Here is a 115,343-nt window from a genome sequence, read left to right as displayed (position 1 = left end):
CCAAGGGGAGGTACGACCTTGCTTAAAGAGCTTTTTACAAAGTCGAAAAAGAAAAAGTATGCAACAATTCCATCAGATCACGCCAATCAAGATGTTCCTGAAGGAATTATGACCAAATGTCCAAAGTGCAAAAAGAACATGTATACAAAGGAATTGACAAAGAATTTAAAGGTTTGCTTACATTGTGATTATCATTTTCCACAAAATTCAAGAGAACGGATTGAATGTTTTCTTGATGAGGGAAGCTTTGTTGAAATCAATCAAAATATGATTTCAACTAATCCGCTAGATTTCCCAGAATATCTAGAAAAGGTTGAAAGTGACCGTGTGAAAACAGGCATAAATGAGGCAGTTGTCACAGGCACTGGTAGAGTAAATGATATGCCAATTGCGATTGCAGTGATGGATTCTACCTTTAGAATGGGGAGTATGGGATCTGTTGTTGGTGAAAAAATTACTAGGGCAATTGAAAAGGCAGATGAATTGTCGATTCCATTTATCATTTTTACCGCATCAGGTGGTGCCAGAATGCAGGAAGGTGCATTAAGCTTAATGCAAATGGCTAAAACGAGTGTTGCGTTAAAACGATTTAGTGATAACGGAGGATTGATTATTTCAATCATGACTCATCCTACTACTGGTGGTGTATCGGCGAGCTTTGCATCATTAGGGGACTATAATCTAGCCGAACCAGGTGCTTTAATTGGTTTTGCTGGACGTAGAATCATTGAACAAACCATTCGTGAGGAACTTCCTGAGGATTTCCAAACAGCTGAATTTTTGCTGAAATGTGGTCAGCTTGATGCCGTTATTTCAAGACTAGAATTGAAAGAACAGGTTGCAACTATCCTCGACATTCATCAATCAGGAGGTGAGCTCGAATGGCTGGAGAACTAGAATTTGAACGTCCAATTGTCGAGCTTCGGAAGAAAATCACTGAGCTAAAGGAATTTACTCAATCAACAGATGTTGATTTATCCGCTGAGATTCATAATCTAGAAATTAGATTGGAAAAGCTTGAAAAAGAGATATATGAAAATATGGATCCATGGGACCGAGTCCAAATTGCTCGTCATCAAAACCGTCCAACAACACTTGATTATATCTCTTTGCTCTTTACAGATTTTGTTGAATGCCATGGTGACAGAACCTTCCGTGATGATGAAGCGATTGTCGGCGGGATTGCAAAGTTCAAAGGTTTACCGTTAACAATTATTGGTCATCAACGTGGTAAAGATACAAAGGAAAACATCCGTCGTAATTTCGGAATGCCACATCCGGAAGGCTATCGCAAAGCACTACGTCTTATGAAGCAGGCTGAAAAGTTTCGTCGTCCAATAGTTTGTTTTATTGATACGAAGGGTGCTTATCCAGGAAAAGCTGCTGAGGAACGCGGTCAAAGCGAAGCAATCGCCAGAAACTTATTTGAAATGGCTAGCCTTAAAGTGCCAGTTATTTGTGTTGTCATTGGTGAAGGTGGTAGCGGTGGTGCGTTAGCACTTGGAGTAGGGAATCGTATTTACATGCTTGAAAATTCTACTTACTCAGTTATCTCTCCTGAAGGTGCTGCATCTATATTATGGCGTGATGCAGCTCTAGCAAAACAAGCGGCTCAATCCATGCAAATTACAGCCCCGGATTTAAAGAGATTAGGAATTGTTGATGAAATCATTCCGGAAGTAAGAGGCGGAGCGCATAAAGATATTAATCTTCAGGCCGAAGAAATTGAAAAAGTTCTCATGAAATCACTTAAGGAATTGCACGTACTGTCCGAAAAAGAACTAGTAAATGACCGATATGATAAATTCAAAGCAATTGGCAAGTTCGATTTTTCATCAGAATATAGTGCTATTAAGTAATTGCTAAAAGCCTGTGACTGTTATTCAGCACAGGTTTTTTATGTAAAAATATGGATGTATATACCGTAAGATTCATAAATCATCTCCTCATTAACGCATTAAAGCGGTTGCATTTTGCGGAGTATTCCGTCTATGGATGAAAGGCGAGTATACAGTTGTTATCGTACATCTGTCGTGTTATTTTAGAAATATTCCATAGATTGATTGTTAATAATAAATACAGTCAATATTTATTTTTTATGTTAAGCTAGAAATTTTTTACATATTTTTGACTTATTATTTTAATGAGGTGATGTCAACATGAAAAAAATCGGCGTGTTAACAAGTGGTGGCGATGCTCCAGGAATGAACGCTGCAGTCCGTGCAGTCGTTAGAAAAGCGATATATCACAACCTAGAGGTTTATGGAATTTATGGTGGATATTCAGGCTTAATTAGTGGAAACATTAAAAAGCTCGAATTAGGATCAGTTGGTGACATTATTCATCGTGGTGGAACGATTTTATATTCAGCCAGATGTTTGGAATTCAAAACAAAAGAAGGCCAGCAAAAAGGGATTGAGCAATTAAAGGCTCACGGCATTGATGGATTAGTCGTAATTGGTGGCGATGGCTCATATCGTGGCGCGAAAGCACTGACAGAGCAAGGTTTCCCGTGTGTGGGTGTCCCAGGAACGATTGATAACGATATTCCAGGAACAGAATTAACGATTGGCTTTGACACGGCATTAAACACAGCAATTGATGCAATTGATAAAATTCGCGATACTGCAACAAGCCATGAAAGAACTTTTGTAATTGAAGTAATGGGTCGCGATGCTGGGGATATTGCCCTTTGGTCAGGTTTAGCAGGTGGGGCAGAAACCATTTTAATACCTGAAGAAAACTATGATATGAATGAGATTGTCGCTCGATTAAATAAAGGCTCAGAGCGTGGTAAAAAGCATAGTATTATTGTTGTTGCTGAGGGCGTAATAAGCGGAGTAGAGCTCGGTAAGGAATTAAAGGCGGCTACGAACGCTGATGTACGTGTATCGGTATTGGGGCATATTCAAAGAGGTGGAACCCCAACCGCAGCAGACCGCGTATTAGCTAGTCGTTTAGGCGCCCATGCCGTAGAATTACTAATTAATAAAAAAGGTGGCCGTGCTGTAGGCATTGAAAATAATCATTTAGTTGATTACGATATTATAGAAGCATTAGCACAAAAACATAAGGTCGATTACAGCTTGCTTAAATTATCAAAAGAGCTTTCAATATAGGTTATATTTAACCGGCAGGAGGATAGAAAATGCGCAAAACAAAAATTGTTTGTACGATTGGCCCAGCGAGTGAAAGTGTAGATAAGCTTACTCAATTAATTGAAGCTGGAATGAATGTTGCTCGTTTAAATTTCTCACATGGTGATCATGTGGAGCATGGTGAAAGAATCAAAAACATTCGCGAAGCTGCTAAAATTACTGGGAAAAATGTTGCGATTTTATTGGATACGAAAGGTCCAGAAATCCGCACGAACAATATGGAGAATGGTGCAATTGACCTTACAGTGGGGCAAGAAGTACGCATCTCTATGACAGAGGTTTTAGGTACTGTAGATAAGTTTTCCGTTACATATCCAGGATTAATTGATGATGTACAACCAGGTTCAACAATTCTTTTAGATGATGGGTTAATAGGACTGGAAGTTTTAAAGATAGACAATGACTTAGGTGAGATTGTCACGAAGGTTCTTAATGGCGGAACGCTGAAAAATAAAAAAGGTGTTAACCTTCCGGGTGTTCGTGTTAATCTACCTGGAATAACCGAAAAAGATGCTCAAGATATCTTGTTCGGAATTGAACAAAATGTTGATTTTATCGCAGCATCATTTGTTCGTAGAGCAACGGATGTTTTAGAAATCCGTCAGCTGCTTGAAGAACATAATGCGAATCATATCCATATTATTCCGAAAATTGAGAACCAAGAAGGTGTAGATCATATTGATGAAATCCTCATGGTTTCTAATGGATTAATGGTGGCACGCGGTGATTTAGGGGTTGAAATTCCAGCAGAAGAGGTTCCGCTTGTTCAAAAAGCATTGATTAATAAATGTAATGCACTTGGGAAACCTGTTATTACAGCTACTCAAATGCTTGATTCGATGCAAAGAAATCCACGTCCTACACGTGCAGAAGCAAGCGATGTAGCGAATGCAATCTTCGATGGAACGGATGCAATTATGCTTTCAGGTGAAACTGCAGCTGGGCAATACCCAGTCGAAGCGGTTCAGACGATGCACAATATTGCATCACGTGCAGAAACGGCATTAGAGCATAAAGAAATATTATCAAACCGCAGTAAAAGCACAGAGCATAATATGACGGATGCGATTGGTCAGTCAGTTGCTCATACAGCATTAAATTTAGATGTAAGTGCAATCATTACCCCAACAGAGAGCGGACATACTGCACGAATGATCTCTAAATATCGTCCAAAGGCCCCAATCGTAGCTGTTACTTCCTACGACTATGTTTGCCGTCGGTTAGCGCTTGTGTGGGGCGTATACCCACAATTGAGCCAAAGGGCGACGACCACTGATGAGATGTTAGATTTCGCAGTTGATGCAAGTGTGGATAGTACGATTGTTAAGCATGGCGATTTAGTCGTCATTACCGCAGGAGTTCCAGTAGGAGAGGCGGGAACAACAAACCTTATGAAAATTCACATCGTCGGCGACGTTTTGGCAAAGGCACAGGGCATTGGCAGAAAGTCAGCTTATGGAAAGGTTGTTGTGGCTCAAAATTCAACTGAGGCATTAAATAAGGTCAAAGAAGGCTCCATTCTCGTTACAATCGGCTCAGACCGTGATATGGTGCCAGCTATCGAAAAATGTAGCGCCTTAATTACTGAAGAAGGTGGACTAACAAGCCATGGCGCTGTAGTGGGATTGAATTTAGGAATCCCTGTCATCATCGGAGTTGATCTTGCGACTAAGCTCTTTAAAGATGGACAAGAAATCACTGTTGACGCAGCAAGAGGCGTTATATACAATGGCCACGCCAGCGTACTTTAAAAAAGCTTAAAATAATGAGATAATCGTAAAAGAAGGATGGGGATATTCCCATCCTTTTCTTTAGTAGAAATTTGTATGGAGGTATGGTAAATGCGATATTTATTTTTATTAATCATTATCATTCCGGCAGCAGAAATCGGCTTTTTAATGTACTCGGGAAAACTTATCGGCATTTTGCCAACGATTCTCCTCATTATACTATCAGGAATTGTAGGGTCATATTTGGCTAAGAAAGAAGGATTGGAAACAATCAGAAAAGCCCAGGAGCAGATGAGCTACGGAGAGATGCCAGGAGATGCGATACTAGATGGAATATGTGTATTAATTGGTGGAACACTATTGTTATCACCAGGCTTTATTACAGATTTTGTAGGGTTATTTTTATTAATACCCTATACACGGATTTTCTTTAAAAAGTTGATTGCACGTGGTTTAACGAAATGGATGAATAAGGGCAGAATTACGATTATCAGATAGAAAAGTAGAGGCTAATGAAAAAATGCTGACTGAAGGCCAGTCAGCACTTTTCATATTGAGTTTATTGCTGTGTTCCTTTTATATAAGCCCATACGTCGCGAAATACATGGGCTCGATTAAGCGTGTTGATAATGACTAATAGGACAGGTCCGGCGATAAGTCCGAGAAAGCCTAACAACTTAAAGCCAACAAACAACGCAATTAAGGTGGCTAAAGGATCAAGGCCAATGTTTGAGGACAAAACTTTTGGCTCCATAAGTTGACGTTGAACAAGTACAACAATATATAGGACTGTTAGGCCAATCGCAATTCCTGTGTCACCAGTAATGATTTCATAGATAATCCACGGTACAAAAATGGCACCTGTTCCTAAGTAAGGAATTACATCGACAATACCAGTTATTAAAGCAACTGTAATGGCGTAGTCAATTCGTAAAATTAATAATCCAATTAAAATAATGATTGTTGTCATTGAAATTAGTGTTGCTTGAGCCTTTAAAAAACCAAATAATGCCTTTTTTAAATCAATAAAAACCGTTCTTCCACTTGTTTTGGCGCGATGTGGTAAAAATCTCCCAATCATATTCGATAAACGATACCAATCTTTGCTGATAAAAAAGGTTGCCAGCAGTGAAAAAATCAATACGGTTGCAGCATTTGGGAACCAGGAAAGGACGTTTGGGATATTGCCAAAAAAGTTTTTAATAAAACTTCCAACAGTTGTTCCAAAGGTTTTACCCACGTTTTCAATGTTTTCCATGATGGTTTCTTGCTGACCTGAATCTAGATTTTGAAATAAATTAGCGATTTGATGATAAAAAGGAAGGATTTGTCCGGCTAGCATATCTTGAATGTAGGCAATGATGGTGTCAAGATGATTTGGCACAACCGCAGCAATATAATTTGCCCCGGTGACGATTTCTGCTATTAATAATGTCATGAGTCCTGCAAAAGTGGCAAAAATAATGATTAGCGTGATGAACACAGAAAGCGCACGAGGCAGTCTTGCCTTCGTCTCTAAAAAATTAACAAGCGGGTTCATCATGAATGCAATGATAAAGCCGATGATAAACGGATAGGTTATTTTTGATAAGTAATAAAAGCCAAGCACAGCTATAAGAACAATACCGATTACGAAGAGAAGGCGCAGAAATCGAAACAGATTCGTTTTATTCAATAAAATCCTCCTTTACGTTTTTACATAACAATATATTAACATTTTTTAGTAAATATTGCTTTATTCCATCATCAAGCCATTCAATGTGGTTAAAGGAGTTTGAAAATGAAATTTGAAGCCTATGCATTTCTAGCCATTTTATTAATCATTGCATTTTTCTCGAAAAATCAATCGATGATCATTGCAGTTGCCTTCCTTTTAGTGCTGAAATTAGTAGGAGTAGATGGTAAGGTCTTTCATTATATTCAGTCGAAAGGAATCAACTGGGGTGTGACGGTGATTACGATTGCAGTTTTAGCACCAATCGCAGCAGGTCAAATCGGCTTTAAAGATTTATCTGGAGCTTTCAAAACTCCCTATGCATGGATTGCATTACTTTCTGGGATGGCAGTTGCCCTGTTAGCTAAGGGGGGCGTCACTTTATTGGCGGATGATCCGCACATCACAACAGCCCTTGTATTAGGAACAATACTATCTATTTCCCTTTTTCATGGCGTCGCAGTTGGCCCACTAATTGGGGCGGGAATCGCTTATATGGCAATGAAAATCGTCCAATTGTTCATTGCAAAATAATTTATTTTTTTACAAATTAAGCCGTTTTCGTTCACAAAAGTCTGATAATTGTTTATAATAGGATTTGTAAGTCCAATCATATCAAAAAAACATTATAACCATCCTTATAATGAATTTGTAAAAAATGAAAACCTTTTCACTTTTTACAAATGGGGAGAAAGGTTATAAATAGAGGAGAATCATTAGGAGTATAGGTTGAAACAAGGTGATATTAGTAATATTCCAAAATAGAAGCCTACTAGTCTTTCTTTCTATTTTGAGCATCTATGAACAAGCGCTCATTCGAACAAAATATTATTGGTCTGTGGATTAGCTGGTTACAGCTAACTTTTTAAGGATAGCATTGACTATCCATATATTGTACAGAGGGGTATCTTTCTGACTCGCTTATAAATAACTGATTTTTCAGATATTTAAGCAAATTTTGACAGACAAAGGGTATTTGGGGAATTCTTATTTAGAAAAGGAGAGATTATTTATGACAGTTACACGTGGTCTTGAAGGGGTAGTAGCAACAACTTCATCTATCAGTTCAATTATTGATGATACCCTAACTTATGTTGGGTACAATATCGATGACTTAGCAGAAAACGCAACTTTTGAAGAAGTTATCTACCTTTTATGGCATCGCAGACTACCTAATGCGCAAGAACTAGCTGAACTAAAAAATCAACTTGCTGAAAATGCAAGTTTACCACAAGAAATTTTAGATCATTTCAAAATGTATCCGATTGATAAAGTTCATCCAATGGCTGCACTTCGTTCTGCTGTTTCTTTACTTGGCTTATATGATGACGAAGCAGATTTAATGGACGAACAAGCAAACTATCGCAAAGCGATTCGTTTACAAGCAAAATTACCATCAATCGTTACTGCATTCTCAAGAATTAGAAAAGGTTTAGAGCCTGTAGCTCCACGCAAGGATTTCAGCATTGCTGAAAACTTCCTATATATGCTATCTGGAAAAGAGCCAGATGCTATTGCTGTTGAAGCTTTCAACAAAGCTTTAGTTCTTCATGCAGACCATGAATTAAACGCTTCTACATTCACAGCTCGTGTTTGTGTGGCAACTTTATCTGATGTATATTCCGGAATTACATCTGCTATCGGCGCACTAAAAGGTCCTTTACACGGTGGTGCTAACGAAGCAGTTATGAAAATGCTTTCTGAAATTGGTACATTAGATAATGTTGAACCATATATCCGCGAGAAACTTGCTAATAAAGAAAAAATCATGGGCTTTGGTCACCGCGTATATCGTTTAGGTGATCCACGTGCTAAGCACTTAAGAGCAATGTCTGAAAAATTAACTCAATTAACAGGCGAGCCACAATGGTATGTTATGTCTACTAAAATCGAAGCAATCGTTACAGGTGAGAAAAAACTTCCACCGAACGTTGATTTCTATTCAGCATCTGTATACCACAGCTTAGGTATCGACCATGACCTATTCACACCAATCTTTGCTGTAAGCCGTGTCTCAGGTTGGTTAGCTCATATTTTAGAGCAATACGAAAACAACCGTTTAATTCGTCCTCGTGCGGATTACACTGGTCCATCATTACAAACATATGTGCCAGTTGAACAAAGATAAAAAAATTTTTCGTGAAAGTTTACAATTTAGACAAAAACTGATGTAATATATAGGGGAAAGTTTTTGTTAATTTATGAAAAGTGCAGCGACTTCAGTCCGGTTTAAAAATAGTCACTATTTTTTACCGGGCTGCTTAAGTGAGTCGTCTGCACGTTTTCATGGACATGGAGGGAGAAAAAGATATGCTAGGAGAAAAAATCACAGTAAAAGACGGAGTATTAAATGTACCAAATAACCCAATCATCCCTTTTATCGAAGGTGACGGTACTGGTCCGGATATTTGGGCATCAGCTTCACGCGTATTAGACGCAGCAGTAGAAAAAGCTTACAAAGGTGAGAAGAAGATCGTTTGGAAGGAAGTTTTAGCAGGAGAAAAAGCTTTCAATCAAACAGGTGAATGGCTTCCACAAGAGACTTTAGATCTAATTAATGAATACCTAATTGCGATCAAAGGACCTCTTACAACTCCAGTTGGTGGGGGAATTCGTTCATTAAACGTTGCACTACGCCAAGAATTAGACTTATTCGTTTGCTTACGTCCTGTACGTTGGTTTGAAGGTGTACCTTCACCAGTAAAACGTCCTCAAGACACTGATATGGTCATCTTCCGTGAAAACACAGAAGATATCTACTCAGGTATTGAGTACCAAAAAGGTTCAGACGAAGTGAAAAAATTAATCAACTTCTTACAAACTGAGCTAGGTGTTAAGAAAATCAGATTCCCTGAAACTTCAGGTATCGGTATTAAACCAGTTTCAGAAGAAGGAACAAAGCGTTTAGTACGTGCTGCAATCAATTATGCAATTAAAGAAGGACGCAAATCAGTAACGATTGTACATAAAGGTAACATTATGAAATTTACTGAAGGTGCATTCAAAAACTGGGGCTACGAGCTTGCTGAACAAGAATTCGGTGATAAAGTATTCACTTGGGCTCAATATGACAGATTAGTTGAAGAACAAGGTGCAGAAGCTGCAAACAAAGCACAAGCTGAAGCAGAAGCTGCAGGCAAAATCATCGTTAAAGATGCGATTGCTGATATCTTCTTACAACAAATCTTAACTCGTCCAAAAGAATTTGATGTAGTTGCTACAATGAACCTAAACGGTGACTTCATTTCTGATGCACTAGCTGCACAAGTTGGTGGTATCGGTATTGCACCAGGAGCTAACATCAACTACGAAACTGGACATGCAATCTTCGAAGCTACTCATGGTACTGCACCTAAGTATGCTGGATTAGATAAAGTAAATCCATCTTCTGAATTATTATCTGGCGTTCTTATGCTTGAACACTTAGGCTGGAACGAAGCTGCAGATATGATCGTAAAATCAATCGAAAAAACAATTGCTTCTAAAGTTGTAACTTATGACTTTGCTCGTCTAATGGATGGCGCAACAGAAGTAAAATGTTCTGAATTCGGTGATGAATTAATCAAAAATATGGAATAATTTTTATTCCGTTAAGCTAAGGCGCAATGGCGATTTGCTTTAATGCAAATTGCTTGCGCCTTTTGCTATATTATGTTTAGCTAATACTAGGCAATATTTTACAACGATTGGCTTCTTTTTGGTATGTTTATTTTTCAGAATTTTCTGTTAAGACACAAAGGGGGATATAATAATGACAATTAATCGTAAAAAAGTATCCGTAATCGGCGGAGGATTTACTGGTGCAACAACGGCATTCTTATTGGCTCAAAAAGAATTAGCTGATGTGGTGTTAGTTGATATCCCGCAAATGGAAAACCCAACTAAAGGTAAAGCTTTAGATATGTTAGAAGCAAGCCCAGTGCAAGGTTTTGATGCAAAGGTCACTGGTACTTCTAATTACGCTGACACAGCGAATTCTGATATTGTAGTTGTTACAGCTGGTATTGCTCGTAAGCCAGGTATGAGTCGTGATGACTTAGTTCAAACAAACCAAAGAATCATGAAGAGCGTTGCCCAAGAAATTGCCAAACACTCTCCGAACGCATTCATTGTTGTATTAACTAATCCAGTTGATGCGATGACATATACTATTTTTAAAGAGTCAGGATTTCCTAAAAACCGCGTGATTGGTCAATCAGGTGTCCTTGATACAGCGCGTTTCCGTACTTTCATCGCGGAAGAGTTAAATCTATCAGTGAAAGACATCACTGGTTTTGTACTAGGTGGTCATGGTGATGATATGGTTCCATTAATCCGTTATTCTTTTGCAGGTGGTATTCCATTATCAACTTTAATTCCTCAAGAACGCCTTGAGGCAATCGTTGAACGGACTCGCAAAGGTGGCGGAGAAATCGTCAACTTACTTGGAAATGGTTCTGCATACTACGCTCCAGCTGCTGCACTTGTGGAGATGTGTGAAGCCATTTTAAAAGACCAAAAACGCGTTCTTCCAGCCATTGCTTATCTTGAAGGTGAATACGGCTACGAAGGAATCTACCTTGGTGTTCCGACCATCCTTGGTGGAAATGGAATCGAAAAAGTCATTGAGCTTGAACTAACTGGCGAAGAAAAAGCCGCACTTAATAAATCAGCAGACGCAGTTCGCAGTGTAATGGCTGCATTAATTTAATAAATTACTTAAACAAAAAGATTCGAAGGCTACCTTCGGATCTTTTTTTAGGCTGTGTTAATGCACGGTGGTGATTTTTTCTAAGTTGATTGGAGAGGAAGACACGTAGACTCCTATGGGAGTAGCTGGCATGGGAGACCCCGCAGGCGCAAAGCGCCGAGGAGAACGAAAAGCGGAAGCGGCTTGCCCAGGGGTGACAGGCACAAGGCGAGCCGACTAGAAGGTTGTCCTTTAACCTTCTGGACGGTTTGAATTGTGACCCCGAGCCCCTAGCTGCTGCAGCTAGACAGGCTCCCAGTTAGCCCCATGGACCGCACGTGTCTGGAGCGGAAATCAACACTACAATATTAAGAAGTGTAAAAAGTTTGTAAAGAATCCGGTTATTTTTGGCGCTTGTTTCATTTTTCTAATAATATAGTAATAAGGTGAGAAAAATAAGTAGAAAAACGGGGAAAACGGATTTGGAGGACTATATGCAGAAAAAAGTATTAGTAGTGGATGATGAACAATCCATTGTTACCTTACTTCAATATAATTTAGAACAAGCGGGCTATAAAGTTACGACCGCAATGGATGGAGAAACAGGGAGAAATTTAGCACTTGAAGGTGAATTTGATTTCATCGTGCTTGATTTAATGTTACCGCGCCTTGATGGAATCGAAGTATGTAAACAACTTCGTCAACAAAAGGTGCTAACACCTATCCTGATGCTAACGGCAAAGGATGATGAATTTGATAAGATACTTGGACTAGAGCTTGGGGCCGATGACTATATGACAAAGCCTTTCAGTCCAAGGGAAGTAGTGGCTCGGATAAAAGCAATTCTTCGCAGAACGGAGGTTCAAAACCACGTTCAGTTAGCTAACAATGAAAGTGAAGATACTGACCATCTAGCCATTAAGGATTTGGCGATTTATCCAGACCATTATGAAGCATTTTATAAAGGTGAGTTATTAGAATTAACGCCGAAGGAATTTGAACTTCTTGTACATCTCGGTAAACATAAAGGCAAGGTTTTGACTCGTGATCAACTATTGAGTGCCGTTTGGAATTACGATTTTGCTGGTGATACTCGAATTGTTGATGTTCACATTAGCCATCTTCGAGATAAAATCGAACCAAATACGAAAAAACCGGTTTAAATTAAAACCATCCGGGGGCTTGGCTACAAATTAGAGGAGCCAAAAGGAAATGATAAAATTCCGAACTAGGCTATTACTAGCCTTAATCACATTAATATTTGTTGTACTGGTTGCCTTAGGATTATTACTCGGACAACTATTTAAGAGCTATTATTTTAATTCTTTTAATGAAAGGCTTCAAAAAGAAAATAACTTAGTAACGATTTATATGAAAAAAAACGGTGGGATTGCTAGTCTCGATCAAAATCAAGTTCATGAGTTTAGTGACATCATCAAGGCGAGAGTCTCAGTTACCGATACGAAGGGGAATCTTCTTTATGATAGTGGAGAGATATCTGGTGCGATTAAATATGAAGAGCATTATCGAACCTTAAAAGATATTATTTCTACAAAAAGGAATCAACAGGATCTTGTTGTTAATAATGATGGGAAGGAACTCCATTACTATTGGAATCCGATAGAACAAAATAACAAAATAGAAGGCTATGTTTTTCTTAGCGCCAAAATGGATGTGTTGGAGGAAGCTTATAGTCAAATTTGGTGGCTTCTATCGATTAGCTTTGTCATTGCGTTAATTGTCATCATCATTTTAGGGACAAGTATTACTTCTCGCTATACGAAACCAATTGAATCAGCAACAAATGTTGCGATGGAATTAGCAAAAGGAAACTATCGTGCTCGAACTTATGAAGATAAGGTCGATGAAACAGGAATGCTCAGCACTTCTATAAATATTTTAGCAAGAAATCTCCAGGAGATGATGAAGGCAAAGGAAATGCAGCAGGACCGTTTGTCAACTTTAATCGAGAGCATGGGAAGTGGATTAATCTTAATCGATCATCGCGGTTATGTTTCGTTAATTAATCGAGCTTATAAACAAGTTTTCAATGTAAAGCCACAGGAGTATTTATACAGACTTTATCACGAAGTCATTGAACACCGGGAAATTGCTGAATTGGTAGAAGAAATATTTATTACTGAACAGCAAGTTAAGCGATATTTGCGGATTCCAATTGGAATTGATATAAAACATTTTGAGGTTTTTGGTGCGCCAATCATTGGCACTAACGATGTATGGAAAGGGACATTGCTTGTTTTTCACGATATTACTGAAATTAAGAATCTGGAACAGACAAGAAAAGACTTCGTCGCCAACGTTTCTCATGAGCTCAAAACACCAATTACTTCTATTAAAGGATTTACAGAAACTCTGTTGGATGGTGCGAAGGAAGATCCAAAAACATTAGAAGCATTTTTAAATATTATATTGGTGGAAAGTGACCGCTTGCAAACGCTCATAGAAGAATTATTAGAGCTTTCGAGAATTGAGCAGCATCAATTTAAGCTCGACATTAAAGAAGTTGATTTAGTACCGATAATTACTGACATCATAAAAATGCTTCATAAAAAAGCAGAGGATAAAGGAATTACCATTCAATACAAAACTACTGAAGCTGATTTGGTCATTGAAGGCGATCCGTCTCGATTAAAGCAAGTGTTTATCAATTTAATTAATAATGCCATCATGTACACTCCTAAAGATGGAAAAATAACTGTGGATACAGAATTAAGGGATAAGCACGTTCTTGTCCGTATATCTGATAGTGGGATTGGGATTGAAAAACAAGAGATTCCAAGAATATTTGAACGATTTTATCGAGTGGATAAGGCTCGGAGCCGAGACTCTGGAGGAACAGGCCTTGGTTTGGCAATTGTTAAGCACCTTGTCGAGGCTCATAAAGGGACGATCACCGTATCTAGTAATGTAGGTCAAGGGAGTATGTTTACCATTTCTTTGAGAAAGAAATTATCAATACTTTAATTTTAAACAACTTTTAATAATTCGTTTATCATTTGTTAATAATTCGTCGATATACTCAATATTGTAATCCCCCCTCAAAATATGCATGGCAGTCAAGACGAAGGTGCTCCCCCCTTCGTCTTTTTGCATTCCTAGCCACAGGGTAAGGTCTTCCGCTTTTACAAACTCTCAATTTTTCATATTTAAAACAAACCGTGATAAAATGGTTAAAGAATAATTTTGGTAATCAATATAAAGGAGGCTGTTTACTTGGATAAAAAGCTCATATTAATAGATGGAAACTCGATAGCCTATCGAGCTTTTTTTGCATTACCTTTACTTAATAATCAAAAAGGGATACATACAAATGCGGTTTATGGCTTTGCGATGATTTTAATGAAAATTATTGAAGAAGAAAAACCAACCCACATTATGGTTGCCTTTGATGCAGGAAAAACGACGTTTCGCCATCAAACCTTTAGTGAGTACAAGGGTGGAAGACAAAAAACGCCGCCTGAGCTTTCAGAGCAATTTCCGTTTATACATGAACTCCTTGATGCATACGGGGTTTCGCGATACCAGCTCGAAAACTTTGAAGCAGATGATATTATTGGTACTTACTCGAGGCAAGCTGAAAAAGATGGATTTCACGTTAAAGTCATTTCAGGAGATAAGGATTTAACTCAATTAAGTTCAGATCATATTACAGTTTGTATTACTAAAAAGGGCATTACTGATATGGAGGTTTATACTCCACAACATATTCAGGAAAAATATGGACTTACACCAGGTCAAATCATTGATATGAAGGGATTAATGGGTGATGCTTCAGATAATATCCCCGGAGTTCCTGGGGTTGGCGAAAAAACCGCCATTAAGCTGTTAAAAGAGCACCAAACCTTAGAGAACCTACTAGAATCAATCGATCAAGTGAGTGGAGCGAAGTTAAAGGAAAAATTAGCTGAATTTAAGGATCAGGCCATCATGAGTAAAGAGCTTGCGACCATCACAACCGAAGCTCCGGTGGAACTGCAGCTTTCAGAGCTTGAATACGAAGGAATTCACAAAGATCGAGTCATTCAGATTTTTAAAGAGCTGGAGTTTCAAACATTATTGGAACGAGTTGGCTCTGATTTGGACGAGGAAACATCTGTCGAGCTACAGCCGCTTGATTTCCGGATTGTAGAGGAAATCCAAGAAAATATGCTAACCGAACACACTGCCTTTTATTTGGAAATGCTTGATGAAAATTACCATCATGCTGAAATTATTGGGCTATCCTTTGCAAATGAAACAGGCTACTACTATGTTTCGTTAGAAAACGCCTTAAAATCTGCAGCGTTTAAAACATGGGCAGAAGATGAAAACATGAAAAAAATTGTCTTTGATGCGAAACGGACAGAAGTAGCGTTAAGGCATAAGAGCATTCACTTAGCAGGGATTGAGTTAGATTTATTGCTGGCTTCGTACATTTTGAATCCTGCAGAGGCGGTTAATGAAGTAAGCGCAATTGCGAAGCGCTATCAATTTAGCGATGTATTAACAGATGAGCAAGTTTATGGCAAGGGCGCGAAACGACATATACCACAAGAGCAGCAGGTGGCAGAGCATTTAGTTCGTAAAGCTGATGCGATGATGGTTTTAGCTGAAAAGCTCGTCCAAGAGCTAAAGGACAATCAGCAATATGAATTATTTACTGAATTGGAAATGCCGTTATCGCTTATTTTGGCAGATATGGAATATCAAGGGATCACCATCGATGAAGAACGCCTTCGCAAAATGGGTGAGGAAAACAATCAAGCCTTGCTCGGGCTTGAAAGAAATATCCACTCATTAGCTGGGGAGGAATTCAATATCAATTCTCCGAAGCAGCTTGGGGTTATTTTATTTGAGAAGCTAGGATTACCCCCAGTTAAAAAAACAAAAACTGGATACTCGACATCTGCTGATGTATTGGAAAAACTAGAGCATAGTCACGACGTAATTAAAGAAATTCTCCATTTCCGTCAGCTTGGTAAACTGCAATCAACCTACATTGAGGGCTTACTAAAGGTCATGGATCCGACTACGAAAAAGGTTCATACGAGATTTAATCAAGCGTTAACCCAGACGGGTCGCTTAAGCTCAACGGATCCAAATCTGCAAAATATCCCGATTCGCTTGGAGGAGGGGCGGAAAATTCGCCAGGCATTTGTGCCATCTGAACCGGGCTGGTATATATTCGCTGCCGATTATTCGCAAATTGAGTTAAGGGTTATGGCTCATATTTCCGGTGATGAAAAATTAATACATGCCTTTAATGCTGGCCTTGATATTCATACGAAAACGGCGATGGATGTTTTTCATGTAAGCGCAGAGGAGGTTACCTCGAATATGCGCCGTCAGGCAAAAGCTGTAAATTTTGGGATTATATACGGCATTAGTGATTATGGACTTTCGCAATCGCTTGGAATTACTCGAAAGGAAGCTGGATTATTTATTGAGCGCTACCTGGAAAGTTATCCAAGTGTGAAGGAATACATGGAGGTAATCGTCAAGGATGCAAAGCAAAAGGGGTATGTTTCTACCTTGCTACAGCGCCGACGTTATATCCCGGAGATTACTGCTCGCAATTTTAACATTCGAAGCTTTGCAGAACGTACAGCAATGAATACGCCGATACAAGGTAGTGCGGCAGATATTATTAAAAAAGCGATGATTGATATGGCTGACCGTTTGAAGGCTGAAAAGGTTAAAACAAGACTATTGCTTCAGGTCCACGATGAATTAATTTTTGAAACACCAGAGGAAGAAATTGAGATTTTGAAAAAAATTGTGCCAGATGTGATGGAGAATGCAATCCAACTGAAAGTGCCATTAAAAGTCGATTACGCTTACGGACCTACATGGTTTGATGCGAAATAAACAGTAATCAGCATTGATGAAAGGTGGAGGCAGCGCTTGCCAGAACTACCAGAGGTTGAAACAATAAAACGTACTTTAGAGGCATTAATCCTAAATAAACAAATTGACAGGGTTGCGGTTTTTTGGCCGAAAATCGTGAAGCATCCGGAAGAAGTTGAACAATTCCAGGATGCGCTTAAAGGTCAAACCTTTCTAGAAATGGGGCGTCGAGGCAAATTTTTGATTTTTTATAGTGATGATTTTGCACTTGTATCCCATTTAAGAATGGAAGGGAAATATGGCCTGTTTGAAAGTGACGAGCCTGTTGATAAACATACACATGTCATTTTTTATTTTACTGATGGGACTGAGCTTCGCTATAAGGATGTCCGCAAATTTGGCACGATGCATTTATTCTTAAAGGGGACCGAATTTAATCAACTTCCGCTTTCGCAGTTAGGACCAGAGCCGTTTTCACCTGAGTTTACGTTAGAATTCCTGACTGAGAAATTAGCATCGTCTAATCGAAAAATAAAAGTGCTTCTCCTCGACCAAACAGTAATGGTTGGTTTAGGGAATATTTACGTCGATGAAGCCTTATTTAGGGCTCGTATTCATCCTGAACGTTTAGCATCATCTCTAAGCAGTGGTGAAATAGCGATATTACATCGGGAGATTATTGCGACCTTAACGGAAGCTGTTGAAAAAGGTGGCAGTACGATCCGCTCCTATGTAAATTCCCAGGGTCAAATCGGTATGTTCCAATTGGAGCTGTTTGTTTATGGAAAGAAAGCTGAGCCGTGTGTGAACTGCGGAACAGAGCTGCAAAAAATGGTTGTTGGAGGACGGGGGACGCATTATTGTCCGGTTTGCCAGCAATTAAAATAGCATAAACTTTTGTGAGCCATATAACAATGGATGGGCACCTTCCATATACTATCATAGCGATTGACAGGAAGGGGCTTATCACAATGGCGCATTTGATCTCACTTTTTCTGCTAGCTTTTGCTGTCAGTCTTGACAGTTTTAGTGTTGGGTTAACGTACGGATTACGAAAAGTTCGTATCCCGTTGAAATCAATCTTGATTATTTCGGGCTGCTCTGCAGTTGTTTTGTTTTTCTCGATGAGCATTGGGCACTTTTTAGAACGATTGTTTTCGACGAAATTAGCTGAGAGTCTTGGGGGATTCATATTAATTCTCCTTGGAGCTTGGGTATTGTTTCAATTTTTCCGTCCGGAAAAGGTTACGGAACCTACGGAAATTGAAAGTACGATCATTAATTTTGAAATAAAGTCGTTAGGTGTAGTGATACAAATATTGAAAAAGCCGCTGTCGGCTGACTTCGACCAATCAGGCGTGATAACTGGAATCGAAGCGTTCATGCTTGGCTTAGCTTTGTCACTTGATGCAATGGGAGCCGGAATCGGTGCGGCGATGTTGGGATTTTCACCACTGATATTAACGGTTTCTGTGACAGTGATGAGTTTTTTATTTGTATTTATGGGGATGAGATTGGGCGGTATTTTTTCAAAATATGAATGGATACAAAAATTTTCATTTATCCCAGGCGTCATATTAATCATTATTGGAATGTATAAATTTTAGTTTTATTACGGGAAGGGTTATGTTATGGCTGTAATTATCGGATTAACAGGTGGAATTGCTAGTGGGAAAAGCACGGTGTCAAACATGCTAAAGGAGCTAGGAATTCCTGTTATTGACGCAGATGAAGAGGCACGCCTGGCGGTCGAAAAAGGGGAAAAGGCATATTACGAAATTGTAGAGCATTTTGGCGAAGATATTTTACTTGAGGATGGGTCGATTGATCGTCCGAAGTTAGGCAGTATTATTTTTCCGAATGAAGAAAAGCGAAAAATCCTCAATAGCATTGTCCATCCGGCTGTAAGACAAAATATGCTACAGAAAAAAGTACAATATGTTGCCGCTGGACATCAATTTGTGGTGTTAGATATTCCGCTTTTGTTTGAAAGCAAGCTTACCCATATGGTTGATAAAATTTTGCTGGTATTTGTCGATAAACAAACACAGCTTGACAGATTGATAGCGCGAAATAATTTTACTGAGTCAGAAGCTAAATCACGAATTGCATCACAGTTGCCCCTAAAAGAAAAAAAACAATGGGCAGATGATATAATCGATAACAATGGTACTATTGAGGAAAGCAAACAACAACTGCTGACGATTTTAACGAAATGGGGCTACACAAATCGCTAATTAGTATAACCCAAAGGAGAAGCTATGTGGCTTCTCTTTTGTTATGGTAGCATAATTACTGCTTTAAGCCTTGCTAGGGATAAAACTTTTTAAAAATCCGCAAATTAATGCTCACAAATGCGTTTTAATATGTTATACTATTTACAACTAAGCGAACATAAAAGTATAACATATTGCGGAAGGAGCCATACAATGAAGGCAAAAGTAGCGATTAATGGTTTTGGACGAATTGGAAGAATGGTATTCAGAAAGGCAATCCTTGAAAATGATATCGATGTGGTAGCGATTAATGCCAGCTATCCGGCCGAAACGTTAGCACATTTAATAAAATATGATACTACTCATGGACAATTCCCTGGTGAAGTAATTCCAAGTGAGGATGCTCTTACTGTAAACGGTAAACGCGTACAATTATACGCTAACCGTGATCCAAAGCAATTACCATGGGGAGAGCTTGGCATCGATGTTGTTATCGAGGCTACAGGTAAATTTAATGCCCGTGATAAAGCAGCATTACATTTAGAAGCAGGCGCTAAAAAGGTTATTTTAACTGCTCCTGGTAAAAATGAAGATGTTACAATCGTAATGGGTGTTAATGACGAAAAATTAGATATCGAAAAACATGATATTATTTCAAACGCTTCATGTACAACTAACTGTTTAGCACCTGTTGTAAAAGTTCTTGATGAAGAATTCGGAATCATTAACGGTTTAATGACAACAGTTCATGCTTACACAAATGACCAAAAGAACATTGATAACCCACATAAAGATTTACGTCGTGCCCGTGCTTGTGCGCAAAGCATCATTCCAACTTCTACTGGAGCGGCAAAAGCACTATCTTTAGTATTACCACAAATGGCTGGTAAGCTTCATGGAATGGCACTTCGTGTCCCAACACCAAACGTTTCTTTGGTGGACTTAGTTGTGGACTTAAAGAAAGATGTAACAGTGGATGAAGTGAATTCTGTATTCTACGCTGCTGCAAAAGGTCCGTTAAAAGGTATCCTTGATATCACTGATGAGCCGCTTGTATCGATTGATTTTAATACAAATGAAAATTCAGCAACGATTGATGGATTATCGACAATGGTAATTGGCGATAACAAAGTGAAAGTACTTGCTTGGTACGATAACGAGTGGGGCTATTCATGCCGTGTTGTTGACCTGTTAAAACATGTTGTAAAGGCAATGTCTAAAAGCACTGTAAATTGTTAATAAATGATTTCAAAATAACTAAAAGCTGCTTACCGATTTGGGGATCGGTAAGCAGTTTTTTTGTTTAAAGTACATAAGGTTTTGTGATTTTTAGTTGATTATCATGGGAGCTACTTGTCCAATTACCATCTTTTTTATAAGATAGAAGAGGATAGAAATCAATGAAGAAAAATTATTTAGAATTGGAGCGCTGACGAATGAAATGCCCTTCATGTCAACACCATAATACACGTGTTCTCGATTCTCGACCAGTTGATGAAGGAAAGTCGATTCGCCGCAGGAGAGAATGTGAACAATGTAGTTATAGGTTTACTACCTTTGAAAAAGTAGAGGAAATTCCACTTATTGTGGTTAAAAAAGAAGGAACTCGAGAAGAGTTTAATCGTGAAAAGATTTTACGAGGTTTAATTAAGGCTTGTGAAAAACGTCCGGTTGCCCTAAAAGAACTCCAGGAAATTACAATTGAAGTTGAAAAGGAGCTTCGCAATCAAGGCGTATCAGAGATTAAAAGTGATATGATTGGCGAAATGGTGATGGACAGGCTAGCAAAAATCGATGAAGTCGCTTATGTCCGCTTTGCTTCCGTTTACCGTCAATTTAAGGATATTAATGTATTTATCGATGAGCTAAAGGAATTAATAAAAAAGGAAATTTAGTAAATTTAGTGAGAGCTAAAGTCGTGTTTTAGCTCTTTTTTTCAATTTTATTGAATGAAAGGTTTGTGTTTTTATGGCCTATCATTGGCAGGAAGTTGTTCCACAAGATCGATACTTGGTTGCTTTAAAGGGGCTATTGCATGAATATGATCGCAAAGTATTAACTTTTTTATACCAGCCCATAATAGGTGCAACTAGTCTCAGTCTCTATATGACGCTTTGGGCTGAAATAGAGGGAAATCGTTTATGGTCTGAACCAAAGACTCATTATTTTTTAATGGATATTATGGGGCTCCAATTAAATGAAATTTACGAGGCCAGAATCAAGCTAGAAGGAATTAATTTACTTACCACTCTTGTCAGAAATAATGAAGAGGGAAGAGATTTTATTTATCAATTAATGCCCCCGAAGACTCCTGAACAATTTTTTTCATCCGATTTATTGAATGTTCCATTATCAAAAAATATTAGTGATACTCAGTATAAAAAGCTTCAACATTACTTCAGTAATAAATCTGCTGAGGCATTTAAAGAATTTGAAAATGTTTCTAAAGATTATGATGAAATCTTTGAATTTGTCTCTCCTAAAGCAATCGAATCGGCACGAAGGTCAGCAAAAATCCCTACTGAAATGGGAAATGAGTACGTTGGAAGAAAAGAGACCGGTGAAATTGAAATCAGCCAGTCCTATATTGATTTTGATATACTAATGGCGGGATTATCTGAAAATATTGTCCCCAAAAGTGCGTTAACTGAAGAAGTAATCGACGCAATCAATAAACTATCATTTTTATATGGAATTGATGCGATTGAAATGAAAAATCTCCTAATGGATGCTACCGATAACGGCATTACAAACATTGATGTATTAAGAGATCGCGCTCAAATTTGGTATGAGCTCTATCAAGGCGGTCTTCCAACGCTAGTTGACCGAACTCAACCAACTTTATATAAAGAAGAGATGAAAGAGCACATGACGGAGGAAGACAAGTTTATTCATTACTTAGAAACGACTTCTCCACGTAAATTTTTAAAGGATCAAGGTGGAGGAGAGCCGTCAAAGGTTGATTTAAAACTTATAGAGGACATTATGTTTCAAAAGGATTTGCCTTCTGGAGTCATAAATGTGCTAATAGATTATGTCATGAAGACAAATGATATGAAGCTGCCTAAAAGCTTAACAGATAAAATTGCTAGCCATTGGGCACGCAAGAAAGTAAAACGGGTTAAGGATGCTATGCAACTTGCCCGTAGCGAATACAAAAAATACGAGCAATGGGCGCCGCGTGATACTTCTAAAAATAAGCGTACAACAACGAAAAAGCCAATTCGAACGGAGCTCTTGCCAGAGTGGTTTCATGAGAAGGACAGCAGCTCTAATGATCACATGAAAACTAATACCAATAAACCTCTAAGTGATAATAACCAACCAAGCTCAGGTCAAAATCAATCAGAACTGGACGATTCTGATTTTGAAGCAAAAAAGCGTGCATTAGAAGAAAAAATAAAAAATATGCGAAAATAGGAGGTGGATAGCATAATATGGAAAACATTAGAGATACGCTAAAACGGTTAGGAGCAAACGAAAGCTTCCAAAAGCGATATGAGAAAATGCGTGCCAATATTATGAACAATCCAGACGTTCGCGCATTTTTATCACAACATCGTGATGAAATCACAAATGATATGGTAGAAAGAAGCTTAATGAAGCTTTATGAATATTCGACGCAAAGTAAGGAATGCCGAAACTGCAGCAGCCTTGATGCATGTAATAATTTGATGAAGGGCTACCAACCGGAACTAGTGATTCGCAGAAATTCAATCGATATCCAATATGACCGTTGTCCTCGTCAAATAATGTACGATGAGCAAAGAAAGAACGAGAAGCTCATCCAAAGTATGCATTTTCCTAAGGACATGCTTCATGTGACTTTTAAGGATATTGATGTGAATACAAAAGGACGCCTACAGGCAGTGGAAAAGGCCTACCTTTTTGTGGAAAACTATGTTGCAGGAAATAAACCAAAGGGTTTGTACCTGTATGGCCAATTCGGTGTTGGTAAATCGTTCTTATTAGGAGCCATTGCAAATGAATTAGCGGCCCAAAAGATTCCGTCAATGATTGTTTATGTGCCTGAACTTTTTAGGGAGTTGAAAAATTCGATAGCTGATTCGACGCTGAACGAAAAGGTCGAAGCCATCAAAAAGCAGCCAGTGTTAATGCTTGATGATATTGGTGCGGAAACGATGTCAAGCTGGACTCGTGATGAGGTACTAGGTCCAATTTTACAATATCGAATGCTTGAAAATTTACCGACCTTCTTCACCTCCAATTTCGATTTCCATGAGTTAGAACATCATTTAACTTATACTCAACGTGGCGAAGAAGAGAAAATGAAGGCGCGACGGATCATGGAACGGATTCGTTATTTAGCCGAATCAATCCAGCTTGATGGACCAAACCGTCGCCTATAATATTTGATTATAAAACCAGTGAACATAAGCTATATCGTTCGCTGGTTTTTTTATAGCCTCAATCCCTCTGGAAAGCTTCTAAAATCGGACATCCCCCCATATATATATAATCAGAGATTTCAAAAAGGGGGGATTTGGTTGATTGAAATCCACTTTCAGCGCCGAGAGGATGCTATGCCGTTTTATCAATTAGTCAAAAAAAATCTATTAACCTCTCAACCTGACAATCACATTCTTCTTGAAGAGGAACAATGCATTGTAACAATTTTAACTGAAGCTTTAACTGAAAAAGCTTTTTATGGAATAAAGAAACTTTTTTATGAATTTATCCTGTATACGAAATGTGATGATTGGTTCCGGTCCATTTTAACCGAGCGCTTTCTTTACTCAGATGAGGAAGAAATTCAGCAAATACTTGATATTATTCATTCAATTTTAGAAGGAGAACGAAGCGAATTAGCTGAGTTTGTTAAGGATTATGAAGAGAAAAATTTACTTAAGAAAGCCATCCACCAAGTGATGAAGCGAAATATTTCGTTTTCGTTTGATTCTTTTGTGAAATTTCGACTTCGTGAATTTTGTGCTAGGCTCGAAAGGTATGTCGAGCTTTCCATAGATGAATATAAAATGGAGCAGGAATACCAAATGTTCATCCAAACTCTACGTGAGTTCATATCAACAAGGTCATCGTTATTAGCCTGCTTGCACATCTTAATCGATGAGGATATTATGTTTTTCGACGCGCAGTTTTCAGAGCTTAAGAAAATGCAATTGACAAAAATGATTGACCGAAAGCTTTTGTTTAATCACCCTGTTTATGTTGACTCGACGACGATTGCTCCGCTGTTATCAATCGCACCTGAAAATATATATTTATACTGTAAAGAGCCGGACCAGCCATTAATCCGGACCATCCGTAACATCTTTGAAGAAAGAGTACTGATTAATAGCATTTCTGCATTTCATGAACGAAGATACGATCGTTCGGAAATTGACAAAAGAATCCCTTGATTTTCCTGAAATGACACACTATAATAACGTACATAATAACTGAATCATTTTTGTGATGATAAGGACATGGGTATTCTTTTACGGTTTCTAGAGAGGGAAGACTTGGCTGGAAGCTTCCTAGCACGAATCGAATGCTTACCACCTTTGAACTTCAGCTGTGAATCTGAATTAGCCATGTATGAGCTTTAGCGTATGGTCATTCATTAGTAATAGTTGACGGCAACCTGCCGTTACCAGATCCAAAGTCGTTTTCCGCTATAAGAACTTGCGGAAAAATGTGAACTAGGGTGGAACCACGTGTATACAACTCGTCCCTTCTACAGGGACGAGTTTTTTTATTGCTTTAAAGCAGTGGGGGACAGTCCCCCACCCCGTTAAAGCGCTACTTTATTAAAGGAGGATATTACAATGGCAGATGTTGTTAAGATTACGTTTCCAGATGGAACAGTTAAGGAGTTTCCTAAAGGAACAACAACAGAAGAAATCGCTGCTTCCATTAGTCCAGGACTAAAAAAGAAAGCCATTGCCGGTAAGTTAAACGGAAATATGGTCGATCTTCGCCGTGCGATTGAAGAAGACGGAGCAATTGAAATTGTAACGCCAGAACATCAAGACGCTCTTGAAGTGCTTCGCCACAGTACTGCACACTTAATGGCTCAAGCAATCAAGCGCTTATATAAAAATGTAAAATTAGGAGTAGGTCCAGTCATCGAAGGCGGTTTCTACTACGATATCGATCTTGAAGAATCGCTTACACCAGAAGACCTTCCATTAATCGAAAAAGAAATGGCGAAAATCGTTAAAGAAAATATCGAAGTGGTTCGTGAAGAAGTGAGCCGCAATGAAGCTGTCCAAATCTACAAGGAAATTGGCGATGAATACAAGCTTGAATTAATCGAAGCCATTCCTGAGGAAGAAACAGTTACACTTTATAAGCAAGGTGATTTCTTTGACCTTTGCCGCGGTGTTCACGTACCGTCAACAGGCAAAATTAAAGAATTCAAATTGTTAAGCATTGCCGGAGCATACTGGCGAGGTGATAGCGACAATAAAATGCTGCAACGTATTTACGGAACAGCTTTCTTCAAAAAAGAAGACCTTCAAGAGCACTTACGTTTGCTTGAAGAAGCAAAGGAACGTGACCATCGTAAAATTGGTAAAGAGTTAAACATTTTCACAAACTCACAATTAGTCGGTCAAGGTTTACCACTATGGCTACCGAAGGGTGCAACAATCCGTCGTATCATCGAGCGTTATATCGTTGATAAAGAAGTGAGCCTTGGTTATGATCATGTTTACACTCCAATTATGGGAAGTGTAGATTTATACAAAACTTCTGGTCACTGGGACCACTATCAAGAGGATATGTTCCCAATTATGGATATGGACAATGAGCAGCTTGTGTTGCGTCCAATGAACTGTCCGCACCATATGATGGTATACAAAAACGGAATTCACAGCTACCGTGAGCTTCCAATTCGTATCGCTGAGCTTGGCACAATGCACCGCTACGAAATGTCAGGAGCATTATCAGGCCTTCAACGTGTACGTGGAATGACTTTAAACGATGCGCACGTCTTCGTTCGTCCCGACCAAATTAAGGATGAATTCAAGCGTGTCGTAAATCTAATTCTAGAGGTTTACAAGGATTTCAATCTTGGCGATTATTCATTCCGTCTATCCTATCGTGATCCACAAGATACTGAAAAATATTTTGACGATGATGCGATGTGGGAAAAAGCGCAAAGCATGCTGAAGGAAGCAATGGATGACTTAGGACTTGATTATTATGAGGCTGAAGGGGAAGCGGCATTCTACGGTCCGAAGCTAGATGTTCAAGTGAAAACTGCACTTGGTAAAGATGAAACACTATCGACTGTGCAGCTAGACTTCTTGTTACCTGAACGCTTTGATTTAACTTACGTTGGTGAAGACGGCAAACAACACCGTCCGGTCGTTATCCACCGTGGGGTTGTATCAACAATGGAGCGCTTTGTTGCCTTCTTGATTGAAGAATATAAAGGAGCATTCCCAACATGGCTTGCACCTGTGCAGGTTCAAGTGATTCCGGTTTCACCAGATGTTCATTTTGAATATGCGAAAGAAGTTCAAGCTCAACTAAAAGCATCAGGTATCCGCGTTGAATTGGATGGCCGTAATGAAAAAATCGGTTATAAAATTCGTGAAGCACAAATGCAAAAAATTCCTTACATGCTCGTTGTCGGCGATAAGGAAGTTGAATCAAAAGCTGTTAACGTACGTAAATATGGTGAGCAAAACTCAGAAACTGTACCATTTGATCAATTTTTAGCAGACCTAAAAGCTGAAGTAAATCGTTAATGGTAACTCTTACCTAACAGAGAAAATAAAAAAGGACTTGTCAAAATTCAATTCCATGTGTTAAGATTCTCTTTGTTGTGATAAAAACATCGTTTGACACATGGTCTATATTTATGATATAGTTATCGAGGTAAATTGAATACGAGTTTGAGAAAAGAAGAAGCACCCGCTTCTCACCTGATTGACGCTCCTAGCTGTCGGTAGGTTTACGATAAACATGTTTATTATTGTATGTTAACGTAAGTGTGGGTGTATTGCACCCACACTTTTTTATTTGCATTATAAGCGGTTTATAATCTGTCGATTCAACTTTGTGCTAATCATTAGGTGAGATTCGGAAGGAAGCTGATTTGCATAATTTCGATTTCAATTCTTGATCCAAACGTTGTATTCGCTGAAAAAACCTTGGAGGTGTCTAACTATTAGTAAAGACATGTTGTTAAACGAGGGTATCCGTGCCCGTGAAGTTCGTCTCATCGACCAAAATGGCGAGCAGTTGGGGATTAAGACAAAAACCGAAGCGCTTGAAATCGCTGCACGCGTTAATCTTGATCTCGTACTAGTTGCTCCGAATGCAAAGCCTCCAGTAGGCCGTATTATGGACTACGGAAAATTTAGATTCGAACAACAAAAGAAAGAAAAAGAAGCGCGTAAAAATCAAAAGATCATTACAACTAAAGAAGTTCGCTTAAGTCCAACAATTGATGAGCATGATTTTAACACGAAGTTAAGAAATGCAATTAAGTTCTTGGAAAAAGGCGATAAAGTAAAAGCATCGATCCGTTTCAAAGGACGTGCCATTACTCATAAAGAAATTGGTCAACGTGTTTTAGTTCGTTTTGCGGAAGAGTGCAAAGAAGTTGCAACAGTTGAATCACATCCGAAAATGGACGGCCGTAGCATGTTTATGGTCTTAACACCTAAAAACGACAAGTAATAAGGAGGAAGCTCTAATGCCAAAAATGAAAACTCACCGTGGCGCTGCTAAGCGTTTCAAAAAAACCGGAACAGGTAAATTAAAGCGTGACCACGCATATACTAGCCACTTATTTGCTAACAAATCTACTAAAGCTAAGCGTAAGCTTCGCAAAAGTGGAATGGTTTCAAAAGGCGATTTCAAACGCATTCGTTTCTTATTAACTAATCTTAAGTAATCTCGAACTCAACGATTTATATAGGAGGGAATTTACATGCCACGTGTTAAAGGCGGTACAGTTACGCGCAAGCGTCGTAAAAAAGTTCTTAAATTAGCAAAAGGTTATTTCGGTTCAAAACATACATTATACAAAGTTGCTAACCAACAGGTTATGAAATCATTACAATATGCATTTCGTGACCGTCGCCAGAAAAAGCGCGACTTCCGCAAACTTTGGATCACTCGTATCAACGCAGCAGCACGCATCAACGGTCTTTCTTACAGCCGTTTAATGCATGGTCTTAAGCTTGCTGGTATCGAAGTAAACCGCAAAATGCTTGCTGACCTAGCTATTTCTGATGCACAAGCATTCGCTCAATTAGCAGAAGTTGCTAAACAACAAAACAATAAGTAATTATTGTTTTAAAGCGCCATCCTCACTTTGTTGGGGATGGCGCTTTTGTTTTTTTTGTGTGTGAGTAAGATTATGTGTGTGTATCATGCCCATGCACCGCCGATACTGCTAGAGCGGTAACCATAGGGGACGAATGGTGCCCATGGACCGTCTAAAAACGTCATAGCGGTAACCATATGGGACGAATGGTGCCCATGGACCGCCGAAAAACGCGAGAGCGGTAACCATAGGAGACGAATGGTGCCCGTGGACCACCCTAAATCGCAAGAGCGGTAACCATAGAGGACGAATGGTGCCCATGGACCACCCAAAATCGCGAGAGCGGTAACCATAGAGGACGAATGGTGCCCATGGACCGCCAAAAAACACAAGAGCGGTAACCATAGGGGACGAATGGTGCCCATGGACCGCCAAAAAACACAAGAGCGGTAACCATAGGGGACGAATGGTGCCCATGGACCGCCGAAAAACGCGAGAGCGGTAACCATAGGGGACGAATGGTGCCCATGGACCACCCAAAATTGTGAGAGCGGTAACCATAGAGGACGAATGGTGCCCATGGACCGTCTAAAAACGTCATAGCGGTAACCATATGGGACGAATGGTGCCCATGGACCACCAAAAAACACAAGAGCGGTAACCATATGGGACGAATGGTGCCCATGGACCGTCTAAAAACGTCATAGCGGTAACCATATGGGACGAATGGTGCCCATGGACCGCCGAAAAACGCGAGAGCGGTAACCATGCAGGACGAATGGTGCCCATGGACCACCCCAAATTGTGAGAGCGGTAACCATAGAGGACGAATGGTGCCCATGGACCACCCAAAATTGTGAGAGCGGTAACCATAGAGGACGAATGGTGCCCATGGACCGTCTAAAAACGTCATAGCGGTAACCATATGGGACGAATGGTGCCCATGGACCACCAAAAATCGCGAGAGCGGTAACCATAGGGGACGAATGGTGCCCATGGATCACCCAAAATCGCGAGAGCGGTAACCATAGAGGACGAATGGTGCCCATGGACCGTGAAAAAACGCGAGAGCGGTAACCATAGCTCGTGCCCTCTAAAAATCAACAAAATGAGACGACTTGCCATGACCTAAATTTTGGTAATTTTTCATCAGTATCCTCCGAATCGTTTTTTTAGAAATCCCCACACCACACCATTCTTGAACTAACTTTGTCGTAATTCTCAAATCGGGAAAAAGAAACTTCAATTCCTCAATATTCCTTATCACGGCTGCATCCAATTCATGAATCCCCCCACATCTCCTACAAACCAACTTATTCTCCACTACCACCGTATCCAACGAAAAACACGTCCCGCAAAGCATGCCTTTTCCCGTCGATTCCCAGGTATAAGCTGGAATTTTCATATTCTTTGACACAGGTAGGTGCAAAGATAACAATTTTTCAGCGAAATTATAATGTTTTTCAGTTAAATGTGCAGGTAGATTGTTTAATTTTTTCATAAAGCGGTATAGTTGGGATGGAAAAATGATAGGCATTGAAGGTGGAGCATGATAAAGTTGAAAACCGGGGTTAACGAAAATTAATAATGGCTTGATTTCTAACTGAAAACCAAGTTCACGCTTTAATTGGCGGATTAAAGTTTCGCTTCGTTCTAGCTGTATCATTGGATTTTTAATATCATTTTTAGGGAAGGTGTACCATTTATTATCTTCTAAATAATAATCACCTTCCATATTCTTGACATCCAATTGGTATAATGTGGTTTGGGTGATTATAAAAGTATCAATTTGAAATTCGTTGTTGTTTGATTCTAGGAGGACATCATTCAAGACAAGGCAATTTAGTGTGAGGTTTGAGAGTAGTAGTTGATCGAAGAGGGGTTCACCAGTATACCCTTTTTCTAAGGTCGAACAGTAAAGTTTTTGTTTGTCAGTCAACTCTATTCTTGCATTTAGAGACCTCATATACGTTAATGCAGTAGGTACAGGACGCTGTTTACAGATTTCCATATTCCATATTTCATCTCCAATCTTATATTGATATATTAATTTTAGGGAAAATAAAAATATTTTACAAGCAAAAGCAATAAAAGGGAGGCTCAAAAATTTGAATATCATCACCTGGATAGTCATCATCATAAACGTTATTGGATTCTTTTTAATGGGGGAGGATAAAAGACGAGCAAGAAATCACGAATACCGAATTTCAGAACGTACACTTTGGCTAACGGCGATTGTTGGAGCAGCACTCGCGATGACGATTGCAATGCAAGTGTTTCGTCATAAAACGAAACATACGAACTTCAAGCTTGGTTTCCCGCTGCTGGCCATTATCCAAGTCGTTCTCATTGGCTATTTTTTAATAAAATAAACAAAATGTCATATATCCTTCATCAATCGAAAATATTATCATTTAAAATAGAGACGGAATCACGTGTTGCAACGTCTTATTAATTGAATGCAAGCCAAAACAAGGAGGAGGCGCAGCAAGCATGATTCTGTATTTTCTCTTTGCCTATTTCTTAGGAAATATTATGACAGGGTATTTTATCGTGAAGCTGTTTGGTAAGGAAGATATACGTCAGCAGGGGAGTGGAAATGTTGGTGCGAGAAATGCTGGCCGCATTCTTGGAAAGAAAGGCTTCGTGCTCACTTTCTTAGGAGATGCATTAAAAGGGGGACTTGTAATTCTTGTCGCCAAGAACTTCGAGTTTACAGATGAAATCACACTGCTTGGGTTAGCTCTAGCAATCCTTGGCCATATTTTGCCTATCCTCCTCCGATTCCAAGGTGGAAAAGGGATTTCGACATTTATCGGAGGGATCATCACGTTTGAACCATTCGCAATCCCTGTCATTATTATAGGTTTCCTCGTCATCTATTTATTTGTGAAAAGCTTTACTTTTGCAGGGTTAGGTTCATTTTTGTTACTCCCGGTTATGCTATATTTTTTAAAATACTCGAGCATTAGCATTCTCATCATAGTACTAATCACAATCGTGCTTTATTTTGCCCACAGCGAAAATATTAAGGAAAGGCTGAACAAACATGAGCGAAAATCATGATTACATATTCAAAATCGCCAATCATCCCCAAGAATTTCAGCAAATCCATCAACTCAACTATCAAACATTTGTGAAGGAAATTCCGCAGCATCATGAAAATGAGCAAGAAATGTTAATTGACCCCTACAACGATGAAAATACATATATTATTTGTATAAAAGAAACACAGGTCATCGGGATGATTGCAATCCGCGACAAGCGCCCGTTTTCCTTGGATAAAAAAATTGGACAGGTTGAAGCCGCGCTCCCGAAGCATATCGAAGCCAAAAAACCTTGTGAAATTCGCTTATTATCTGTCGCAAAAGAATATCGCCATGGCAGAGTATTTCTCGGATTGGCACAATTTTTGGCACGCTATAGTTTGAGGAAAGGCTTTGATGCGGCAGTAATTTCTGGAACGACTCGCCAGCTTAAGTTGTACCGACAAATGGGGTTCGAGCCCTTTGCTCACCTAGTGGGCAGTGAGGACGCCCAATATCAGCCGATGTATTTAACGAAGGAAACCTTTGACCAATCGCTTGCAGGCCGAATCATTAAACCGATGATTCATTTTCTGCCTGGCCCTGTTCCAATTTTACCAGAAATCAAAGCAGCCTTTGCAGCTGAACCAATTTCCCATCGCTCAGAAGCGTTCATTGATCATTTAACCAACACGAAAAAGCGTCTTTGCCAAATTACAAACAGCCAGCATGTGCAAATTCTTCTTGGTTCGGGTACGTTAGCGAATGATATGATTGGCGCTCAGCTATCATTATTAAATAAACCTGGACTCATCTTAATCAATGGCGAATTTGGCACAAGGCTTAAATTGCAGGCTGAACGCTTTGGCCTCATATTCGATACAATCGAAAAGGACTGGGGACAACCAATTTTACCCCAAGAGATTCTTGGGAAAATAAAAACTGACCAAACGCCACCAGCCTGGATTTGGATGGTTCATAGTGAAACCTCAACTGGCATCCTAAACGATCTTGATGCAGTTAAAGCCATCGCTGCTCAACACGACATTAAGCTTTGTGTGGATTGCATTAGTTCATTAGGGACAGTCCCTATTGATTTGGCAGGAGTATATTTAGCGTCTGGTGTCAGTGGTAAAGCGCTTGGAGCTTTCACAGGGCTATCGTTTGTGTTCCACCAACATCACGTCATGCCGTCAAAGCGACTACCGAATTATATCGATCTCGGACTTTATGAGGATAATGATAGCATTCCATTTTCACATTCTTCAAATCTTATCAACGCATTACATACTGCAATACAAATGGATAATGATGCGCGAATCCGGAAAATAAACCAGCGTTATCACCTGATTCGAAATCACTTAGAGGAGCGAGGAATGGAGATTCTTGCGCCGATAAACCACGCTTCTCCAATTATTATGACAGTTGTCATCCCGAAGTCGATCTCTTCAACTGCCATTGGTGAATTGATTCGTTACCAGGGCTATCAGCTTCATTATCGAAGTGATTATTTACGTGAGCGAAATTGGATTCAGATTGCAACTATCGGTGATTACGATGTTGAGGATATTGAAAAAATGGTGTCACTACTTGAGAATGTCACGCAATATGAACAATTAGCGATGACGAACGAAATAACAATATGAGGAGAAAATAAACATGAATTTAGAGAAACTATTTACGATGCAAAAAGGTCTAGATAGCCATATTGAAGCCCAGCATAATTTGCAAACTGAAGACTTATTCGATCGAAAAGTTCTTGCTTTGCTCGTTGAATTGGGCGAACTGGCGAACGAAACACGCTGCTTTAAATTCTGGAGTTTGAAGCCCGCGTCAGAAAAGGAAGTCATTCTTGAAGAGTTTGTTGACGGCATTCATTTCATTTTATCGTTAGGCATTGAAGCGGGCTTTACGGATGAAATCAATCTTAACGATGAAAAACCGCAAGCAGAGTCGTTGACTGAACAATTTTTAACAACCTATGCTACAATCGAACAGTTCCGCCAAAGCAAGACGCGACAAGCATATCAAGAGATGTTCCAAGAGTGTCTCTACATCGCCCAATTACTAGGATTTACGTCTGCCGAAATCGAACAGGCATATATTAAGAAAAACGAAGTAAATTATGAGAGACAAGAGCAAGGCTATTAACTCAAATTTTTTACAAGACAACATAGCGTTTTGTATAATGAAGTACAAATACATATTAAGGGAGTCGAACTAAATGGCGAAATTAGATGAAACGTTAGTCATGCTAAAAGATTTAACTGATGCCAAAGGAATTCCCGGCAACGAGCGTGAAGTGCGCGAAGTGATGAAAAAATATATTGCTCCTTACGCAGACGAAGTGACAACTGACAATCTTGGTAGCTTAATCGCTAAGAAGACAGGTAAAGCCGGCGGACCGAAAATTATGGTTGCAGGTCACTTGGATGAAGTAGGGTTCATGATTACAAATATTGATGATAAAGGCTTCTTGCGCTTTCAAACGGTTGGAGGCTGGTGGGGACAGGTTATGCTTGCCCAACGGGTTACGATTGTGACAAGTAAAGGTGAAGTAACCGGGGTGATTGGCTCGAAGCCACCGCACATTCTATCTGCTGATGCAAGAAAGAAACCAGTTGAAATTAAGGATATGTTTATCGATATCGGGGCATCCAGTCGTGACGAAGCGAAAGAATGGGGCATTAAGCCAGGTGACATGGTCGTTCCTCATTTCGAGTTTACGGTCATGAACAATGAAAAAATGCTCCTTGCAAAAGCGTGGGATAACCGTATCGGTTGTGCGATTGCGATTGAAGTATTAAAGCGCCTGCAAGGTGTTGACCATCCAAATGAAGTTTATGGGGTGGGAACGGTTCAGGAAGAGGTTGGCCTACGTGGGGCCAAAACATCTTCTTATAAAATTGAACCGGATATTGCTTTTGGCGTTGATGTCGGTATTGCTGGCGACACTCCGGGCGTTTCTGAAAAAGAAGCACTTGGAAAAATGGGTGCGGGTCCACAAATCGTGCTTTATGATGCTTCAATGGTATCTCACAAAGGTTTGCGCGATTTCATCACCGACCTTGCTGATGAACAGGAGATTCCATATCAATTTGAAGCGATGCCTGGCGGTGGAACAGATTCTGGTGCAATTCACCTCTCACACAACGGTGTGCCTGCATTATCAATCGGAATCGCAACACGCTATATCCACTCACACGCAGCAATGCTTCACCGAGATGATTTTGAAAATGCCGTTAAACTTATTGTTGAAGCGATTAAACGTTTAGACAAGGAAACAGTTGACCAAATCACTTATCAATAATAAGAAAAAGGGTACCGCATCAATTCCAACGCGGTACCCTTTATTATTTTTTGAAAGGCTGTGTTTAAGAGCAATGTTGATTTTTACACTTGTTGATTGCAGCGGAAGGCACGTAGACTCCTACGGGAGTAGCGGGACAGGTGAGACTACAGGCTCACCGCACGCCCCGTGGAAAGCGAAGTGCCTGGGAGCGGAAATCAACAATTATGTTTAACAGCGCTTTTTGAAAAATAAAGCTGAAACAACACATCATAGGATTATTGTTTTAAACCACTTTCAAGTGTTTGCAGCATTTCCAACCGCTCATCCTCAGAAGCATTTTGCCATATCACTTCAAACAGAACACCAAGTCCAGGGAGCATTTTTTCCTCGCCATTTTGAATGGCATCAACAATCGTATCGCGTAATTCATCCTGAGAATTTCCAGATACATTGTGGATAACTGCATTTCTTAAATTAAAATTCATTCGTATTCGCTCCTTTATTATCCATTTCCATTTCAAATTCTATCTTTTCCCTATTATCATTTTTTTATGTATGAAAATTAAGTTATAATAGAAGAACTGAATTTGAAAGTTAAAGGTGTGACAAACGTGAAGCATATTCACTCTGTTAAAAATCCGCAAATAAAAGAATGGAAAAAGCTATTAACTAAAAAAGAACGAGACAAAACTGGAACATTTTTGATTGAAGGCTATCATTTAGTTGAGGAAGCGTTGAAGCAGGAAAATGTGATTACTGAGTTGATTGTCAATGAAGCGGCCGAGCTTCCGCCGCATTGGAATTATGGCTCAATACCGGTAACAACTGTTACTGAAGAAGTGATTAAAACATTATCAGATACAGAGACGCCGCAGGGAGTCATTGCTGTTTGTCGGCAAGAGCAGGTTAGCTTGGATGTATCAAGCGCAAAAACGTTTTTGTTAATTGATGCGGTTCAAGATCCTGGCAATGTTGGCACGATGATTCGTACAGCTGATGCTGCTGGTATTGACGGGGTTATCGTTGGCAAAGGCAGCGTTGATGTGTATAATCCGAAGGTGTTGCGTTCTGCACAGGGCAGTCATTTTCATCTGCCAATTATCACAGGTGACCTAAATAATTGGATTGAAACTTTACAGCAAAAAGGCATACCAGTTTATGGGACATCACTAGAAAACGGTCAAAATTATCGGGAAGTAACACCGACACACGAATTTGCTCTAATAGTTGGCAATGAGGGTAGCGGCGTTGCAAAAGAGCTGCTCCAGCAAACAACAAGCAATCTCTACATCCCGATTCACGGCAAAAGCGAATCACTAAACGTTGCCGTCGCAACAGGAATTCTTTTGTATTATTTTAAATAGTGCTAATACTTGATTGTTAATTGGGGCGGAGGGCATGAAGAATCCTGCGGGTAAAAAGGGCATAGGGAGACCCCACAGGCGTTATAGCGCCGAGGAGGCTCCCTGCACCGCCCGCGGAAAGCAAAGTGCCCGGAGCACCAATTAATAAAGAACAAAATGGGCGATTAATTTTATAGAAATATTTGAATCTGTTAGTAAAATGTACTATAATTAACTGCAAATTGCATGACCAAAAAAACGTTGATGGAGAAAAGTAGCTTTTCACCAGCCATTTAGGGAGAAAATGCCGAGACTGGAAGCATTTTTATGGTAAGGGAAAGTGAAGTTCACCTCCGGAGTTGGCATCGGGACCATTATGAAAAGTAGCATGCTGCCACACAGGCGAGCCGCTTCCGCTTTTCTAGTGTAAAGATGCATCGGCTAAAAAGTCGTTATCCAATTAAGCGAACAGGCATTGTTTGACGTGCTTGTTAATAAGGGTGGTACCGCGAACCAAACCTCGTCCCTTTTTCGGGCACGAGGTTTTTTTGTATGCAAAAAATGCATGACCAAGAAAACGAAGGAGGAAAAAACACATGCAGGAAAGATTAACTGAGCTGCAGGCTGAAGCTTTACAAAAAATCGAGCAAGCAGCAAATCTTAAAGAGCTTAATGACATTCGCGTTTCATATTTAGGAAAAAAGGGTCCAATTACTGAAGTACTAAGAGGTATGGGCAAGCTTTCAGCTGAAGAACGTCCGAAAATGGGTGCGCTAGTAAATGAAGTTCGTGAGGAAATCGCAACTAAAATCGAAGCGAAGCAACAGGAGCTGGAAGCTGCAGCTATCAATGAAAGATTGGCAGCCGAAACAATTGATGTAACACTACCAGGCAGACCGGTAAAAGTGGGCAATCACCATCCGCTTACCCGCATCATCGAAGAAATTGAGGATTTATTCGTTGGGATGGGTTATACCGTTGCGGAAGGTCCTGAAGTAGAAACGGATTTTTATAATTTTGAAGCACTAAATCTTCCAAAAGGACATCCCGCTCGTGACATGCAGGATTCATTCTATATTACAGAAGAAATCCTTCTACGTACTCACACGTCACCAATGCAAGCACGTACGATGGAAATGAAACAAGGCAAAGGTCCTGTAAAAATTATTTGTCCTGGTAAGGTTTATCGTCGTGATAATGATGATGCAACCCACTCTCATCAATTCATGCAAATTGAAGGGCTAGTTGTCGATGAAAACATCCGCATGAGCGACCTTAAAGGTACCCTTGATGTATTCGCGAAAAAGATGTTCGGTGAAGATCGTGAAATCCGCCTAAGACCAAGCTTCTTCCCATTCACTGAGCCAAGTGTTGAAGTGGATATTTCTTGTAAAATTTGTAACGGCCATGGCTGTAACGTATGTAAAGGAACAGGTTGGATTGAAGTATTAGGAGCAGGAATGGTTCATCCAAACGTGCTTGAAATGGCTGGCTTCGATTCGAAGAAATACACTGGCTTTGCGTTCGGTATCGGTGCAGAAAGAATTGCGATGCTGAAGTATGGTGTCGATGATATTCGTCATTACTACACCAATGACATTCGCTTCTTAAAACAATTCTCTTTACATGAATCATTATAATTAGGGGGACAAAAGATTATGTTCGTATCATATAAATGGCTCCAAGAATACGTTGATCTTGATGGAATGACGGCTTCTGAGCTAGCTGAAAAAATCACGAAAAGCGGGATTGAGGTTGAAGGCGTTGAGCTTCTTAACGAAGGCATGAAGGGCGTTGTTGTTGGTCATGTTGTTGAGCGAGTGCAGCATCCAAATGCCGATAAATTAAGCAAGTGCCAGGTTGATCTTGGCGGAGAAGCCCCAGTGCAAATTATTTGTGGTGCCCCGAATGTTGCTCAAGGTCAAAAGGTAGCAGTCGCTACAGTTGGTGCAGTGTTACCGGGTAATTTTAAAATAAAAAAAGCGAAGCTGCGCGGCGAAGAATCTAACGGTATGATCTGTTCGCTTCAAGAGCTTGGCATTGAAAGCAAGCTTATTGCTAAAGAATATTCTGAGGGGATTTTCGTGTTCCCGAGCGATACAGAGGTTGGTCAAGATGCGCTTGCCCTCCTTAACCGCGATGACGAAATTCTTGAGTTAAGCTTAACACCGAACCGTGCTGATGCTTTAAGCATGATTGGTGTAGCGTATGAGGTAGCAGCTATTTTAGGCAAACAAGTAAAACTTCCGCAGCCAGAAATCGAATCCTCTTCAGAAAAAGCATCTGACTATATTACAGTAAGTGTTGAGGCGAATGAAGATAACCCGATTTATACTGCAAAAGTGATTAAAAATGTAAAAATTGGTCAATCACCATTATGGATGCAATCACGTCTAATGGCAGCTGGTATTAGACCACATAACAATGTTGTTGACATTACCAACTACATTTTGCTTGAATACGGTCAACCATTACATGCGTTCGATTATGACCGTCTTGGTTCGAAGGAAATTTTGGTTCGACGTGCGAAGGCTAACGAAGAAATCATCACTTTAGACGATGCGAAACGTACTTTATCTGAAGACCATCTTGTTATCACAAACGGAACCGAACCTGTTGCTTTAGCAGGTGTAATGGGTGGTGCTAACTCTGAAGTACAGGCTGACACAACAACAGTACTATTAGAATCTGCTTACTTCACAGGTGGTGTCATTCGTAAAGCATCTAAAGATCACGGTTTAAGAAGTGAAGCTAGTACCCGCTATGAAAAAGGCGTTGACCCGAATCGCGTACGTGCAGCTGCGGAACGTGCAGCTGCATTAATGGTGCAATATGCCGGCGGTGAAGTTCTTGAAGGAATAGTGGAAGTGGATACGTATGATCAAAATCCTGCAGTTGTTTCAATTTCTCTTGAGAAAATTAACGCAGTAATTGGCACTCAACTAACTCTAGAAGAGGTTCAAGACATTTTTAATAGACTACAATTCGATGTGGCAGTTGATAATGATGTCTTAACTGTAACTGTTCCAACAAGACGGGGCGATATTACTATTGAAGAGGATTTAATTGAAGAAGTAGCGCGTCTTTATGGCTATGATCATCTGCCAATGACTTTACCTGTTGGTACATCTAACCCTGGTTACTTGACTGACTTCCAACAAAAGCGCCGTGTGGTTCGCCGTTATTTAGAGGGAGCAGGTCTTTATCAGGCCGTTACTTATTCATTAACTAGTGTTGATAAAGCAACGCAGTTTGCTCTAGATAAACGCGAGCCAATTCGCCTCGCAATGCCAATGAGTGAAGAACGCAGCATGCTTCGTTTAAGCATTGTGCCACAGCTTTTGGAGGCGTTAAAGTATAATACAGCAAGACAAAATGATAGCATTAGTCTTTATGAGGTCGGAGCTGTTTTCCTTGAAAATGGTAAAGATGTATTGCCGGTTGAAAAAGAGCATGTTGCCGGAGCGATAACTGGTCTTTGGCATTCACATCTATGGCAAGGTGAAAAGAAGCCGGTTGACTTCTTTGTTCTTAAAGGAATTTTAGAAGGCCTGTTCGCGAAGCTTGGCTTAACGGACAAAATCGAGTACCGTCAAGCTACTTTGGAAAATATGCACCCAGGGCGTACTGCGGCAATCCTTTTAAACGGCCAAGACATTGGTTTTGTCGGCCAAGTTCATCCAACTGTTCAAAAGGATTTAGACTTAAAGGACACATATGTATTTGAATTATCATTAAGCGCGATTCTTGAAACTGAAACTCCTGCGCTTAGCTATGAGTCCATTCCACGTTTCCCATCTATCACACGCGATATTGCTTTAGTGGTTGATCAGGATAAATCAGCGGGTGAATTACAACAAATCATCGTTGCTGCTGGTGGAAACCTGTTAAAAGAAGTCTATGTCTTCGATTTATATGAAGGTGAAAAAATGGAGCAAGGTAAGAAATCGATTGCCTTCTCATTAAAATATTTTGATCCTGAGCGTACCTTAACAGATGAAGACGTAACAAAAGCACATGAAAAGGTATTAACAGCTGTTAAAGACCAAGCAGGTGCCGTTTTAAGAGGTTAATACAATAAAGAAATAGACAAAGGCTCATCGCAATGACTGAAATCGTTGTGGTGGGCCTTTTTGGTTTTTAATCATTTGAGTGTATGGGAGCAGAAATCAACAACTATCTACATATTTCTATGCATTTCAACTTTTCAGTCCATTGGAGTTCATGTTATAGTAAAGAGTAGGAATTTGAAGGAAAAGGTGGCAATGGCATTGTCAGAACCTAAAAAAAATCGAACAACTGTAGAAATTTATGGCCAACAATATACGATCGTAGGTACAGAAAACACTAGCCATATTCGTTTCGTTGCCTCGTTGGTCGATGAGAAAATGCGCGAAATCGCTGCATCCAATCCATCGCTCGATAGTAGCAAACTAGCAGTTTTAACAGCCGTGAATGCTGTTAATGATTTGATAAAATTGAAAGATTATTATGAGCGTCAGGAGAAAGAAATCGAAAGGTAAAGGTCTATTACATATGCTTGATCTGATCTTGTTTATTTTATTCATTAGTGGAGTTTTTATCGGCTTAAGAAGAGGATTTATATTACAATTCTTTCATTTAACCAGTTTTATTATTGCATTTATCATTGCAAAATTGTATATGAGTGACTTTGCTGAAAAATTAGTCCTTTGGGTGCCATACCCAAGTTTTACTAGTGACACACCAATTGAAATGATTTTTAGCAGTGGTAACTTAGAAAATGCTTATTACCGTGGTATAGCCTTTCTAATTATCTTCTTCCTAGTAAAGATTGTCTTACAAATAGTCGGTTCAATGTTGGATTTTATCGCACATCTACCAATACTAAAGCAATTTAATTCAATAGCAGGTGGAGCGTTAGGCTTCTTAGAAATCTATCTACTAGCCTTTATTGTCCTGTATTTTGCGGCATTAGTGCCAATTGAATCGATTCAAACAGCCCTACATAATTCAGTATTAGCAGAAAACATCGTGAAGCATACACCGGTTTTGTCCCAGGACATAAAAGAGCTTTGGATTCAATAAAACAGATAACTTCTCTTCATAAGAGAAGTTTTTCTTTGTAAAAGGGAATCATAATAAGAAAAGCGTAAACAGCTTGCTCAGGGGTGACAGGTGTAAGACAGCCCTTGTAGGAAATCCTGATTTCCGGAAGGGGTTGGCTTGTGACCTGAGCCCCTAGAGGCTTACGCTAGACACTGTACTAGTTCAATGTTTTTTTATACTGTTAACACCACTTGAGGCAGGTGAGCTTATTGGAAGTGAATAAAAAAGACATTATCCGTTTGTTAGAAACGATTGCGATTTATATGGAGCTTAAAGGCGAAAACACCTTTAAAACTGCTGCTTTTAGGAAAGCTGCAGCTGCACTTGAGGCAGATGACCGTAGCTTATCAGAAATCCCTGACTTTACTGCTCTTTCAGGCATAGGGAAAGGGACAGCAGCCGTGATTACTGAATACATAGATAAGGGTACTTCTAGTGTCCTACAGCAACTGAAAGAAGAAGTTCCAAAAGGACTAATTCCGCTATTGCAATTACCTGGATTAGGCGGAAAAAAGATAGCCAAGCTTTACAAAGAGCTCGGAATTGAAAATGTGGTTGATCTAGAGGATGCGTGTCGAGCGGGAAAGGTCCAAGCACTTGCTGGCTTTGGTAAAAAAACCGAAGAGAAAATTCTCGCTTCGATTATGGAGGTTGGTAAGCGACCAGAACGGCTGCCGCTTGCTTTCATGCTACCAATCGCTGAGTCTATTGAAGCGGCACTGAACGAATTTAAAGGAATCGTCCAATATTCGAGGGCAGGCAGTCTCCGCCGAATGAGAGAAACGATTAAGGATTTGGACTTTATTATTGCGACAGAACAGCCTGAATTGATTAAAGAGCAGCTCCTTAAACTATCTAATATTAAAGAGACAATAGCTGCGGGCTCTACAAAGGTGTCAGTGACATTTGAGTTTAGCTACGATGTTTCTGTTGATTTTCGGATTGTGACCCCTGAGCAGTTCGCTTCAACTCTTCATCATTTCACCGGTTCAAAGGACCATAATATTAAAATGAGACAGCTCGCAAAGGAGCGCGGTGAAAAAATAAGTGAGTATGGCGTGGAAAATATTGAAACGGGTGAAGTCACAACCTTCACAAGTGAGGCTGATTTTTACGCACATTTTGGTCTTCCTCATTTCCCTCCGGAAATTCGCGAGGATGGATCAGAAGTGGATCATTTCACAAATGATCTGGAGTTAATATCGGTCGAACATATTAAGGGTGACCTACATATGCACTCAACCTGGAGTGATGGAGCATATTCGATTGAGGAAATGGTAAAAGCCTGTATCGCTCGTGGTTATCAGTATATGGCGATTACTGATCATTCGCAGTATTTAAAGGTGGCGAATGGTTTAACACCTGAGCGAATAAGAGAACAGCGCGAGGAAATTAATCGCTTAAATGAAAAGTATGAGAACTTTACGATTTTAGCAGGAATTGAAATGGATATTTTACCAGATGGTACGCTTGATTATGATGATGAATTATTAGCGGAAATGGATTTAGTCATAGCATCAATTCATTCTTCATTTTCTCAACCAAAGGAAAAAATCATGGAGCGTTTACGGACTGCTTTGCAAAATGCTCATGTTGATATTATCGCCCACCCAACTGGTAGATTGATTGGGCGGCGCGAAGGCTATGCAGTGGATATCGATATGCTTATCGAGCTAGCCAAGGAAACGAATACCGCATTGGAATTAAATGCGAATCCACATCGGCTTGACCTTGCACCTGAGCATTTGCGAAAAGCGCAGGAAGCAGGAGTTATGTTAGTCATTAATACGGATGCACATAAAATCGATACGTTAAATCATATGGAAATCGGAGCGGCGGTCGCCAAGAAAGGCTGGATTAAGAGAACTTCGGTCTTAAACGCATTAAGCACCGACGAGCTACTGGCTTTTTTAAAGCGAAATGATTAAAAATACTAAGATGTTCTAAACTGCCATTTACAAAATGAACAGCATAAGATAGGCGCTCCGATTTAATAAAGGAGGATGACTCCGTGCACGAAAAACGAGTACTGAGAGTATTAGAATTTGATAAAATTAAAGAACAATTACTGGAGCATGTTTCGTCATCGTTAGGGCGAGATAAGACAGAAAAGCTCGTCCCATCTTCCGATTTTGACGAGGTGGTTAGACTGCAAGAGGAAACGGACGAGGCGGCTAACGTATTACGAATTAAAGGAAATATTCCGCTCGGTGGGATTTTCGATATTCGCGCTCATATAAAACGGGCAGCGATTGGCGGAAGTTTAAGTCCCTACGAATTAATGCAAGTGGCAAGTACGATTCATGCTAGCCGTCAAATGAAACGATTTATCGACGATGTTGCCGAGGAAGAACTCCATATACCAATCCTAGTTGAATTCGCTGAGCAAATCGTTGTCTTAGCAGAGCTTGAGCAATCGATAAAAATAGCGATTGATGATAACGGAGAGGTGCTCGATAGTGCGAGTGAAACGCTTCGCTCATTAAGACATCAGCTTCGCTCGAAGGAAGCGCGGGTTCGCGAAAAACTCGAAAGTATGATTCGCTCCTCAAACGCGGCAAAAATGCTTTCCGATGCCTTGATTACAATCCGAAATGACCGGTTTGTCATCCCGGTTAAACATGAGTACCGCAGTCATTACGGCGGAATTATTCATGACCAAAGTGCCTCTGGTCAAACCTTGTTTATAGAACCGCAAACTGTGGTTGAATTGAATAATGAATTACAAGCTATTCGATTAAAAGAGGAACAGGAAATCCAACGCATTTTAATTGTGTTATCAGGAATGGTGGCTGAACAGCAACCCGACCTTGAAACGATTGTGGATATACTAGCTCAGCTTGATTTTATGTTTGCTAAAGCCCGTTATGGCAAAAGAATAAAAGCATCAAAGCCGCTCATGAATCACGAAGGAAGAATCTCATTAAACAAAGCACGACATCCCTTAATTCCAATCAATGAAGTCGTCGCAAATGATATTAAAATTGGTTTCGATTTTTCAACGATTGTTATTACCGGTCCAAATACGGGTGGTAAAACCGTCACCTTAAAAACGGTTGGTCTATGTACGCTAATGGCACAGGCAGGCCTGCAAATTCCTGCGTTAGATGGCTCAGAAATGGCTGTCTTTGATGAGGTTTACGCTGATATTGGTGATGAACAATCGATTGAACAAAGCTTAAGTACATTTTCCTCGCATATGGTCAATATCGTAGACATCCTAAAACGGGTTGAATCGAACAGCTTAGTTCTTTTCGATGAGCTAGGAGCCGGAACCGACCCACAGGAGGGTGCAGCACTAGCGATTTCGATTTTAGATGAAGTGTATAAGCGTGGTGCGAAGGTCATTGCCACAACCCACTATCCCGAGCTAAAGGCTTACGGCTATAATCGGGAAGGAGTAAGCAATGCAAGCGTCGAATTTGATGTAGAAACACTTAGTCCAACTTATAAGCTACTGATTGGTGTCCCAGGACGAAGCAATGCCTTTGAAATTTCGCGCCGACTCGGTTTGGATGAGAGAGTCATTGCCAATGCCAAAACTCATATAAGTGCAGACACAAATCAGATTGAGAATATGATTGCCTCATTAGAGGAATCGAGACGACAAGCAGAGTATGAAGAAGAAAAAGCTCATGGTTTACTACGGAATGCTGAAAAGCTACATAAGGATCTTCAGAAGGAAATGATTTCTTTCTACGAGCACAAGGATCAAATGTTTGCCAAAGCTGCTGAGGAAGCATCAGAGTTAGTTGCAAAAGCGAAGGCTGAAGCTGAACACATTATTCGTGATTTGCGGAAGCTGCGGATTGACAAGCAAGCAGAAGTGAAGGAACATGAGCTAATCGAAGCTCGGAAACGTCTTGAGGAAGCGACGCCTACACTACCTAAGAAAAAATCACCAGTGAAAACGGCTAGCAAAAAGCATGTGTTAACACCAGGTGATGAAGTTAAGGTTATCAGCTTCGGTCAAAAAGGAACATTGATTACAAGAAAATCAGATGGACAATGGGAAGTTCAAATTGGGATTTTAAAAATGAAGGTTGATGAAACAGACCTTGAATATATCAGTACACCTAAGCAGGAGGAAAAACGGCACTTGGCCACAGTAAAAGGCAGAGATTATCATGTCAGCCTTGAGCTTGATTTGCGCGGGGAACGTTTTGAAAATGCATTAATGCGTGTGGAAAAATACGTTGATGATGCATTGCTTGCTGGATATCCTCGAGTGTCGATTATTCACGGGAAAGGAACCGGTGCCCTGCGCCAAGGGGTACAGGAATATTTAAAAAATCACCGCTCCGTTAAAAAGATTCGCTTTGGAGATGCTGGTGAAGGCGGCACAGGTGTTACGATTGTTGAATTTAAATAATGTCGGTCTGATATGAAGGATGCGTGCTAGGTATGAATCAATTTTGGGAAAATCAATATGTTGAAACAGCGGCCTATTATAGTGTGGTAATCCTTTTTCTTGTTGTGTTTTTAGCGGTGTTTGAGCTCGTCACCAAGTATAAAAACTGGGACGAAATAAAAAAAGGAAATATTTCAGTAGCGATGGCTACAGGAGGAAAGATATTTGGTATCGCCAATATTTTTCGACATTCCATTTTACAACACGATTCACTTATCACGATGATTAGCTGGGGGATTTTTGGCTTCGTGCTTCTCCTTTTAGGCTACTTTATTTTTGAGTTTTTAACTCCATCTTTTAAAATAGATGAAGAAATAAAAAATGATAACCGCGCCGTCGGCTTCATTTCGATGATGATTTCAATTGGTTTATCCTTTGTAATAGGTGCAGGTATTTCGTAAGGAGAGGAAAAAATAATGGAGAGATTAGCGAAGATACTTTTTGTACTTTGCGGCGGATTCATTCTTATCGGACTCATTTATTTGTTGTTTTTTGCATAAGAATCTTAAGGAGGATGACATATTGGTCAGCCTCCTTTTTTCTAAGCTGAGTTATGAATGTGGGTTGATTTCTGCTCCAGGCACGTGCGGTTCGTGGGCGGTGCAGAGAGCCTCCTCGGCGCCTTGCGCCTGTGGGGTCTCCCAGCCCCGCATTCCCACAGGAGTCTTCGTGCCTTCCGCTCCAATCTACTGACAAAAACAGCCCTTATCTAAAACAACAAGTAGGAGGGACCGAGTTTGAGAGATTCTAGGCCTTGGTTGAGGCATTATCCGAACGAAATTCCTGAAACTCTTGATTATGACGGCATTCCGATACATGAATATTTACAGCGTGCAGCTGCGGATTATCCGAACAAAACTGCGCTTCATTTTATGGGAAAGGAGCTAACCTATCAACAGCTTTATCAATCTGCTTTGAAGCTTGCAGTCTATCTCCAAAATCTTGGAATCAAAAAAGGTGACCGCGTTGCAATCATGCTACCAAACACTCCTCAGGCAGTAATAAGCTTCTTTGGTATATTGCTAGCTGGTGCAGTAGTGGTGCAAACGAATCCGTTATACACAGAGCGGGAGCTAGAGTATCAGATGAAGGATTCAGGGGCAAAGGCGATTATTTGTTTGGATATTCTGTTTCCACGTGTGGCAAAAATAAGGCAGAAGACCGAGCTGCAGCAAATTATTGTAACCGCTATCAAGGACTTTCTCCCCTTCCCGAAGAATCTTATCTATCCTTTCATTCAAAAAAAGCAATACGGTCTCGTTGTAAATGTAAGACATAAAGGTAATCATCATTTACTCACCGAAATTCTTAAAGCACAAACTGAGCATTTATCTATTCCGAGCATTCAAATAGACGAAGATTTAGCTGTCCTGCAATATACAGGTGGGACAACCGGAACGCCAAAAGGTGTCATGCTCACCCATCAAAATCTGGCAGCCAACACCATTATGTGCCGGACTTGGCTTTATAAATGTAAACCTGGTCAGGAGACGTTACTTGGCATTGTTCCATTTTTCCATGTTTACGGGATGACGACGGTCATGCTTCTTTCGATCATTGATGCTCACAAAATTGTATTACTTCCCAAATTCGATCCTCTCACCGCTCTTAAAACCATCCAATCACAAAAACCCACTCTATTTCCAGGTGCACCCACTATTTATATCGGACTACTAAACCATCCTGATATCCAAAAATATGACCTTTCTTCGATTGATGCCTGTATAAGCGGTTCCGCACCATTGCCAATCGAAGTACAAGAGCAGTTTGAAGAAGTAACAGGCGGCAAGCTGGTGGAAGGGTATGGTCTATCGGAAACATCCCCGGTCACTCATGCCAACTTACTGTGGGGAAACCGCGTTAAAGGAAGCATTGGCGTGCCATTTCCTGATACTTGCGCGAAGATTGTTTCACTTGAAAACGGTGAAGAGCTACCGATTGGTGAAATTGGAGAAATCGTTATTAAAGGCCCTCAAGTGATGAAGGGCTATTGGAATAAACCTGAAGAAACAGCTGATACGTTTCGCGACGGCTGGTTATTAACGGGTGATTTAGGGTATATGGATGAAAATGGATATTTTTATGTAGTTGACCGCAAAAAAGATATTATTATTGCGGGTGGTTTCAATATTTATCCCCGTGATATTGAAGAGGTATTGTATCAGCATGAGGCTGTAGCCGAGGTGGTTGTTGCTGGAGTACCTGATCCATATCGCGGTGAAACGGTTAAGGCATATATCGTCTTAAAGGAGGGAGCAGTTGTAACGGAGGAGGAACTTGATCAATTTACTCGCAAAGAATTGGCCTCCTATAAGGTCCCGCGGTTATATGAATTTCGACAGGAGCTTCCAAAAAGCGCGATTGGTAAAATTTTAAGAAGAGCGTTAGTGGAGGAAGAACGCTGTCGTATCAACGAAAACCGCGATGACGAGAAGCATGCTTAGACGCTAGAATTGTAAAAAAAAGCCGAAATTTCGGCTTTTTTTTGGTTCGTGAAAAGGCTGATTCTGGTTGACAGATAATTTTCAGAATATTATAGTAAAAGTACTGAATGGTTATTCATTCAATCTATAAATGACCCCAATACATAAATCTCTTAAGGGAGAGATTATCGTGAAAAAAGATAAACCGAAATATCGACAAATTATTGATGCAGCGGTTATAGTGATTGCCGAAAACGGTTACCATCAAGCGCAAGTGTCAAAAATTGCCAAACAAGCGGGTGTTGCAGACGGTACAATCTATCTTTATTTTAAAAATAAAGAAGATATCCTTATCTCTCTTTTTCAGGAAAAAATGGGGAATTTTGTAGAAAATCTTCAGACAAAAATTGCAGGATTAAGTACCGCAGCAGAGAAATTATTAGTATTGGTTGAATCCCATTTTGAAATGCTGTCGAATGACCACCATTTAGCGCGGGTGATACAGCTTGAGTTGAGACAGGCAAATATTGAACTACGACTGGAGCTTAGTGATGTTCTTAAGGGGTATTTAAAAGTTGTTGATCAAATTTTGCAGGAAGGTATCGAAAATGGTGAATTTTCACCATCGCTCGATATTCGACTGGCTCGTCAAATGATCTTCGGAACAATTGATGAGACGATTACAACTTGGGTGATGAATGAGCAAAAATATAATCTTATTGCACTAGCCCCAAAGGTTCAGCATTTATTGTTACATGGTTGTGGCAGGGATTAGCAAGATAAATGGTAAAGCAGCCTACAAGGAGGGGAAATACGTGGAATACTTAAAATGGTCCACAGAAAATCGGATTGCGACAATCACGATTGCAAAAGGTCCAGCTAATGCTCTTTCTTCACAAGTATTAAAGGAATTAGCGCTTGTGTTAAATGAAATCGAGCAGGATGAAAATGTTCGAGTTATCCTTATTCATGGTGAAGGACGTTTCTTCTCAGCTGGTGCTGATATTAAAGAATTTACAACAATTGAAAATGGCGAACAATTTAGCGATTTAGCTCGCCTTGGACAAAATCTGTTCGAGCGCATGGAAAACTTCGAAAAACCGATCATTGCGGCGATTCATGGTGCAGCGCTTGGTGGAGGACTGGAGCTTGCGATGGCTTGTCATTTCCGTCTTGTAACTGAAACTGCAAAATTAGGATTACCAGAATTGTCATTAGGCTTAATTCCAGGCTTTGCTGGAAGTCAACGTCTTCCACGTTATGTTGGTACAGCGTTAGCTGCTGAAATGCTATTAACTAGCAAACCAATTACTGGTGTTGAAGCTGTTCAAGCGGGACTTGCAAATCACGCTTATCCAGAAGAACAATTACTGGAAAATGCTTATAAAATTGCAGGTCAAATTGCGAAGAAGAGTCCAATTGCGATTAAAGCAATTTTAGAACTTTTTAACTATAACAAGCCAGAGAAATTCCATGCTGGTGTAGAACGTGAAGCTGTACTATTCGGCCAAGTGTTTGAATCTGCTGACGGTCAAGAAGGTATTACTGCATTTATTGATAAACGTGAACCAAATTTCGTTGGTAAATAATCCAGCAAAAATTTTTGATAAGAATTTTCGCAATCTTTGGAACTAATACAATGTTCCGACAATTAACGACATTATTTTCAGGAGGGAAACTTAATGAACATTTATGTATTGATGAAAAGAACCTTCGATACTGAAGAAAAAATCACCATTTCTGGTGGAAAAATTAATGAAGATGGCGCAGAATTCATCATCAACCCTTACGATGAATATGCGATTGAAGAAGCAATTCAAGTCCGTGATGCTCAAGGTGGAGAAGTAACAGTTATTTCTGTAGGTAATGAAGAAGCTGAAAAACAACTTCGTACGGCTTTAGCAATGGGTGCTGATAAAGCAGTATTAATTAACACTGAAGATGATTTAGAAGCTTCTGACCAATTCACAACTGCAAAGATCATTGCTGAATACTTAAAGGATAAAGATGCAGAATTAATTCTTGCTGGTAACGTAGCAATCGACGGTGGTTCAGGTCAAGTTGGTCCACGTGTTGCTGAATTACTAAACATCCCTTACGTAACAACAATTACAAAATTAGAAATCGATGGAACAAACGCTACAGTTACTCGCGATGTTGAAGGGGATTCTGAAGTAATCGAAACTTCATTACCATTACTAGTAACTGCTCAACAAGGCTTAAACGAGCCACGCTACCCATCTTTACCAGGAATCATGAAAGCAAAGAAAAAGCCTTTAGAAGAGCTTGAGCTTGATGATTTAGATCTTGATGAAGATGATGTTGCACCAAAAACAAAAACAATTGAAATCTACTTACCGGCTCAAAAAGAAGCTGGAAAAGTACTTTCCGGTGAAATTGGTGAACAAGTAAAAGAACTTGTATCACTACTACACACAGAAGCTAAAGTTGTTTAATTGAAATTGATTGATTGAGCGCTCGTTCGTTCATTCGTTACTTGATGAAAAACACAAGCGGGAGGTTTAAATAATGTCAAGAAAAGTATTGGTTGTTGGGGAAGTACGTGAAGGTTCACTTCGTAATGTTTCCTTTGAAGCCATCGCTGCAGCAAAAACAGTTGCAGAAGGCGGAGAAGTTGTTGGTGTATTAATCGGGGATTCCGTAAACGCTTTAGGTCAAGCGTTAATCGAAAATGGTGCAGATCGTGTTGTTGTAGTTGAGGATGCAAAATTAGCTCAATACACTTCAGATGGTTTTACTCAAGCGTTATTAGCGGTAATTGATGCAGAATCACCAGAAGGAATTATTATTGGCCACACTGCACAAGGTAAAGACTTAGCTCCAAGAATCGCTGGTAAATTAAATTCAGGATTAATTTCAGATGTAACTTCCATTGAAGAAGCTGGCGGAAACATCGTATTCACTCGCCCAATCTACTCTGGTAAAGCATTTGAAAAGAAAATTGTAACTGAAGGTATTTTATTTGCGACAATCCGTCCAAACAACATCGCTCCACTTGGTGCAGATGAGTCAAGAACTGGACAAGTTGCTACTTTAGCTGCTGAAATCAAAGATCTTCGTGCCATCATTAAAGAGGTTGTTCGCAAAGCAAGCGAAGGCGTAGATCTTTCTGAAGCAAAAGTTGTTATAGCTGGTGGTCGTGGTGTGAAGAGCGAAGATGGCTTTAACCCACTAAAAGAACTAGCTAACGTACTAGGCGGAGCAATCGGTGCTTCACGTGGTGCTTGTGACGCTGAATATTGCGATTACTCATTACAAATCGGTCAAACTGGTAAAGTTGTAACTCCAGACCTATATATCGCTTGCGGTATTTCTGGAGCAATCCAACACTTAGCTGGTATGTCTAACTCTAAAGTAATCGTTGCAATTAACAAAGACCCAGAAGCAAACATCTTCAAAGTAGCTGACTATGGTATCGTTGGCGACCTATTCGAAGTTGTACCTCTTCTAACTGAAGAGTTCAAGAAATTAAAGGTTCTTTCTTAATAGAAGAAACCCGTCAATTTACCTAATTAAAGGACCAATTCGCTTAAGCGGATTGGTCTTTATGTTTTGGTTGTGGCAGTGAATGGACGGGGTGGAGCATGAAACACGTTGGATAGGGCAATTGCCCTATTTTTTTGGGGGTATAAGCTGTGTAAGTGACTTAATTTTTGCTCAGTAATGCAAAATAGGTCACTTATAAGTTGTATAACAGCCCTATTCTTTGTCACGATAATAAAAAAAGGGCACTTATAAGGATTGTAAATACCCTATTTTACTGTAATTAAAGAAAACAGGACACTTATCAGGCCTGCAAGCATGACGAGCCACTTCAATAGAGGTATTTTTCCTGCAAAAATAGGGAAAAGTACGTACGAAACATATCATTCGCAACAAAAATCAATCGATGCTATACTGACTTTAGATTTTAGATTTTAGTTTACCTTTAGGAGGCAATAAAAATGGCAATTACACATGCTACAGATGAAACTTTCAAAAATGAAATTGGTTCCGGCGTTGTGCTGGTTGATTTTTGGGCACCATGGTGCGGTCCTTGTAAAATGATTGCTCCAGTTCTAGAAGAGCTTGACCAAGAATTAGGCGAAAAAGCAAAAATTGTTAAAGTTGATGTTGATGAAAATCCAGAAACTGCTGGTCAATTTGGAATTATGAGTATCCCAACTCTACTTGTATTCAAAGACGGCCAACCTGTTGATAAAGTAGTTGGATTCTCTCCAAAAGAAGCTCTTTCAGATCTTCTTGCAAAACATATCTAAAATAACCATCAATTTTCACTTTATAAAAGCTAACTCACTGGTCTCGATAGGCCTTATGGGTTAGCTTTTTCCATTTCACCCAAACACTTTCCCACGAGAAAAAACAAAAAAGGTTTTGCGAAAGGGTAATATGAGGTAACATGATATCATTGAAAAAAATCTTGGGGTGAAAAAATGAACGAAAACATCAAAAACAAGCTCACCCTTCTGCCTGATCAACCGGGATGTTACTTGATGAAGGACAGACAAGGAACCGTGATTTATGTAGGAAAAGCTAAAATCCTCAAAAACCGTGTCCGTTCATACTTTACCGGTTCGCATGATGGGAAAACGCTCAGACTCGTCAATGAGATAGAGGACTTCGAATATATCGTGACTTCATCTAATATTGAAGCACTTCTGCTAGAAATCAATTTAATCAAAAAATATGATCCAAAATATAATGTCATGCTCAAGGATGACAAGAGCTATCCGTTTATTAAGCTAACTGCGGAACGTCATCCACGCTTAATTACGACGAGAAAGGTCAAAAAAGACAAAGGGAAGTATTTTGGACCTTATCCGAATGTGCAGGCTGCCAATGAAACAAAGAAGCTGTTGGACAGGATTTATCCGCTACGTAAATGTTCGACTTTACCTGATCGGGTTTGCCTTTATTACCATATGGGACAATGTCTTGCCCCATGTATAAAGGACGTAAATGAAGATGAGTACAAAGCCCTAACGGATGAAATCACCCGATTTTTAAATGGCGGTTACAAGGAAATAAAAAACGAATTAACTGAAAAAATGGGAGAAGCAGCAGAGCAGCTCGATTATGAACGGGCAAAGGAATTTCGCGATAAAATCATCCATATTGAAACAATAATGGAAAAACAAAAAATGACGATGACAGATTTTACAGACCGTGATGTCTTTGGTTATCAAGTTGATAAGGGCTGGATGTGTGTTCAAGTTTTCTTCATCCGTCAAGGGAAACTAATTGAGCGCGATGTTTCAATGTTTCCAATCTACGATGAACCTGAAGAGGAAATCCTCACTTATCTTGGTCAATTTTATACAAAAGCAAATCATTTCAAGCCAAAGGAAATCCTTGTCCCTGAAACGATTGATACGACAATTGCTGAAGCATTGCTTAATGTAAAAGTGCTGGTACCGCGTCGAGGACAGAAAAAGGATCTTGTGAAGCTCGCCGAAAAAAATGCGGCGATTGCCCTACAAGAGAAATTTTCTCTTATCGAGCGCGATGAGCAAAGAACGATCAAGGCAATCGAAAATCTTGGTGATAGCCTTGGAATTTATACTCCACATCGAATTGAAGCATTTGATAACTCGAATATACAAGGAACGGACCCCGTTTCGGCCCTGGTAGTCTTTATCGATGGCAAGCCTAACAAAAGAGAATATCGTAAATATAAAATAAAAACCGTTATAGGACCCGATGATTATGAGTCGATGCGTGAAGTGACGAGGCGCCGTTATTCGCGGGTGCTTAAGGAGAATCTGCCCCTACCTGATTTAATCATCATCGATGGAGGAAAAGGGCATATTGAGGCAGTGCGTGACGTGCTCGAGAATGAGCTAGGTTTGGATATACCACTTAGCGGATTGGTAAAGGATGACAAGCATCGAACTTCACAGCTTTTATACGGTCAGCCATTGCAAATTGTCTCGCTTGAACGAAACAGCCAGGAATTTTACTTATTACAACGAATTCAAGATGAAGTCCACCGCTTCGCGATTACGTTTCATCGGCAGCTTCGTGGGAAGAATGCGTTCCAATCTTTACTCGATGATATTTCAGGAATCGGAGAGAAGCGGAAAAAACTACTCCTTAAAACCTTTGGTTCAGTCAAAAAGATTAAGGAAGCAACTATCGATGAAATTGTCGCACTTGGCATTCCAGCTCCAGTAGCAAAAGAGCTGCTCAATAAAATGAACGAAGAGACAAATAAAGGCTGACTCCTTGAGTCAGCCTAATCTTACTTATGATTCAATCTTGTCTTTCAAATCCCACTTCACTGTAAATTGGACTTTTCCACCTTTTTTACCTGGGTGTTCAAACGCTTCAGATAACACTCCTTTTTGGAGCTGTGTTTGCTGCGCTAAAAATCCTGATTCAAGATGGAAGGTACTTGTTGGGTTTGCTTTTAGTCTTTCAGTGATCACTTCACTTTCAAGCACATATAGCATTTCATGCTTTGATTCTGATTTAATCGACAGCGTTCCCCATCCAGCTTTATGAAAAAATGCAACGATCTCGTCTATCGTCTGCAGAGGATATTTTCTTGCTAATCTTTTTCCGGCCCAGTACAGATGCTCAGGTGTATCCTTGCCGAGCAAATCTGTCAATAAATCCTCTCGAATTAAATTATATCCAAAAACAGGAACCGAAAGAGTCTCCTTTTGGATTAATTTTTCTTGAATTGTAAGTTCACTCAATATTCTCCCCTCTTTCTCTAGGTCTATTATATACATTTTTAGGCTAAGCAGTCATGAGATTTTAAACCAAATATTTAGGGTTGCTCATATATGTAATATCTTCCTAACGTCATTCTACAAGAAGAAAACCAAGGAACTTTTAAAAACGGTGAAGTTATTGCAAATTAAGACATTTTCCATCTATTTTCTGAATGTTCTGAAAAACAAATTATTCTAAAAAAAGTTATTTTTCAACAAAATATTGAATACGTTTTCTTGACGCTTTGTAAAGACAGGGTTAAAATAGATTTGTTACAAAATTGTTAGAAATTCCTGAATCATTTTTGAAAACGACAATATTCTGCTTTTTAAAAATGGTACAGAACTCGTAACGCCATTATATATCATTAGGGGGGGTAAGCTCATGGCAGAGAATCGAGAATTTTTTTATCGCAGATTGCATTCATTACTAGGGGTAATTCCGGTAGGTCTTTTCCTGACGCAGCACTTGGTGATCAACCATTTTGCAACAAAAGGGGTTGATTCATTTAATAATGCTGCACACTTCATGGAACAGCTACCATTTAGATGGTTTTTAGAAACGTTTGTTATCTTCTTGCCATTATTATTTCATGCAATCTACGGGCTTTATATTGCCTTTACAGCACAAAATAACGTAGGACGTTTTGGTTTCTTTAGAAACTGGATGTTCGTACTACAACGGGTATCTGGGGTCATCACCCTTATTTTCCTAGCATGGCATGTATGGGAAACCCGTATTGCTGCAGCAATGGGAGCAGAAGTGAATTTTGACATGATGGCTGAGATTTTATCAAATCCATTAATGTTAGGATTCTACATTGTAGGTGTTGTTTCTGCTATTTTCCACTTTGCAAACGGATTATGGGCATTCTTTGTTAGCTGGGGCATTACAGTTTCACCACGTTCACAACGCATCTCTACATATGTAACGCTCGGAATTTTCGTTGCCTTATCCATTGTTGGTGTACGTGCATTACTAGCTTTTGTTTAAGGTTTAACTAGATTCATTTGTTAGTAGACCAATATGGAAAACAACTTTACTAGGATTTAAGGGAGTGAACCACGATGAGTAAAGGAAAGGTAATCGTAGTCGGTGGTGGTTTAGCCGGCTTAATGGCTACAATTAAAGTAGCAGAACATGGAACACCAGTTGAATTATTCTCGTTAGTTCCTGTAAAACGATCTCACTCTGTTTGTGCCCAAGGTGGTATTAACGGAGCTGTAAATACAAAAGGGGAAGGGGATTCACCTTGGATTCACTTTGATGATACCATTTATGGTGGAGACTTCCTTGCAAACCAACCGCCAGTTAAGGCGATGTGTGACGCAGCGCCTGGAATCATTAACATGTTAGACCGTATGGGAGTTATGTTCAACCGTACTCCAGAAGGTTTACTAGATTTCCGTCGTTTTGGTGGAACACAGCATCACCGTACAGCATTTGCTGGTGCAACAACTGGACAACAGTTACTTTATGCTCTAGATGAGCAAGTAAGAAAGTTCGAAGTTGATGGACTTGTAACAAAATTTGAAGGCTGGGAATTCCTAGGAGCAGTTATCGATGATGACGGAATTTGCCGTGGTGTTACTGCGCAAAATCTATCTACTATGGAAATTAAATCATTCGGTGCCGATGCAGTAATCTTGGCAACTGGTGGCCCTGGTATCATTTTTGGTAAGTCTACAAACTCTGTAATCAACACAGGTTCTGCAGCTGCAATTGTATACCAACAAGGTGTTCATTATGCAAATGGTGAGTTTATCCAAATCCACCCAACTGCAATCCCTGGTGATGACAAGCTTCGCCTAATGAGCGAATCTGCTCGTGGTGAAGGTGGTCGTGTATGGACATATAAGGATGGTAAACCTTGGTATTTCCTAGAGGAAAAATATCCTGCATACGGAAACCTTGTACCTCGTGATATCGCAACTCGTGAAATTTTCGATGTGTGCGTAAATCAAAAACTTGGTATTAATGGCGAGAACATGGTTTATCTTGATCTTTCTCATAAAGATCCTCATGAGCTTGATGTTAAGCTTGGTGGTATCATTGAAATCTATGAAAAATTCATGGGTGAAGATCCACGTAAAGTACCAATGAAGATTTTCCCTGCCGTTCACTATTCAATGGGTGGATTATGGGTTGACTTCGATCAAATGACTAATATCCCTGGTTTATTCGCAGCCGGAGAATGTGATTATTCTCAGCACGGTGCAAACCGTTTAGGTGCTAACTCATTACTATCAGCTATTTATGGTGGTATGGTCGCAGGTCCTAATGCATTGAAATATATTGGTGGATTAGAAAAGAGTGTTGATTCAGTACCTTCTACAGTATTTGAGCGTCATGTTAAGACTGAAGAAGAGAAATGGAACAACATTATGTCAATGAACGGAACTGAAAATGCTTATGTTATCCATAAAGAGCTTGGCGAATGGATGACTGACAACGTAACAGTTGTTCGTTACAATGACAAGTTAAAACAAACTGATGATAAAATCGTTGAGTTACTTGAAAGATACAAAAATATCAATATCAATGATACAGCTAAATGGAGCAACCAAGGTGCAGCGTTCACTCGCCAGTTAGAAAACATGCTTCAACTAGCACGTGTTATTACGCTTGGAGCATTAAATCGTAACGAAAGCCGTGGCGCGCACTATAAGCCTGACTTCCCTAACCGTGACGATGAAAACTTCATGAAAACGACTATTGCTAAGTTCGTTGATGCTAATTCTGCTCCAGAAATCAGCTATGAGGATATTGATGTTTCATTAATCAAGCCACGTAAGCGTGACTACAGTAAAAAGAAAGGGGAGTAATTAAATTATGGCAGATCAAAAAACAGTTCGGTTTATTATCACTCGACAAGATGGGCCTAATTCTTCCCCTTATACGGAAGAATTTGAAATTCCTTACCGTCCAAATATGAACGTAATTTCCTCTTTGATGGAAATTCGTCGTAACCCTGTCAACGCAAAAGGCGAAAAAACAACACCAATTGCTTGGGATATGAACTGTTTGGAAGAGGTTTGTGGTGCCTGTTCAATGGTAATCAACGGAAAACCACGCCAATCTTGTACGGCTCTTATTGATCAATTAGAACAACCAGTTCGATTAGCGCCAATGGGTACATTCCCAATTGTTCGCGACCTACAGGTTGACCGTAGCCGTATGTTCGATTCCTTGAAAAAGGTTAAAGCATGGATTCCTATCGATGGAACTTATGATTTAGGACCTGGACCACGTATGCCTGAACCAAAGCGTCAATGGGCATATGAATTATCTAAATGTATGACATGTGGTGTTTGTTTGGAAGCTTGTCCAAACGTAAACAGCAAGTCAGCATTTATTGGACCACAACCGCTGTCACAAGTTCGTTTGTTCAATGCGCATCCAACTGGTGCAATGCATCGCGCTGAGCGTTTGAATGCAATTATGGATGAAGGCGGATTAACAAATTGTGGTAACTCACAAAACTGTGTTCAAGCTTGTCCTAAAGGTATTCCTTTAACAACTTCAATCGCATCATTAAACCGTGATACAACAGTACAAGCTTTCCGTAATTTCTTCGGAAGCGACCAAATCTAATGAAGAAACCCTTTTCCTACTATGGAAAAGGGTTTTTTACTGAAAATACTCAGGTGATACAAAGGTACTAATACTATTAGTACTATATACTTAAGCCCATTTTGTTATTATTTATTACAAAGTCATTTTCACTTCAAGAAATGTAGTCACTCCATATCTTTATTTCACATATGATATTGTGACTAAATATATACCCACCCCGCGGTTCATAGCTGGCGAAGGCAAGGAGGGTTACAGTACTTGAAGGAGAATGAATATACTCACAAGCCATTACTCACCAAACGAGAAAGAGAAGTGTTCGAGCTGTTAGTTCAAGATAAAACCACAAAAGAAATCGCTAGTGAATTATTTATAAGCGAAAAGACGGTTCGGAATCATATTTCGAATGCCATGCAAAAGCTTGGCGTAAAGGGGCGTTCGCAAGCGGTTGTAGAGCTCCTTCGTATGGGAGAGCTAGAGCTTTAATGAAGACCGGCTTTCCTGTTTCAGGGAGCCGGTTAACATATTTATATGATAATAATTGAAGTTGAAAGTTTTTTCAAATTATTTCCATTTTTTACTTCTTGATATTATATAATAAAAGTTAGAGAATTAAGTGAAAATATCGAATCGTCAAATTTATTAAGGGAGAGGGATAAAATGGAATTTGATGATAAGGTTAAGCAAAGTGTTATTAAAGAAATAGAAAAGGAAAGTCGGTACATATGTGATATCATTAAGCAAATGGGAAGAGAAATCCTTCACCATTATTCTATTACTCCACCACAATTTGCTGCTATGCAATGGTTGTTTGAAGATGGCGAGATGACAATAGGCGAGCTTTCGAGTAAAATGTATTTGGCGTGTAGCACAACTACTGATCTTGTTGATCGGCTTGAAAAAAATCAATTAGTATTAAGGGTGAAGGATGCGAATGACCGTCGGGTTGTAAGGATTCAATTACTTGATAGCGGGATGCAGGTAATGAATGAAATTCTTGAAGAACGACGGAATTATCTACAAAAAGTATTGAATAATTTTTCTTATGATGAAATTAGTACCTTCAAAATGATATTATCCAAATTTCACCAAGGTATGCTGGAAGAATGAGGCGATAGGTTTTGAACACTCCGATTGGGATAATAGATTCAGGGGTTGGCGGATTAACAGTTGTAAAAGAAGTGATGCGTCAGCTCCCGAATGAAAAAATCATCTATTTAGGTGATACAGCGCGATGTCCATATGGGCCACGTCCAAGTGAAGAGGTACAATTATTTACTTGGCAAATGACCCATTTTTTGTTGCGGAAAAATATTAAAATGTTAGTGATTGCTTGTAATACGGCAACAGCAGTAGTCCTTGACCAAATCAGTGATAAGCTGACGATACCTGTAATTGGTGTCATCTCGCCGGGATCAAGGGCAGCACTAAAACACACACGTAATAATAAAGTAGGAATAATAGGAACTGAAGGTACGGTAAAGAGTAAAGCTTATAATAAGGCCTTAAAAGAGTTAAATAAACAGATTCAGGTAAAAAGCCTTGCTTGTCCAAAGTTTGTTCCTTTAGTTGAAAGTGGCGAATATTCCGGACCTGTTGCGAAGAAAATCGTGGCAGAAACCCTTCACCCGCTAAAAAATTGTGGCTTAGATACGCTGATACTAGGATGCACTCATTACCCGCTATTAGAACCTGTTATTAAAAATGTGATGGGTAAAAGCGTGAGCGTGATTAGCTCAGGCCAAGAAACCGCACGCGAGGTAAGTACGATTTTGTCGTACAAAGGAATTTTGAATACAAGTGAAGATGAGCCGATGCATGAATTTTATACAACAGGCTCTAGTACGATTTTTGCAAAAATAGCCACACAATGGCTCGAAAGACCAATTGATGTAGTTGAAACAATACGATTAGGCAAACGGTTTGAATCATAAGATTCAAACCGTTATTTTTGTTTTAGGAAAGTTAATTGGAGTCAAAGTATTTGTAGTTGTAGTAGAATCTAGAAAACTAAAAAATTTCTTGTCCCTTGACGGTCTAAATATAAATATAGGCTCGTATACATGTAGTACAAACAGTCTTGGGAGGTATTTATGATGTCTTTAAATAAAAGAACATTATTCTTTTCTGCTGTCATACTTTTGGCAACAACATTAACTGGATGTGGTTTGTTGGGCGGTGAGGAGAAAAAGCAAATTGATCCTCCGAAAACGGTCACATATGAAGATAGCGGCAAAGCTAGCACAGAGGAAACAGCCTCACCAAAAAAACAGAGCAAAGATAAAAAGGAAGCTGCTGAAAAGACGGTTATGACCGAGCTTTATTTAATTGATAAAGACGGCTATGTCGTCCCACAAACAATGGCTCTTCAGCAAACTGAAGGAATTGCCAAGCAAGCGCTGGAACATCTCGTTGTAAACGGACCGGTTTCTGAGATGCTCCCTAATGGTTTCCAAGCTGTCATTCCAGCTGATACACAGGTATCTGTAGATATCCAAGACAAGGTTGCTGTTGTCGATTTTTCAAAGGAATTTGCCAACTACAAGCCTGAACAGGAGTTGAAAATCCTTGAATCAGTCACTTGGACATTAACTCAATTTGACTCGGTAGATTCTGTTAAGTTGCAAATGAATGGCAAGCAGTTAAAAGAAATGCCGGTTGCAGGAGCACCAATTAGCACGAAACAAAGTCGTGCCAATGGAATTAACATCGATGCAAAAGATGTTGTGGATATCACTAATACAAAATCTGTTACTGTGTACTTTGTTGGTGGAGAAGATGGGGATTACTATTATGTTCCAGTGACACGTCGTGTAGATAGCAAGGAAAAGAATAATATTGAAGCGGCGGTCAATGAATTAGTGAAGGGGCCTAGCTATACAACAAATCTCCAATCAGAATTCGCTGCCGGAGTTGAATTATTAGATAAGCCAAAAATCGAAAATGGTAAAGTCACTTTAAACTTTAATGAAGCCATTTTCGGAAGCTTTAAGGAAAAAATTATTTCCAACCATCTGTTAAATTCGCTGGTGCTTTCATTAACTGAGCAAAAGGGTATTGAAAGTGTCTCCATTTTAGTAAAAGGTAAAGCAGAATTAGTGACTGAAGAAGGAGAAAAGCTATCTGCACCGGTAACTCGACCTGAAAATGTGAATACAGGTAGTTATTAAAAAACGATTTTTGATATACTATATATTGGCATAGTGAAGGGGTTGGCATCTTTTGCCAACTCCTATTTATATCAATAGGAATTATATGATCACGAAAGCTAGCAAAAGAGACATAAGGAGGACGTAACGTGCGTTTTGATGGACGTGAAAATACACAACTTAGACCAGTTACAATCGAAACTAATTATTTAAAGCATCCAGAGGGCTCTGTATTGATTTCTGTTGGCGATACTAAGGTAATCTGTGCAGCAACCATAGAGGAACGTGTTCCTCCGTTTTTGAGAGGCCAAGGAAAGGGCTGGATCACAGCAGAATATTCTATGCTTCCGCGCGCTACCGAACAACGGAATATCCGTGAGTCGTCAAAAGGCAAGGTAACAGGCAGAACGATGGAAATCCAACGTTTAATTGGACGTGCACTTCGAGCAGTTGTGGATTTGGAAGCGCTAGGTGAGAGAACCATTTGGATTGATTGTGACGTCATTCAAGCTGATGGAGGCACCCGTACCGCTTCAATAACAGGTGCATTTGTAGCGATGGCATTAGCTCTTAGTAAGCTTGTAGAGGAAAATAGATTAACTAGTTATCCAATTAAAGATTATTTAGCTGCAACTAGTGTTGGCGTATTGTCTGATGAGAGTGTCATACTAGATTTAAATTACATAGAGGATTCTCAAGCTTTTGTTGATATGAATGTCGTCATGACCGGGAAGGGGGAATTTGTAGAGCTACAGGGAACAGGCGAAGAATCTACATTCACGTATAATCAGCTTCAACAGCTACTTCAAGCAGCCCAAACCGGCTTAACAGAATTATTCGAAATTCAAAAACAAGCACTAGGCGACGAGATTGTCAAAAATATTGGTTAATATTAATGATTGCTGCGGAAGGTACGAAGACTCCTGCGGGAGTAAAGGGCATAGGGAGACCCCGCAGGCGCTTTAGCGCCGAGGAGGCTCCATGCATCGCCCTAAGGTGCGCGAAGTGCCTGGAGCAGAAATCATAGCAGGTAAGGGGGATGACTGTGAAGGAAATCATTATTGCTACAAAAAACAAAGGGAAAACAAAAGAATTTCAACAAATGTTTGCTAAAAGGGGTTATCAAGTACTAACCTTGCTTGATTTTCCGGAATTAGAGGACGTCGAGGAAACCGGGACTACTTTTGAGGAAAATGCAATTCTAAAGGCTGAAACGATTTCTAAACAGCTTGGAAAAATCGTCATATCTGACGACTCAGGTCTCGTTGTAGACGCATTAAACGGAAGACCAGGGGTTTACTCAGCACGCTATGCTGGTGAAGATAAAAACGATGAAGCAAATAATAATAAGGTACTAGAAGAGCTTTCTGATGTGCCAGACGATAAGCGGACTGCCCGTTTTTATTGCGCTCTTGCCATTGCGGTGCCTGGCCAACAAACGGAAACATTCTCTGGAACCGTCGAAGGAAGAATTCTCCATGAACGACAAGGCACAAATGGATTCGGTTATGATCCAATCTTCTTTTCATTGGATGAAAACCGGGCAATGGCAGAACTATCAAGTGAGGAAAAAAATGCGATTAGTCATCGCGGGAAAGCACTAAAACAGCTAGATGAGCAATTTGATTCATTGTTTGAAAAGGAATCAAAGCTATGACGAAAGCACTAATCATTAGTGATAGTCATCGGTTAATGAAGGAATTGGATCTCATTAAGCAGCGGCATCAAAGAGAAGTAGAGGTAATGATACATTGCGGTGATTCAGAGCTTTATGCCGACCAGCCTGAAATGACCGGGTTTGTGACTGTTAGAGGAAATTGTGATTACGGCACGGACTATCCTGAAGAAACTGTTATTGACTTTGCGAATCAGAAAATTTTCGTGACCCATGGTCATTTATTTTCAGTAAAATCCACTTTAATGAATCTATATTACCGGGCACAGGAACTCGGTGCTAATATTGTTTGCTTCGGGCATTCGCATATGCTTGGGGTGGAGAAAATTGATGATATTCTGTTTATCAATCCAGGCAGCATTCGGCTACCAAGAGGACGCAAGGAGCGAACATATTGCATCCTCGAACTGGGAGAAAAGGATATAGAAGTATCGGTTTATGATTTAGATATGGGGGAATTGCCTGAGCTAAAGCAGCGCTTCTCTCTTTCAAAGATAGTTTAGGTTTTATATAATAGAGAGGAAAGAAATACTCTTTCCTCCATTTTTTTATTTTTATGTTGACATTTATATTGCAACAACATATAATAAAAAATGTCCTCGCTACAGAAGCGGTGGAACAACATCATATGTCCCAGTAGCTCAGCTGGATAGAGCAACGGCCTTCTAAGCCGTCGGTCGGGAGTTCGAATCTCTCCTGGGACGCTAAAAAACGTCATATCCTTTGATATGACGTTTTTATTTTTGTTATGCTAATTAACTATGTTTCTAAATCTTTACCGCAAGAATTGGCACTCATCCTGTTGAAAATTCCCCTATTAACTCTATTCCATTTAGAAACTTTTCTACATAAAAATACTTCCAGTAATGCACTCTAATATAGAGAGCAACACGATCAATAACATGTCATCCTCTCATTTCCCGCTTTTTGTAAAAAAAACTAAAATTTTTTATAAATTCAAAGAATGTGAATATATCAACAATGTAAGCGGATTCATTATTCTGAACATATTATAATGTTCGAAAAATTACTTAAAATGTTGTTGACTAAGGGGGAAAATGAAGGTAACATTATGCTCAAATATATAAACAAAATATTTCAAATCCTAAAAAAATTAAACGCGAAATTTGCGGAATTATCTCGAAAAATGTTTTCTGAATTTTTCATTAATTGGTTGAACTTGAGTAAACTAATTATTAATTAAATAATTCAACACGATGATGAGGATAAGTAATTTTATGGAAAGGGATTTACAGAGAGCCGGGCAAGCTGGAAACCGGTAATCCTGCATAAGATGAACTCACCTCAGAGTATTGGTCTGAAAGAGCAATCGATTAGGACTGGTCGGGTGTCACACACACTCGTTATTAAAAAGGAACAGATTACGTTCATAAGCGCACGCTGTAAATAGCGTGAACAAGGGTGGTACCGTGGAACAGGTTGCAAAGCCTTTTCATCCCTTTGCCTAACACCAATAGGCGAATTGAGGGATGGAAGGGCTTTTTAATTTGAAAAAAGGATTTGAAAAAAAGAGGAGGTCAACTCACGATGTTGCAAGGAGCAGCCTTTACAGAATCGAAGGCGATCAAGAGAACCTTAACTGGTGCTGATCTATTACTAGAAGCGTTGAAAAAGGAAAATGTAGAAGTCATTTTCGGATACCCTGGCGGTGCAGTTCTTCCAATTTACGACAAGATATATGATGCGAATATTCGTCATATTTTGCCTAAACATGAACAAGGTGGAATTCACGCTGCTGAAGGTTACGCACGTATTACAGGGAAACCTGGTGTTGTAATTGCAACTTCTGGTCCTGGAGCAACGAATATTGTTACTGGATTAGCAGATGCATTTTTAGATTCCTTGCCGCTCGTGGTTTTCACAGGCCAGGTAGCAACAAGTGTCATCGGAACAGATGCATTCCAAGAAGCAGACATTCTCGGAATTACAACTCCGATTACAAAATATAATTATCAAATTCGCAGTATTGAAGATATTCCTAGAATTATTAAGGAAGCTTTCTATATCGCTTCAAGTGGCCGTCCTGGTCCAGTAATCATTGATGTACCAAAAGACGTTGCTTCTATTGTGGTAGAAGAAATTCCAGAGGAAGTAGAAGTGAATCTTCCTGGATATCAGCCAAACTTACAGCCAAACTACTTGCAAATTCGTAAATTAGTTGAAGCTGTTAGCCAAGCGAAAAAGCCTGTTATTTTAGCGGGTGCTGGAATCCTCCATTCAAAAGCTTCAGAGCTATTAAAGGAATACGTAGAACAACAACAAATCCCTGTAGTGCATACTTTACTTGGACTTGGTGGTTTCCCAGCTGAACATCCACTATTTACCGGCATGGCTGGAATGCATGGCTGTTATGCAGCTAATATGGCTCTATATGAAGCAGATTTATTGCTTAATATTGGGGCGAGATTTGATGACCGCTTAACCGGAAATCTTAGCACATTTGCGCCAAATGCACTCGTTGCACATATTGATATTGACCCTGCTGAGATTGGAAAGAATGTTCCAACTGAAATTCCAATCGTAGCCGATGCGAAAGCTGCCTTAAAGCAATTAATTGCTCAAAACGGACAAAAGCCAGAGCATCAGGAATGGGTAGACACTTTAAATACATGGAAAGAAAAACATCCATTCTATTTTGATCGAGATAAAGAGTTAAAACCGCAACGTATCATCGAAATGCTTTATGAAAAAACAAAAGGTGATGCAATCGTTGTTACTGACGTTGGTCAGCATCAAATGTGGGCGGCTCAATACTATAAATTCAATAAAGCTGATCGCTGGGTAACTTCAGGTGGTTTAGGAACAATGGGCTTTGGTCTTCCTGCTAGTATCGGAGCTCAATTAGCAGATCCTAAGTCAACCGTATTATCTATTTCGGGTGACGGCGGCTTCCAAATGTGTTCACAGGAATTAATGGTTATTTCTGAACTGAAGCTACCAATCAAAATTGTTGTATTAAATAACGAATCCCTTGGAATGGTTAAACAATGGCAGGAATTATTTTACGAAGAAAGATATTCCTACAGCCAAATTCCAGCACAGCCAAACTTTGTTAAATTGGCTGAAGCATATGGCATTAAAGGATATTCAATTACGACTGAAGAGGAAGCAGAACGCATCTTAACAGAAGTAATCGATAGCCCAGAACCAGTTCTTTTAGATTTCCGTATTTCACCAATGGAAAAGGTTTATCCAATGATTGCACCTGGTAAAGGACTTCACGAAATGGTAGGTGTTAAAGAATGAAGAGAATAATTTCATTAACCGTTTTGAATCGACCTGGCGTACTTAACCGCATTACAAACTTGTTCTCCAAGCGTAACTACAATATTGAAAGCATCACTGTTGGTCATTCTGAGCAAGAGGATATCTCAAGAATTACCTGTGTTGTCAATGTAGATAACGATGGAGTGATTGAGCAAATTACGAAGCAATTAAACAAGCAAGTTGATGTAATTAAGGTTACAGATATTTCTGAACAGTCTATCGTTTCAAGAGAGCTTGCGCTAATTAAAGTGGTTTCAAGCCCAAGTACAAGAAGTGAAATTTATTCCTTGATTGAACCATTCCGCGCATCTGTTATTGATGTAAGTAAAGATAGCTTAGTGATTCAATTAACCGGTGAACCAGACAAAATTGAAGCGTTCATTGAATTAATTAGACCTTATGGCATTAAAGAATTAGCTAGAACCGGTACGACTGCGTTCCCGCGTGGAACACAGCGTGCCTCTAATAATCAAAGAAGTATTTCTATTCTTTAAAAACTAAAATTCATGAGATTAAAAGGAGAAGATTACAATGGCAAAAATGTACTATAACGGAGATGCAAACCCATCATATTTAGAAGGAAAAACTGTAGCAGTTATCGGATACGGTTCACAAGGTCATGCACATTCACAAAACATGAGAGAAAGCGGCGTTAACGTTGTTATCGGATTACGTCCAGGGAAATCATGGGATAAAGCAGTAGAAGATGGCTTTGAAGTATTATCAGTTGGAGAAGCAACAGCAAAAGCTGACGTAGTTATGATCCTTCTTCCAGATGAACTTCAACCAAAAGTTTATAACGAAGAAATCAAACCAAACCTTACAAACCAAGCATTAATGTTTGCTCATGGATTCAACATCCATTTCAATCAAATCGTTGCTCCACAAGAAAGCGATGTATTACTAGTTGCTCCTAAAGGCCCAGGACACTTAGTGCGCCGTACATATACTGAAGGTGCTGGAGTTCCTGCATTATTCGCAATTTACCAAGATGTAACTGGTCAAGCTCGTGAATTAGCATTAGCTTATGCACACGCTATCGGTTCTTTAAGAGCTGGTGCGCTTGAAACTACTTTCAAAGAAGAAACTGAAACTGACCTATTCGGTGAGCAAGCAGTTCTTTGTGGCGGTACATCTGCATTAGTTAAAGCAGGTTTCGAAACTTTAGTTGAAGCTGGATACCAACCAGAATTAGCTTATTTTGAAACTTTACACGAATTAAAATTAATCGTTGACCTAATGTACGAAGGTGGATTAGCGAACATGCGCTACTCTATCTCTGACACAGCTCAATGGGGCGATTTCGTAACTGGTCGTCGTATCGTAACTGACGCTGTTAAGGCTGAAATGAAAGAAGTATTAAAAGATATTCAAGAAGGCCGTTTTGCTAAAGGTTGGATCTTAGAAAACCAAGCTGGTCGTCCAGAATTCACTTCAATCAACCGCGCTGAAAACGAACACTTAATTGAAAAAGTTGGTAAAGAATTACGTGCTATGATGCCATTCGTCAACCAAAAGAACAAGGAAGTGGTTGCTGGTGGAAAAAATTAAAATCTTCGATACAACGTTAAGAGATGGCGAGCAATCTGCTGGTGTAAATTTAAATCTTTCCGAAAAGCTTGAAATTGCCAGACAGCTCGAGCGTGTAAACGTGGATATTATTGAAGCCGGCTTCCCAGCTGCTTCAAAGGGTGATTTTCATTCAGTACAAAAAATTGCCCAAACCATCAGAGGCTGTTCAGTCACCGGTTTAGCTCGTTCTGTCATTAACGATATCGATGCTGCTTGGGAATCCTTAAAGGACGGAGCAGAACCGAGGTTGCATACATTTATTGCAACCTCCCCGATTCACCGGCAATATAAATTAAAGCAATCTAAAGAGCAGGTTATTGAAACAGCGGTTGCAGCTGTAAAATATGCTGCACAAAAATTCCCGATTATTCAATGGTCTGCCGAAGATGCGAGCCGTACGGAATTACCATATCTTGCTGAAATTATTGAAGCCGTCATTCAAGCAGGTGCGAACGTTATCAACCTTCCGGATACGGTTGGTTACGGAACGCCTGCTGAATATGGTGCAATGTTTAAATATGTAAAAGAAAACGTTCCTTCCATTGATAAAGTCAGCTTGTCAACTCACTGTCATGATGACTTAGGAATGGCTGTAGCAAACTCTTTAGCAGCAGTTGAAAACGGCGCTACACAAGTTGAAGGTACTTTTAATGGTATTGGAGAACGTGCTGGTAATGCTGCGCTAGAAGAAATCATTATGGCGCTTTATATCCGTGGTGATTTTTACAATGCAAAAACGCGAATCACTTTAAATGAAATCTTTAGAACAAGCACTTTAATCAGTAAGTTAACTGGTATGCCAATTCCGCCAAACAAAGCGGTGGTTGGACGCAATGCCTTCGCACATGAATCTGGTATTCATCAAGATGGTGTATTAAAGGAAAAAACAACTTATGAGATTATTTCTCCAGAATTAGTTGGAGTTAAATCAAATTCGTTAGTACTTGGAAAGCATTCTGGACGTCATGCGTTCAAAATTCGTCTCCAAGAGCTTGGTCTAAACGTGGCAGAAGAAGAGGTTCCAAAACTATTTACGATTTTCAAAGAATTGGCCGATCGTAAGAAAGAAATGACAGACGATGACTTAGTTGCTATCGTTCTTGATCAACAGCTTTCTAAGGATCAAGACCATTTCTATGAATTAAAATCAGTTCAAGTTCAAAATACTTCTGATCAATTTCATACTGCGACGGTTACTTTATCAGGTCGCAATAATGAAATCATTGAGGAATCTGCGAGCGGCGCAGGTAGCGTAGAAGCGTTATATAACACGTTGGAACGTTGTGTTAAAGAACATGTTCACTTATTAGATTATCGCATCCAATCTGTTGGTGCTGGTCGTGACGCGTTAGCTCAAGTGTTTGTAAAATTGAACTATGCTGGCAAGGAATCAAGTGGCCGCGGCTTAGCTCAGGATGTTATTGAAGCATCTGCAAAGGCTTATTTAAATGCGGTAAACCGAGTTATCTATCTTGATGAGCAATCTCAAGTAACAGAAGAAACTCTTTAAAAACTTGCCAAATGCGAGTATGAATCTGAATGAACTGTTTAGCTGCCAAAGCATACTTTGTGCAGCTAAACATCCTTTTAAGCGAAATATTTTACTATTTTTATAAAAAGGGGGATGGAAACCGTGGAAAAACGTATTGCGGTTTTACCTGGAGACGGAATTGGGAAAGAGGTAACAAACGGTGCAATTGCAGTATTACAAGCAGTTGGCGAGCGTTTTAATCATCAATTCCATTTTTCGTTTGGGAGAATTGGCGGAAATGCAGTAGATACTGACGGTACTCCATTACCGGATGAAACAATTGCGCTTTGTAAAGAAAGCGATGCTGTATTACTTGGAGCTGTTGGGGGACCTAAATGGGATAACATTGCGGTTGAACTTCGTCCAGAGCAAGGGTTATTGAAAATTCGTAAGGAATTAGAATTATATGGTAACCTTCGCCCGACTCTATATTATGGCAGCTTAGCTGATGCTTCACCACTTCGCAAAGAAATCATTGAAGACATTGATATTTTAATGGTTCGTGAATTAACAGGTGGTATTTATTTCGGAACACCAAGAGAACGCACAATGCGCGATGGCGAGCCAGGTGCGCTTGATACTCTTTACTACTCTCGTCGTGAAATTGAAAGAGTCATTCGCACAGCGTTTGAATTAGCAAGCACACGCAGAAAGAAAGTAACTTCAGTTGATAAAGCAAACGTGTTAGAAACAAGTAGATTATGGCGTGAAGTTGCTGAGGAAATCGCAAAGGAATTCCCAGAAGTTACGCTTGAGCATATTCTTGTTGACAATGCAGCAATGCAAATCATTAGGAATCCAAAGCAATTCGACGTTGTTGTGACTGAGAATATGTTTGGTGATATTTTAAGTGATGAAGCATCAGTTATCACAGGTTCACTAGGTATGCAGCCATCAGCAAGTATCTCTGAAAATGGACCATATTTATATGAGCCAATTCACGGAACTGCACCAGATATCGCTGGTCAAAATCTTGCTAACCCGATTGGAGCAATTATGTCTGCAGCGATGATGCTTCGTGTTTCCTTCGGCTTAACAGAGGAAGCTGACGCAGTAGAAGCAGCTGTAAATCAAGTGCTTGATTCTGGCTATCGTACAGGTGATATCGCGTTTGAAGGCTGTAAACGTGTATCAACAACTGAAATGATTGACGAAATCAAAGCGACAATTATGGATACAGACGCACTTCTAAAAATCCAAAATTGCTATTCATAAGCTTTTAGAAAAGATTTAGCGCAGTTGGCTCGGGAGTGGCTATGTGACACTCCTGCCAATGCGCTACTAATTTATAAAAAAGAAAAGCGTCGCAAAGCAAGACGCTTGCCATTTTCGTTGTAAGGAGGAAAGCAGATGGGGAAATCAATTATTCAAAAAATCTGGGAAAACCATATCGTTCACCAAGAAGAGGGCAAACCGGATCTTATTTATATTGACTTACATCTTGTTCATGAAGTAACCTCTCCGCAGGCGTTTTCTGGATTAAGATTAAAAAATCGTAAAGTTAGACGACCGGACAAAACGTTCGCAACAATGGATCATAACGTACCAACTGATAATCCATTTGAAATCAAGGATACGGTGGCGTTAAACCAAATTACGACATTAGAACGTAACTGTGAAGAATTCGGTATTCAATTGGCTGACTTGAATAGTCCTGATCAAGGGATTGTTCACGTTATCGGTCCTGAATTAGGATTAACTCAACCTGGAAAAACCATTGTTTGTGGTGATAGCCATACCTCTACACACGGTGCATTCGGTGCGTTAGCATTTGGTATTGGTACGAGTGAAGTAGAACACGTATTAGCAACCCAAACATTATGGCAAGCAAAACCTAAGACTTTGAAGCTTCAAGTCAATGGAAAATTAGCTCCAGGCGTTACTTCAAAAGACGTTATCCTTTATATTATTGCTAAATACGGCATTAATTTTGGGACAGGCTATGTCATTGAATATTGTGGCGAAGCCATTCGCAACATGTCAATGGATGAACGTATGACTGTTTGTAATATGTCAATTGAAGGAGGCGCAAGAGCGGGTCTTGTTAGCCCTGATGAAACAACCTTCAATTATTTAAAAGGTAGAAAATATGTACCAACTGGTGCGGAATTCGATGCCTTAGTTGAAAAATGGCGTGCGCTTGCTTCAGATGAAGATGCAGAGTACGACACTGTTATTGAAATCGACGGCGCTGATATTGCTCCAATGGTAAGCTGGGGAACTAATCCATCCATGACAGCTCCTGTTGACGGCAAAACTCCGTTATTATCAGAGTGCAAAAATGAAAACGACCGTAGAGCGGTTGAACGTGCACTTCAATATATGGGTCTTAATGAAGGCCAATCTATTGAGGACATCAAAATTCAACACGTATTTATCGGTTCCTGTACAAATTCACGTATAGAAGACTTACGTGCAGCTGCTCACGTTATTCAAGGCAGAAAAGTACATCCAAATGTTAGAGCGCTAGTTGTTCCAGGCTCTCAGCAAGTCAAAGCTATGGCAGAAGCAGAAGGCTTAGATAAGGTCTTCACTGAAGCTGGCTTTGAATGGAGACATGCTGGTTGCTCAATGTGCTTAAGTATGAACGCTGACATCGTACCTGCAGGTGAGCACTGTGCTTCAACTTCAAACCGTAACTTCGAAGGAAGACAAGGTTCTGGCGCACGTACACATCTAGTAAGCCCAGCAATGGCTGCCAACGCAGCTATTAATGGCCATTTCGCAGACGTACGCAAGCTTGAAGCTACTGAAGTATAATTATTCTTTATTTGAAAAATTAACACGAACTTGAACATATATTTGAGAGGAGGCGCTATTTTGAGCGGATTTAAACTATTAACAGGTAAAGCCGTTGCACTAGACCGTGTAAACGTAGATACCGACCAAATCATTCCAAAACAATTCCTTAAAAGAATCGAGAAAACAGGATTCGGACAATTTCTCTTTTACGATTGGCGTTTCAAATCGAATGGAGAGCCAAACCCTGAATTTGAATTAAACTTTCCTGAAAACCAAGGAGCTTCCATTTTAATTACGAATGAAAACTTTGGGTGCGGTTCTTCTCGGGAGCATGCTCCATGGGCATTGTTGGATTACGGATTCCAAGTTGTTATTTCAACTTCATTCGCAGATATCTTCCATCAAAACTGCTTGAAAAATGGCATGCTGCCAATTAAGCTAACACCAGAGGAAATCAAATACTTATTAGAAGCAGCTAAAAAACAGCCTTACAATTTAACCATTGATCTTGATGCACAACAAGTCAAGGATGAAGCTGGCTTTGCAGCATCATTTGAAATTCACCCTTATTGGAAGCATATGCTTCTAAACGGATGGGATGAAATTGGAATTACTCTTCAACTTGATGAAGAAATTTCCAAATATGAGGCTAGCCATTAATAAATAAAAAAGGAAAGATTCACAGCCGAGTCTGTGAATCTTTTTTTCAGCCTTTTAGTCTTTTGTGTTTTTGTAAATCACATGCTACACTAACCTCAAACATGATAAAGGGAGAACCTTCATGACAAAGAGGGATCGATCAAAAAAAGAAACTAATATCATTCTTTTTCCAGATTTAGAGAAACGTCTGTTGGAAAAGGGCTTAGATCAGCTTCAACGTAAAAATTTTACAGAAGCCATCAAGTTGCTTAGCCAAGCAAGTCAACTGAATCCAGACGATGAGGATATTCATCTCGGGCTTGTTGTGGCGAATTTCGAAATTGGAAATTTGGCAGAGGCCAATCATCGTGCTAAAAATATGCTTCAGTTAGGTATCGGAGATTATTTTACAATCGTTGATATGTACATAATGATTCTCGTCCAACAAAATAACTATGTTGAGGTTGTCACGACAATTGAAGCGCTATTAGAAGAAAGAGAAGTGCCACCCGAAAAAATGGAACACTTCATGAAAATGCTCCATTTTAGCCGAAAAATGTCTGATACCCGCTCGGAAAAAAATGCACCAGAACAACCACACCAAATAAAAGAATTAAGTTTTGATTTGTTTTCAATTAAGGATCCAGGTGAGCAGGTTCATCTTGCTGGACGTCTTGCCAGCAGTAATGTAAGGGCTTATATTTCGGAAATTAGTGAATTCCTTAGCTCTGATGATGGAGACCCATTCTTTAAAACAATCCTGTTAACTGTATTAAAGGAACAAGACTATGATAAAGAAATTATAGTAAAGAAGTATTTTAAGGAATTAGTGTTGATTCCAACAGAAATATTTGAAGTTCATTTTCATCCTGACTTACTAGCATGCCTAGAAATCACAACGGAAAAATTGGAGAATAGAGACCCCATTTTACTGGACAGTATTAAGCAATTAATGGAACGTTATTTTTTCCTAATATACCCTTTCCGGACAGAGTTCGAGCTACCAGACATTTGCGCTGCCGCCTTTCATTTTGTGGCTTTGGCATACTTCGGCCAAGATCAAGACATTACAGAAATTGTGGATTTATATGGGGTCAAACAGGACGATGTTTTAGCTGCAGTGGAGGAAATTAGCACGATTGATGAAATTTCTTCACCATAATTATGGCTTGTAGGTTGAAACAAAAACAACCTATGGTATAATATAGTGGTTGTATTGTGCGAAAAAATACACAAAATACTTATCTTATGGGTTTTGATTGCTAGTCATGAAAGATTCATATCCATTCGTTCCATATGAAAAATAGAATAGATTGTTGGAGGGAAAAAACAGTATGTCTGCTAAGTTTGAAAAATTAGAAGGGAACCAAGTGGTTCTTACAGTTGAAGTAGATGCAGAAAAAGTAAACGAAGGTTTAGAAGCTGCATTCAAAAAAGTAGTTAAGCAAGTTAATGTACCAGGTTTCCGTAAAGGAAAAATGCCTCGCCAAATGTTCGAAAAACGTTTCGGCGTTGAATCATTATATCAAGAAGCGGTTGATTTTCTTCTTCCAGAAGCATACTCAAATGCAATTGATGAAACTGGCATCGAGCCAATCGATCGTCCTGAAATCGATGTAGAACAAATCGAAAAAGGCAAAAGCTTTATTTTCAAAGCAACTGTACAAGTTAAACCAGAAGTTAAACTTGGCGAATACAAAGGCCTTGAAATCGAAGCATTTGATACAAATGTAACTGACGAAGAAGTAGACGCAGAAATCAAAAAGCTTCAAGAGCGTCACGCTGAATTAGTTGTTAAAGAAGAAGGTACTGCTGAACTTGGTGATACTGTTGTAATCGACTTCGCTGGTTATGTTGACGGTGAAGCTTTCGAAGGCGGCACAGCTGAAAACTATTCATTAGAGCTTGGATCAGGTTCATTCATCCCTGGTTTCGAAGACCAATTAGTTGGCTTAGCTACTGGAGAAGAAAAAGATGTAGAAGTTACTTTCCCTGAAGAGTACCATGCTGCTGAACTTGCTGGTAAACCAGCTGTATTCAAAACAAAACTTCACGAAATCAAAGGCAAATCAGTACCTGAGCTAGATGACGAATTTGCAAAAGATGTTGATGAAGAAGTTGAAACACTTGATGCATTAAAAGCAAAAATTAAAGATAATTTAACTCACGATAAAAAACATCAAGAAGAGCACTACATCCAAAATACAGTAGTTGAAAAAGCAACTGCTAATGCAGAAATGGAAGTACCAGCAGTAATGGTTGATACTGAAATCGGTCGCATGCTTCAAGAGTTCGAACAACGCTTACAAATGCAAGGTATGAACCTTGACCTTTACTACCAATTCTCTGGACAAGATGAAGCAGCTCTTCGTGAGCAAATGAAGCCAGAAGCTGAGCAACGCGTTCGCGGAAACTTAACTTTAGAAGCAATCGCTAAAGCAGAAAACATCACTGCAACTGACGAAGATGTAACTGCTGAGCTTGAAAAAATGGCTGAAATGTACAAAATGTCTGTAGAAGACATTCAAAAAGCTCTTGGTGGAACTGAAGGAATCAAAGGCGATCTTTCTTTAAGAAAAACTGTTGAATTTCTTGTTGAAAACAGCAAGACTGTAGCAGCTGCAGTTCAAGAATAATCGACTCTAAACTTAATACGATTTTTATTATAAAAAAACAAGGCGCGATTTTATCGTGCCTTGTTTTATACAAATACACATACATATATTATAATAAAGGTATGGAAAATCTTTTCTCTCATTTTTTGAAAAATCGGCATAAAAAACGGTGATTTTCCATAAATTTTTTTGATGGATTTTTTGTTAACCGACTGAGAAGACTGTTTTATGGAAATGCTTAAATCATACATATTTACGTTTTATGAACTTGGATTAGCTCCCTGAAATGAAAACTTTAGCAGTTCAAGTGTTATCATTTCCTGTCTGTATCGAAGTGTGTTACAATCCAATATACATAACTGTAGGAATATTTAAAAAATAGGCTAATCTAAGTTCGATTGATTTGATCCAAACTATATACGTAAAAGTTTTTATCGAGGGGTGAAGTCATTTGTTTAAGTTTAATGATGAAAAAGGGCAATTAAAGTGTTCTTTCTGTGGTAAGACACAAGATCAAGTACGCAAGCTAGTTGCCGGACCAGGTGTATATATATGTGATGAGTGCATTGAATTATGTACAGAAATCGTTGAAGAAGAGCTTGGAACAGAAGAGGAAGTAGAATTTAAAGATGTTCCAAAGCCAAAAGAAATTCGTGATATTTTAGATGAATATGTAATCGGTCAAGACCAAGCGAAGAAATCGCTTTCAGTGGCTGTTTACAACCACTACAAACGTATCAACTCAAATAGCAAAATTGATGATGTTGAATTGTCAAAAAGTAATATTTGTATGATTGGCCCTACAGGTAGCGGTAAGACTTTATTGGCACAAACTTTAGCGCGTATTTTAAACGTTCCATTCGCAATTGCCGATGCAACATCATTAACTGAAGCTGGCTATGTTGGTGAGGACGTTGAAAACATCCTGTTAAAATTAATCCAAGCAGCGGATTATGATGTAGAGAAAGCTGAAAAGGGTATCATCTACATCGATGAAATTGATAAAATTGCCCGCAAGTCGGAAAATCCATCAATTACTCGCGATGTATCAGGTGAAGGTGTACAGCAAGCCCTTCTAAAAATCTTAGAAGGAACTGTTGCAAGTGTTCCTCCACAAGGCGGAAGAAAGCACCCTCATCAAGAGTTTATTCAAATTGATACGACGAATATTTTATTTATTTGTGGTGGTGCATTTGACGGAATCGAACCAATTATTAAACGCCGTCTTGGACAAAAGGTAATTGGCTTCGGTGCTGATCCAAAAACACAGGAAGTTGCTCAAAAAGAGCTACTATCTAAGGTTCTTCCTGAGGATTTATTACGTTTCGGTCTAATTCCAGAATTCATCGGACGTCTTCCGGTCATTGCTAGTCTTGAGCAATTAGATGAGGATGCCTTAATCGAAATCCTAACTAAACCGAAAAATGCGCTTGTTAAGCAATTCCAAAAAATGCTTGAGCTTGATGATGTTGAGTTAGAATTTGAGCCAGATGCATTAAAGGAAATTGCCAAAAAAGCGATTGAACGTAAAACGGGTGCCCGTGGTCTGCGTTCAATCATCGAAGGAATTATGCTTGATGTAATGTTTGATCTACCGTCACGCGATGATATTACAAAATGTATTATCACAAGTGACACGGTTTTAGAAAATAGCATTCCAAAGCTTGTTCTAGAAGATGGTACTGTCGTCGAAGAAAAACGTAAAACTTCTGCATAATCATATGAATTCAACCAACCAATCCTTTTCGAGGATTGGTTGGTTTTTTTATGTTTGATTAGCTTTTAATTACATTACTATCTAGTTCCAGTGCCTAGGGGCTCGAGGTTACAAGCTTGTCTAGTGAAAGCGGCTAGGAGCTCATGTTATAAGCCAAATCCCTCCAGAGATTATCATCTCTTGCGTGATTCGTCTTACGCCTGTCGTTCCTGAACGAGCCACTTTTACTTTTCCTACAATCGCTTACGGTGATCAGAATCTCCTGCAGGGCTCGCTTTGTGCCTGTCGCCCCTGAGCAAGGCACTTCCGCTTTATTAGGTATCCAATTTTTTCAAAAAAATTCTTGTTTATTCCACTCTACGCTCGGAAATACTAGCTATTATTATAAGCTACTATTAACTCCAGGAGGGAATGCGATGAATTGGACGGGGATCGCCTTATTCATACAGCTATTTTTCGGCGTCGTAATCGGTATTTATTTTTGGAACCTATTAAAGAATCAAAGGAGCCAAAAGATTTCTATAGACCGAGAGTCACGAAAAGAAATGGAGCAGCTTCGTAAAATGAGGGCCATTTCATTAACCGAGCCGCTTTCAGAGAAAGTTCGTCCTACTAGCTTTGAGGACATCGTTGGTCAGGAGGATGGGATTAAGTCACTTAAGGCAGCTCTTTGCGGTCCAAATCCGCAGCACGTGATTATTTACGGTCCTCCGGGAATCGGTAAGACAGCAGCTGCGAGACTTGTCCTTGAAGAAGCAAAGAAAAATGGAAAATCACCATTCACAAAAGCCGCTGTTTTTATCGAGTTGGACGCTACCACAGCACGTTTTGATGAAAGGGGAATAGCCGACCCATTGATTGGTTCTGTCCATGATCCGATTTATCAGGGTGCAGGTGCGATGGGACAAGCTGGAATTCCGCAGCCAAAGCAAGGTGCTGTTACAAATGCTCACGGTGGTGTGCTATTTATCGATGAAATTGGCGAGCTTCATCCCATTCAGATGAACAAGCTCCTCAAGGTGTTGGAGGATCGTAAAGTATTCCTTGAAAGTGCTTATTATCATGAAGAAAACCCTCAAATCCCAAGTCATATTCATGATATTTTCAAAAATGGCCTTCCCGCTGATTTTCGCTTAATTGGTGCAACGACCAGAACTCCAAATGAAATACCACCAGCAATTCGTTCGCGCTGTATGGAGGTTTTCTTTAGGGAGCTTACGCACGAGGAAATTACAACGGTCGCCAAAAAGGCTGTTGAAAAAGTAAATCTAACTATTAGCGACAAGGGCTTGGATATTCTTTCTACATATGCTCGTAATGGCCGTGAAGCAGTTAATATGATACAAATTGCTGCTGGAATTGCGATTCAGGAGGAGCGTAAATTTATTAAGGATGATGATATCGAATGGATTATCCATTCCAGTCAGCTCTCTCCTCGCATGAATAAAAAAATCAACGAAAGTCCAACGATTGGTTTAGTCAATGGATTGGCTGTTCACGGTCCAAACTCAGGCTCATTACTAGAAATTGAAGTGACCGTCATGCCGGCCAAAGACAAAGGCTCTATCAATATTACCGGGATTGTTGAAGAGGAAAGCATCGGTAATCAAAGTAAATCGATTCGCCGCAAAAGTATGGCAAAGGGTTCGATTGAGAATGTAATAACCGTACTCCGCTCAATTGGTGTTCCTGCAGATGAATATGATATTCACGTTAACTTCCCTGGAGGAGTTCCGGTCGATGGTCCTTCTGCCGGTATAGCGATGGCTACAGGCATCTATTCGGCGATTTACAAAATTCCTGTTGACCATACAATTGCAATGACCGGGGAAATTAGCATTCATGGCAACGTTAAACCGATTGGTGGCGTTTTTCCAAAGGTAAAAGCAGCCATGAAGGCAGGCGCGAAAGCTGTCATCATTCCAGAGGAAAACATGCAATCCATGCTTCATGAAATAAAAGGAATCGAGATCATTCCCGTGACCCATTTGCATGAGGTTTTTGAACGCACGTTTGTAAAGGAATTGGGCAAGGAAAATTCGCGCGACCAAATTATTACCGCCGCGATCGATTTATCTAAGAAGGAAAGCGTGTAGCTTAGGTTATCGTGCCCGTCACAAGGTGGAATTGCAGTAAGCGGTAACGATAGACGAGCTATCGTGCCCGACACAAGGTGAAAAGTGTTCGGGCGGTAACGATAGACGAGCTATCGTGACCGTCACAAGGGAAAATGGCTCGAGCGGTAACGATAGACGAGCTATCATGCCCGTCACGTGCCGAAAAAGGTTTGAGCGGTAACGATAGACGAGTTATCGTGCCCGTCACAAGGCGAAAATGGATCGAGTGGTAACGATAGATGAGTTATCGTGCCCGTCACAAGGCAAAAATGGTTCGAGCGGTAACGATAGATGAGTTATCGTACCCGTCACAAGGCGAAACGGGTTCGAGCGGTAACGATAGACGAGCTATCGTGCCCATCAAAAGGTGAAAAGAGTTCGGGGGGTAACGATAGACGAGCTATCGTGCCCGTCACAAGGCGAAACGGGTTCGAGCGGTAACGATAGATGAGTTATCGTGCCCGTCACAAGGCAAAAATGGCTCGAGCGGTAACGATAGACGAGCTATCGTGTCCGTCAAAAGGTGAGAAGAGTTGGGGCGGTAACGATAGACGAGCTATCGTGCCCACACAGCAAGAAAAAGAGGTTAAGCGGTAACCATAGAGAGCGAATGGTGCCCGTGAGGCAAGAAAAAGAGGTTAAGCGGTAACCATAGAGAGCGAATGGTGCCCGCGAGGCAAGAAAAAGAGGTTAAGCGGTAACCATAGAGTGTGTATGGTGCCCGTGAGGCAAGAAAAAGAGGTTAAGCGGTAACCATAGAGTGTGTATGGTGCCTGTGAAGCAAGAAAAAGAGGTTAAGCGGTAACCATAGAGAGCGAATGGTGCCCGTGAGGCAAGAAAAAGAGGTTAAGCGGTAACCATAGAGTGTGTATGGTGCCCGTGAGGCAAGAAAAAGAGGTTAAGCGGTAACCTTAGAGAGCGAATGGTGCCCGCGAAGCAAGAAAAAGAGGTTAAGCGGTAACCTTAGAGAGCGAATGGTGCCCGCGAAGCAAGAAAAAAGGGTATAGCGGTAACCATTGCGGAGTTTTGGTGCCCGTAGAGCAAGAAAAAGTGGCTTAATGGGAATCAAAGTGCTATATTGATGCCCAAAAATCTTAACGCAAGAAAAAATGGGAATCAAAGTGCTATATTGATGCCCAAAATCTTAGAAGCAAGAAAAAATGGGAATCAAAGAGCCACATTGAAGCCCAAAATTTTAAAAGCAAGAAAAAATGGGAATCAAAAAGCTATATTGATGCCCAAAATCATAGAAGTAAGAAAAAATGGGAATCAAAGAGCCGCATTGAAGCCCAAAAATCTTAACGCAAGAAAAAATGGGAATCAAAGAATCCCCATTGAGCCCAAAATCTTAAAAGCAAGAAAAAATGGGAATCAAAGAGCCACATTGATGCCCAAAAATCTTGCCATCAAGAAAAATCGGAATCAAAGTTTATATCATAAACTACTCATTCCACAAAAATTTCAACAATCAAAACCAATTGGCTTCGGTTTGCCAACATGATGTCGAACCGAAGTTTTTCTTTGATTCCTTTTATTTAATACGTTAAGATTGTACAAAGACTTCAACTGAATTATGATAAAAGTATGGGTTTTAAGTATTGCATTTGGAGGTGTTATTGTATGACTACCAAAACTGAAGAGCTCATCGTTCCCCTCCTGCCGCTTCGAGGGTTACTCGTTTATCCATCGATGGTCCTACATTTAGATGTTGGTCGGGAAAAATCGGTGCAAGCCCTTGAAAAAGCAATGGTAGATGACCATTTAATCTTTTTAACAACACAAAAAGACGTTTCGATTGATGAGCCAACGGAAGAAGACCTTTTTCAAATTGGAACTTTGACACGGGTGAAACAAATGCTCAAGCTTCCGAACGGCACGATTCGTGTTCTCGTGGAGGGGCTAAAGCGGGCAGAAATCGTTCAATTACACGATGAGGAAACTCACTATGTTGCCAACTTAAAAACATATGAGGATGTTCCGACGAAGGATGTTGAAGACCAAGCCTTAATGAGGACAATGCTTGAACATTTTGAACAATACATAAAATTATCGAAAAAGATATCAGCAGAAACTTATTCTTCAGTCTCTGATATCGAAGAACCAGGAAGAATGGCGGACATTATTGCTTCCCACCTTCCATTAAAGTTGAAAGACAAGCAAGAAATTCTCGAGACGATTAATGTAAAAGAAAGATTAGGTCGTGTCATTGATATTATTCATAATGAAAAAGAAGTATTGAATCTCGAGAAAAAAATTGGTCAACGAGTAAAACGTTCAATGGAAAGAACCCAAAAGGAATATTATTTGCGTGAGCAAATGAAGGCCATTCAAAAGGAGTTAGGCGATAAAGAGGGTAAAACTGGTGAAATTGCAGAACTTACTGAGAAAATTGAAAATGCGGGAATGACTGAAGCTGTCAAAGAAACCGCTTTAAAAGAACTGGATCGTTATGAGAAGGTTCCAACGAGCTCTGCTGAAAGTGCGGTCATTCGCAACTATATTGAGTGGCTCATTTCCTTGCCTTGGACAACTGCAACCGAGGATGATTTAGACATTCTTAAGGCTGAAAAAATCCTTAATAAAGATCATTATGGGTTGGAGAAGGTAAAAGAGCGGGTTCTAGAATACTTAGCTGTTCAAAAATTAACCAATTCTTTAAAAGGGCCAATCCTTTGCTTAGCGGGACCTCCTGGAGTTGGGAAAACGAGCTTAGCGCGGTCAATCGCAACATCAATGAATCGGAATTTTGTTCGAGTCTCCTTAGGTGGCGTACGTGATGAATCCGAAATTCGTGGGCACCGCCGTACCTATGTCGGGGCGATGCCAGGACGTGTCATTCAAGGAATGAAAAAAGCAGGAACTATCAACCCTGTATTCCTTCTTGATGAGATTGATAAGATGTCCAGTGATTTCCGTGGTGATCCATCAGCAGCAATGTTAGAGGTATTGGATCCTGAGCAAAATCATAATTTCAGTGATCATTATATTGAAGAAACATATGACCTCTCAAAGGTTATGTTTATCGCAACAGCAAATAACTTAGCTACGATTCCTGGGCCACTGCGCGACCGGATGGAAATCATTACGATTGCAGGCTATACGGAAATCGAAAAGCTGCATATTGCCAAGGATCATTTACTTCCTAAGCAAGTAAAGGATCACGGTTTATCAAAAAGTCAGCTTCAGCTTCGTGATGAAGCAATATTAAAGGTCATTCGTTTCTATACACGTGAAGCTGGTGTCAGAAGTCTGGAACGCCAATTAGCAACGATTTGCCGAAAAACAGCCAGAATTATTGTGACTGGAGAAAAGAAAAAAGTCGTTGTGACGGATAAAACAATTGAAGAATTCTTAGGTAAGCCAGTGTTCCGCTACGGACAAGCGGAGCTTGAGGATCAAGTTGGTGTAGCCACAGGGTTAGCCTATACAACTGTTGGTGGCGATACGCTTCAAATTGAGGTTTCGCTGTCGCCTGGTAAAGGCAAGCTCGTTCTTACCGGTAAACTGGGTGACGTAATGAAGGAATCTGCTCAGGCTGCGTTTAGTTACATCCGTTCGAAAGCGACAGAGCTTGGAATAGAAACAGATTTCCATGAAAAGTATGACATTCATATTCACGTTCCAGAAGGAGCTGTACCGAAGGACGGTCCATCTGCGGGAATTACGATTGCGACAGCACTCGTTTCCGCTTTAACTGGTAAGCCAATTCGTAAAGAAGTTGGTATGACTGGTGAAATTACTTTAAGAGGTCGGGTTTTACCGATTGGCGGATTAAAAGAAAAAACATTAAGTGCTCATCGAGCTGGTTTAACAAAAATTATCCTACCGAAAGACAATGAAAAGGATATTGATGATATACCGGAAAGCGTTCGAGGTGAGCTTGAATTTGTGCTTGTATCAAGCATTGATCAAGTTTTGAAGCATGCATTGATTGGAGAAGGAAATGAAAGTAACTAGTGCCGATATAGTAATAAGTGCGGTCAGGCCAGCCCAGTATCCGGAGGGGGATTTACCGGAATTTGCGTTAGCAGGGCGCTCAAATGTAGGGAAATCCTCATTTATAAATAAAATGCTAAACCGCAAAGCGTTAGCGAGAACATCATCTAAGCCTGGAAAAACACAAACTTTGAATTTTTTCTTAATTAATGAATCATTCTATTTTGTGGATGTACCAGGTTATGGATATGCTAAGGTATCAAAGAAAGAACGCGAAGCTTGGGGGAAAATGATTGAAACGTATATCACTTCTCGTGAGCCTTTAAAAGCGGTAGTGCTGCTTGTTGATTTGCGTCATCCACCAACTGTCGATGACCAAACAATGTATCATTTTTTAAAGCATTACAACATTCCGTGTATTATTATCGCAACAAAGGCTGATAAAATTCCTAAATCAAAATGGCAGAAACATGTGAAAATAACGAAGGAAACGTTAGAGCTCCATGAAGAAGATCATTTTGTAATGTTTTCATCGGAAACAGGTGAAGGGAAAGACAAAGCCTGGGGAATTTTACAAAGCTATATGAGTTAAAATACCTATTTTTAACCGAAAAAAGGGCGTGGATCCACTATGAATCCAGCCCTTTTTATTTTTTTTCGTTTTGTTTCATGAAAAAAACGAACCCAACTGCAACTAATAGAATTGGCCAATATTGTAAAAGTAAAGACCCGTTCGATTCAATCGTGCCAATCCAGTCATTCAGACGATCCTGGAACAGTAATGCGACTGCTATAGCCAAGAACAGCAGCCCTTGTGCAAGACCTTGTCCAGTCATTTGGAAACTTAAAATGAAAGCTAGTGCGACAATTAGGATAAATACCCCTATATGATCAGGCCAAATGTGCAAATGCGTTACAACATGAAAATGAAGACCAAAGCCAAATAATATGACACCTGGAAAAATTAAGGCGTAATCTCCTCCAGCATAACCTTGCCATAGCATCGCGATACCGACAATCATCATTAGTGTTGGCCAACCAACGAACTGTTTAAGAAGTTCTACTTCTGTATTTTGCACTAGGAAATATCCCCCAAAGCCAATCAGTAAAATCCCCAGAAAATACCTTTGTTTTTTCACTTTTTCCCCCACTTCCCAAAAGGTTCCCTTGAAAAATATCGAATAATTTGTTACTCTTCAAGAAAAGAATATGTCGATTTTTAGCAAAGATAAGAAAAGGTCATCTATATTAAGTTACCTTGCTTAGACATCAATGGTCAATATTTAAAATAGTAAAACATATATTTTTTTCATAATAGATTAGGGGATTTTCTAATATTACGGAGTGTGAAGAGGTGACTAAAATAAATTCTAGATCTATTGGGGGATGTTGAAGTATTTTTTGTCACTAGGTTTTCGCTTTATGTTCACATTTCCAAAACAGATGAAAATTACCCACATGTTATAATGAGTTAGGCAAATATGCAATTTTATTAGGGGGGTCAATAAGAAAATGCATATTATTGTAGTCGGTCTTAATTACAGAACTGCCCCTGTAGAGATTCGTGAGCGTTTAACGTTCAATGAGGCAAACATCGGCGAAGCAATGCGAACTTTAAGATCGAAAAAAAGCATCTTAGAGAATATTATTATTTCTACTTGTAACCGTACGGAAATATATGCGGTCGTGGACCAGCTTCACACAGGCCGTTATTATATTAAGGAATTCTTGTCCGAATGGTTCAATTTAGACCAGGACGAATTCTCTCCATTCCTGTTTATTTATGAGCAAGATGGTGCAGTAGAACACTTGTTTAAGGTGGCGTGCGGTCTTAATTCAATGGTATTAGGTGAAACGCAAATCCTTGGACAGGTTCGTTCAAGTTTCTTGTTGGCTCAACAAGAAGAAACCTGTGGAACCGTATTCAATCAATTATTTAAGCAAGCGGTTACCGTGGCAAAACGTGGTCATTCAGAAACTGATATCGGTGCAAATGCTGTTTCAGTCAGCTATGCTGCAGTAGAGCTAGCAAAGAAGATTTTTGGTTCGCTCAATGAAAAGCACGTGTTAATTCTTGGTGCTGGGAAAATGGGTGAGCTTGCGATTCAAAATCTTCATGCGAATGGCGCAAGCCAAGTAACAGTGATAAACCGTACATTCGAAAAAGCATTGGATTTAGCAACCCGTTTTGATGGGGAAGCGAAAACGCTTCAGGAGTTGCAATGCGCGCTCGTTGAAGCTGATATTATGATTAGTTCAACAGGTGCATCACAATTTGTTATCACAAAAGACATGATGCAAAACATCACGAAATTGCGTAAAGGCAATCCGTTATTTATGGTCGATATCGCGGTACCGCGTGACCTTGACCCACAAATTGCCGAACTTGAAGGCGTATTTTTATACGATATTGATGATTTGGAAGGTATTGTTGAAGCCAATCTTCAAGAGCGTAAAAAAGCTGCCGAAAAAATTATGCTCATGATTGAAAAGGAAGTTGTTGATTTCAAGCAGTGGTTAAATCTACTTGGTGTCGTACCAGTCATTTCTGCACTACGTGAAAAAGCGTTATTAATTCAATCTGAAACAATGAACAGCATGGAAAGAAAGCTGTCTCATCTATCTGAGCGTGATATAAAAGTCATTAATAAGCATACGAAAAGTATTATTAATCAAATGCTGAAGGACCCAATCCTACAGGCAAAAGAGCTGGCTGGAGAGTCAAATGCTTCGCAACAACTCGATTTATTTGTTAAAATTTTCAATATCGAGGAGTTAGTGGAGAAGCAACGCGTGTTGAAAGCAGCCGAAACTAAACAAGAAAAGGTTCGTGTTCCACAGGCTTCCTTCCAAGTATAAGTGAGGTTCTGTCCATGTTTGATTTATATATGACTCGGCTGCACGAATTAACGGTTATTGTGTATGCCTTAAGTGTGCTCTTATATTTTATTGATTTTCTTGATAATAACCGGAAGGCTAACCGTGTAGCCTTCTGGTTACTTGCATTTGTATGGGGGCTTCAAACGACGTTTTTCATTCTTTACATGGTAAAAACGGGAAGGTTCCCGGTACTTACCGTGTTTGAGGGCCTTTATTTTTATTCCTGGATTTTGGTTACCCTTTCGCTTGGAATTAATCGATTGCTTCGGATGGACTTTATCGTTTTTTTTACCAATATCCTCGGCTTTATCATTATGGCCATTCATACTTTTGCGCCGGTTCAGTATAATTCAGTCGTCATGGCAAAGCAGCTCGTTAGCGAGCTTTTATTAATTCATATAACAATGGCCATCCTCTCCTATGGGGCATTCACCTTATCTTTTGTGTTTTCCCTATTATACTTAATTCAATATGATTTATTGAAAAGAAAAAAGTGGGGTACGAGGCTGACGCGGATAGCTGATTTGTCAAAGCTAGAAAAGCTATCTTATGTATTAAATGTTATTGGAGTTCCGATACTATTTATAAGTTTAGTACTTGGACTTCAATGGGCATTGATTAAGTTACCTAATGTCATTCTGTATGATCCGAAGGTCATCAGTTCCTTCGTCATGCTTTGCACGTATAGCATTTATATTTATTTGCGCGTTCGGAAAAATGTTTATGGTCGGACGCTTGCAGTATGGAATATAGCATCATTTTTAATTGTTATTCTAAATTTCTTCTTATTTGGAAAATTATCATCATTTCATATTTGGTATGCATAATTCAAGGAGGCTGTCATGAGAAAAATTATTGTAGGTTCAAGACGTAGCAAACTAGCGTTAACACAAACGAACTGGGTGATCAAGCAACTTAAGCAATTAGATCCTTCTTTCGATTTTGAGGTAAAGGAAATCGTCACAAAAGGAGACCGAATTTTAGATGTTACTCTATCTAAAGTAGGTGGGAAGGGCCTTTTTGTAAAAGAAATCGAGCAAGCGATGCTTGATAAAGAAATCGATATGGCAGTCCATAGTATGAAAGATATGCCAGCAGTCCTACCTGAAGGCTTAATCATTGGTTGTATTCCACATCGCGAGGATCACCGTGATGTGCTTATTTCTAAAGACAATGTACCGTTTGAAGAGTTAAAGCAAGGTGCGGTTATTGGAACAAGCAGCTTACGTCGTAGCGCACAGCTGTTAGCAAAACGCCCTGATCTTGAAATCAAATGGATTCGTGGAAATATTGATACACGTGTAGAAAAGCTTAAAAATGGCGAATACGATGCCATCGTTTTGGCTGCAGCGGGCCTTAAGCGTCTTGGCTGGGCTGAGGAAGTTATCAGTGACTACATTGACGCAGACCTTTGCGTTCCTGCAGTTGGACAAGGTTCACTATCAATTGAGTGCCGTGCTGACGACGCGGAATTATTAGCTTTATTTGATAAATTTACTTGTAAAAATACAGACCGTGCTGTGCGCGCTGAACGTGCTTTCCTTCAAAAAATGGAGGGTGGCTGCCAAGTGCCAATCGCAGGTTACGCCTATATCAATGACCAGGATGAAGTGGTGCTAACCGGATTAGTGGCTTCTCCAGATGGAAAAACAATCATTAAAGAGCAAGCTGTTGGTCAAAACTCTGAGGATATCGGGGTTATTGTTGCGGAACGCTTGATTGAAAAAGGCGGGAAGGACTTAATCGATCAAGTGAAAGCTGAGCTTGATCAAGAATGATGGAATCATCACCATTAAAAGGTAAAAAAATACTAGTACCAAGAGGAAAAGGGCAGGCTAAGCCCTTTTCCGATTTGGTAAGACAGTATGGTGGAGTTCCAATTGAAATCCCACTCATTTCATTTCGACCTGTGCCGTTATCAGATGAATTAAGTCAAATCATTAACGATTTACATACATATGATTGGATTATTTTAACAAGCAATGTTGCCGTTAACACCTTTTTCAGTATTTTCGGTAAAAAAAGCCAAGAGCAGCTACCAAAGATAGCCGTAATCGGTGCTAGAACGAAGGAAGTTATCGAAGCGCGCGGTTATAAGGTTGAATTTACCCCTCGCGAATACGTCGCCGAAGGATTTGTAGCAGAATTTTTGCCACTCGTAAAACCAGGCATGAAGGTGCTCATCCCTAAAGGTAATTTGGCTCGTGACTATATTGCCCAATCTTTAAGTGAAGCAGGCGCAGAGGTAACAGAGACGATTATTTACGAAACGTTTGCACCTGAGGAAAGCAAAAGTTTGCTTGCTGAGTACTTAAGAAAAGAAGAGCTTGAAGTGTTAACTTTTACAAGTCCGTCAACGATTGACCATTTCATGGAAATCATTGAGGAGTACCAATTACAGGATAAAATAAAAAACTGTTTGATAGCCTGTATCGGGCCTGTTTCTGTCAATAATGCGATTCATTATGGACTTAAGGTGGATGTGTGTCCTAAGGATTACACCGTAAAGGATATGTTATTGGCCGTTATTAACCTGTTAAATCAACCGAAAACTACATAAACTGGAGGTTTGTGAAAGATGACAGAATTACAATTTACACGCCATCGCCGTTTACGTACAAGTGCAAATATGCGGGCGCTTGTTCGCGAAAATCATTTAAGTGTAGATGATTTTATTTACCCCATTTTCGTGATTGAAGGAAGCAATATTCGCAATGAAATTTCGTCTATGCCTGGAATTTATCAGCTTTCACTCGATAATCTTCGTGCTGAAATGGATGAAGTCGTAGCGCTCGGTATTAAAGCGGTTCTACTATTTGGGATTCCTACAGAAAAAGATGAATGTGGTACAGGTGCATTCCATGACCACGGGATTGTTCAAGAAGGTACTCGTTTTATTAAGGAAAATTATCCAGATGTGTTGGTTGTTGCTGACACTTGTCTTTGTGAGTACACAAGCCATGGTCACTGTGGCTTAATTGAAAATGGTGTGGTATTAAATGACCCATCATTAGAATTACTTGTTCAAACAGCTGTAAGTCAAGCTAAGGCTGGTGCCGATATTATCGCTCCTTCTAACATGATGGATGGATTTGTGGCAGCTATTCGTGCTGGTCTTGATGAAGCAGGCTTTGAAAATATTCCAATCATGTCCTATGCGGTAAAATACGCTTCTGCATTTTACGGACCTTTCCGTGAAGCTGCTGAGAGCACACCGCAGTTTGGAGACCGTAAGGCATATCAAATGGACCCAGCCAATCGCATCGAAGCGCTTCGTGAAGCTGAGTCAGATGTGTTAGAGGGTGCTGACTTCTTAATCGTCAAGCCAGGTCTACCATATTTAGATATCGTACGTGATGTGAAAAACAACTTTAATCTTCCAGTTGTCATTTATAATGTCAGCGGAGAATATTCCATGGTCAAAGCTGCTGCGCAAAACGGCTGGGTTGACGAAAAGAATACCGTGTTGGAAATGTTAACTGGCATGAAACGTGCTGGTGGCGACCTTATCATTACTTATTTTGCTAAAGATGCAGCTAAGTGGTTGAAGGAACAATCATAATATTTATTTTTAAGAGAAAAATAAAAATAGAATTTCTACGATAAAGACATAAGGAGATTATCATGCGCTCTTACGAAAAATCTATCGCAGCATTTCAAGAAGCTAAAACATTAATGCCTGGCGGTGTTAACTCACCAGTACGTGCCTTTAAATCGGTAAACATGGACCCGATTTTCATGGCAAGCGGCAAAGGCTCAAAAATTTATGATATTGATGGCAATGAATATATTGACTATGTCCTTTCATGGGGACCACTAATCTTAGGTCACACAAATGATCGTGTAGTTGAAGCAATTAAAAAAGTGGCTGAGCTTGGAACAAGCTTCGGTGCTCCTTCGTTAATTGAAAATGAAGTGGCCAAGCTTGTTCGTGATCGCGTTCCATCCATCGAAGTAATTCGTATGGTTTCATCAGGTACAGAAGCAACAATGAGTGCCTTGCGTTTAGCACGCGGTTACACTGGCCGTAATAAAATCTTAAAATTTGAAGGCTGCTACCATGGTCATGGAGATTCCTTATTGATTAAAGCAGGCTCAGGCGTCGCTACGCTAGGTTTGCCAGACAGCCCAGGTGTTCCTGAGGGCGTGGCGAAAAACACAATTACGGTAGCTTACAACGATTTAGAGAGCGTCCGTTACGCGTTCGAACAATTCGGCGAGGATATTGCTTGTATCATCGTTGAACCTGTAGCTGGAAACATGGGTGTTGTACCTCCGCAACCTGGCTTCTTAGAAGGCTTGCGTGAAATCACAACACAATACGGCGCTTTATTAATTTTTGATGAAGTGATGACAGGCTTCCGTGTTGGATATAACTGTGCACAAGGCTATTTCGGTATCACGCCTGACCTTACTTGCTTAGGAAAAGTAATCGGTGGCGGACTTCCAGTTGGTGCATACGGCGGTAAAGCGGAAATCATGGAGCAAATCGCTCCTGCAGGTCCGATTTATCAAGCTGGTACATTGTCAGGTAACCCACTTGCGATGACAGCAGGACTTGAAACATTAAGCCAGCTGACTCCAGCTAATTATGAAGAGTTCATTCGTAAGGCAGATATGCTTGAAGCAGGCTTTAAAGCAGCTGCAGCTAAGTATGATGTTCCGCTTACTTGCAACCGTGCTGGCTCAATGATCGGCTTCTTCTTTACAAATGAAAATGTAATTAACTACGAAACAGCCAAAACGTCTGATTTGGAATTTTTCGCGAACTATTTCCGCGAAATGGCAAATGAAGGAGTATTCCTACCACCTTCACAATTCGAAGGTATTTTCCTATCGACTGCGCATACTGATGAAGACATTCAAAAAACAATCGCAGCAGCTGAGGTCGCATTCTCAAAGCTACGCGGTTAAAATAATGATGGATAAACAGCCCGCACACCGGTCGTGTAATGATCGGTATTGCGGGCTGTTTTTTGTTTTCATCGCCGAAATTAAGGTTTCATCGCCGGAATTGAAAAATAATCGCCAAAATCGAGATTTCATCGCCAAAATTAAGAAATAATCGTCAAAATCGAGATTTAATCGCCGGAATTAAGAAATAATCGCCAAAATCGAGATTTCATCGCCGGAATTAAGAAATAATCGCCAAAATCGAGATTTAATCGCCGAAATTAATAAATAATCGCCAAAATCGTGATTTAATCGCCGGAATTAAGAAATAATCGCCAAAATCGTGATTTCATCGTCAAAATTAAGATTTCATCGCCGAAAACAAATGTTAATCGCCAAAAAACAAAATTCAATCCCCGAAACCAACTTTCCACCTCTCCCTATGCTTTGTTTTTATCATAAAAAAAACCACCGATTCATACAGTGATAATGACATGGTGATTAATGTAGAGGGATATGAAGGGAGGAGTCGCTTTGTCTCAAGAAAATCAATCGTTTTTACGATTTTCCTTAGAAGAATCTGTGTGGTTTCAAAAAGGACAGGAAGTCGCAGAATTATTATCGATCTCCTTGGATCCAAACATAACCATCATTGAAAACGATCAATATGTTGCCATTCGCGGCTCGCTGGAACTAACCGGCGAATATAAGAGAGTAGATGAAGAGAGCGTTGAACAGGATGAGTTGATATCCACACCAAAGTTCGTTCAGTCCGTAGAGGAAAGAGAAGAAGGTTTCTGTGAGTTCCTGCACAGATTCCCGGTCGATATCACCATCCCGAATAATCGCATTCAAAGTGTCTACGACATTGACGTGTCCATTGATTCGTTTGACTATGCTGTGCCTGAACGAAGCTGCCTGCGGCTTGTTGCGGAGCTAACGATCTCCGGATTGTATGGCGAACAGCAAAATGTCCCAATTGAAGAGGACGAACAAGTGCAGGATTACGAAGTTGTTCGTAGTGGCATCGAGGTTGAAGAGCAGCAAGAGGAAAGCAAGATTGAGGAAGAAGTTGAAATTCCACAATATCAGCGGCTGGAATCAGATCAAGTTACTGAAGAAGAGGAAGAACTTGAGCCGCTGTATCGGTCTCAACAGGAGGAGTTAACTTCTGAGACTGAAAATCAGTCATACTCACCGAATTTTGTACTCTCCTATCCTAGTGATGTTGATGAGGATGATTTTGATCTTGAAGACGAGGAAGAAGAGCGAAGTCAATATGATTATTCACGACCGTTTACGGCGGAAGCTAAACTACAGCCTGAAGCAGCCGAAGAAGAAGAGCATGAGGATAATCCATTTGCTTGGGTGAAGCCTTCTGCTTCGTCTCAACCATCAGCACCGCCCCCGCCAGAATTGCCGAAGTTTCCGGAATATTCATTTTCTGCAAAACGGTCTGAGCAACCTCCACAGGATGAGCAGAATTTCGAAAGTCCAGGAGGAGCGATGGTGGAATCGCCTCAATTTGCTGTGGTTGAAAGCCCAGAGCACGAATCTTCATCCTCTTCATCACCAGAGAAACAAAGCATTATGCAAAAATTAACCAAAAAGAAAAGCATGTCAATTGCTGAGTTCCTAGCTCGAAAAACGGAGAATGAATTGCAGGCAAAGCTTAAGGTGTGCATCGTCCAGCAAGGCGATACTCTTGATAGCTTATCCGACCGCTATGACATCTCCGTGCAACAAATCATGCGGGTCAACCATTTAGAAGCAAACCAGGGTGTTTATGAAGGGCAGGTACTCTATATCCCAGAAACAGCAACGAGTAAATAGAACCTCAGTTTTGAGCAGGTAGGAATTGACCGACCTGCTCTCCTGTTTTTTTCTAAATAAACGCGACCAGGGCACAGCGCTTTATGATTGAAAGTGAGTGAAACAGATGAGTTCAAACATGAGTCTTGATGAAGCTACTGCAATTCTAGCAAGCTATGGGGTTAAGCCTTATTTTGTAGAGGATTTGGGTAAAATTAAGCGGATTACTTCGGACAAAGGAGTGTTTGCCTTAAAAACAGTACCACCGGCGCTTGGCACTGATTTTCTACGACACATTCAGTTCCTTTATCAAAAGGGCTACAATCGTGTTGTACCCGTATATCCGACCCTTGATGGACGCTATGCGGTGCTCCATCAAAATGAGTTGTACTACTTGATGCCATGGCTGCCGAATGAAACAAAAGAAGAGCATGATGATAGAAATAATAAATTATTTCGTGAATTGGCGCGCCTTCATACCTTGTCCGCTCGGGAAATGCCGATTCGAAAGGAAGACCGTAAGGAGCACTATGAAAATACGTTGTTAGCGATTGAAAAAGATGAGGAGTTTTTAGTCGGTTTCCTTGAGCGCTGCGAAAAAAAAATCTACATGTCACCGTTTGAACTGCAATTTTGCACCTATTACAATGATATTCACCAGACATTGCGATTTTCAAAGCAGCAGCTGGAGGGTTGGTATGAAAAAACGAAGGATGAGGAGAAAATTCGAACTGTTGTGATTCACGGGAAATTATCAACAGATCATTTCTTGTATGACGATAAAGGCTATGGCTATTTTATGAATTTTGAGAATGCCAAGATCGGCTCGCCTTACCAGGACATATTGCCCTATTTATTCCGAACGCTAAAAGGGTTCCCGAAAAACAGGGATGATTGCATAAAATGGATCCAAACCTATTATCAGTACTTTCCGTTGAAGGATGAGGAAAAGCAATTGATGATGAGCTATTTTACCCATCCGACTGCGTTACTTCGCGTGGTGCAAAAATATCACAAGCAACAGACGCGCAAAAAGGAGCGAAAATATACGCTACAGCTGCAACGCAACTATTGGCAGCTGCGAAACATCGAATATGTGGTAAGAACGCTTGTTGAAATCGACCGACAGCAAAAGGAACAGGCCGCCCAAGCGCAGGCCCAAGCCCAACAAGGAGGAGCCCAGAATTGACAACCGTCAACCTGGGCTCCTTTTTCGCATTAACGCAGTGGGGGACTGTCCCCCACTGCGTTAATGCGTTATAGTAATTCGAATTGGAATGCCATTGCGAGTAGGATGAGTACGGTGAGGAACAGGACGTCAAAGGTTGTTGGTAGGAAAATTGTCCGGATTCCCTGAAATACACAAAATGGAATGATAAATTGCCCACATACATTACGAATCGTACGAAGCCATGGCGGAAGGGTATAAGGACTATATCTGCGCTTCAACTTTCTTCCCCCTTCAATTTCTGTACAATGAGTGTATAAATTAAATTTTAACAAGAGCAGTGGCGAGCTCCAGCGCCTAGTGGCTCGGGGTCACAAGCCAATCCCTTCCGGAAATCAGGATTTCCTGCAGGGATCGTCTTGTACCTGTCGCCCCTGAGCAAGGCGCTTCCGCTTTTCTAATATCTTATGCCCAAATTTTTAAAAAAGTGCTATTTGCAATCGAAACAATTCTCCGAAAATGTATATACTAGAAAAAAATCGGTAAAGATGATTGACGATTGTCCATATTTTTAGGTAGTATAATCTATGGACAAATTTGAATCCGCATAAGGCGGAATATACAATTTTACATAATTGCGTTGATAGGGAAGAGTACAATGTTCATCTGTTTTCTAGAGAGGGAGGCAATTGCTGAAAGCATCCTAAACAGACCATTGGAAGGTCGCCCTTGAGCATCTCCAGTGAACGATATACAAGTAGTTGGAGACGGGACATCCGTTAAAGGTTTAAGTGCCAACTAGTGCAATTGCCGTGCTAGCTGGAATAAAGGTGGTACCGCGAAGCTAACTCCATTCGTCCTTTTTTTGACGAATGGGGTTTTTTGTTTTGAAGAAGGTTGGAAACAATTTTTAGCGGACATCCAGGCCTTTATTTGTGACAAATACAGGGCTTTCGAGGTGGAAGCGGACACAGAAGCCGCTATTTCCCCAAATTTATATCAGAGCCACAAGATTTGGGCCAAATAAGGGATCTGATGTCCGTAAAACCTTGAAATGATAGTTTTTGGGGGCAAATAAGGTACGCTGTGTCCGCTCGTATCACCAGACAATCATTAGCGGATATCCAATCCTTAATTTAACCAACCTGTCCGAAGGGGCATCCCCTGTTAGCGAAAAAGCAATATTCTTTGCGAAAATAGACTTTATTTTTCACGAAACAACTAATGAGTATGGATGTAAGTATTTATTTTTAAAAAATGGAGGTAACAAAATGGAGACGAAAGAACTTTCAATGCCGACTAAATATGATCCGCAGTCGATTGAACAAGGTCGCTATGATTGGTGGTTACAAGGTAAATTTTTCGAAGCAAAGGGTGAGGCTGACAAACAGCCATACACAATCGTAATTCCACCGCCAAACGTAACTGGGAAGCTACACCTAGGCCACGCTTGGGATACAACGCTTCAAGACATCTTAACAAGAATGAAACGGATGCAGGGCTATGATGTATTATGGTTACCAGGGATGGACCATGCCGGAATTGCAACGCAAGCAAAGGTTGAAGAAAAGCTTCGCGGTGAAGGCAAAAGCCGTTATGATCTAGGTCGCGAAAAATTCGTTGAGGAAACATGGAGATGGAAAGAAGAGTACGCTGGTCACATTCGTGAGCAATGGTCGAAGCTAGGACTTGGCTTGGATTATTCGCGCGAACGCTTCACGCTTGATGAAGGTCTATCTGATGCTGTTAAAGAGGTATTCGTATCGCTTTACAAAAAAGGCTTAATCTATCGTGGCGAGTACATTATTAACTGGGATCCATCCACGAAAACAGCATTATCAGATATCGAAGTAATTTACAAAGACGTACAAGGTGCGTTTTATCATATGAAATATCCATTTGCTGACGGTTCTGGGCATATTGAGATCGCCACAACTCGACCGGAAACAATGCTTGGCGATACAGCGGTAGCGGTTCATCCAGAGGACCCACGCTATAAGGACATGATTGGCAAGACCGTAATTCTACCAATCGTTGGCCGCGAAATTCCAATTGTTGGTGACGATTATGTTGATATGGAATTCGGTTCAGGGGCAGTTAAAATTACCCCAGCTCACGACCCGAACGATTTTGAGGTAGGAAACCGTCACAATCTTGAGCGCGTATTAGTGATGAACGAAGACGGAACAATGAATGCTCGCGCCGGCAAATATCAAGGTATGGACCGCTTCGAATGCCGCAAGCAAATCGTGAAGGATCTGCAAGAACAAGGCGTACTGTTCAAAATTGAAGAGCACTTACACTCAGTAGGACACTCTGAGCGCAGTGGCGCAGTTGTTGAGCCTTACCTTTCAACGCAATGGTTTGTAAAAATGCAGCCATTAGCGGACGCTGCTATCGCCTTACAGGAAAAAGAAGAAAAGGTAAATTTCGTACCAGAACGCTTTGAGAAAACGTACCTACGTTGGATGGAAAACATTCGCGACTGGTGTATTTCTCGTCAGCTTTGGTGGGGTCACCGCATTCCGGCTTGGTACCATAAGGAAACCGGAGAAATTTACGTAGAGAACGAGCCACCTGCGGACATTGAAAACTGGGTTCAAGATAATGATGTATTAGATACTTGGTTCTCATCAGCGCTATGGCCATTTTCAACATTAGGTTGGCCAAATGAGGAAGCTGCTGATTTCAAACGTTATTACCCAACTGCAGCACTTGTAACAGGTTATGACATCATTTTCTTCTGGGTATCTCGAATGATTTTCCAAGGAATTGAGTTCACTGGTGGACGTCCGTTTGAGGATGTTCTAATCCACGGCTTGGTTCGTGACGCACAAGGCCGCAAGATGAGCAAATCGCTTGGTAACGGTGTAGACCCAATGGAAGTTATCGACAATTACGGTGCTGACTCCTTGCGCTATTTCCTATCAACAGGAAGCTCACCAGGTCAAGACTTACGTTATAGCACAGAAAAAGTTGAAGCAACTTGGAACTTTGCTAATAAAATTTGGAACGCATCTCGCTTCGCCTTAATGAATATGAACGGAATGACTTTTGAGGAAATCGACCTTAGCGGTGAAAAATCAGTTGCTGACAAGTGGATTTTAACTCGCTTAAACGAAACAATCGAAAATGTAACACGTCTATCTGACCGTTACGAATTCGGTGAAGTTGGTCGTTACTTGTATAACTTCATTTGGGATGATTTCTGTGACTGGTACATCGAAATGGCGAAGTTGCCATTATACGGTGAAGATGAAGCAGCGAAGAAAACAACTCGCTCGATTTTAGCGTATGTATTGGATCAAACTATGCGTTTATTGCATCCATTCATGCCATTCATTACCGAAGAAATCTGGCAGAACTTACCTCACGCTGGTGAGTCCATCACTACAGCTAGCTGGCCAGTAGTTGACCCGGCATTAGTTGATGATCAAGCTGCTAACGAAATGAAGCTATTGGTAGAAATTATCCGTTCTGTTCGTAACAGCCGTGCGGAAGTAAACACACCACTTAGCAAAAAAATCAAAATGGTGTTAAAGGCGAAAGATGCTGGTGTGGCAGCAGTTCTAGAAAGTAACCGCGGCTACATCGAGCGTTTCTGTAACCCTGAAGAACTTGTAATTGGAGTAGATATCGAAACTCCGGAAAAAGCAATGACAGCAGTTGTAACAGGTGCTGAAATCTTCTTACCATTAGCAGGCTTAATCAATCTTGATGAAGAAATTGCTCGCTTAGGTAAAGAGCTAGATAAGCTTAACAAAGAAGTTGAGCGTGTTCAGAAGAAGCTAAGCAACGAAGGCTTTGTTGCCAAAGCTCCAGCAAAAGTAATCGAAGAAGAACGTGCCAAAGAAGCAGACTACATCGAAAAACGCGCAGCAGTAGAAGTGCGACTACAAGAACTCAAAACACTTTAACGCACTAGTGCAGTGGGGGCCTGTCCCCCACTGCTTTAAAGCGTTAAATGGGGTGCGGTTTTTAATGTTAATTGTAGCAAACTTGTGGCAAGCGCTAATAGAGTGTTGAATTTGGCTAATAGAACACCAAATTCGGCTAATAGGATGCACAAATCGGCTAATAGAAAGCCGAAATCAGCTAATAGACCAGCAAAATCGGCTAATAGACCACAAGCAAAAAGACAATGGAGGTGAACAAACACTATGTTTCAAACTTATGATGAAGCACTAACCTGGATACATGCTCGTCTCCGGCTCGGCATTAAACCAGGCTTGAAGAGAATGGAGTGGATGATGGAGCGCCTTGACCATCCTGAGCGGAACATCAAGGCGATTCATATCGGTGGAACGAACGGAAAAGGCTCGACATTAACATTCTTGCGCTGCATCCTCGAAGAAGCAGGCTATTATGTCGGTTCGTTTACCTCGCCTTATTTTGAACAATTCAATGAGCGCATCAGCGTCAACGGCAAACCGATTTCCGACGAAGAGATGCTCCAACTTGCTAATGCAATCAAACCACTTGCCGAAGAGCTTGAAAGCACTGATCTCGGTGGTCCGACTGAATTTGAAGTAATTACAGCGATGGCCCTTTATTATTTTTCAAAAGTCAACCCGGTTGATGTTGCGTTATTTGAAGTTGGTCTTGGAGGTCGATTCGATTCCACGAACGTCATCCATCCGTTGCTCTCGATTATCACTAGCATCGGGCTCGATCATACTAATATTCTCGGTGATACATACGAGCAAATTGCCACAGAAAAAGCGGGTATCATCAAAAACGGCACTTCAATCGTAACGGCCGTAAAACAACCGGAGGCCATTCGCGTCATCGAAACGAAAGCCAAAGCTGCGAAAGCACCGCTTTACCAGCTTGGCAAAGAGTTCAACATATCTCAGCCTGAAACTTTACCAAATGGAGCACAATTCAACTTTAGCTCCGCGTTGTATAGGGACTTAAATAATTTCAAAATCTCGATGCTTGGTCAGCACCAGCTCGACAATGCGGCTCTCGCAGTCATGGCATCGCAAATCCTGTCCCAGCTTTATGCGTTCTTAATCGACGAAAATCAAATCGGCGCTGGTCTCGAGCGTGCCTACTGGCCAGGTCGATTTGAGTTAATCTCCGACGAGCCGACCATCATCATTGACGGTGCTCACAATCAAGAAGGCATCGACGCATTGGCGAGTGAATTAACCAAACGATATCATGCCAAAAAAATAAACATTCTTTTCACTGCTCTCGCCGACAAAAAGCTCGACAACATGATTGCCAAGCTAGATGAAGTTGCGGACAGCATTACATTTACTCAATTCGACTATCCAAGAGCGTCGAAAGCGGAGGACCTCGCAGCCCTCAGCACATCGGCAAACAAGCATACAGAACCTGATTGGCGCGCAGGTCTCGAACGCCTCCTTAATGAACAAAGCGAAAACCCAGACAGCATCCTCGTCATTACCGGGTCACTTTACTTCTTATCAGAGGTTAAGCCAGTCTTGTTACAGCTGCTAAAATAAATACTGATGACCAGACAATCTATAAAGGGTTTATCTGTGCCATTTGTTTGTGCGATACAGATAAACCCTTTAAATGTGGAAAAATTGATAAGTATCCTCTTTTCAGAGATCTCGTCAAAAGAGGACACTAATAATATCGATAAGTGCCCTCATTTTCAGAACTCACGTCAAAAGAGGACACTAATAATATCGATAAGTGCCCTCATTTTCAGAGCTCACGTCAAAAGAGGGCACTAATAATATCGATAAGTGCCCTCATTTTCAGAACTCACGTCAAAAGAGGACACTAATAGCCTAGTTAAGTGCCCTATTTATAGAGAATCCTCCAAAAGAGGGCACTTAAAGCCAAATAGACCCTACTGCAAAAGACTCAACCCCCCCACGCTGATTCCAAATCCCAATCCCCACGAAAAGCGACCCCACAACACACTATTATAAATAACCGATAACCGGATTTTTCTCATCATTTGATTTCCACCTAAATACCATATACGAATTTTCAAATTTTTCTGATAAAAATAAAGCCTTTTTGGTAGACATGAAATGATGAGAGATTGTATGATTAATTCTAAAACTAGTGAAAAAGTCCCAAAGTATGATTTTTATTTAAATTCATTTTTAAGCGTTTGACTTGAATATGTGGGAAATTACACAGGATTGTGCTTAAAAAAGCGATATATTAGTGTTATATTAAAAAAATAATTAAAAAGAAATAATAATAAAGATAGTGAGGTGATGCTGATGAAAAAATTGATAGGGGTATTGAATCAAGACGGAATTTCACTCCTTGAAGTCCTTATTTCCATTTCAATATTAATCCTCATTCTTATCTCAATAATGAATATTTTCCCGCAAATGGGTTTTTTAAATCAACAAAATGAAACCAAATTACAGGGAATCAATACAGCGAAGCAGATACTTGTTGAATGGCAAGAGGACACCGAAGTAATCAACTATCTCAGCAATCCAATAATGTATTCGAAGCCAGCGTATTTGGAGGAAAAGGATACATACTATATATCAGAAGCAACACGCGATGACGAAAAAGTCGTTGTAAAAATTGCTAAGGATTCAGACCTCGATGCTAGCATTGCAAAATCAGGTCCAACAAAGGTACATCAAATCCATGTGCAGTTAAAAAATAATAAAAATGTCTTGGTTGGCGAAAGCTTTGGTTATCTGGTCTTGGGGGAATAAGATATGTATCACAATGAAAAAGGAATTACTCTTCTCGAGGTATTAGCTACTGTCACTATCCTTTCAATTATTGGTATGGGGATATGGAATGTTTTCTTTCAAGGCTATCAATTTTCGAGCAAAACTATTAAAAAAAGTCAGATCCAGCAGGAAGCCAATGTTGCGATAACTTCGATGATGAATTTCCATAGAGGTTCAGCAAATTCATATCAAATTACTGTATCGAACTGCGAAATTAAGCTAGCGAATAGTTCTGATACACTTGTCTTAAAGAATCCGCAAATTTGTTTAAAATCCAACTTTAGCGGTAATAAAAACGTCAATCCAGATATTGAAAATCTAAATTTTACCTTAATTGCCGCAGATAAAAATGATGAACAAAATAAAGTAACCATAGAGACAGTCCTATCTAGATTAAAGAGTGGTGATTAAAGAATGAAAGATATTTTAAAAAATAATCAAGGTTATGCGCTGATAACTGTTTTATTGACAATCATTGTTTTTGGCGTACTTTCTTTAGCGTTAGTGTCAAACGCGTTCACAGGTGCTAAGCAAAACGTTGTTGTAGAAAGCAAATCTCAATCAGTTGAGTTGGCTGAGATGGGAGCGAGGTATTTTGAGCATGCTGTAAAAAATGCCTCGAATAACCTTATAAATCAAGTAACTACAATAGTAGAAGCAGAGCATGCAACCAACGGCAATATCGAAAACCCAGAAGGACATTATACAGAACGCGCAATTGATATATTAATAGATAAATTGGATGATGAAATTAAGCCACTGACTGTTCCTATAAAAAATAACGAAAATGCCTCATTTAAACTTGAATCAATCACTTTTACAAAAAACGTATCAGGCCAGGAGCTAGTTGTCAGTGCTAAGAGCATTGGTGACAACAATGGCAAACCTTCAGAAATAACTGCCAGTGTAACAATTAACTTCTCCAATTTTGTTACAATGGTGCAAAGTGTTGAACAAGGTACTGGGCAACCTGAAAATATCGTTCAACTTCCTCCTTCATTAAAAATTACTTTTCCAGATACGATTACGATTGGCTGTACGTTTTCGAACAACTTTGATTATAGCGGTAAATCCTGCCTTGATTTACGTGATATTGTAACTCCAAACAATTTCAACGATTTGAAGTTTAATAAATCGACAGTCAAAGTTAAATCGTTAGACGTTAATGGAAATATGAATAATCCAATCTCGGAGTCGACTGTTTATGTGGAAAACGATGTGGATTTTAAAAAATCAGTAAAAATTACAAAAAGTAATCTATTTGTTGGCGGCGATATTAAGTTTTCAAATTCTGACGGGTTGACGATTGAAAACTATTCAAACCTCTATATTACAGGTTTTGCCGATTTCAATAAGGTTGTGGATATTAAGGGGAATTCCAAGATATATGTAGGAAATGCTGACTTTAAGAAAAATACTTCTCTTAATAATTCATTCCTATATATTAAAGGAGATCCGAGCAATACCGTGAAGGTGAATTTCCATGAGACGTTAAACCTTAGTAATAACTCGAAGCTTTATATTGAAGATGACACATATTTGAAAAAGGGTTTTACATTAAATAATTCAACTCTCCATATTAAGGGTTATACGGACGTTGATGATGCAATAAATTTAAACAATAATGCGGTTTTATGTGTAGATGGTAAGTTTGATCCAAAACACAATGTTAACATCAATAAAGATACTTCAAGTAAAATATATGCTAAATCATCGACATACACCAAAAGCGCATCAACAGTTAATACCAATCCAACTGATTTTGAAAATGCATGTAAACGTAACAACGCACCTCCACCAACAATGACAGAGATTATCAGTTGGGGTTCATTGGAAATTTCTCCGAAGTTTGATTATAGCTATTAATAATAAAAGTAATATATCTAAAAGCAATTGTGGTACCTGTACCAACATATTAATAAAATATGTAAAAACAAGAGGTTATGGATAACTCTTGTCCATAACCTCAACTAATAGGAATAGTTCACATTATTCTCTATTTCTTTAGCCCACTCATACGGAAGAGTGGGCTCACATAATTGATTGTATATTTCTGGTCCAACCTTGACCCCACGAATAGAATCCTTGTACTCATACCCGTTTAATAAAATCTTTCCATTCACAATTAAACCTATACTGCTATCAATATTGATATTGCTTAAATTTGTTAATTCAACATTGTTTTTCACGCACATTTTTGCATTTGAACTTATATTAAGCATATCATTTACCTTTGCGGTCTCCTCAACATAAGTTGATGAATCCCCCTTAAGATTTAAGTGCTTATTGTTTGTTAAATCATTTCCCACATAAACTAAGCTGTTATGATCAATATCTGTATTCCCTTGTGTTATCATATTATTTTTAATGAAAAGCTTAGAATTTCCTTCTGTACGTAACTGACTTCCAAATATGGCATCAGACTGGGTCTCTAGCAGTAAATTTAAAGCGTTATTCATATTGCCAGCAATATTTATAGTGCCAACAGCATGCATTTTTAAATTCTCAGAACTGTTGATATTATCGTTTTTATCTAAATCAATTCCATGAGTCGAGTAAATCGTTTTATTGGTTACATTGTTTAAATTATTAACAATCCAATCCAATACTCCATCGACAAGTTCAATTAAGTCGCCACAAACATCAGAATTACATCCATCGGGTTTTAGAATCTGATTAAAATTTGGGATTTTGATCCCAAGGTGGATACCACTATCATTATCCATTTTAGGTGATAACTGAATAATCATTTCAGAATTAATAGGAGATTTTTTTTCTCCATCAGTTCCTGTGCTATCAAAACTAATTCTTATTTCATTTTTATCGGTGTCGCTATTAATCGTGAAGTTATTAATGAAGTAAGCTGAATCTGAATTAATATCTTTTTGTAAAACTGGATTTACGTTAGGATCATATCCCAAATAATTTTTTATATCTTCTTGGAGGTAGGTAGCGGTTTTATTGATAGCTAAATTCGTATATTCATCATTTGTTTTTACCGGGTTATCCTTTTGGATTTCCGCTAATATATAGTTGTCTACTTCAGTTTGCCTGGCGTGATATATGTCAGTAATGGCTGTTTGAATAAACGAGACTCCCATTTCTGCTAATGTAACTGTTTTAGTTTGCGTTTCCACTACTTTGTTGTGTTTAACAGTATTAAAAGAATATCCAATGAAGGATAGGAAAATAATTGTGAATATCGTTATGAATAGTAGGATGGTTATTAGTGAGTAGCCATTTTCGTTACTTGATTCCTTCACTAGCTTCCGCCCCCTTTGAGTCGATACAATAAAGTCTCAACTTCTACGAAATTATCAGGATTGTTTTTATCTTTTATAGTAATAATTAAATCAATATCATCGTTTTTTGGATCTATTTTTCCAATCTTATTTATTTGAAAAAGGAGCTGTGAGTTTTTAAATAAAACCTTCCTTGTGGAGTGATTCCGTTCATTTACAGTAATCTCTATAGTGCCATTTTCAGGAATAGAAATTTTATAAGATACAGCAGTTTGATGGATTCGGTTTAAATGGGCAATAATAATATTTGCCTCTTGCTGCATCATGTTTTTTGAAGCTGCATTTTTGGAAAAATTATAGCCTTGGAAAAATACATTCCAAATAATAACCCCGATAATCGAGAGAATTGTAAGTGCAGCAAGACTTTCAACTAGTGTGATACCCCGTTCATTTCTCATAATTAATAATCACCTAATTTTTGACATGACATATCCAAATGATTCACTCATGAGATTTCCTCTTTTATCTTTGGCTAGAACATGAATTTGATAGGCTCCAGATGAGGTATTCAGTTCATCAGTTGTATAAATGTGTATTTCTATGTTCAAATTATTCCTTGTCGTCTTAAAGGTAATATAATCTTCATTTTTAAGAACATCATCATAATAAATATAGTCAGAAGAGTTTTCCTTCGTTTTTGCAAGATTTTCTAACTTATCAGGAACAAGCTCGCGTACTTCCTCGGAGTTTTTCCATTTAACCAATAATTGCTTCGTATAATTAACTCCTTCTATCTTTTCTTCATTTTGGGTGTTCATGAGGCCCATTTGTGGAAAAAAGTTAATAATGCTAATGAACACAATCGATAAGATTGTAATGGATGCGATCACTTCAATAAGGGTAACACCTTTTTGTGAACGGATTATTATCATAAAATCATTCCTTTCAAAGGCGAAACAAATTGCATTGACGAATTTCATCATATTAAAGTTGCTGAAAATATGTATATTAAAATACCAAAATTAATCTTACTTTCCTTTTGTTAGTATATCATACGTCCTACTTGATTAACTATTTTAATAGTAAGGTAAGAGGTTGAGGTAGTTTTTCGTATAGTTATGGAAATTAAGTAAATATTATGTCAGAGAAATTGTTTAAAGTAGATTATTTTTTATCGGGATTTGCTATTATAAAAGTGGTAAATATATTTTTAGGAAAATAAATAGGAGGAAGTAGTCATGTGTCCATTAAAAAATGAAAACGGATATTTGCTGCTTGAAATCCTTCTATCAATTACGATTTTATCAATTGTATTTTCGGTATTTTTAGGTTACTTTCTCCAAAATAGAACCCATGTTGAAATTAATAAAGGCATTGGCACAGCAAGTCAATTAAGCCAAGAAATCCTCATAAAAGTGCGAGAGTCTGATTTTGACACGACGCTAACCTCAGCCCAATTAGAAGGCCTCATTGGATTTGATTCTACACAAGGAATCGTTGTAAACAATCACCGCTACTTCCCAAAAGTACTTATCAGTCAAGCGAATAATGAAGTAAAGCAACAAACTGAAACAGGTACACCCTATGCTTTAGATAAGCTTAGGCTTATTACGGTAATCGTTGAAGAAGAAAAAGAAGGAGAACTCGATGAAGTATATCGAACATACGGTTACAAAGAAGTGGGTGAACTCAATTGAAACGGAATGGATTTACCCTCATTGAATTATTGGCAGGTCTATTGTTAACGACTTTATTTGTTACGATTGCGACGTCGATTTATATGACTGGGTTTAAACAAGGCGAGGATACAAAGAGGGATGTTAGCCTCCAACAGGAAGCTAATTATATTGCTACGCTGCTAAGAAAAGAGTATTTGAGTAAAAATGAATACAATGAAACGACTACATACAATTTAACCGTATACGCAGACAGAATTGTTTTAAACGGAGTAACGGTCTCAGATAAATATGATTATAGTGCGGAAATTCAGTTTAAGGATGGTATATACGAAACGAATCAGGAAGTTATCGTGAACAGCATGGCTTCGGTAATGATAAAGCTAACGATAATAAATGGAAATGATAGCTACACGCTTAGGACGACCTTATCAAGAGGAGTGTAGAAAATCATGCGTAATGAACATGGAGCAAGTTTAGTACTTGTGTTATTGATCATTGCTAGTTTTTCGATTATCGGTTTAAGTCTGATGGCATTAAATGGAACGACGACACTGCAACTTTCGAAAACTGGTGAGAACTTGCAAGCGACGAATTTGGCAGAAATGGGAGTACTCCACTTAAAAGAAATGGTTTATCAAACTTTAGTTGAAAATAATACGGTAATTACGCCATCCAATGTTAAAACCCTTTTGGAAATTAAGTTTTTAGGTATCAACAATCAAGTATATGAGATAAGTGAGGGAGTTGGCTATAAAGTTAGTGATTTGATCGTAACCACTACACCGTTAAATGACATTGGGAAAATTGAAAGAGTGACTATTGCCTTCAAATCAACTGGATTAACCAATAATGAAGAATTTTCGATAGAAGGAACAATTGAGGCTCCGGTAGCTGTGATTAATGAATTCCCTGAATATAGATCTGATGAATATGTTTATGTAAATGAGGATCCAGCATACACACACAAGGATTCTGATACGATCCAATCTGAGGAATATTATTTTGCCAATGGTTTTTCATATAAAGGAACAAATGAAAAAGATGTATTGCGTTTTTCAAAGGGGATTGTATCGCTTGGCTCTATTACAACCACCAACAGTGGTACTTATATTACTATCAACGAAGATGCTCATGTGTTTGATATTCAATTACATCACGAGGATGGGAAGAACGCGCTTATGTGTGTAAAGGGGAAGTTGTATGTATATGGACCTAATCCTCCTACTCCGATTCCACAAATAAAAAAACCACTTGATTGTGCAACGGAAATAAATAACGGAACAACAGGAATCATTGCTGAGGAATATTACCACACGCCTTTAGGTGCTAACTGGAATCGCGATGAAATAATTATCAAAGCAGAATATAAATAACATTTTTGGTATTTAATGTTATTTTAGTATAAATGCTAAATATTCTCATTATTAGTAAATTAAAATAATTATTTTATTAAAAGTTCTTTTAAAAAAATATCAAATATTATACAATTATAACGAAAGTCATATATTGTCATATTTCGTTGAATAATAAGGATGGGATTGGCAAATCTATTTTTCGATAGGGGTGGAAAAATGGAGAGTTACGTATTTGCTGGAATAGCATTGCTCATCTTGATTCCGATACTGTATTTTCTACCAATGGGCTTTACCTTTAAGGGGAAAGTCTTTGTTGTTTTGGCATCATTGTTAATCGGGGTATTCGGGTTAATTTCGGTAGCGATTTTTCCGGTGTGGCAAACAGCATTAATCTTGCTGCTGTTCGTTAGCTCATTAGCCTATTTAATGAGTAAACGAAATCAGGAATGGATGTATGTGCCAGAGGTGGATGTCGACCCTTTTGCAATTGCAGAGGAAGATGAAGCGGAAGAGATTCCGAAGCATGACATCAAGCCGAGCTACACCTACATTGCTGTTTCTGAAAAAAATCCAAAAGGTAAGCTTGAAGATTTGGCGCAAAATCAAGATTTGGGATTGCTTGAAAAATTAGTGTCAAATGATCAATCAACTCAAGAAAAAGCAGATGTGAGTCACGGGGAACATGAATTAGAGGAGATTGTCCTAGATATCGTGCCACACGAAGAAAAACCAGAAGATTCTAAACAGGATGTGGAGCTGGATAAACCAGAGTCCGAAGAACCTGTTGCAGAACACACGAATTATTTTGCTAATGTGGATTCGGAAATTGAGGCGTTTGTACATAACGGACAGGAAGAAGTGGCTGATCCAGATATTGAAGCAATCATTCACAAAACAGAGGAAATTGCTGAAGAAATGGAGACGGCACAAAATCAACAAGAAGATTCTCTTCAATACATAAGTGAAATTGAGCATGATATCGAGACGGGAGAACTAGAACCAAACCAAGAAGCTTCAATTAATGACGTGCAACTACCTATGTTAAACGTAGAAGAAATGCTTGAGTCAAACGAAGAGTTCGAATCAAAAACAAGTATTGATCTAGAAAAGGCTCCACCACCATTATGGTTAAATGACGAATTCGAGCTAGATGAAATGGATTTAGCAAAAAATGATTCAGTAGAAACAGAAAGTGTAGAAAAAGGAAAAGAGAAACATAAGCCGGCAGTTGAAGATAATACTATGGTTAAGCAATAGTAACAGTTCGTTTACGGATTAACTTATATCAACTGCAAGTAAGAGGGTGGGGTATGTGAGGAAGAAACAAGAGGTTAAGCTCTTTATTGTGTTATTTATTTGTACGGCATTTATATTTAGTTTTTCACATTTTGGCGCTTCTGCCTATGAAGCAATTACTACGGATGGCGCTAAATTTGGTGCAGGGACAATGATTGGACCTGTTGATGTTTCGGAAAAAACAAAGGATGAGGCAATCGCATTACTTTCTGAAAAAATGCAAAACTGGCGTTCCCAAACTAACATTAGTTTGCAATATAAGGAAAACTCTGTACCTGTTGATAATGCCCAATTCCTATTTGATTTGGAAAACAGTGTCGAAATGGCACAGGATGGTCAGCAAAATGAAGTGACCGTTACCTTCAAGTCAGGAGATATGTATCAGTACCTACAGTCTCTTTCAAATGAACTTGATAATTCAAAAGTCAAAACGGATCCGATGCTTAATGAACTTGTTAGTATAGGAGCAAATTTCAAAAGTGGGGAACAGGTCGTAAAGGTTGAAAAATACTTGAGTACGGCTGTAAATGATCATGAAATCATTAGTGAAGCCTCAATTACCCCTGAATATTTACCAATTGAACTAGGGGTGTTGGTAGAAGAGCTTTCACCGATAAAAGTAGAAGCTGGGAAACAGGTTTCTCTATTAAGCTTAATGGAACAAAGACAGTTTACAACCTTCCCATCTGAAGCTGCTAGTATGATTGCTTCGGTTATGTATCAAGCGATACTTTCAAGCAATTTTAATACTATCGAGAAGCATACAGGTCAGGTTTTACCTGATTATTTAGAATTAGGTTTTGAAGCTAAAGTGGATTACCAAAACCATCTTGATTTCATTTTCGCTAATCCGAACGAGATCAATTATGAAATTGAATTGCAATTAGACGGCAATACTTTAATGGCCAAACTAACAGGTAGCACTTTCCTTAATCAATATAAGGTGAAATTAGTTGATCGTAAGGAGTTTGAGCCGAAGACGATTATTCAATTTCATCCGAATATGAATACTTCAATGATGGTTAAGCAAAATGGAAAGAACGGGTTATTGATTAAGGTATATCGCTCTGTATATGGCGAGAGTAATCAATGGCTTCGAGATGATTTCATTTCAGAGGATTTTTATCCACCAATTCATAGAATTGAAGTTCATAAATTAACGGCACCGCCACCACCTGCGTCAGACGGTACCGGGGATCCGAATGCAAATCCTGGGACAACTCCGGGAACTACTCCGGGTACGCAAACTCCGGGAACTACTCCTTCTGGTGATGGTAATAATAATGGTGTGACACCTACACAACCTACTCCGGGGCAAACCGGAGATGACGAAGATTTATTTGGCAAACCAAATGAGCAGACAAAATAAGAAACAAAGTGGGGTGAGCCACTATGAAGCAACCGCGTAAGCGGCTAGGTGATTTATTGGTTGAGGCGGGGCTTATTACAGAAGAGCAACTGCAAACGGCCTTGAAGGAAAAACCTCAAGGACAACGGCTTGGCGACGCATTGTTACAGCGAGGATATATTACTGAGCAGCAGCTTATTGAAGTTCTTGAAGTGCAATTAGGCATTCCGCATATCAGTTTATATGGCTATCCGTTTGAAACGAATTTGTTCTCGTTAGTGCCTAAAGAAGCAGCGATGCGGAATTTATTAATCCCTATTAAAAAAGATGGGGACAAGCTCTTTGTCGCGATGGCAGATCCTATGGATTTCTTTGCGATTGATGATTTGCGTCTAGCAACGGGCTTCCAAGTTGAAGCAGTGCTTGCAACAAAGGATGATATCGTTCGCGCTATCAATAAGTACTATGATATCGATGAAGAATTCGATGAATTTAATGAAGGAAATAAAAACGGTGACAATAAGGACGAAACAATAACAGACGAGGATTCTCCGATTGTTAGACTCGTAAATCAAATTCTTTCCAATGCGGTTATGCAAAAGGCTAGTGATATTCACATTGACCCGCATGAAACGAAAGTGCTAGTTCGCTATCGTGTTGACGGTATTTTAAGGGTTGAGCGTGTTCTGCCGAAGAATATGCAAAGCTTTTTAACTGCTAGAATAAAAATTATGTCTAATTTAGATATTACTGAAAACCGGGTTCCACAAGATGGACGGATTAAGATTAATCTTAATGTGTATCCGGTAGATTTGCGGGTATCGACATTACCAACCGTTCATGGCGAGAAAATCGTTATGCGGATTCTTGATTTAGGGAATGCTCTTATCGATTTAGACAAACTTGGTTTCAACAAGCTGAATCTTAATCGTTTTAATAAAATGATTGAACGACCTAATGGCATTGTCTTAATCACCGGGCCAACTGGTTCAGGTAAGTCCTCCACACTTTATGCTGCTTTAAATAAATTAAACAGCGAAGAGGTTAACATTATTACGATTGAGGACCCGGTAGAATTCCAGCTTGAAGGTGTTAGTCAGATTCAAGTTAACTCTAATATCGGGATGACATTTGCAACAGGGTTACGTTCGATTCTCCGCCAAGACCCGAATATTATCATGGTCGGGGAGATTCGTGATAAGGAAACAGTTGAAGTGGCAATTCGAGCCTCTTTAACCGGGCATCTGGTCTTAAGTACCTTGCATACGAATGATGCGTTAAGCTCGATTAACCGTTTAATTGATATGGGGATGGAACCATTTCTTGTGGCAACCTCGCTCGCAGGCATTGTCGCACAGCGGCTAATTCGTAAAGTGTGTCGTGATTGTGGAAAACCACAAGATGCGACTGAGCGCGAAAAGGAAATTTTTGCGAGCCGTGGTTTAAAAATTGATAAGGTAATGCGTGGGCATGGTTGTGCTTCCTGCAATATGACCGGTTATAAAGGGCGCCTTGCGATTCATGAGATTGTTACGATCAATGAGGAAATGCGCCGTGCGATTATGACGGATGATTCAGCAACGACGCTAAGACAAATTGCGATCAAAAATAAAACCATTTTCTTGATTGATGATGGCTTACTTAAGGTGAAACAAGGTTTAACCACGACCGAGGAAGTCCTTAAAGTAGCCATTTCTGAATAGAGGTGCATGGGGTGAAAGAGAGAATAGATCACTTATTAAGAGCTGCCTTTGAGCTTAAGGCATCTGATATTCATTTAACGGTTGGCGTGCCTCCTATTTTCAGGTTGCACGGCGAATTAAAACGTTATGGAAAAGAAGTGCTAAGTACAGAGGACACAGAGGCACTAGCGCGAGAAATTGTACCAGAGGGTATGTGGGAGCGCTTTATGGAACTAGGAGAATTAGACTTTTCCTACGCGATTCCAGATGTTTCTCGTTATCGTGTGAATACGTTTAAACAGCGGGGCTGTATTGCGATAGCAATTCGGACGATTCCAACAAATATTCCAACAATCGAAGAACTGAATTTGCCTGAAATTTGCGCGAAAATAACGGAAAAGCCGCAAGGTCTGATTTTAGTGACAGGTCCAACTGGTAGTGGAAAATCGACCACCTTGGCGGCGATGATTAATCATATGAATCATACGAAGCGTGATCATATTATCACGCTAGAGGATCCAATTGAGTTTTTGCATAAACATGGAACTTCAATTATTGACCAGCGAGAAGTTGGTTTTGATACTAAGAACTTTGCGAATGCTTTGCGAGCTGCGCTTCGTCAAGATCCAGATTCGATTCTTGTCGGCGAGATGCGGGATTTGGAGACGATTCAAATCGCAATTACCGCAGCGGAAACAGGGCACTTAGTATTTGGAACCTTACATACATCGAGTGCACCGGCGTCAATCGAGCGGATTATCGACGTGTTTGAGCCTGCACATCAGCCGCAAATTCGCACCCAGCTTGCGACTGTATTAGTTGCCATTATTTCTCAGCGTTTATTTAAAACGGTTGATGGGAATGGAAGACGTGCAGCGCTGGAAATTCTCGTAAATAATGCCGCAGTTGCCAATTTAATTCGCAATGATAAAATTCCACAAATTGAATCTGTCATGCAAACATCACGGGCACAAGGTATGCAGACGCTTGATGCAAGTATTAAGGAGCTCATCTTGAACGGTTCGATTTCAAGGGAAGAAGCTCAGCCTTATATGAAAGATCCGGTGATTTAGATGGCGAGATATAAATATTCAGGTCGAGACCGAAAAGGGAAGAGGACTGGGACGCTGAATGCTCCATCAAAGCGTGAAGCAATTGAAAAGCTTCGTGGCGATGGAATCCGTGTCCTAGAAATGAAGGAAGTACCGGAAACGGCATTAACGAAGGATATTCAATTTGGTAATCCAGTTAAGCTTCAGCATATGGTCATATATTTACGGCAATTTGCCACACTAATAAAAGCGGGGGTTACGATTGTTGATGCAACTTCAATCCTTGCTGAACAAACCGAAAGTAAAGCGCTTCGCAAAGCACTATTGGATATCGAGAATGAATTACGGATGGGACGTCCGTTTTCTGATTCTGCTGAAAAGCATAAAAAGGTATTTTCCTCGATGTTTATTAACCTTGTAAAAGCTGGTGAAGTTGGCGGTAATATGGAAGAAACTTTAGAGCGTTTAGCAGTATTCTTCGAAAAACAACATCACACCCGTCAAAAAGTAAAATCTGCTCTATCTTATCCAACGGTTATTGGGATAATCGCGATTGGTGTTGTGATTTTCCTATTAACATCGGTTGTCCCAACGTTTGTGTCAATGTTTGAAGATATGGGCGCTGATTTACCAGTTATTACACAGTTTGTTTTGGACGCCAGTAAATTCATGCAAAAGTTTTGGTGGCTTGTCCTTCTCATATTTATTGGAATCATCTTTGGTTTTGTTGCCATGAGAGGAAATCCAAAAACTAGATACTATCTTGATTATGCTGCACTAAGAATGCCGATATTTGGCAAAATGCAGCAAAAAGCAGCACTAGCAAGGTTAAGTCGGACACTTAGCTCTCTATTTTCAAGTGGGGTTCCGATTCTACAAGCGCTAGCTGCCTGTGAAAAAGTAGTCGAAAATGAAGTCATTTCCAAAGTTGTTCGCGAATCCAGGGATGAGTTGGGCAAAGGGAATTCATTAACGACACCAATGATTAAGCACTGGGCCTTTCCACCATTGGTAACACAAATGATTGCCATTGGGGAAACGACAGGATCCCTTGATACGATGCTATCTAAGGTTGCTGATTTTTATGAGCAGGAGGTGGAAACGGCAACGGATCAAATTAAAGCGCTCATCGAACCATTGATGATTGTCTTTTTAGCGGGGATGGTCGGGGTCATTGTATTAGCGATAATGACGCCGATGTTCGATATGTTCCAGCACGTTGATCAGTTGTAAAAAATACGTTGACTTGCCAATATATTTTTGTCGAATCATTGTGTATAATCTAGGTGATAGAAGACAAAAAATACTATCAATATAATAATGAAAGGGAGAGAAACATTATGTTACAAAAATTAAAACAACGTCTTAAAAATCAAAAAGGCTTCACCTTAATCGAATTACTAGCTGTTATCGTTATTTTGGGGATTATTGCAGCGATTGCGATTCCAGCGATAGGATCAATTATTGATAATACTAGGGAAAATGCAATTAAAGCTGATGCAAAATTAATTTTAAACGCAGCTAAACTATATGAAGCTGAAGGTCATAATATCGGGGCAACTGCAGTAGATGAAGATGAATTAGGGCCATATATCGATGACGTTACCACTTTTACTGGAACTGGAAGTGTTGCTTATACAGTGAAAGAGGTTGGGGGTAATCTTACTATTTCAGGAACTGGTGTAAAAGGTGATGTAAAAGTAAAGTTTGAAGATGATACAATGCAAACTATTGATACTGCTGAACGTGTCACAGGTTCTTAATTATATGGAAGTTTGAGTTAAGATGACAATAATTATTTTTATGTATGGACTCCTACTAGGTTCCTTTTATAACGTAGTCGGACTCCGAGTGCCACAAGGTCAATCAATCGTTTCACCCCGCTCAGCATGTCCGACATGCGGGCATCAGCTTAGAGCTTTGGAACTGATTCCGGTTCTGTCATATCTTTTGCAAGGGGGGAAATGCCGCGTCTGCAAGACGGGCATTTCTCCTGTTTATCCAATCATTGAGTTCCTAACTGGAGTTTTGTTTGCGACAGCTCCACTAGTCGTTGGTTGGAGCAGTGAATTAATTATTGCGTTAACCTTGATTTCACTGTTTATTATCATCCTTGTTTCCGACACAGCTTATATGATTATCCCTGATAAAGTATTACTCGTTTTCGTAGGGATTTTTTTATTGGAACGTTTGTTTATTCCGCTGTCTCCATGGTGGGATTCCTTGTTGGGGGCAGGAATCGGCTTTGGGCTTTTGCTCATCATCGCGATTGTTAGCAAAGGCGGTATGGGTGGCGGAGATATTAAACTGTTCGCACTGATTGGGTTTGTTGTGGGGGTCAAAACATTATTATTATCATTTTTCTTATCAACTTTATTTGGGGCAGTTTTTGGGCTGCTCGGAATGGCGCTAAAACTTGTCAAAAAAGGCAAGCCGATTCCATTCGGACCATTTATTGCGATAGGAACGTTAGTGGCTTATTACTTTGGGGATACTATTATTCAAACGTATTTAAATTTATTTTTTACATAGTTGTATGAAATGTCGATTTTGAATACTCATTTGTTGATTGGAACGGAAGGCACGAAGACTCCTGCGGGAGTAGAGGGCATAGGGAGACCCCGCAGGTGCTAAGCACCGAGGAGGCTCCCTGCACCGCCCGCTGAAAGCGAAGTGCCTGGAGTGGAAATCAACAGTTAGAATTCATTATTCAAATAAAAACAAAGGGGGTTGGATTATGGGTTTACCCCGCCTATCGGTTGGTAGTCGGCCGATAGATATT

At 39.7% G+C, this 115,343-nt stretch carries 102 protein-coding genes, 1 tRNA gene and 4 other annotated features (1 of these 107 cut by a window edge); of the genes, 94 read left to right on the top strand and 9 right to left on the bottom strand.

The window, feature by feature from the left end; translation table 11 throughout:
- The first annotated feature begins 18 nt into the window (after positions 1-18).
- The 5 genes from accD to FXW34_RS03555 all read left to right on the top strand — a co-directional run bounded on the left by accD (position 19) and on the right by FXW34_RS03555 (position 5,386).
- The gene (gene accD / locus FXW34_RS03575) at positions 19-897 is read left to right on the top strand and encodes an acetyl-CoA carboxylase, carboxyltransferase subunit beta (protein WP_147532606.1); all 879 of its coding nucleotides are present in this window, start codon (positions 19-21) and stop codon (positions 895-897) included.
- Entirely contained in the window at positions 882-1,859 is a 978-nt protein-coding gene (gene accA, locus FXW34_RS03570; RefSeq protein WP_147532605.1) for an acetyl-CoA carboxylase carboxyl transferase subunit alpha, read from the top strand. Before accD ends, accA begins: the two co-directional genes overlap by 16 nt.
- Positions 1,860-2,159: 300 nt before the next feature.
- Positions 2,160-3,119, top strand: coding sequence for a 6-phosphofructokinase (gene pfkA, locus FXW34_RS03565; protein WP_147532604.1), 960 nt, complete (start codon positions 2,160-2,162; stop codon positions 3,117-3,119).
- A gap of 29 nt (positions 3,120-3,148) precedes the next feature.
- Positions 3,149-4,909, top strand: coding sequence for a pyruvate kinase (gene pyk / locus FXW34_RS03560; RefSeq protein WP_147532603.1), 1,761 nt, complete (start codon positions 3,149-3,151; stop codon positions 4,907-4,909).
- Between the two features lie 90 nt (positions 4,910-4,999).
- A complete protein-coding gene (locus tag FXW34_RS03555) occupies positions 5,000-5,386 on the top strand; it encodes an FxsA family protein (protein ID WP_147532602.1) in 387 nt (128 codons plus the stop codon).
- 61 nt (positions 5,387-5,447) lie between these two features.
- Here the strand turns inward: FXW34_RS03555 and ytvI are convergent, their stop codons facing one another.
- Positions 5,448-6,563 carry a sporulation integral membrane protein YtvI gene (gene ytvI, locus FXW34_RS03550; RefSeq protein ID WP_147532601.1) on the bottom strand — a complete coding sequence of 372 codons (1,116 nt, stop codon included), beginning with the start codon at positions 6,561-6,563 and terminating at the stop codon, positions 5,448-5,450.
- A gap of 105 nt (positions 6,564-6,668) precedes the next feature.
- On the opposite strand from ytvI, the gene FXW34_RS03545 reads away from it, so the two are divergent.
- The 19 genes from FXW34_RS03545 to rplT all read left to right on the top strand — a co-directional run bounded on the left by FXW34_RS03545 (position 6,669) and on the right by rplT (position 28,605).
- The gene (locus FXW34_RS03545; RefSeq protein WP_147532600.1) at positions 6,669-7,136 is read left to right on the top strand and encodes a DUF441 domain-containing protein; all 468 of its coding nucleotides are present in this window, start codon (positions 6,669-6,671) and stop codon (positions 7,134-7,136) included.
- A 478-nt stretch (positions 7,137-7,614) separates the two neighbouring features.
- Entirely contained in the window at positions 7,615-8,730 is a 1,116-nt protein-coding gene (citZ, locus tag FXW34_RS03540; protein WP_147532599.1) for a citrate synthase, read from the top strand.
- Positions 8,731-8,912: 182 nt separating this feature from the next.
- Positions 8,913-10,181, top strand: coding sequence for an NADP-dependent isocitrate dehydrogenase (icd, locus tag FXW34_RS03535; protein ID WP_147532598.1), 1,269 nt, complete (start codon positions 8,913-8,915; stop codon positions 10,179-10,181).
- A gap of 172 nt (positions 10,182-10,353) precedes the next feature.
- Positions 10,354-11,292, top strand: a complete 939-nt coding sequence (gene mdh, locus FXW34_RS03530; RefSeq protein WP_147532597.1) for a malate dehydrogenase — start codon at positions 10,354-10,356, stop codon at positions 11,290-11,292.
- A 473-nt stretch (positions 11,293-11,765) separates the two neighbouring features.
- Positions 11,766-12,434, top strand: a complete 669-nt coding sequence (locus FXW34_RS03525) for a response regulator transcription factor (RefSeq protein WP_147532596.1) — start codon at positions 11,766-11,768, stop codon at positions 12,432-12,434.
- Positions 12,435-12,483: 49 nt separating this feature from the next.
- Positions 12,484-14,256: a two-component system histidine kinase PnpS gene (gene pnpS, locus FXW34_RS03520; protein ID WP_147532595.1), complete on the top strand. Its 1,773-nt coding sequence runs from the start codon at positions 12,484-12,486 to the stop codon at positions 14,254-14,256.
- A 249-nt stretch (positions 14,257-14,505) separates the two neighbouring features.
- Complete coding sequence (polA, locus tag FXW34_RS03515; RefSeq protein ID WP_147532594.1) at positions 14,506-17,139, top strand: DNA polymerase I; 2,634 nt, start codon at positions 14,506-14,508, stop codon at positions 17,137-17,139.
- A gap of 36 nt (positions 17,140-17,175) precedes the next feature.
- Positions 17,176-18,006: a DNA-formamidopyrimidine glycosylase gene (gene mutM / locus FXW34_RS03510; RefSeq protein ID WP_147532593.1), complete on the top strand. Its 831-nt coding sequence runs from the start codon at positions 17,176-17,178 to the stop codon at positions 18,004-18,006.
- Positions 18,007-18,089: 83 nt separating this feature from the next.
- A complete protein-coding gene (gene ytaF, locus FXW34_RS03505) occupies positions 18,090-18,725 on the top strand; it encodes a sporulation membrane protein YtaF (RefSeq protein WP_147532592.1) in 636 nt (211 codons plus the stop codon).
- A 24-nt stretch (positions 18,726-18,749) separates the two neighbouring features.
- Positions 18,750-19,355: a dephospho-CoA kinase gene (coaE, locus tag FXW34_RS03500; RefSeq protein ID WP_147532591.1), complete on the top strand. Its 606-nt coding sequence runs from the start codon at positions 18,750-18,752 to the stop codon at positions 19,353-19,355.
- 192 nt (positions 19,356-19,547) lie between these two features.
- Complete coding sequence (locus FXW34_RS03495) at positions 19,548-20,573, top strand: glyceraldehyde-3-phosphate dehydrogenase (protein ID WP_147532590.1); 1,026 nt, start codon at positions 19,548-19,550, stop codon at positions 20,571-20,573.
- 197 nt (positions 20,574-20,770) lie between these two features.
- Positions 20,771-21,229, top strand: coding sequence for a transcriptional regulator NrdR (gene nrdR, locus FXW34_RS03490; RefSeq protein ID WP_147532589.1), 459 nt, complete (start codon positions 20,771-20,773; stop codon positions 21,227-21,229).
- Positions 21,230-21,302: 73 nt separating this feature from the next.
- Positions 21,303-22,754, top strand: a complete 1,452-nt coding sequence (locus FXW34_RS03485; protein WP_147532588.1) for a replication initiation and membrane attachment family protein — start codon at positions 21,303-21,305, stop codon at positions 22,752-22,754.
- A 17-nt stretch (positions 22,755-22,771) separates the two neighbouring features.
- Positions 22,772-23,704 (top strand): primosomal protein DnaI, encoded by a 933-nt coding sequence (gene dnaI, locus FXW34_RS03480; protein ID WP_147532587.1) that lies wholly within the window; start codon positions 22,772-22,774, stop codon positions 23,702-23,704.
- Positions 23,705-23,842: 138 nt separating this feature from the next.
- Positions 23,843-24,715, top strand: coding sequence for a putative sporulation protein YtxC (ytxC, locus tag FXW34_RS03475; RefSeq protein ID WP_147532586.1), 873 nt, complete (start codon positions 23,843-23,845; stop codon positions 24,713-24,715).
- Positions 24,716-25,123: 408 nt separating this feature from the next.
- Positions 25,124-27,055, top strand: coding sequence for a threonine--tRNA ligase (gene thrS / locus FXW34_RS03470; RefSeq protein WP_147532585.1), 1,932 nt, complete (start codon positions 25,124-25,126; stop codon positions 27,053-27,055).
- A 148-nt stretch (positions 27,056-27,203) separates the two neighbouring features.
- Positions 27,204-27,333: a sequence feature (ribosomal protein L20 leader region), on the top strand.
- A gap of 155 nt (positions 27,334-27,488) precedes the next feature.
- A complete protein-coding gene (infC, locus tag FXW34_RS03465; protein ID WP_147532584.1) occupies positions 27,489-27,992 on the top strand; it encodes a translation initiation factor IF-3 in 504 nt (167 codons plus the stop codon).
- 16 nt (positions 27,993-28,008) lie between these two features.
- Positions 28,009-28,209 (top strand): 50S ribosomal protein L35, encoded by a 201-nt coding sequence (gene rpmI / locus FXW34_RS03460; RefSeq protein WP_147532583.1) that lies wholly within the window; start codon positions 28,009-28,011, stop codon positions 28,207-28,209.
- A gap of 36 nt (positions 28,210-28,245) precedes the next feature.
- Complete coding sequence (gene rplT / locus FXW34_RS03455; protein ID WP_147532582.1) at positions 28,246-28,605, top strand: 50S ribosomal protein L20; 360 nt, start codon at positions 28,246-28,248, stop codon at positions 28,603-28,605.
- Between the two features lie 1,072 nt (positions 28,606-29,677).
- On the opposite strand, the gene FXW34_RS03450 is transcribed toward rplT, so the two are convergent.
- Entirely contained in the window at positions 29,678-30,595 is a 918-nt protein-coding gene (locus tag FXW34_RS03450) for a nuclease-related domain-containing protein (protein ID WP_187118819.1), read from the bottom strand.
- 97 nt (positions 30,596-30,692) lie between these two features.
- Here FXW34_RS03450 and FXW34_RS03445 point away from each other — a divergent pair, with 97 nt between their 5' ends.
- The 5 genes from FXW34_RS03445 (at position 30,693) to FXW34_RS03425 (ending at position 34,920) form a co-directional block, all read left to right on the top strand.
- A complete protein-coding gene (locus FXW34_RS03445) occupies positions 30,693-30,956 on the top strand; it encodes a DUF1294 domain-containing protein (protein WP_147532580.1) in 264 nt (87 codons plus the stop codon).
- A 121-nt stretch (positions 30,957-31,077) separates the two neighbouring features.
- Positions 31,078-31,650 (top strand): glycerol-3-phosphate acyltransferase, encoded by a 573-nt coding sequence (locus FXW34_RS03440; RefSeq protein ID WP_147532579.1) that lies wholly within the window; start codon positions 31,078-31,080, stop codon positions 31,648-31,650.
- A complete protein-coding gene (locus FXW34_RS03435) occupies positions 31,634-33,256 on the top strand; it encodes an aminotransferase class V-fold PLP-dependent enzyme (RefSeq protein ID WP_147532578.1) in 1,623 nt (540 codons plus the stop codon). Before FXW34_RS03440 ends, FXW34_RS03435 begins: the two co-directional genes overlap by 17 nt.
- Positions 33,257-33,269: 13 nt before the next feature.
- Positions 33,270-33,761, top strand: coding sequence for a dUTP diphosphatase (locus FXW34_RS03430; RefSeq protein ID WP_147532577.1), 492 nt, complete (start codon positions 33,270-33,272; stop codon positions 33,759-33,761).
- A 73-nt stretch (positions 33,762-33,834) separates the two neighbouring features.
- Positions 33,835-34,920 carry a M42 family metallopeptidase gene (locus tag FXW34_RS03425; RefSeq protein WP_147532576.1) on the top strand — a complete coding sequence of 362 codons (1,086 nt, stop codon included), beginning with the start codon at positions 33,835-33,837 and terminating at the stop codon, positions 34,918-34,920.
- Positions 34,921-35,177: 257 nt separating this feature from the next.
- On the opposite strand, the gene sspI is transcribed toward FXW34_RS03425, so the two are convergent.
- The gene (sspI, locus tag FXW34_RS03420; RefSeq protein ID WP_147532575.1) at positions 35,178-35,387 is read right to left on the bottom strand and encodes a small acid-soluble spore protein SspI; all 210 of its coding nucleotides are present in this window, start codon (positions 35,385-35,387) and stop codon (positions 35,178-35,180) included.
- Between the two features lie 126 nt (positions 35,388-35,513).
- On the opposite strand from sspI, the gene FXW34_RS03415 reads away from it, so the two are divergent.
- From FXW34_RS03415 to uvrC, 15 genes are all read left to right on the top strand, one after another.
- Positions 35,514-36,266, top strand: a complete 753-nt coding sequence (locus tag FXW34_RS03415; RefSeq protein ID WP_147532574.1) for a TrmH family RNA methyltransferase — start codon at positions 35,514-35,516, stop codon at positions 36,264-36,266.
- Between the two features lie 231 nt (positions 36,267-36,497).
- Positions 36,498-36,776 (top strand) — a binding site (T-box leader).
- A 65-nt stretch (positions 36,777-36,841) separates the two neighbouring features.
- Positions 36,842-37,885 (top strand): phenylalanine--tRNA ligase subunit alpha, encoded by a 1,044-nt coding sequence (gene pheS, locus FXW34_RS03410; RefSeq protein WP_147532573.1) that lies wholly within the window; start codon positions 36,842-36,844, stop codon positions 37,883-37,885.
- An 18-nt stretch (positions 37,886-37,903) separates the two neighbouring features.
- Positions 37,904-40,318, top strand: a complete 2,415-nt coding sequence (pheT, locus tag FXW34_RS03405; RefSeq protein WP_147532572.1) for a phenylalanine--tRNA ligase subunit beta — start codon at positions 37,904-37,906, stop codon at positions 40,316-40,318.
- Positions 40,319-40,516: 198 nt separating this feature from the next.
- Positions 40,517-40,768 (top strand): cell division protein ZapA, encoded by a 252-nt coding sequence (gene zapA, locus FXW34_RS03400; protein WP_147532571.1) that lies wholly within the window; start codon positions 40,517-40,519, stop codon positions 40,766-40,768.
- 13 nt (positions 40,769-40,781) lie between these two features.
- A complete protein-coding gene (locus FXW34_RS03395) occupies positions 40,782-41,312 on the top strand; it encodes a CvpA family protein (RefSeq protein ID WP_147532570.1) in 531 nt (176 codons plus the stop codon).
- A 230-nt stretch (positions 41,313-41,542) separates the two neighbouring features.
- Entirely contained in the window at positions 41,543-43,261 is a 1,719-nt protein-coding gene (polX, locus tag FXW34_RS03390; RefSeq protein WP_147532569.1) for a DNA polymerase/3'-5' exonuclease PolX, read from the top strand.
- Positions 43,262-43,344: 83 nt separating this feature from the next.
- Positions 43,345-45,705, top strand: a complete 2,361-nt coding sequence (locus tag FXW34_RS03385) for an endonuclease MutS2 (protein ID WP_147532568.1) — start codon at positions 43,345-43,347, stop codon at positions 45,703-45,705.
- Positions 45,706-45,737: 32 nt separating this feature from the next.
- Positions 45,738-46,145, top strand: a complete 408-nt coding sequence (locus FXW34_RS03380) for a DUF350 domain-containing protein (protein ID WP_147532567.1) — start codon at positions 45,738-45,740, stop codon at positions 46,143-46,145.
- A 336-nt stretch (positions 46,146-46,481) separates the two neighbouring features.
- Positions 46,482-48,188: a long-chain-fatty-acid--CoA ligase gene (locus tag FXW34_RS03375; RefSeq protein WP_147532566.1), complete on the top strand. Its 1,707-nt coding sequence runs from the start codon at positions 46,482-46,484 to the stop codon at positions 48,186-48,188.
- 169 nt (positions 48,189-48,357) lie between these two features.
- Entirely contained in the window at positions 48,358-48,942 is a 585-nt protein-coding gene (locus FXW34_RS03370) for a fatty acid metabolism transcriptional regulator FadR (protein ID WP_147532565.1), read from the top strand.
- Positions 48,943-48,982: 40 nt separating this feature from the next.
- Positions 48,983-49,756: an enoyl-CoA hydratase gene (locus FXW34_RS03365; RefSeq protein ID WP_147532564.1), complete on the top strand. Its 774-nt coding sequence runs from the start codon at positions 48,983-48,985 to the stop codon at positions 49,754-49,756.
- 93 nt (positions 49,757-49,849) lie between these two features.
- Positions 49,850-50,623 (top strand): electron transfer flavoprotein subunit beta/FixA family protein, encoded by a 774-nt coding sequence (locus FXW34_RS03360; RefSeq protein ID WP_147532563.1) that lies wholly within the window; start codon positions 49,850-49,852, stop codon positions 50,621-50,623.
- 73 nt (positions 50,624-50,696) lie between these two features.
- Positions 50,697-51,674, top strand: a complete 978-nt coding sequence (locus FXW34_RS03355; RefSeq protein ID WP_147532562.1) for an electron transfer flavoprotein subunit alpha/FixB family protein — start codon at positions 50,697-50,699, stop codon at positions 51,672-51,674.
- A gap of 458 nt (positions 51,675-52,132) precedes the next feature.
- Positions 52,133-52,447, top strand: coding sequence for a thioredoxin (trxA, locus tag FXW34_RS03350; protein WP_147532561.1), 315 nt, complete (start codon positions 52,133-52,135; stop codon positions 52,445-52,447).
- A 174-nt stretch (positions 52,448-52,621) separates the two neighbouring features.
- Positions 52,622-54,409, top strand: coding sequence for an excinuclease ABC subunit UvrC (gene uvrC, locus FXW34_RS03345; RefSeq protein WP_147532560.1), 1,788 nt, complete (start codon positions 52,622-52,624; stop codon positions 54,407-54,409).
- A gap of 24 nt (positions 54,410-54,433) precedes the next feature.
- On the opposite strand, the gene FXW34_RS03340 is transcribed toward uvrC, so the two are convergent.
- Entirely contained in the window at positions 54,434-54,889 is a 456-nt protein-coding gene (locus tag FXW34_RS03340; protein ID WP_246140837.1) for a YslB family protein, read from the bottom strand.
- A 403-nt stretch (positions 54,890-55,292) separates the two neighbouring features.
- Between FXW34_RS03340 and FXW34_RS03335 the strand changes: the two genes are divergently transcribed.
- The 26 genes from FXW34_RS03335 (at position 55,293) to yihA (ending at position 84,054) form a co-directional block, all read left to right on the top strand.
- Entirely contained in the window at positions 55,293-55,901 is a 609-nt protein-coding gene (locus tag FXW34_RS03335) for a succinate dehydrogenase cytochrome b558 subunit (protein ID WP_147532558.1), read from the top strand.
- Positions 55,902-55,975: 74 nt separating this feature from the next.
- Positions 55,976-57,733: a succinate dehydrogenase flavoprotein subunit gene (gene sdhA, locus FXW34_RS03330; protein WP_147532557.1), complete on the top strand. Its 1,758-nt coding sequence runs from the start codon at positions 55,976-55,978 to the stop codon at positions 57,731-57,733.
- A gap of 7 nt (positions 57,734-57,740) precedes the next feature.
- Complete coding sequence (sdhB, locus tag FXW34_RS03325) at positions 57,741-58,502, top strand: succinate dehydrogenase iron-sulfur subunit (RefSeq protein ID WP_147532556.1); 762 nt, start codon at positions 57,741-57,743, stop codon at positions 58,500-58,502.
- Between the two features lie 240 nt (positions 58,503-58,742).
- Positions 58,743-58,967 (top strand): spore germination transcription factor GerE, encoded by a 225-nt coding sequence (gene gerE / locus FXW34_RS03320; RefSeq protein ID WP_019154738.1) that lies wholly within the window; start codon positions 58,743-58,745, stop codon positions 58,965-58,967.
- Positions 58,968-59,141: 174 nt separating this feature from the next.
- The gene (locus FXW34_RS03315) at positions 59,142-59,591 is read left to right on the top strand and encodes a MarR family winged helix-turn-helix transcriptional regulator (RefSeq protein ID WP_147532555.1); all 450 of its coding nucleotides are present in this window, start codon (positions 59,142-59,144) and stop codon (positions 59,589-59,591) included.
- 11 nt (positions 59,592-59,602) lie between these two features.
- Positions 59,603-60,415 carry a glutamate racemase gene (gene racE / locus FXW34_RS03310; protein ID WP_147532554.1) on the top strand — a complete coding sequence of 271 codons (813 nt, stop codon included), beginning with the start codon at positions 59,603-59,605 and terminating at the stop codon, positions 60,413-60,415.
- 162 nt (positions 60,416-60,577) lie between these two features.
- Positions 60,578-61,651: a GerMN domain-containing protein gene (locus FXW34_RS03305; protein WP_147532553.1), complete on the top strand. Its 1,074-nt coding sequence runs from the start codon at positions 60,578-60,580 to the stop codon at positions 61,649-61,651.
- 128 nt (positions 61,652-61,779) lie between these two features.
- Positions 61,780-62,520 (top strand): ribonuclease PH, encoded by a 741-nt coding sequence (rph, locus tag FXW34_RS03300; protein ID WP_147532552.1) that lies wholly within the window; start codon positions 61,780-61,782, stop codon positions 62,518-62,520.
- Between the two features lie 155 nt (positions 62,521-62,675).
- Positions 62,676-63,287, top strand: a complete 612-nt coding sequence (locus FXW34_RS03295; RefSeq protein ID WP_147532551.1) for an XTP/dITP diphosphatase — start codon at positions 62,676-62,678, stop codon at positions 63,285-63,287.
- On the top strand, positions 63,284-63,808 hold the full coding sequence (locus FXW34_RS03290) for a metallophosphoesterase family protein (protein ID WP_147532550.1): 525 nt from the start codon (positions 63,284-63,286) through the stop codon (positions 63,806-63,808). Before FXW34_RS03295 ends, FXW34_RS03290 begins: the two co-directional genes overlap by 4 nt.
- Before the next feature lie 127 nt (positions 63,809-63,935).
- Positions 63,936-64,009: transfer RNA gene (locus FXW34_RS03285), tRNA-Arg, on the top strand.
- A gap of 504 nt (positions 64,010-64,513) precedes the next feature.
- Positions 64,514-64,769: a binding site (T-box leader), on the top strand.
- 84 nt (positions 64,770-64,853) lie between these two features.
- Positions 64,854-66,572 carry an acetolactate synthase large subunit gene (ilvB, locus tag FXW34_RS03280; RefSeq protein ID WP_147532549.1) on the top strand — a complete coding sequence of 573 codons (1,719 nt, stop codon included), beginning with the start codon at positions 64,854-64,856 and terminating at the stop codon, positions 66,570-66,572.
- A complete protein-coding gene (gene ilvN / locus FXW34_RS03275) occupies positions 66,569-67,087 on the top strand; it encodes an acetolactate synthase small subunit (RefSeq protein ID WP_147532548.1) in 519 nt (172 codons plus the stop codon). The genes ilvB and ilvN overlap by 4 nt, the downstream gene beginning before the upstream one ends.
- A gap of 37 nt (positions 67,088-67,124) precedes the next feature.
- Positions 67,125-68,144, top strand: coding sequence for a ketol-acid reductoisomerase (gene ilvC, locus FXW34_RS03270; protein ID WP_147532547.1), 1,020 nt, complete (start codon positions 67,125-67,127; stop codon positions 68,142-68,144).
- Entirely contained in the window at positions 68,131-69,675 is a 1,545-nt protein-coding gene (locus FXW34_RS03265) for a 2-isopropylmalate synthase (protein WP_147532546.1), read from the top strand. Before ilvC ends, FXW34_RS03265 begins: the two co-directional genes overlap by 14 nt.
- 123 nt (positions 69,676-69,798) lie before the next feature.
- The gene (gene leuB / locus FXW34_RS03260; RefSeq protein ID WP_147532545.1) at positions 69,799-70,911 is read left to right on the top strand and encodes a 3-isopropylmalate dehydrogenase; all 1,113 of its coding nucleotides are present in this window, start codon (positions 69,799-69,801) and stop codon (positions 70,909-70,911) included.
- Positions 70,912-71,046: 135 nt separating this feature from the next.
- Entirely contained in the window at positions 71,047-72,456 is a 1,410-nt protein-coding gene (leuC, locus tag FXW34_RS03255) for a 3-isopropylmalate dehydratase large subunit (protein WP_147532544.1), read from the top strand.
- A 60-nt stretch (positions 72,457-72,516) separates the two neighbouring features.
- The gene (leuD, locus tag FXW34_RS03250; protein WP_147532543.1) at positions 72,517-73,098 is read left to right on the top strand and encodes a 3-isopropylmalate dehydratase small subunit; all 582 of its coding nucleotides are present in this window, start codon (positions 72,517-72,519) and stop codon (positions 73,096-73,098) included.
- Between the two features lie 121 nt (positions 73,099-73,219).
- The gene (locus FXW34_RS03245) at positions 73,220-74,239 is read left to right on the top strand and encodes a tetratricopeptide repeat protein (protein ID WP_147532542.1); all 1,020 of its coding nucleotides are present in this window, start codon (positions 73,220-73,222) and stop codon (positions 74,237-74,239) included.
- Between the two features lie 172 nt (positions 74,240-74,411).
- Positions 74,412-75,713 (top strand): trigger factor, encoded by a 1,302-nt coding sequence (gene tig, locus FXW34_RS03240; protein WP_147532541.1) that lies wholly within the window; start codon positions 74,412-74,414, stop codon positions 75,711-75,713.
- 430 nt (positions 75,714-76,143) lie between these two features.
- The gene (gene clpX / locus FXW34_RS03235) at positions 76,144-77,409 is read left to right on the top strand and encodes an ATP-dependent protease ATP-binding subunit ClpX (protein ID WP_147532540.1); all 1,266 of its coding nucleotides are present in this window, start codon (positions 76,144-76,146) and stop codon (positions 77,407-77,409) included.
- Positions 77,410-77,825: 416 nt separating this feature from the next.
- A complete protein-coding gene (gene lonB / locus FXW34_RS03230) occupies positions 77,826-79,505 on the top strand; it encodes an ATP-dependent protease LonB (protein WP_147532539.1) in 1,680 nt (559 codons plus the stop codon).
- Positions 79,506-79,973: 468 nt separating this feature from the next.
- Positions 79,974-80,123, top strand: coding sequence for a hypothetical protein (locus FXW34_RS22795; protein WP_187118817.1), 150 nt, complete (start codon positions 79,974-79,976; stop codon positions 80,121-80,123).
- Positions 80,124-80,607: 484 nt separating this feature from the next.
- Positions 80,608-81,027 carry a hypothetical protein gene (locus FXW34_RS03225; protein ID WP_147532538.1) on the top strand — a complete coding sequence of 140 codons (420 nt, stop codon included), beginning with the start codon at positions 80,608-80,610 and terminating at the stop codon, positions 81,025-81,027.
- Positions 81,028-81,146: 119 nt separating this feature from the next.
- Positions 81,147-83,483: an endopeptidase La gene (gene lon / locus FXW34_RS03220; protein WP_147532537.1), complete on the top strand. Its 2,337-nt coding sequence runs from the start codon at positions 81,147-81,149 to the stop codon at positions 83,481-83,483.
- Positions 83,470-84,054, top strand: coding sequence for a ribosome biogenesis GTP-binding protein YihA/YsxC (gene yihA / locus FXW34_RS03215; protein ID WP_147532536.1), 585 nt, complete (start codon positions 83,470-83,472; stop codon positions 84,052-84,054). The genes lon and yihA overlap by 14 nt, the downstream gene beginning before the upstream one ends.
- Before the next feature lie 55 nt (positions 84,055-84,109).
- Here yihA and FXW34_RS03210 read toward each other — a convergent pair whose 3' ends face one another.
- Positions 84,110-84,601, bottom strand: a complete 492-nt coding sequence (locus FXW34_RS03210) for a LiaI-LiaF-like domain-containing protein (RefSeq protein WP_147532535.1) — start codon at positions 84,599-84,601, stop codon at positions 84,110-84,112.
- 373 nt (positions 84,602-84,974) lie between these two features.
- On the opposite strand from FXW34_RS03210, the gene hemA reads away from it, so the two are divergent.
- The 8 genes from hemA to ysxE all read left to right on the top strand — a co-directional run bounded on the left by hemA (position 84,975) and on the right by ysxE (position 94,236).
- Positions 84,975-86,321: a glutamyl-tRNA reductase gene (gene hemA, locus FXW34_RS03205; protein ID WP_147532534.1), complete on the top strand. Its 1,347-nt coding sequence runs from the start codon at positions 84,975-84,977 to the stop codon at positions 86,319-86,321.
- A gap of 14 nt (positions 86,322-86,335) precedes the next feature.
- A complete protein-coding gene (locus tag FXW34_RS03200) occupies positions 86,336-87,169 on the top strand; it encodes a cytochrome C assembly family protein (protein ID WP_147532533.1) in 834 nt (277 codons plus the stop codon).
- 15 nt (positions 87,170-87,184) lie between these two features.
- Complete coding sequence (gene hemC, locus FXW34_RS03195; RefSeq protein WP_147532532.1) at positions 87,185-88,120, top strand: hydroxymethylbilane synthase; 936 nt, start codon at positions 87,185-87,187, stop codon at positions 88,118-88,120.
- Positions 88,117-88,902 carry a uroporphyrinogen-III synthase gene (locus tag FXW34_RS03190; RefSeq protein WP_147532531.1) on the top strand — a complete coding sequence of 262 codons (786 nt, stop codon included), beginning with the start codon at positions 88,117-88,119 and terminating at the stop codon, positions 88,900-88,902. Before hemC ends, FXW34_RS03190 begins: the two co-directional genes overlap by 4 nt.
- Positions 88,903-88,920: 18 nt before the next feature.
- Positions 88,921-89,904, top strand: coding sequence for a porphobilinogen synthase (gene hemB, locus FXW34_RS03185; RefSeq protein ID WP_147532530.1), 984 nt, complete (start codon positions 88,921-88,923; stop codon positions 89,902-89,904).
- A 62-nt stretch (positions 89,905-89,966) separates the two neighbouring features.
- Positions 89,967-91,256: a glutamate-1-semialdehyde 2,1-aminomutase gene (hemL, locus tag FXW34_RS03180; protein WP_147532529.1), complete on the top strand. Its 1,290-nt coding sequence runs from the start codon at positions 89,967-89,969 to the stop codon at positions 91,254-91,256.
- 513 nt (positions 91,257-91,769) lie between these two features.
- Positions 91,770-93,068 carry a stage VI sporulation protein D gene (spoVID, locus tag FXW34_RS03175; RefSeq protein ID WP_147532528.1) on the top strand — a complete coding sequence of 433 codons (1,299 nt, stop codon included), beginning with the start codon at positions 91,770-91,772 and terminating at the stop codon, positions 93,066-93,068.
- A 106-nt stretch (positions 93,069-93,174) separates the two neighbouring features.
- Positions 93,175-94,236 (top strand): spore coat protein YsxE, encoded by a 1,062-nt coding sequence (gene ysxE, locus FXW34_RS03170; protein ID WP_147532527.1) that lies wholly within the window; start codon positions 93,175-93,177, stop codon positions 94,234-94,236.
- A gap of 68 nt (positions 94,237-94,304) precedes the next feature.
- Here ysxE and FXW34_RS03165 read toward each other — a convergent pair whose 3' ends face one another.
- The gene (locus FXW34_RS03165) at positions 94,305-94,496 is read right to left on the bottom strand and encodes a hypothetical protein (RefSeq protein WP_147532526.1); all 192 of its coding nucleotides are present in this window, start codon (positions 94,494-94,496) and stop codon (positions 94,305-94,307) included.
- 350 nt (positions 94,497-94,846) lie between these two features.
- Positions 94,847-95,080, top strand: a binding site (T-box leader).
- A gap of 406 nt (positions 95,081-95,486) precedes the next feature.
- Here FXW34_RS03165 and FXW34_RS03160 point away from each other — a divergent pair.
- The 5 genes from FXW34_RS03160 to FXW34_RS03140 all read left to right on the top strand — a co-directional run bounded on the left by FXW34_RS03160 (position 95,487) and on the right by FXW34_RS03140 (position 102,773).
- Complete coding sequence (locus tag FXW34_RS03160) at positions 95,487-98,132, top strand: valine--tRNA ligase (RefSeq protein WP_147532525.1); 2,646 nt, start codon at positions 95,487-95,489, stop codon at positions 98,130-98,132.
- Between the two features lie 243 nt (positions 98,133-98,375).
- On the top strand, positions 98,376-99,689 hold the full coding sequence (locus FXW34_RS03155) for a bifunctional folylpolyglutamate synthase/dihydrofolate synthase (RefSeq protein WP_147532524.1): 1,314 nt from the start codon (positions 98,376-98,378) through the stop codon (positions 99,687-99,689).
- Between the two features lie 741 nt (positions 99,690-100,430).
- On the top strand, positions 100,431-100,886 hold the full coding sequence (locus FXW34_RS03150; protein WP_147532523.1) for a hypothetical protein: 456 nt from the start codon (positions 100,431-100,433) through the stop codon (positions 100,884-100,886).
- A 3-nt stretch (positions 100,887-100,889) separates the two neighbouring features.
- A complete protein-coding gene (locus tag FXW34_RS03145) occupies positions 100,890-101,318 on the top strand; it encodes a PulJ/GspJ family protein (protein ID WP_147532522.1) in 429 nt (142 codons plus the stop codon).
- Positions 101,319-101,321: 3 nt separating this feature from the next.
- Entirely contained in the window at positions 101,322-102,773 is a 1,452-nt protein-coding gene (locus FXW34_RS03140) for a hypothetical protein (protein WP_147532521.1), read from the top strand.
- Positions 102,774-102,877: 104 nt separating this feature from the next.
- Here FXW34_RS03140 and FXW34_RS03135 read toward each other — a convergent pair whose 3' ends face one another.
- The 3 genes from FXW34_RS03135 to FXW34_RS03125 are packed head-to-tail and all read right to left on the bottom strand — an operon-like array spanning position 102,878 to position 105,081.
- On the bottom strand, positions 102,878-104,170 hold the full coding sequence (locus tag FXW34_RS03135; RefSeq protein WP_147532520.1) for a hypothetical protein: 1,293 nt from the start codon (positions 104,168-104,170) through the stop codon (positions 102,878-102,880).
- Complete coding sequence (locus FXW34_RS03130) at positions 104,170-104,607, bottom strand: PilW family protein (RefSeq protein ID WP_147532519.1); 438 nt, start codon at positions 104,605-104,607, stop codon at positions 104,170-104,172. Before FXW34_RS03130 ends, FXW34_RS03135 begins: the two co-directional genes overlap by 1 nt.
- Before the next feature lie 9 nt (positions 104,608-104,616).
- Positions 104,617-105,081 carry a type IV pilus modification PilV family protein gene (locus FXW34_RS03125; protein WP_187118816.1) on the bottom strand — a complete coding sequence of 155 codons (465 nt, stop codon included), beginning with the start codon at positions 105,079-105,081 and terminating at the stop codon, positions 104,617-104,619.
- A 306-nt stretch (positions 105,082-105,387) separates the two neighbouring features.
- Here FXW34_RS03125 and FXW34_RS03120 point away from each other — a divergent pair, with 306 nt between their 5' ends.
- The 11 genes from FXW34_RS03120 to pilM all read left to right on the top strand — a co-directional run.
- The gene (locus FXW34_RS03120) at positions 105,388-105,846 is read left to right on the top strand and encodes a type IV pilus modification PilV family protein (RefSeq protein ID WP_147532517.1); all 459 of its coding nucleotides are present in this window, start codon (positions 105,388-105,390) and stop codon (positions 105,844-105,846) included.
- Positions 105,843-106,271: a prepilin-type N-terminal cleavage/methylation domain-containing protein gene (locus FXW34_RS03115; RefSeq protein ID WP_147532516.1), complete on the top strand. Its 429-nt coding sequence runs from the start codon at positions 105,843-105,845 to the stop codon at positions 106,269-106,271. Before FXW34_RS03120 ends, FXW34_RS03115 begins: the two co-directional genes overlap by 4 nt.
- Before the next feature lie 6 nt (positions 106,272-106,277).
- On the top strand, positions 106,278-107,201 hold the full coding sequence (locus FXW34_RS03110; RefSeq protein ID WP_147532515.1) for a hypothetical protein: 924 nt from the start codon (positions 106,278-106,280) through the stop codon (positions 107,199-107,201).
- 198 nt (positions 107,202-107,399) lie between these two features.
- Complete coding sequence (locus FXW34_RS03105) at positions 107,400-108,440, top strand: hypothetical protein (protein ID WP_147532514.1); 1,041 nt, start codon at positions 107,400-107,402, stop codon at positions 108,438-108,440.
- 55 nt (positions 108,441-108,495) lie between these two features.
- Positions 108,496-109,848 (top strand): VanW family protein, encoded by a 1,353-nt coding sequence (locus tag FXW34_RS03100; protein WP_147532513.1) that lies wholly within the window; start codon positions 108,496-108,498, stop codon positions 109,846-109,848.
- Between the two features lie 23 nt (positions 109,849-109,871).
- The gene (locus FXW34_RS03095) at positions 109,872-111,530 is read left to right on the top strand and encodes a GspE/PulE family protein (RefSeq protein WP_147532512.1); all 1,659 of its coding nucleotides are present in this window, start codon (positions 109,872-109,874) and stop codon (positions 111,528-111,530) included.
- A gap of 11 nt (positions 111,531-111,541) precedes the next feature.
- Positions 111,542-112,582: a type IV pilus twitching motility protein PilT gene (locus FXW34_RS03090; protein WP_147532511.1), complete on the top strand. Its 1,041-nt coding sequence runs from the start codon at positions 111,542-111,544 to the stop codon at positions 112,580-112,582.
- Positions 112,583-113,794 carry a type II secretion system F family protein gene (locus FXW34_RS03085; protein ID WP_147532510.1) on the top strand — a complete coding sequence of 404 codons (1,212 nt, stop codon included), beginning with the start codon at positions 112,583-112,585 and terminating at the stop codon, positions 113,792-113,794.
- 107 nt (positions 113,795-113,901) lie between these two features.
- Entirely contained in the window at positions 113,902-114,324 is a 423-nt protein-coding gene (locus FXW34_RS23545) for a prepilin-type N-terminal cleavage/methylation domain-containing protein (RefSeq protein ID WP_147532509.1), read from the top strand.
- A 22-nt stretch (positions 114,325-114,346) separates the two neighbouring features.
- Entirely contained in the window at positions 114,347-115,093 is a 747-nt protein-coding gene (locus FXW34_RS03075; protein WP_147532508.1) for a prepilin peptidase, read from the top strand.
- A gap of 205 nt (positions 115,094-115,298) precedes the next feature.
- A protein-coding gene (pilM, locus tag FXW34_RS03065) for a type IV pilus biogenesis protein PilM (RefSeq protein WP_147532507.1) crosses the window boundary here: on the top strand, positions 115,299-115,343 show its start. The gene runs 948 nt beyond the window's last position; only the first 45 of its 993 coding nucleotides appear in the window; it begins with the start codon at positions 115,299-115,301; its stop codon lies beyond the right edge, outside the window.

It is taken from the genome of Bacillus marasmi, from assembly GCF_902168435.1.
GTDB lineage: Bacteria > Bacillota > Bacilli > Bacillales > Cytobacillaceae > Bacillus_BU > Bacillus_BU marasmi.
Note: the sequence above shows the minus strand (reverse complement) of the source record. Positions and strands in the feature narration are given on the sequence as shown.

Excerpts from the sequence above, each read along its gene's own strand:
- FXW34_RS03145 (WP_147532522.1), top strand. The coding sequence starts at position 100,890 with ATGTATCACAATGAAAAAGGAATTACTCTTCTCGAGGTATTAGCTACT.
- pyk (WP_147532603.1), top strand. The coding sequence starts at position 3,149 with ATGCGCAAAACAAAAATTGTTTGTACGATTGGCCCAGCGAGTGAAAGT.
- FXW34_RS03315 (WP_147532555.1), top strand. The coding sequence starts at position 59,142 with ATGGAATTTGATGATAAGGTTAAGCAAAGTGTTATTAAAGAAATAGAA.
- FXW34_RS22795 (WP_187118817.1), top strand. The coding sequence starts at position 79,974 with ATGAGTTATCGTGCCCGTCACAAGGCAAAAATGGCTCGAGCGGTAACG.
- sspI (WP_147532575.1), bottom strand. The coding sequence starts at position 35,387 with ATGAATTTTAATTTAAGAAATGCAGTTATCCACAATGTATCTGGAAAT.
- FXW34_RS03305 (WP_147532553.1), top strand. The coding sequence starts at position 60,578 with ATGTCTTTAAATAAAAGAACATTATTCTTTTCTGCTGTCATACTTTTG.
- sdhB (WP_147532556.1), top strand. The coding sequence starts at position 57,741 with ATGGCAGATCAAAAAACAGTTCGGTTTATTATCACTCGACAAGATGGG.
- FXW34_RS03380 (WP_147532567.1), top strand. The coding sequence starts at position 45,738 with ATGAATCAATTTTGGGAAAATCAATATGTTGAAACAGCGGCCTATTAT.
- citZ (WP_147532599.1), top strand. The coding sequence starts at position 7,615 with ATGACAGTTACACGTGGTCTTGAAGGGGTAGTAGCAACAACTTCATCT.
- ilvB (WP_147532549.1), top strand. The coding sequence starts at position 64,854 with ATGTTGCAAGGAGCAGCCTTTACAGAATCGAAGGCGATCAAGAGAACC.
- FXW34_RS03225 (WP_147532538.1), top strand. The coding sequence starts at position 80,608 with ATGCCCAAAAATCTTAACGCAAGAAAAAATGGGAATCAAAGTGCTATA.
- pheT (WP_147532572.1), top strand. The coding sequence starts at position 37,904 with ATGTTCGTATCATATAAATGGCTCCAAGAATACGTTGATCTTGATGGA.
- accA (WP_147532605.1), top strand. The coding sequence starts at position 882 with ATGGCTGGAGAACTAGAATTTGAACGTCCAATTGTCGAGCTTCGGAAG.
- FXW34_RS03495 (WP_147532590.1), top strand. The coding sequence starts at position 19,548 with ATGAAGGCAAAAGTAGCGATTAATGGTTTTGGACGAATTGGAAGAATG.
- FXW34_RS03245 (WP_147532542.1), top strand. The coding sequence starts at position 73,220 with ATGACAAAGAGGGATCGATCAAAAAAAGAAACTAATATCATTCTTTTT.
- FXW34_RS03395 (WP_147532570.1), top strand. The coding sequence starts at position 40,782 with ATGCTTGATCTGATCTTGTTTATTTTATTCATTAGTGGAGTTTTTATC.
- rpmI (WP_147532583.1), top strand. The coding sequence starts at position 28,009 with ATGCCAAAAATGAAAACTCACCGTGGCGCTGCTAAGCGTTTCAAAAAA.
- FXW34_RS03430 (WP_147532577.1), top strand. The coding sequence starts at position 33,270 with ATGAATTTAGAGAAACTATTTACGATGCAAAAAGGTCTAGATAGCCAT.
- uvrC (WP_147532560.1), top strand. The coding sequence starts at position 52,622 with ATGAACGAAAACATCAAAAACAAGCTCACCCTTCTGCCTGATCAACCG.
- thrS (WP_147532585.1), top strand. The coding sequence starts at position 25,124 with ATGGCAGATGTTGTTAAGATTACGTTTCCAGATGGAACAGTTAAGGAG.
- infC (WP_147532584.1), top strand. The coding sequence starts at position 27,489 with ATGTTGTTAAACGAGGGTATCCGTGCCCGTGAAGTTCGTCTCATCGAC.
- tig (WP_147532541.1), top strand. The coding sequence starts at position 74,412 with ATGTCTGCTAAGTTTGAAAAATTAGAAGGGAACCAAGTGGTTCTTACA.
- dnaI (WP_147532587.1), top strand. The coding sequence starts at position 22,772 with ATGGAAAACATTAGAGATACGCTAAAACGGTTAGGAGCAAACGAAAGC.
- coaE (WP_147532591.1), top strand. The coding sequence starts at position 18,750 with ATGGCTGTAATTATCGGATTAACAGGTGGAATTGCTAGTGGGAAAAGC.
- icd (WP_147532598.1), top strand. The coding sequence starts at position 8,913 with ATGCTAGGAGAAAAAATCACAGTAAAAGACGGAGTATTAAATGTACCA.
- pheS (WP_147532573.1), top strand. The coding sequence starts at position 36,842 with ATGCAGGAAAGATTAACTGAGCTGCAGGCTGAAGCTTTACAAAAAATC.
- FXW34_RS03150 (WP_147532523.1), top strand. The coding sequence starts at position 100,431 with ATGAAAAAATTGATAGGGGTATTGAATCAAGACGGAATTTCACTCCTT.
- ilvC (WP_147532547.1), top strand. The coding sequence starts at position 67,125 with ATGGCAAAAATGTACTATAACGGAGATGCAAACCCATCATATTTAGAA.
- FXW34_RS03140 (WP_147532521.1), top strand. The coding sequence starts at position 101,322 with ATGAAAGATATTTTAAAAAATAATCAAGGTTATGCGCTGATAACTGTT.
- FXW34_RS03485 (WP_147532588.1), top strand. The coding sequence starts at position 21,303 with ATGGCCTATCATTGGCAGGAAGTTGTTCCACAAGATCGATACTTGGTT.
- FXW34_RS03435 (WP_147532578.1), top strand. The coding sequence starts at position 31,634 with ATGAGCGAAAATCATGATTACATATTCAAAATCGCCAATCATCCCCAA.
- hemL (WP_147532529.1), top strand. The coding sequence starts at position 89,967 with ATGCGCTCTTACGAAAAATCTATCGCAGCATTTCAAGAAGCTAAAACA.
- hemA (WP_147532534.1), top strand. The coding sequence starts at position 84,975 with ATGCATATTATTGTAGTCGGTCTTAATTACAGAACTGCCCCTGTAGAG.
- FXW34_RS03545 (WP_147532600.1), top strand. The coding sequence starts at position 6,669 with ATGAAATTTGAAGCCTATGCATTTCTAGCCATTTTATTAATCATTGCA.
- FXW34_RS03095 (WP_147532512.1), top strand. The coding sequence starts at position 109,872 with ATGAAGCAACCGCGTAAGCGGCTAGGTGATTTATTGGTTGAGGCGGGG.
- yihA (WP_147532536.1), top strand. The coding sequence starts at position 83,470 with ATGAAAGTAACTAGTGCCGATATAGTAATAAGTGCGGTCAGGCCAGCC.
- FXW34_RS03105 (WP_147532514.1), top strand. The coding sequence starts at position 107,400 with ATGGAGAGTTACGTATTTGCTGGAATAGCATTGCTCATCTTGATTCCG.
- FXW34_RS03120 (WP_147532517.1), top strand. The coding sequence starts at position 105,388 with ATGTGTCCATTAAAAAATGAAAACGGATATTTGCTGCTTGAAATCCTT.
- pnpS (WP_147532595.1), top strand. The coding sequence starts at position 12,484 with ATGATAAAATTCCGAACTAGGCTATTACTAGCCTTAATCACATTAATA.
- hemC (WP_147532532.1), top strand. The coding sequence starts at position 87,185 with ATGAGAAAAATTATTGTAGGTTCAAGACGTAGCAAACTAGCGTTAACA.
- FXW34_RS03290 (WP_147532550.1), top strand. The coding sequence starts at position 63,284 with ATGACGAAAGCACTAATCATTAGTGATAGTCATCGGTTAATGAAGGAA.
- leuC (WP_147532544.1), top strand. The coding sequence starts at position 71,047 with ATGGGGAAATCAATTATTCAAAAAATCTGGGAAAACCATATCGTTCAC.
- FXW34_RS03200 (WP_147532533.1), top strand. The coding sequence starts at position 86,336 with ATGTTTGATTTATATATGACTCGGCTGCACGAATTAACGGTTATTGTG.
- ysxE (WP_147532527.1), top strand. The coding sequence starts at position 93,175 with ATGAGTTCAAACATGAGTCTTGATGAAGCTACTGCAATTCTAGCAAGC.
- ilvN (WP_147532548.1), top strand. The coding sequence starts at position 66,569 with ATGAAGAGAATAATTTCATTAACCGTTTTGAATCGACCTGGCGTACTT.
- pfkA (WP_147532604.1), top strand. The coding sequence starts at position 2,160 with ATGAAAAAAATCGGCGTGTTAACAAGTGGTGGCGATGCTCCAGGAATG.
- FXW34_RS23545 (WP_147532509.1), top strand. The coding sequence starts at position 113,902 with ATGTTACAAAAATTAAAACAACGTCTTAAAAATCAAAAAGGCTTCACC.
- ytaF (WP_147532592.1), top strand. The coding sequence starts at position 18,090 with ATGGCGCATTTGATCTCACTTTTTCTGCTAGCTTTTGCTGTCAGTCTT.
- FXW34_RS03155 (WP_147532524.1), top strand. The coding sequence starts at position 98,376 with ATGTTTCAAACTTATGATGAAGCACTAACCTGGATACATGCTCGTCTC.
- rplT (WP_147532582.1), top strand. The coding sequence starts at position 28,246 with ATGCCACGTGTTAAAGGCGGTACAGTTACGCGCAAGCGTCGTAAAAAA.
- FXW34_RS03075 (WP_147532508.1), top strand. The coding sequence starts at position 114,347 with ATGACAATAATTATTTTTATGTATGGACTCCTACTAGGTTCCTTTTAT.
- mdh (WP_147532597.1), top strand. The coding sequence starts at position 10,354 with ATGACAATTAATCGTAAAAAAGTATCCGTAATCGGCGGAGGATTTACT.
- FXW34_RS03160 (WP_147532525.1), top strand. The coding sequence starts at position 95,487 with ATGGAGACGAAAGAACTTTCAATGCCGACTAAATATGATCCGCAGTCG.
- FXW34_RS03355 (WP_147532562.1), top strand. The coding sequence starts at position 50,697 with ATGTCAAGAAAAGTATTGGTTGTTGGGGAAGTACGTGAAGGTTCACTT.
- FXW34_RS03450 (WP_187118819.1), bottom strand. The coding sequence starts at position 30,595 with ATGGAAATCTGTAAACAGCGTCCTGTACCTACTGCATTAACGTATATG.
- FXW34_RS03525 (WP_147532596.1), top strand. The coding sequence starts at position 11,766 with ATGCAGAAAAAAGTATTAGTAGTGGATGATGAACAATCCATTGTTACC.
- FXW34_RS03085 (WP_147532510.1), top strand. The coding sequence starts at position 112,583 with ATGGCGAGATATAAATATTCAGGTCGAGACCGAAAAGGGAAGAGGACT.
- trxA (WP_147532561.1), top strand. The coding sequence starts at position 52,133 with ATGGCAATTACACATGCTACAGATGAAACTTTCAAAAATGAAATTGGT.
- FXW34_RS03440 (WP_147532579.1), top strand. The coding sequence starts at position 31,078 with ATGATTCTGTATTTTCTCTTTGCCTATTTCTTAGGAAATATTATGACA.
- FXW34_RS03425 (WP_147532576.1), top strand. The coding sequence starts at position 33,835 with ATGGCGAAATTAGATGAAACGTTAGTCATGCTAAAAGATTTAACTGAT.
- FXW34_RS03190 (WP_147532531.1), top strand. The coding sequence starts at position 88,117 with ATGATGGAATCATCACCATTAAAAGGTAAAAAAATACTAGTACCAAGA.
- sdhA (WP_147532557.1), top strand. The coding sequence starts at position 55,976 with ATGAGTAAAGGAAAGGTAATCGTAGTCGGTGGTGGTTTAGCCGGCTTA.
- nrdR (WP_147532589.1), top strand. The coding sequence starts at position 20,771 with ATGAAATGCCCTTCATGTCAACACCATAATACACGTGTTCTCGATTCT.
- hemB (WP_147532530.1), top strand. The coding sequence starts at position 88,921 with ATGACAGAATTACAATTTACACGCCATCGCCGTTTACGTACAAGTGCA.
- FXW34_RS03335 (WP_147532558.1), top strand. The coding sequence starts at position 55,293 with ATGGCAGAGAATCGAGAATTTTTTTATCGCAGATTGCATTCATTACTA.
- lon (WP_147532537.1), top strand. The coding sequence starts at position 81,147 with ATGACTACCAAAACTGAAGAGCTCATCGTTCCCCTCCTGCCGCTTCGA.
- FXW34_RS03555 (WP_147532602.1), top strand. The coding sequence starts at position 5,000 with ATGCGATATTTATTTTTATTAATCATTATCATTCCGGCAGCAGAAATC.
- lonB (WP_147532539.1), top strand. The coding sequence starts at position 77,826 with ATGAATTGGACGGGGATCGCCTTATTCATACAGCTATTTTTCGGCGTC.
- FXW34_RS03125 (WP_187118816.1), bottom strand. The coding sequence starts at position 105,081 with ATGATAATAATCCGTTCACAAAAAGGTGTTACCCTTATTGAAGTGATC.
- FXW34_RS03110 (WP_147532515.1), top strand. The coding sequence starts at position 106,278 with ATGCGTAATGAACATGGAGCAAGTTTAGTACTTGTGTTATTGATCATT.
- FXW34_RS03360 (WP_147532563.1), top strand. The coding sequence starts at position 49,850 with ATGAACATTTATGTATTGATGAAAAGAACCTTCGATACTGAAGAAAAA.
- FXW34_RS03130 (WP_147532519.1), bottom strand. The coding sequence starts at position 104,607 with ATGAGAAATGAACGGGGTATCACACTAGTTGAAAGTCTTGCTGCACTT.